Source organism: Pigmentiphaga litoralis (assembly GCF_048632615.1).
GTDB lineage: Bacteria > Pseudomonadota > Gammaproteobacteria > Burkholderiales > Burkholderiaceae_B > Pigmentiphaga > Pigmentiphaga litoralis_B.
Genome location: NZ_CP184479.1, coordinates 172,446 through 287,788 on the forward strand (window position 1 = coordinate 172,446; position 115,343 = coordinate 287,788).

Genomic DNA, 115,343 nt, shown 5'->3' on the forward strand with positions numbered 1-115,343 from the left:
GCCCGGACCCATGGTCGCCGCCGGATGGATTTACAACAAGAGCGGGTCCACCATCACCGTGGGTGACGGCAGCATCGTGACGGCCGATCAGGCCGGCCGCGCCTATACGACGCCGATCAAGCGTTACGAAGAAACCTATACCGTCGCCCCCGACGCGCAGGTCTTCAACGTCAACACCGACGACTACAGCAAGAGCACCGTGTCCACCCTGGCCGCCGTGCCGGTCACCGCGAACTACAACTACGCGACCACCGCCCGCCAGGCCGCTTACCTGTTGTTCGACAACAATTACCAGAACGCGGCCAACGCCAAGGTGGTGGCCATCTGGTATTTCACGCCGCAATCGAAGACCGACGGCAAGCCAGTATGGGACGTGCCCACGCAGAGCCCGATGCTGGCCGACAAGGGCACCGATCCGGTGTCGGGCCAGACCTACGTTGCCATCAACGCGACCGGTGTATCGGCCGCGCCCTACACCCGCAGTACCGAGCCGTTCGAGATGGTGAAGAACACCATGTACTACGTGGGCGACAACGAGGTTGCTTCGTACGTGCTGAAGGCAGACATGGGGACGGCGGACACGTCGGACGACAAGGTCATCAAGATCGATGCGGGCTGGCCGAACAGCGGCTATCAGTACTTCAAGAACATGGAACTGATGGGCGTCGATCCGCGATCGGTGACCGACCTGTGGCTGACCCACGGCCACGGCGACCACTACGGCACGGCCGTTGAACATCTGAAGATGATGGACAACGCAGGCAAAACCATGAATCTGTGGGCGTCGAAAGAAGACGTGATCGGCGTGAAGGGGGACCTTCAAGGCAACGTCTGGGATATTCCCGGCGCCCTGCCCGAAACCGAAACCGTGCTGCGTGCCCGCACCAACAATTTCTACGAATACGACAAGTGGTACGACTACGGCAACGTGCAGATCATGGTGATCTGGGCGCCTGGCCATACGCCTGGCACGACCAACATGCTGTTCCGTGTCAAGAATCCTGCCGACGGCAAGTTTGTGATCTTCGGCTATCACGGTGGCTATGGCGTGAACGGCCTGAACTCCCCTACCCCGGCCAACGGCTGGCGCCGCCTGTCGTTCCAGCATGGCTTCAGCTATCTGCAGAACACCGTGGACGTGGACTTCGTCGCACCCCAGCACACGAACCAATACCCCATCGTTGAAGTCTTCCAGGGCCTGAAGGCGTACAACCGCGATCCGGCCAACGCCAACAAGCCCCTGACGATGCTGGATGCGCTGACGTCCAGGGTGTTCGACTCGCCTGCGATCGGCGGCACCAAGGTCACGACCGAGTTCGCCAACCAGCTGGAAAAGCGCCGGTCTGTCGTCTCCTATAAAGCCAGTGACGTGGCGAACCGGACCTACAAGAGCATTGAAACGTCAGGTCCGTTCAAGCCCGGTCGCGAAGCGGGCCTGACCGACATCCGCGCCACATTGCTGGACAGCGGCAAGATCGTGCAAGGCTTCGTGGGTGCGCAAAACAAGAATCCCGCCATCCCGCTGCTGGCCAATGGCATCGTCGTGCCGACGGACAGCTACGTGGACGATCCCACCGGCTTCTTCGTGCAGGTGTCGATCGACGTGCAGGATACCGTCTACAAGGGATACGTGCCGCCCGGCCTGGCGCAGAACAGTCCGGGGCTTGGCACGTCGATCACCTATGACGGCGGACCGGTCGAATCGGTCCACGCGGCCAAGGGGACCTTCCATCCACCCGAAGTGCTGCGCACGCAGCGCCTGAAGACCCTGGCCGAAGCGCAAGCCGTGTTGGCGAAGATACAGAAGGGCCGCACGGTAACGATCTCGCTTAATTCCGGAAGTGAAATCGTCGTGCCGGCAGATGTCAACGCGACGTTCCGCTAAGGTGACGTTCCGCTAAGGCGACGTTGCGCCAACGCGGCAAACATGCAAGGCGGCGCAAGTGCCGCCTTGCTTTTTCTGCATGAAGCGAGCATCCATGCGTACAGGACTTTTTGGGCAGTTGCTGCTTGGCGCGGGGGTCGTGTTGACCCTGGCGGCCGGCACGCACGCCGCCACGCTTTCAGAAACCGAAGCCCAAGCAAAGGCTGGCGACGCCGCGGCCACCTACGCACTGGCGCGCCACTACAGCGGGGCCAGCGGGACGGCATTGGACAGGCAGAAGTCTTTCGACTATCTGCGGCAGGCGGCGTCGCAAGGCCACACCCCCGCGCAAGTGGACCTGGCCTTCACGTACTACAACGGCAACGATCGCGTGCCGAAAGACACGGCGCAAGCCTTTCAGTGGTTCAGCAAGGCGGCCGCCAGCGGATCCGTCATTTCGCAATGCCTGCTGGGCGATTTCTACAAGACGGGCATGGGCGGCGCGCCGAAAGACGGCAAGCAGGCGTTCGCGTGGTACAGCAAGACCGCCACTACCCAGGATCGTTGCGCGCCCAAATCCCAGTACGAATTGTTCGAGGCCTACGCATCCGGCCGCGGCGTCCCGCGCAATATGACCACCGCGATCACCTGGTTGAAACGCGCCGCCGACGCCGGCAACCCGGTTGCCCAGGCACGGTTGGGACGGGCTTACCTGAAAGGCGAAGGCGTGCCGCTCGACGACGCGCTGGGCAGGGCCTGGCTGAAGAAGTCACGCGAAGGTGTTGCACCCCACGAGGACGAAGACGATGACGCCCATGAACCGGGGGCCAAGGCACCGGTTCATGGGCATGCGGGGCATCGGCACTGACCGGCGCCGACCGCCGAAAATCGTTGCGGCGCCTTCACGCGCCGGCGACCTGCATCCGGTTCTTGCCCGACGCCTTGGCTTGGTACATCGCTTCATCCGCTGCCCGCATCAGACTCTGGACATCGGAGGGGTCGTCTGCCGGTACGAGCGTGACCCCGATGCTGGCGGATACCGCAACGCTACGATCGGTCAGCGCAATGGGCTCGCCCACGGCCTGCAACACGCGCTGCAGCACAGCAAGGCATTGCACCTCGCTTTCCAGGTCCCGCATCACGATAATGAATTCGTCGCCGCCTATCCGTGCGACCACATCGCGTTCCCTGACAGCCCGCGTCAACCGTTGCGCCACGATCCGTAGCACGACATCGCCCTGCGCGTGGCCAAGCGCGTCATTGATTGGCTTGAAACCATCGAGATCCAGATAGGCCACCGCCGCGAGCGGCGCGGCGGGCGTTGCCGGGAACAGCAGCGTGTCGAGCCGTTCATAGATATAGCGGCGATTCGGCAGGCCGGTCAGCGCGTCGTGCAGCGCCGACCACTCCAGTTCACGCCCGGCGCGCTTGAGCACGATCAGCATGTGCACCAGGCCGCCCATGCCCACGCTGCACACAATGATCAGGACCCCTTCGAACAGGCGGCGCGACCCTGCCGACTGCGCTTGCAGCGGCGACACGCACAATGTCCAGCTGACCCTTTCGATGTGCACGCCCTCGCAAACCGGCTGCGTGACAGGCGCTGCCGACCTGGCAATTACCCGCCGGTGCCCGGCTTCAGGATCCATGCCGGACAGCTCATAGGCGTAACCCTGCAGCGACATGGCTTCCAGGTTGGCGTCTGCCAGCGCGTCGGGCAACAGCAAGGTGACGACGGTGTATCCCCAGAACCTGCTCGCGCCCCGGTCGTCGGGCAGGAAGATCGGCAGCATGCCGATTGCGCCGATGGGGCCCTGGATGAGCTGGAACGGCCCCGAAAACTCGATGACGGGTTTGTCGGGGTGGATCGCAGCGATCACCTTGTCGCGGTCGACACCTTCGAGCACGTCGTGGTCCCTGACGAGCAGGTTGCGGTCCAAGGGTTCGATCTGCCGGATGATGCCATCAGGCGCAAGCGATAGCGCGTACGCGCCCTTGTACATGGGCAACAGGAACAGCGCCAGCCGCTCGAAATCATCGACCCTCCCGTTGCCCTGGTAGACCATCACGGCCAGCGATCGCGTGGCCGTCAGCGCCCGGCTCACCACCCGTTCCACGGCGGATGCAAAAGTTGCAGCCACCGCGCTGGTCTGTGCGGATTCCACCGCGCGCGCGTCGTCGTTCAGCTTGGACAGCACAAAGCCGCCGAATGTCAGCATGGCCAGGCACGCCAGCAAGGGCAGCAGCATCGGGAATCCCTTGCGGCCCCGGCGGCCGCTTGCGCGCCGTCGCGGCAAGGAAGCGATCCCTGGGGGTAAGGATGACTGAGGGGGCGGGATGGGAAGGGACACGTGGCGACTGGCTCGGAATGCAAGAGGCCGGCCCTGCGTCGGCGCAAACCGTGCGATCTTAGCGCGCCCTTGGGCGCTTGCATTCCGTAGTTCCCACAGGAATAGACCTTCGATGCAATACCGCGGCCAGCCACATTCCTGCTGCTGCGGAGCTACGATCCCGGGCAGAATGGCGGACCTGCCCACCCTGTTACGAGCCACCGATGACGCTACCCGCCCGCGCCTGGTCGTTGACGACCGCAACAAGCTGCTTGCTGCTTGTACTGACTGCCCACGCCCAGGCGCCCTCCCCCGCAGGCCTGTGGACCAGTGTCGATGACGCGACACAAGAACCCAAGGCGCTGATCCGGATCACCTCGGTCAACGGGCAGTTGCAGGGATCGATAGAAAAGCTGTTCCTGAAGCCGGGCGACGACCCGGCGCCCGCCTGCGTCAAATGCGAAGGCGCGTTGCGCAACGCGCCTATTGTTGGCCTGCAGATCCTGGGCGGGTTCCGGGAGGAGGACGGGAGCTACGTCGGCGGCACCATTCTCGATCCCGAGAACGGCAAGACCTACCGCAGCCGGATGACGCTGACCAGCGAAGGCAATGCGCTGGAAGTGCGCGGCTATATCGGCGTGCCTGCTTTCGGGCGAACGCAGACGTGGACGCGGGCCAGGTAGTTGCCGTCGCCGCCCGTCCTTCCTGGTCAGTGCGGGTGGCCTCAGCTATCGGACCAGGGCGTCGTGGTCCACAGCTTCTTGAACCCCTCGGTCGCCTTGTCCAGCCGCGTCTTCCATGCGGCGCCCTCGACATAGTCCATCTCGGTAAATTGAGACTGGGTCTGCTTGATGAATTCAGGGTCCTGGGCGATGTCGCGCAGCGCGCGGGTCAGTGTCTGCGTCACTTCAGTCGGGACGCCGGCTGGCGCAATAATGCCCCGTTCGGACGCAAAAACCAGATTGACGCCTTGTTCCTTGAAGCTGCGCGCGTCTTCGGCAAGCGGCGATCGGCCATCGCTTGCCTGGCCCAGGACGGTGACCCTGTCCTTGAACGGCATGACTTCCCCAACGTTCATTCCGCCGACATCCACCTGCCCGCCCAACACCGCATTGCGCAGCGGGCCGGCGCCGTTGAAGGGGATGTGGTTCAGGTCGACGCCGGTCAGTTGTTCGAACTGCACAAGCGCCAGGTGGTCGTCCGTGCCGACGCCGGTCGATCCGTAGCTGATCTTGCCGGGATTGGCTTTGGCGTCGGCGACCAGATCGGCCAGGCTTTTGTACTTGCTGGTGTTCAGCACACTGAAGGCACTGGGGTCACGCACCAGGTTAGCGATGTAGGTGAAGTCGCTTGCCTGATAGCGCGCCTTGCGTTCAATGGGAATAGACACCAGGCCCGGCATGTTGGTCATGCCCAGCACATAGCCATCGGGCTTGGCACGCGCCACATAGCTCAGCCCGATTTCGCCCGACGCACCCGCCTTGTTTGACACGATCACTGGCACGTTCAATTTCTTGGACAGATGCTGGGCGACGGTGCGAGCCGTGATGTCCGTGCCGCCGCCCGCGGCAAAGCCGACCACGATTTCGATCGGGCCGGCGGGCCACTTGTTGGCGTCCGCAGCCAGGGCCGGCGCGGCAAACGCCATGGCGAAAGAAGATACGAGCGCGGCGCTGAATGCGCGGCGTGTGAAGTGGGGGGTCATGGATGTCTCCTGATGATTATCGATCTTGGTTTTTTGCTCGCAGCTGGCGCGGACCGTCAGTGGGTGGACGGCCCGGGGACCGTCGGGCACCCCCAGTCGGCCCACAACTTGGCGACTGCGGCATAGTCGTCACGTCCGTATCCTGCCGCCACGCCCATGTCATACACACTGTGCGAGCCCTGAATCGCGAACAACGGCACGCCCAGCGTCTGCGCCAGTTGCAGCGCCAGCACCGAGTCCTTGCGCGCCGCATCCAGCGGCATGCCGCCTGCATAGTCGCCCTTCATGATGCGATCCGCGTAGCGGTAGGTCAGCGGGCGATGCAGGCCCATCTGCGCGTCGGACAGCAACGCAATCAGCTTTCCGCTATCCACGCCCGCCGCGGTGGCCAGGGCGCCGGCTTCGGCCACGACCACCATCACGGCATGCGCCACCGCGTTGTTGATGACCTTGGCGGCAGCCCCGGCGCCCAAGGGGCCGAAGTTCGTCTGCTTGCTGGCAATGGCGTCCAGCACTGGCTGCGCCTTGGCGATCGCATCGGGGTTGCCTCCCAGCGCCAAGGAGGCCGTGCCGGCGACCATTTGCCCCACGCCCGCCATGATCGATGCATCGACCAGATGGATGCCGAAGCCTTCGACCACGGCCTGCTCCGCCAGAATGTGTTCGGGATTGACGGTGCTGGTTTCGAGCACGACGGCGCCCGCGGGCAGGTGGGGTGCGATCTGCCGCAATACCGACAGAGATACCGCCGGCGTCGGCAGGCACAACACGATGATGTGGGTGTCGGCCAGCATCTCGGGCGACGTGATGCGTTCGGCGCCAAAGGCCTCTTTAGCCCGGCCCAGCTGCGCCGTGTCCAGGTCGAATACCTGAGTAGGAAAGTGGCGACCGACCCGTTCGGCCAGCGGATAGCCCATGTTGCCGAGGCCGTAGATGGCGACTTTGTCTGTTTGCATGATTGGGAATTCCTGACTATTTGGCGACGGCCATGGGCTGGTCATGCAGGCCGACGTACATGCTCTTGACCTGCGCATAGAGCTTGAGTCCGTCGATGCCTTTTTCGCGCCCGACACCGCTGTTCTTGAAGCCGCCAAAAGGCGTGCTTGTCACCGATTGTTTGTAGGTGTTGATCCAGACCGACCCCGCTTCCAGGGCACGGCCGATGCGCCAGGCGCGCTTGAAACTTTCCGTCCAGATGCCGCATGCCAGGCCGAAAGCGGTGCCATTGGCCTGGCGCACCAGATCGGCTTCGTCCTTGAATGGCAAGGCCACAAGCACCGGACCGAAGGCTTCTTCCTGGCATGTGGCGGCCTGGAAGTCGAGCCCGTCGATGACGGTAGGCAAGTAGAACGCGCCTTTATCGAAGGCGCCGTCGCCGGGCACGGCGCCGCCGCACAGGACGCGCCCGCCTTCGGCCCGCGCCCTTTCCACGAAGGCCATGACGCGCTCGCGGTGGTGAAACGACGCCAGGGGCCCCATCTCGACGCCCGCCTCGTCCGGCATGCCCACCTTGATGGCGCGGGCACGGTCCACCACCTGGCTCAGGACGTCGTCATAAACCGATGCTTCGATGAACAGGCGCGATCCAGCCACGCAGGATTGGCCGGCCGACCCGAAGATGCCGGCAACGACGGCCGCTACCGCATGTTCCCTGTCCGCATCCGCAAACACGATGTGCGGCGACTTGCCACCCAATTCCAATGCGGCCGGAATCAGCTTGTCGCCCGCCGCGCGACCGATCGCGCGGCCCGACACGGTCCCGCCCGTGAACGACACCATGCGTACGCCCGGATGCGCGACCAGTGCGGCGCCGATGTCCGCGCCGCGTCCTTGCACGACTTGCAACAAATGCTCGGGCAGCCCCGCTTCCCGTGCGATGCGGGCAAGTTCAGGCGCAAGCAATGGCGAGTCTTCGGAAGGCTTGAGCAACACGGCATTGCCCGCCGCCAGGGCCGGCGCCACCTTGGTGGCATCGTTCATGATCGGCGAATTCCAGGGCGTGATGGCCGCCACGACACCGAAGGGTTCGAGAACGGTAAAGGACAGGTAGTCCGACCGCGAAGGGGTCACACTGCTTTCCAGCGTTTCGCACACGCCGGCGTAATAGCGGAACGTGCCGATGGCGGAATCGACCATGCCACGGCATTCGCCCAAGGGCTTGCCGTTGTCCTGCATCTGCAGGCGGGCCAGGCTGTCCTTTTCCTTTTCGATCGCGTCGGCAATCAGGTAGAGCACCCGTGCCCGCTTGTGGGGCAGCATCTCGCGCCAGCCACTGGTATAAAACGCCTGCCACGCACGATCGACGGCGGCGTTCAATTCGTCGTTGCTGGTGACGGCAACGCGCGCGACTTCCTTTCCGTTTGCGGGATTGATGCTGATCAACTGTTCCGGCATGTTGGCCTGTCTCCTCAAGTGCCGCCTAGTCTAGGCAGATGCTTGTGGATTACAACGACCGCAATGTCGAAAAGCTTTTCACCAAAATTATTGATAATCAAACCATGACGACCGCCACCCCGCGCAGATCCCGGCGGAATGCCCCGCCGATCGATGACGATCGCAACCATACCGAACTGCCCCCGGCAGTCGTCGCGGTGATCGAAGCCATTGAAGTGGACATCATCCGTGGCCACCTGCTGCCCAGCGTGTGGCTGATCGAAGATCATCTGATGGAAGACTACGACGCCAAGCGCCACGTGGTGCGCGCGGCGTTGAGCGAACTGGGCAGGCTCGGCGTGGTGGTCAAGCAGCCGCATCGCGGCGCGCGCGTGCGCCGGTTCGAGGCAGAGTCACTGGCCCGGCTCCACCACTTTCGCAACATCCTTCATGTGTCAGCCGTGGATGCCTTTCCGCTGCCGGTCGCGCCCGACCGGCTGGATCGCCTCAGGCTCGCCGCCGCCGAACACGCGGAGGCCGTTGACAGCGGAGACCTGATCCGGATCCACCGCGCCAACATGGTGTTCCATCGACGTTTCTACGGGCTGTGCGACAACCCTTACATCAGCGAGTCCATCCGCCTGCACGACTGGATCAGTTTTCCGGCGCGTGCGTATGGCATGTCGGACGAGACATCGCTTCGCGTCGCCAAGGAAGAACACCATGCCATGGTAGAAGCCGTGGCGGCGCAGGATCGGGCCTTGTTGCGCGACCTGGCGTGCCGGCACACGGTCAATGCCCGCAACCTGTATGAGCAAAAGTTCTTGCTGAAGGGCGATCGCGTGCGTTGAGGCGGTGCGGCGAACCTCAGCCCGCGTTCAACAGCCCGATCAAGGCTGACGGGTTCCCGTAAGTCGAAGCAAGGTCTATCAGGGACATGCGGTTGCCAGAATCAACAACCAGCGCGGGCACACCGCGCACATTGAACTGGCGCATGAATTGTTGGGCGCGTTGCATGCGTTCGGCCAGCACGCGGTCGCGATACGCCGGCGTAAAGCGCTGCCCGGTCAGGCGCTGGATGCGCTGATCCGGCCCGCCAAGGTGCCGGCGTTTGTCGACATGTTGATGGAGCGCTGAAAGGTTCAGGGCGCCATGCTTTCAAGCGACGCGGCGGCTTGGGCAAGGCCTTGCAAGATCACGTCGGCAATCTGAGGAGAGAACCCCTTGGGCAAATCGGCGCTGACCTCTGCGATGACTTGCGGCGTGCGCGCCAGGATCGCTTCAATGAGCGGTTCGGCGCTGGCGGCGTAGCCCACCTTTTGCGCCGTGGTGTTGAAGTGGCGGCGTTGTATGTCGTGCATGGCGTAGTGGCGATTCTTGCCTAGCAACGCCATCGCCAGCTTGATGTCAAACGGCGACCATTGCGCAGCACCCTTGCCCATAACGGGGTACGCAGACATGACGTCATACAGGGGCGTCAGCCTGAACTCGCCACGCGGCAGAATTCGGATGCTGAAGTTCTTGGCATGACCATCCGGCGCACGCAGCATCCAGAACAGTATCTGGGCTGTCATCAGCGTCGTCATATCCGACTCGGCATTAACCGACCGCCGCAGCGTCGCGAACAACGCTTTGAGTCCAGGTCCCCCTTCACTCTCATACTTGCGTAGCGGGGAACATCCTTCGACCTGGCAGAAATCTTCTTGTGGCAGACGAAGCATCCATCGGCCATCGGGCGCCATGCGCCGGTCGAATCGTTCGACGACCAAGACCCGCTGTCCGCCAAAGGTCTCGATCTGCGCGTCGGCAACGTCGAGACCGTACGCCTTCAGGATCCGCAAGCACAGCCATTCGTTATCGACAGATGTTGTGAAGTCCGCCTGCCGTCCTCCCATCAGGCCCAACGGAAGCTTGAAGATATGGCTGGTCGGCGTCGTGCCGCGCGGCGCGCACCACTGACCCTGCCAACGCAGAAACGCCGTTTTTTCCTGGGCGCCAGCCAGTGAGAGGCGGAAGTCCGCGTCAGGTCCGTAGGCCCCGCCAAATGCATTGGGCGACACGGTCGCGATCAAGTGCCGCTCAATGTCCTCTTCAGACATGGGCACGCTGTCTATTCGGTCGAAACCCTCGGGGGATTCGTCCTCGCCAAGGATTTGTACGGCGCCGACGCAGTCGCGGCCAACCGCTTTCAACAGGTCGAATACGTCCGTCGATTCGGTCTTGAAGCGGTCGGCGACCCGACGTCGGATGGCGTCGCCATCGGGCAGCAGATTGTCGAAATAGTTGACGACCTGGTCGCCCTTGATCGGAACGTTCGACAGATTGAACGGCAGTGAAAGCGACAGCGGGCGTCCGACGTCCGCACCTACCCAATCCACGTCGTACTGTAATTCCGGCGCGCCACGCGCAGGAATCGTCCAACGCCCGACGCGCACGCCGTTCGTCCATAACGACAGGGTTCGGCTGTGTGAGCTGCGCCCCATGTCACCAGTCCGTTGCCGGTGGTGCCGATGCGGTGGTATGCCGCATCCCGATGCTTAATTCCAGCCCCAGCACCGCGCACCAGGCAAGCAGTTGTTCAGCGCTGAGTTGTTCCGGATGGAGTTCGAGGTGCGACACTCGAGACTGGCTCAGCCCAATTTGGGTGCCAATGTCAGCCTGGGTTAGCCCCATTGCGCGCCGGGAGGCTTGAAGCTCCAGGCCGAGTTGCGCGCTAGTGATCAAAACGTGACGGGACATGTTTTTGGCCCTACCTGCAATACAAGTAAACGCAATTTACCTGATATACGAATAAATGGGAAATATTCGTTTTGCAGCTAAGGGCCAACGGTCAAAGCGTACCCATCGCACGCAGCACTTGCTCGGGCTTGAGGGGCAGCGTGCATACACGGCCACCGCCCATGGCCGCCAGCGCATCATTGAGCGCGTTCATTACAGCCGCCGCCGCGCCGACGGTTCCCGCCTCGCCCACCCCCACGATGCCAAGGCCGTCATCGGTGAACGCCGGGCTTTCGGCATGGATCAGCTCGATATCCGGAAGATCCACCGCCATGGGCAGGTCATAGCTGGCGAGAGAGGACGCAAGCGAACGGCCGCGCGCATCGTAGGCGCATTCCTCCATCAACGCCGCGCCAAGCCCCTGCGCCACGCCGCCGCGCACCTGTTCGTTGACCAAGACAGGATTGACGACACGGCCGGCTTCGTGGACGACGATGTGACGGAGCAGTCGGATCTGGCCCGTGCCGGGATCCACGTCGACGTGTGACAGCTGGATGCCGGTGCCGCACCGGAACGGCTGCTTGAGCGGGCCGTAGGTGGTGCTGGCCATCAGTTGCGGCTGGATGCCGCCAAATTCGTAGGGGCGGAAGTGGGCCGCTTCGGCCAGCGCACGCAAGTCCAACAGGGGCGCGCCATCGTTGACGCTCACAATCTGGTCGTTGCGAAGGTCAAGCATGTCGGCTTCGGTCTTGAGCAGGATCGCAGCCAGTTGCAGGATCTCTTTACGCAACAGGACAGCGGCGTCGAATGCCGCCTGGCCGCCGATCGCCATGCCCCGCGATCCCCAGGTCCCGCCGCCATGCGACGTGACGGCCGTGTCGCCGGTCAGCACGTCCACGCGCTCGGTCGCGACGCCCAGTCCGTGCGCCACGACCTGCCGTACGCCCATCTCGGTGCCCTGCCCCTGCTCGGTCACGCTGGAAATACAGCGGAAGTGACCGGACGGTTCCAGGCGCAATGTGCACCCGTCCCGGCTAGACACGGCCTGTTCGCCCTGCCCATAGAACCAGGGGCCGCGCGACGTCTGTTCCACGAAGGCGGCGATGCCCAGGCCCTGGATGCGGCCTGACGCGCGCGCGGAGGCGATGGTTGCGCGCAGGGCGGGCAGGTCCACCTCCGCTTCAAGCGCGGCCAGGCTTTGCGTGAAGGCCAGGCGTTCGAAGCGGGTGCCGGTGGGCGAGACATAGGGGAAATCGGCGGGCTGCAGAAAGTTATTGCGGCGGACTTCGATCGGGTCGATGCCGCAGGCGCGCGCGGCCTCGTCGATCAAGGCCTCGGTCACGGCGCATGCGAGCGGATGGCCCACGCCGCGGTAATGTCCCGCCATGCCCTTGTTCTGGAAGACGATGTCGGCGGATGCCGCAAAAGCCTCGAATCGGTACGGCGCGCCGCACAGGCCCAGGATGGCGCGGGGCTCGCCCAGGCTGGACCTCGGATATTGCGAATACGGCCCGATCGCGTACACGTCCTGCACCTGGAAGGCGAGCAGCCTGCCCTGCGCATCCACGGCCAGCTTGCCCGCCACACGATGTTCGCGCGCCTGGATATCCGAGAGCATCGATTCGTTGCGATCCGCAATGAAACGCACGGTGCACCCAAGAAGGACGGCTGCGGCGCACACGGCGAGTTCATCACCGTAGAGCTGCTGCTTGATGCCAAACGCCCCGCCCACGTCCGGGCAGATGACTCGTACGCGATGGGCGTCCAGCCCGAGCAGGGTCGCGTATTCCTCTTGCATCTGATGCGGGCACTGATGGCTCAGGTGGACGGTCAGCCGTCGTTCGCCAGGTTCGAATTCAGCGACAAGGCCGCGGGTTTCCATGGGGACGCCAGTATGCCGATTGAAGGCGAAGTCGCATGCAACGACGTGAGCGGCGGCGGCGAACACGGCGTCGGGCTCACCCGACTGCTGATCCAGATGCAGCACCAGGTTGCTGGACAAGTCGGGATGCATGGGCGGCGCGGCAAGTGCGGCCTGTAGGTCGGTCAACGCCGGCAGTTCGTCCCACTGCACGACCACCCGCGCGCAGGCATCTTCGGCCTGCGCACGGCTGTCGGCAAGGACCATGACGACCGGTTCCCCGTGCCATCGCGCGATATCGATGGCCAAAGGGTGCTGCACAGGCGCCTGCAGGCCGGGGAATGCGGCGGTTGCGCCGCGATAGCCTTGACAGATGCGGGCAATGTCGGCCCCGGTCAGGACCGCAGCCACGCCCGGCATGTCGCGAGCGGCTTCAACGTCGATGCCGACGATCCGCGCATGGCCCCAGGGGCTGCGCAGGAAGGCGGCATGCAGGCTGCCCGGAAACGGCAGGTCGGCCACATAGCGGCCGCGGCCGGCCAGCAGGCGGCGGTTACGCGGCGACGACAAGCCCTGGCCAAGAGCAGTCGCCGCGGGTTCACGCATCGATCTCTCCGGCGCGGCGACGCAGGCTGGCCGTATCGACCACGGCATCGACAATGGCGTGGTATCCGGTGCACCGGCATAACTGGCCGGTCAACGCGGCCCGCACCCCGTCGCGTGTGATGGCGGGGTTGCTGCGCAGTGCATCGTCGGCGGTGATCAGCATACCTGCCGTACAAAAGCCGCACTGCAAGGCGGCATGGCGAAAGAAGGCGTCCTGCAGGTCGGCCAGTTCCCCGCTGGCGTTCAAGCCTTCTATCGTGTCGATGCGCATGCCTTCGGCCTGCACGGCCAGCATCAGGCAGGCGCGCACTACCTCGCCATTGGCGCGGACGGTGCATGCGCCGCACTGTCCCTGCTCGCAGCCCAGGTGCGTGCCCGTCAGGCGCAGCACATCACGCAGATAATCGGCCAGCGTCATGCGTACCGGCACGTCGTGCGAGCGCATCTTGCCGTTGACCGTACAGCGCAGGCGCAAGGTGGATTCGTCGAAAGTCATCGGGGTGAATGCGGTCATGTCAGAGGGCCGGGATAGGGCATGGCTGGAGGAAGGTCCAAGAACGCACGCAGCGCAGCCACCGCACGGGTCAGCAGGGTAGCAGCCAAGTGCAAACGGTAGACGGCGTCGTCACGTTCGACCAACGGTGTCAGCTCGGCGCGCAGCGCCGCATGGATGGCGTCGACATCCAGGGCGATGCCCACGCCCTCCGCGCCGCTCTGCCTTTCCGCCATGCCCCGCAACGCCTGCGAGACATCCTCCCCGGTCGCCAACAGCAAGCGAGGCCGATCCGACACACCGCCCACGGCGATGCGCACCGACGGTGCCTGACCGATTATCGGATTAACGGACAATGCGATGCTCGCCAAAGCGGGCGCAGTAGGCCGTCTGGCGATTTCATCGAAGAAGTGAAAACTGTTGGGTCCCGCCGCTGGTACATGGATGCCAGCGACGAACTCGTCGTGACGGCGCACCGTGCAAAACGCGCCGGCGAAGAACGACCCGGCGGCCACCTCGCGCACGCCCGACGATGAACGCAGGCAAACCCGCGCGGCCGACGCCACCGCGATCAACGGAAGCTCGCCGCCCGGATCGGCGTAGGCCAACGACCCGCAGACCGTACCGCGGTTCCGGACAGCCACATTGCCAATATGCGCGGCGGCGGCCGCCCAGGCCGGGGCGTACCGTTGCACCAGTGGATGTCTGAGCAGGTCGCCATGGCGCACCAGCGGCCCAATGTGCAACATGCCGTCGGGCCACTGCCCCAATGAATCGGCAGGCGCAGCCAGGGATTCCATCTGCCCTGCGCTGCCCGCCGCCCAGCGCAACGCAATCCTATTGGCACCCGGCAGATGGTTGATATCCACTACTACCTTGACGGCGCGGGTCCGCAGCGCGAGTTCCGGCATCAGGCTTTGCCCGCCTGCCAGCACGGCGGCATCGGCGCCATACCGGCCAAGTGCGTCCAGCAGTTCGGCTTCGCTGCGTGGCCGCACGTATAGGATGGGAGCAAGCTTCATGGCGCCGGTTTAATGATTCCAGGCGTTACCGAGTCGCCGACGTCACGTTCCGCCACTCCGTCACCGCACCTTGGCATGGCGCGTCAGCCGGCGTTCCACCAGGCCGACCGCGCCCATCAACGTCATGCCCAGCAGGAACACAATCATGACCAAAGCCCAGAAGCGGTCCATCTGGAAGCCATGCAAGTACGTGTCGAACAGCTCGCCCAGGCCGACCACGGCCACCACGATCTGCCCGATGATCACGCCCTTGATACCGCGCACCACGCTCAGCCGGATGCCCGTCATGACTTCGGGCATGGCCGACGGCAGCATGATCTTCGAGAACATCTGCCACCTCGTCGCGCCATGGCTGCGCGCCATCTCCAGCAAGGACCGGTTGATGCCGACCATGCCTTCGCGGGTATCGATGATGATGACCCACACCGCGAACAGGAATACGGTGGCGACCACCGTGGTTTCGCCTATGCCGAGAATGGGCATCAGCGCGGGCACGACGGCGGTCAGCGGCGCGGCGATGAAGATGTTGACCCACACGTTCAGGATGCGATCGACTGGCTTGAAGCGCCCCATCAACGCGCCCACCGGCACGCCCACCACGATGGCCAGCGCCATGCCCGTGGCGAACGCCCTGGCGGTAATGACGATGGCATCCTTGAATGATTGCAACTGCACAAGGCTGAAGGCCGTCGCGACGACGTGGGACAGCGGCGGGAACATGTCGGACGCCGCATAGCGCGCCGCCAATTCCCACAGCACTGCCCAAGCCAGCAAGGACAGCAGAATGGATTTGGGTTTGACCATGGGTCAGGCCAGATACTGTTTGAGTTGGGACCAGATATCGTCGACCGCATCCAGATAGCGCTGGTCGCGGCGGATGTCGTCAGGGCTGGCGTTGCGGTCCAGGCCGGGGCGGATCGTCTTGACCACCTTGCCTGGATGTCGGGTCAACAAGACAATCTCGTCGGACAGGTACACCGCTTCTTCGATCGAATGGGTCACGAAGATGACCGTTTTCTTTTCCACCCGCAGCAAGGACAACAGGTCTTCCTGCAGCTTGCGGCGCATCTGTTCGTCGATGGCGGAGAACGGCTCGTCCATCAGCAACACGTCGGCATCGACCGTCAGGGCACGGGCCAGGCCCGCCCGCTGCCGCATGCCACCCGAAAGCTCGTTGGGATATTTGTCTTCGAAGCCGGCCAGGCCGACTTCCCGGATGTAATGGCGGGCACTGGCCTCGCGTTCCGCGCGCGGCGTGCCGCGCAATTCCAGGCCGAACGCCACGTTGCGCAGTACGGTGGCCCAGGGCATCAGCGCGAAATCCTGGAACACGAACGCGCGGTCCGGACCCGGCCCGTACACCGTCTTGTCGTTCACGCGGATCTCGCCCGACGTCGGCGTGATCAGTCCCGCAATGATCTTGAGCAGCGTGGTCTTGCCGCAACCGGACGGACCCAGCAAGGTCACGAGCTCTCCGCGAGGGATGTCCAGCGTGGCATTCTCGAGGGCCAGCACGCCATTCGGGTAGCGCATGGTAATGCCGAGCGACTTGATGATCGGATGGGACGGCGTGACCGGTTGCGACGGCTGGGATGGCGCCGCTGGCGCGGTCGCGAGCAAGGAAGTCTGTGTCATGTCTGCGTGTGCTGCTGTCCAAGCGCCTTGAACACCCGGCGCTCGATAAGTTGCAAGGAGGTCAGCACCAGCGTGGCAAGCACGATGATGGACACGATCGCGGCGAACATTTCGGGATACCGCGCCACCGACCGGTAGTAGCTGATGGTGTCGCCGATACCGGTTGGCGTAATCAACAATTCGGCCAGGACGATGCCAATGAAGCCGCCCGAAATGCCCAGGCGCAGGCCCGCGAAGATCATTCCGCTGGCATGCGGCAGAATGATCTTGGTGACCTGCTGACGCCGCGTTCCCATGAAGGACCGGGTCATCTCCAGCAATGACGCGTTGGTCTGGCGGATGCCGCTGTAGCAGTTCATGGTGACCATGGGCAGCGACAGGATGACCACGGCAATGATCTTGGCAGTGATGCCGATGCCGTACAGAAAGGTGATCAGCGGAATGATCGCCGCCATCGGCGCGGTCTGCATGATGACCATGGCCGGATACAACGCCCACTCGGTCAGGCGCGACAGGCCCATGGCAATACCGCACGCTACGCCCAGCACCGCGGTGATAACCAGGCCTGCGATCAGTGGTGGCAACGTATTCGCATAGGCTTTGATCAGTTCGCCGCTGGCCAACAGGTTGAACATCGCAACCACCACTTTCGAGAAGGGTGGAAAGGCCAGGCTGATCGGGATCCGGCCAGCGATTTCCCACAGGCCAAAGAAGATCGCGAACGACGCCAGCTTCCATAGCAGGGGCGCATGCCGATGCCAGGGCGACGCATGCGCCGACGGTGCCGGTGCCGGCGGGGAGGCCGAGGCAGGCGTGCCCGCAGCGGCGCACCCCGGCGTCCCCACGGCCAGGCCAGGTCCGTTGGCCTGCACGGAAGCGCCGGGTGCGCCTGCAACGAGGGTGTGCGACATGGTGTCCACTCGATGGCTTTACTTGGCGCCCACGGCCTTGCTGGCGGCCTCAAGCGGCTTGAAATCCCAGTACGCATCCAGCCCGCCCGATGTGTCCGACTTGAGCTTGCCGGCCAGCGTGAGGAAGTCCACGTCGGCCTGCGCGGCGGTCTTTCCGCCCCCGTCGACCGGGAAGATGCCTGCGGCCACGGCGCGCGTGAAATACGGCGTGATCTCGGCCACTTCCTTGTCGGCAAGGTCGGGCAGCAGCTTCAGTTCCTTGCGCTGCGCGGCGGGCCACGACGGATCCGCTGCGGTGGCCTTGGCGGCCTTCAGCAATTCTTCAAGCAGGATCTGCACGGCGCGCGGATTGGCTTCGGCAAACTTCGTGCTGACGTAGAAGGTCGAGTCGCTGGCGTCCTGGTCCTGCACCGGCAATGCGCCAAAGCGTTTCGGATCGCTGTCGATCAAGACCTTGGAGCTGGTGAGGTCCAGATACGTGGCCTTGATGTTGCCGCGCTGCATGGCCACGACACGCACTTCCGAACCGGGCACGTAGCTGATCTTGTCGAACTTGATGCCCGACTTCTTTTCCATGATCTGCGCCATCGTCTCGGTGCCCGAGCCGCGCGAGTGCACGACGAAGGTCTGGCCATTCAGCGACTTCCAGTCCGGATACACGGTCTTGTCCACGACCGGCACGTACGCCAGCTTCCGGATCTGATAGATGTTGCGAATGGGCGCCTTCAGATTGTTGATGGCCTCGTAGGAGTCACCCACTCCCATGTCCATCTGTCCGTTCAGTACCGCCTGGAAAGCAATGTCATCCGATTTCAGCGCCGTTGCTCTGGATCTCGACGCCGCGCTGCTTGGCGCGCGCATAGGCAATGAGCTGGGGAAGGTCTTCGGCCGAAAACGAATCGGCTTCGGCGATACGGATCTTTCCGACGCTTTGCGCGTGGGCCGCGCTTCCCGTCAACGCGACACCCAGTGCAATCCCGACGATATTCAGCAGCTTCATGCGTACCTCTGTGTGGATGGTTGGCCCGGGGAACCGGGCGGCAAGGTGGAACGACAGCGTGACGTGCGGCGCGGCCGACGTGGCAGGCCTCGGCTGGTATTACGTACGTATACCGGCATGAAGCTCACCTAATGCAACATGCATGCCATTTATGGTTAGCCATTAGCTTCCTTGGCGAAGCTGACAGAAGGTCAAACGGTCTCTGCACCGAAATGGGAGTCACAAGCACGCTTATGCAGCATTTAAGCTAGAACCCGGTGCATTTATTTATTGAACTAGCGATAAGACAGTCAGCACGCCTGGCTAACGCAATGGCATGCGATTTGCATCCGACTGACATTAAGGTGGTATACCGCTCGAATACAGATTCGCACTTGATCGTTTTACGTCACGAAAAGGCTTCCAATGCCCCAATCGACCCCGCTGCCCGCGGACACGACACTCTGGATTGCGAATGCCCGCGTCCTGACGCCGGACACGGACTGGCACCAGCCGTCGGTGGCGGACATCGCGATCAGAAACGACACGATCATCGGGGTCGCTCCGGCCTATGGCCTGCGTCCGGGTCAGGTCCCGCCCGAGACGCTGGACGCGCGCGGCCATCTGGTCCTACCCGGCTTCGTCAACGCGCACTATCACTCGCACGACGTGCTTGCGAAGGGCACGCTGGAGCAGGTGCCACTTGAACAGTGGCGTCTGTATGCCCTGCCCGCACAATATCCGCCTCGCTCGAAAGAGGAGCTGCGCGCGCGCACGATGCTCGGCGCGCTCGAATGCCTGCGCTCAGGCATGACCACCGTGCAGGACATGCTGACGCTCTACCCGTTCGATCCCGACCATCTGGACACCGTGATCCAGGCCTATGAAGACGTCGGCATCCGCGTGGTCTTTGCCTTGCAGTACGGGGATCGCAAGGGCCTGGACACCGTGCCGTTCTGGAAGGATGTCTTCCCGCCCGAATACCACCACCTGCTATCAAGCGCCGCCGAGCCCGAAAAGAAGTTCGATCTGCTCGACTACTTCGAGCAGAACTGCCTGAAGGGGCCCGGCCATGCGCGGCGGCATTGGGCGCTGGGACCGTCGTCACCGGAGCGCTGCACGACCGGCCTGATGGCACGGACCATGGACATGGCCAGGCGGTACGACCTGCCCGTGTACTCGCACATCTATGAATCCAAAGGCATGGCCTTGACGGCGCGCCAGGAGCTGGGCCAGTACGGCGGATCGCTGATCCGGCGCCTGCATGCCGAAGGCTGCCTGGGTCCGCAGATGAACTTTGCGCACAGCGTATGGCTGGCCCCCGACGAAATCGACATCCTGGCCGAGACCGGCGCCGGCACCGTGTTAAATCCGCAGGGCAACCTGAAGATGCAGTGCGGCCTGCCGCCGATCAAATCATTGATGCGCGCTGGCGTGCGGATCGGCCTGGGATGCGACAACTGCAGCTGCTCCGACGCGCAGAACATGTACGCGGCCATGAAGCTGTTCTCGCTGCTGGCGGTGGTCAGCGATCTGCGCAAGGGCCCGCCCCCCGCCATGGAAGCCTTGAAGGCCGCCACCGAAGGCGGCGCGCAAGGCGCGCGGCTCGGTCACCTGATCGGACGCATTGCGCCAGGCTTCAAGGCCGACCTGTCGATTCTGGATCTGTCGGACCCGAGCTTCGTGCCGCTGAACAGCGTGGCGCGCCAGCTGGTCAACATCGAAGGCGGCCGCGCCGTGCGGCATGTAATGGTCGATGGCAACTGGGTCGTGCGCGACCGGCGCGTGACGTCGGTCGATGAAGCCGCGGTGTTTGCCGAAGTCGAAGCGATCATGCCGACCTTCAGGAAGGACTTCGACGCCATCACGAAACGGGTGGCTACACTACAGCCGTGGTTGGACGAAGCCCAAGAGATGATGGATGCGGCGGACGTCGGTATCGAACGTCTGCCCCGCTTGCGATGAGGATCGCAGGCTTGAAACCAAGGATGTGAACATGACCTTTCTGGTCCAGGAGCCGGCGCCGCTGGAAGACGACGCCGACTCATCTTTCGAGCCCGGCGGGCTGGTGGCGCGGGTACACGCGCAGCTGCACGACATGGTGCTCAAGCATGAAATACCGCTGGGCCGGCCGATTTCGGAGCGGCAATTGTCCTTGCAACTGGGCGTGTCGCGCACGCCGCTGCGTGAAGCCCTGCGCCGGCTGGAAGGCGAAGGCTTCATTCTGCGCAGCCGGGGTGTGCTGGAAGTGCGGCGCATCACGCTGGAAGAATTCCTGGATCTGCTCAAGATCCGCAAAGTGCTCGAGGCCGAGGCGGCCGGGTTGGCTGCCGGCGCAATGGATGCCGGTGTGCTCGACAGCCTGCGGGTCAGGCTGACCGCGCTTGCACAGGCCGAGCGTCCGGACAACCATGAACGCGTCACGCTCGACCTCGAGCTGCATCGCGCCGTCTGCGCCGCGTGCGGCAACGACACCATGGCCAGGTTGATCGAAGACCTGCGCCGCAAATCGATGCTGTTCGCGACACCGCCCACGCCGCAGGACTTCCGGGCATCGGTCGCGCAGCACCTGGACCTGCTCGACGCCCTGGCGGCCGGTGATGCCGCGCAGGCGCGCACGGCCATGGCCGTGCACATCGACGCCACGCTGACCAACGTCCTGTCTCGTCTGCTCAAGCGCTGAACGCCCTCCTCTCGTTCCGCTCCTGCCAACCACCCGCGAATCCTCCATGACCGACACTCCCCAGAAAGAAACCGCCGCGCTGCCCGTGATGTTCCAGCCGAAGACCCTGCGCGGGCTGACCGTCAAGAACCGCATTGTCGTCTCGCCCATGTCGCAGTACAGCGCCGTCGACGGCGCCCCGACCGACTGGCACCTTGTCCACCTGGGCAAGTTTGCTTCGGGCGGTGCGGGCATCGTGTTCTGCGAAGAGACCTCCGTTTCCGAGCGGTCGCGCAAGACCTATGACTGCCCCGGCATCTATACCGATGCGCAGGCCAAGGCCTGGAAACGCGTTACCGACTTCATTCGCACGCAAGGCGCGGCATCGGCCATCCAGCTTGGACACGCCGGGCGCAAGGTCGCGACCCGCGCGCCGTGGGATGGCTTTGCGCCGCTGGGCGCCGCGGATGCCGCCAACGGCCGTCCGCCCTGGTCGGGCCTGGCGCCCAGCCCCATCCCGTTCAAGGAAGGCGCGATGGCGCCGAAAGAAATGGATCGCGATGACATCAGGTACGTGATCCAGGCGCATGTGGATGCGGCCAAACGGTCGCTGGATGCCGGCTTCGACATCGTCGAAATCCATGGCGCGCATGGCTACATCATTCAGCAGTTCCTGTCCCCCATCACGAACAAGCGCACCGACGCCTACGGCGGCGACATCGAAGGCCGCATGCGTTTCGGGCTGGAACTCATCGAAGCCGTGCGCGAAGCCTGGCCCGCCGACAAACCCTTGTTCTTCCGCGGGTCATGCGTGGACGGCCGCGGCGGCGCATGGAGCCTGGAAGACACCATTGTGCTGGCGGCGGCGCTGAAGGAACGCGGCGTGGACGTGTTCGACTGCTCATCGGGCGGCATCGACGGCCCCCTGACTTTGCACGTCGTTCCGCGCGTGCCGGGGTACCACGTGCCGTTCGCGAAACGTATCCGCGAAGAGACGGGGATCCCGACGATGGCGGTCGGCCTGATCCGCGAAGCCGAACAGGCCGAGGGCTATCTGGCAGCGGGCGATTGCGACTTCGTTGCCCTGGCGCGCGAATTCATGTGGGACCCGAACTGGCCCGTGCACGCCGCCGCCACACTGGGCGTGCCCGATCCGCACACCCTGCTGCCGCGCAGCTACGCGTGGTGGTTACAGAAACGTGAAGAGACGCTCGCACTGACGGCGGGCGACGCGGGGCGGTAACGCATCCCGGGGGCGGGCGGGCACGATGGCAGCATTCCGGCCATCGCCGCGCCCTCCTCAGTCGGCGGTGATCTTGCGTTCCTTGACGATGGCGCTCCACTTCGCGTCTTCTTTCCGCATGAAATCCGTCAGTTCGGCGCGTGTGGTGGGCTGCGGCGTCAGCCCATGCTGGTTCAGTGACTGCTTCACCCCAGGGTCGTTCAGTACTTTCACGATTTCCTGGTTCCAGCGATCCAGCATCGTCACGGGCGTCTTGGAAGGCGCGACAAAGGCATACCAGTTCAACGCTTCGAAGCCGGGATAGCCGGATTCCGCCACGGTCGGAATCTCGGGCAGATACGCCGGGCGCGCGAGGCCGGTCGTGGCCAAGGGAATCAACCTGCCCGATTCGATGTGCGGCATGGCGGTGGGCGGCGCCGAAAAATACGACGCCATGCGGCCGCCCAACAGGTCCTGCAAGGCTGGCGCGCCGCCTTTGTAGGGTACGTGCACCATCTCGATCGCGGCTCGCTGGTTGAACAGTTCGCCGGCCAGATGCGACGCGGATCCTGCCCCGGTCGACGCAAATTCCACACTGCCCGCCTTCTTCTTTGCCAGCGCGACGAACTCCGCAAGGTTCTTGACGCCCAGTTCCTTGTGCACGACCAGCACGTTGGGAAAATTGACGCCGCCCGATACGGCGGTCAGATCCTTGAACGGGTCGTACGTCACCTTCATGACGTGGGGGGCGATCGTGAGCGGGCCGATCGAACCGAACAGCAACACGGATCCATCGGCCGGTCCATTTGCCACGAGTTGATGCGCGATATTGCCGCCGGCGCCGGCCTTGTTTTCAACCACCACGGTCTGTCCGATGTTGTCGCCCAGCTTGCGGGCGATCAAGCGGGCGGCGGCGTCGGCCGCGCCGCCGGGCGCAAAGCCCACCACCATCGTTACGGGCTTGGCGGGTGGAAAGTCCTGGGCCTGAGCAGATGCCGCCGTACAGCATGCCGCTGCGGCCAACGCCACCACGGGCAAGGAAGGGAATGCGGGCATGGTCGTCTCCTGATGCGTTCTTTTGGAAGCAGGAGACTGTAGGCAGCACGGCAGCAGGCCGACAGCCCGTATCGGGCAACGGGTATTCAGTTTTTCAGAAGACGCGCGCCCGCCCATAATCCGTCGCGCACCAGCGTGCGCGCGATGTCGGCAATGACCACGCGCGTGGCCAGGGCGGCGGGCGACAGTTCGTCATCCGACAGGCTGACCAGCACGTTGCGGCGGCCGACATGCGCGTCGCTGATCTGGCAACCGACGACGTCATCGGTTGGTTGCCGCGCCACGGCGGCGCCGGGCTGGATCGTGGCCCCCAGCCCCGCGCGCACCGCGTCCATCAACAGCGCCAGGCCGTCGATCTCGGCCACGATGCTGGGCTCGATGCGGGCTCGGGCAAACGCTGTCGTCAGCGACGCGCGCAACCCATGGCCTTGGCTGGGCATGATCAACGGCACGCCGGCAAGCTGCGACAGCCGCACGCGTGGCCCTTCCGGCCGCTGCGACAGGGTCCTTGCGGCAATCAGGAACAGCTTTTCGTCCAGCAGCGGCTCGATGCTCCAGCGGCGCGGCGTTGCCGTCTCGAACAGCACGGCCAGGTCTAGCTGGCGCGCCTGCAGCATGCTGCCCAGGTTTCCCGACAAGGACTCGACCAGATGCAGCCGGATGTCGGGGTAGCGTTCCCGCATCGCCCGCATCAACGGCATGCCAAGCACCGACGCCGTCGTGGGCGCCAGCCCGACGCTGACGTGCCCCGACAGCCGCGCCTGCTGCGCCGCCCGCACGGCTTCGTCGGCATGCCGCAGGGTGAGCTGCGCCTGCTGCAGAAAGGCCACGCCGGCATCTGTCGGTGTGACACCGGTGCTGGCGCGCTGCAGCAGGCGTGTCGACAGCTCGCTTTCCAGCCGGCTGATCTGCTGACTGAGCGCGGACGTCACCACGCCCAGCTCGATGGCCGCACGGCCCATGCTGCGCAGTTCACAGACCTTCACGAAGTACCGAAGTTGGCGAAGTTCCATGGATGACCTGATGGGGGAGACAAGCGCCTCATGGTAGACCGGTTTCGCCTCACACGCGCGCATCCGGCTTTGACAAGCTACCTTCAGTAGGCTACCTTTAGTATATTACTATCAGTAGCTTAATGAACGGAGAGACATGCCATGCATACCCTTATCGTCGTCAGCCACCCCGATACCGCCTCATTGACGCACGCGATCGCCAGACAGGTGGCCACTGGCATCCAGGCAGCGTCGATGGACGCGACTGTCGAGATCGCCGACCTGGCCGCCGAAGGCTTCGACCCCCGTTGGACGCACGGCGACATTGCACGATTCACCCAAGCCGCCCCTGCCACGCCCGACGTTGCCGCCGAGCAGGCCCGCCTGGATCGTGCCGACGCGCTGGTCCTGGTCTACCCGGTGTTCTGGTGGTCGTTCCCGGGTTTGCTCAAAGGCTGGATCGATCGGGTCTTTACGCAAGGCTGGGCGTACGAAGACGACAACGCCGGTGGCAAGATCGTCAAGAAACTGCAGCGGCTCAAGGTTCACCTGGTCGCCAACGGGGGCGCGGACCAAGGCACGATGGACCGTCACGGCTACCGTAGCGCCATGACAACCCAGATCGACCACGGCATCTTCGACTTCTGCGGCGCGCCGGTGCTCAGCTCGAATGTCCTGCTCGCTTCCGACGACGGCTATCCGGCCGCCCACCTGCACACGGCCGAAGCCATCGGCCGCCGCATTGCCGGGGATATGCCGTCAACAAGCCGGTAAACTTCGGGCATGACCGCCTCCCCTGCTTCCCCCGCCGACTCGTCCCGGCGGCGCATGCCCCGCGCCGACTCGTCCCGGCGGCGCATGCCCCGCGCCGCGCGCACCCGCCAGTTATTGGACACGGCGTGGGCACTGATCGGCGATGAAGGCACCGACGCCCTGACGCTGGGCCGCCTCGCGGACGCCGCCGGGGTCAGCAAGCCTATCGTCTACGACCACTTCGGCACCCGCAACGGCCTGCTGGTGGCGCTGTACCAGGACTACGATGCGCGCCAGACCGCCCTGTTTGCCGCCGCCATCGACAAGGCCCGCCCGACGTTGCAGGACAAGGCACGCGTCATCGCGTCGAGCTATGTGAGTTGTGTGGTGTCCCAAGGCAGGGAGATGTCGGGCGTGATCGCCGCGTTGAACGGCTCGCCGGAACTGACGGCCGTCAAACGCGAATATCAGCACGCTTTCATGGACCTGTGCGCCGGCATTCTTGCGCCATTTACCGGTTCGGCCGGCGTGTCGGGCGCCAGCCTCTGGGCGATGATGGGCGCGGCCGATGCCCTGTCGGAAGCCGCCGCCGACGGCGAGATCGTCGAGGACGACGCATGCGATGAGCTGCTTCAGGTGATCCTGAACATGGTGAAGCGCAGCAAGTGAAGGGGAGCCTCGAGGGGTCTTCCTTCGGCTTAGCCAATCACCAACGATAGGTGGCCGTCGCCAGCACCGTGCGCGGAGAGCCGTAGTAGCACGTACGCGCGCTGCACGTAGTGATAATCGCTTTATCCGTCACATTCTGCACGTTAAGCGCAAGTCGCCACGCACGCGTATCCCATCCGATCATGGCGTCAACCAGGGTCTGACTGGGAATTTGCGCGGGTGCGGCGCTGTCCGCACCCCATGTGCTGCTCTCGTGGCGGACACCTGCGCCGATTCGGAAGCCCGTCGACCATCGATAATCCGCCCATACGGAAACGCGATGCCGTGGCACGGCCAATGGCTGCGTCCCGATCTTGGCCGGGTCCGCGCTGGAGATGACCTTGGCCCGTGGAGTCAGGCTGTAGGCGCCTGTCAGATTGAGCCGGCGAGTCAGCTCGGCAAGGACTTCCAGTTCGAGGCCCCGCACGGACGCGTCACCATTCTGTCGAGGCGTAAAGCTGGGATCGTAAGTGATGAAATCCTTGCGTCGCAGATCGAATATCGCGGCGCTCAGGGTCTGTCTGCGGCCCGCGGGCTGCCAACGCACGCCCGCCTCGAACTGCCTCCCGGTCTCTGCCCTGAACGGCGTCCTGCTGATGGGATCCAGAACACCTGTCGGGGCGAATGACTCTGCGTAACTCACGTAGGGCGCCCAGCCGTTCGGGGCACGATAAACGACACCGGCACGCGTGGAAACGTTGGTGTCCCTGGCGTCGGTGCGCGCGTTGCCCGCCAGTTTGTCGATGGTTTCGCTTGACGCATTGTCGTACCGGGCGCCCAGCGTAAAGGACCAGCGTCTCCATTTCATCTGATCCTGCACATACAGCCCGGTCTGGCGCACGACACTTGCTGCGTGCGATGCGGGGTCCGCCAACGTGATTGGCGCGTCGTCCCTGCGTGCCGAAAGCAGGTCCTGCGAGGGCGCTTTGCCGCCATAGATGGTCATGGCGTCCAGGCGGCTTCTTTGATGCTCCAGACCAATAAGGACATCATGCCGCCACTCTCCCCAGTTCAGCCCTGCATGCGCCTGGTTGTCGATCACAAAAGAAGTCATTCGCTCTCGCGCCGCATACGGGACGAACGCCACATACCGGTAGTTGGCGGGATCAAGGGTGTCGGCTTCGTTCTTCGTTTCATAGCCCTCGATCGTCATTTGCTGATAATCAAGCTTTACCAGTGATGCACGGGCGTTCTGCTTCAAGGTCCACGTATCGTCCACACGATGGGACAACTGATAACCCGCCAATCGCTGATCCTGGTCAAAGCGGTTGGCTCCGGCGATGCCAAGGAACAGATCGCTGGGGATGCGCGTACCGGCAGGAGTAGCCAACAGCGAGCCGTACGCCGGCGCAATGCGGGTGTACACCCCGGAACGTGTGCTTCCCAGTTGCGCCATCAGGGTCGCCGTGGTGTCGGCAGACGGTTTCCAGGTCAGTGATGGTGCAAGGAACAGATAGTCGTCTTCCATGCGGCCTGCCGGAAGTTCGGCGTCGCGACCGAGCGCGGTCAGCCGATACAGCAAGCTGCCGTCGTCATTCAAAGGGCCGGAGACATCGCCAGCGACCTGCTTGCGTCCGCGAGCGCCCGTTTGTACCTGCAGTTCGCGCAGGGGCTGAGCAGTCGGTAGTTTGCTTACCACGTTGACGACGCCACCCGGATTCCCCAGCCCATACAGTACGGACGACGGGCCGCGCAGGATCTCAAGCCGCTCCGCACCGTAAGGTTGCATTCGCCACAGGCCAAAGTTCGCGTTGTTGCGCATGGGAAGGCCATCAAGGTAGAAGCCGGGGCTGTACGCCTCGAACCCCCGGATCGTCACCCAGTCGTATCTCGAGTCCGTACCATAGGGTGCGATACCTATGCCTGGCGTATAGCCCAGCGCATCTTTCAGCGTGACCGCGCCAATGGTTTCCAAACGGTCTGCCGTCACGATCGACGTGGACTGTGGAACGTCGATAAGCGGGATATCTGTTTTGGTGCCAGTAGCCGAACGCTGGGCAACGTATCCCGCAACTGGGCCATTCGCGGTCTCTACCTCGGCCTGCCCGTCCACTCTCACGGTCGGCAAGACGGCGGCAACCCCGCCATCGCGTGTCGCGGCCACGGGCGCCGCGCGCACGACGTACCCATCTGCCGTTCTGGCCGCCGTTTGGCCACTGCCCGCCAGCAATACGCGGAACCCGTCTTCAATGGTGAAAACACCCTTTAAGCCTGGACTACGGAGTCCACGCAGTTGCGCCGCATCGACTGCGACCGTCACGCCGCACTGCACGGCGTAGCGATTGAGGGCGTCCGCCAACGGGCCGGCCGGCACATCGAAGGACTTGCCAAGGGCGATCGGAACTGCGGCAGACTCGGCACCGGCGGCGTCCATCGCACCCGCCAGAACCACGCAGGCAACGACAAGACGGGATGCCCAGACCGACGGCGCAAAGCGCTGCATGGGCGATAGGTAATTGATACTTCGGCAGGACGTCGACGTGGCGCTCACTTAACGTTTCCTTCATTCGTTGATCACACAGGACCTGACGAACGAGATCGGAAAAGACGAACCTGCCTTGCCAAAAAAACAGCTCAGGGCTGCGTACCGATGTGAACCCACCATGGAGTCATCGTACGCACTCGCAACATCGGAAAACTGGACTGGAGCAGGCGCAGCGCTTGGGCGGTGTCATCGAGCGGCAGCACGGCGTTGACACGCAGGTGCGTCATGGCGGCCCTGTCGTAAACGAGGCGCCCCGTATGAAACCGCGCAAGCGTGTCCAGAACCTCGGTCAGGGGCAAGTCGGTGGCGATCAAGCGACGTTGATTCCATCCCGCATCAATTGACGTGGCGTCAACGGACTCGACCGTGCCGATCCCCAAGCTGGAGATACGCACCCGTTGCCCCGCCGTAACGATGACCGCCTGCCCGCCCGCTCCATCGGTCCGCAATGGTGTCGCTACAACGCGTGACTCAATCACCTCCATCAGCGTGGATTCGTCGTGGGCATCCACGACAAATCGTGTGCCCAGCGCCTGCAATCGTGCAAAGGCCGTTTCGACCGAGAAGGGTCGCGACGCATCCCGCGCCACGTCGACGCGCACCCGACCGCGCACCAATTGCACGGTTCGAAAGCGAGTGTCGTAACGGACGTTGATGGCGCTGCGCGCGTCAAGTGAAATTCTTGTGCCGTCCTCCAGAACCTGCGTTGTCCATTCGCCTGCCCCAGTCTTGATGTCTGCGACCAGATAGGACAAGGGCACAGCCTGGAGCACGAGCCATCCCGGGCCGGCTACCCCACAGGCGACGGCGACGACGATCGCCGCCGCTCGTGCACGGGACTTCGACACCACCCGTGCTCTGAGTCCGGCGCGCATCGCCACGCGCGCGGGCTGCGCGCTTCCTGCCGCCGTATCGCGCAGGGCTTGCAGCCTGCCAAGAACGCCTTCGATCTCTCGAGCCGCGGCCTCGTGCCTGGCATCCTGCTTCTGCCATGCAAGGTAAGCCGACTTTGCGCGATCGCGGGCGATCTCATCGTCATCCGACAGTCGAACCATCCAGTCGGCCGCCTGCCGGGCAATGTCCTCGTTGTCGTTCACGGGCATGGAGATCGCTTGCCGTCCGCGCCGTTACGCGCAGGGATGAGCAGTGAGCGCGGGACACTCCTGGCGGCAGAGGAAGATCGCTTGCGCGAGATACTTCTGGACCATGCGCTTGGACACACCCAAGTCCGCCGCGATAACGGCCTGAGGCTGATCATCGAGGTAGTGCCTTAAGAAGGCCTCTTGCGCTTTTGAAGGAAGACCGGCCAGCGCGCGAGTTATCTCATCGAGTGCATCCACTGCGGCAAGAATCTGGTCCGGAGAGGGATAGCTACAAAGCGTGTGAGCCAGTGCAGCAAGTTCCTGCAGATAGGCCTGCTCGAGCGCGGCACGCCGTAACCGATCGACCAGCAATCGCTTTGCCGTCGTCGTCAGATAGGCGCGCGGTTCCGTAGCACCCACGAACGCGCCCCGCACATTGAGCAGCCGTTCGAAGGTGTCATGAGCCAGATCGGCAGCGTCCGCGGCATTGCCCAGTCGGCGGCGCAGCCAGGCCCGCAACCATTGATGATGGTCCTGGTACAGCCCTTCAATCGTGGCGCAAGGCAAAGCGGCGTCTTGACCGGACATGCGAATAAGCCTCTCTTGCATCGGGGCAAGACTGGGATAGATGAGAATGGTTCGCATTCTATCCGTAAACCGTGACGTGATGCGAGTAATAAGCATGGCTTTATCAACCACCCGTCGCGTCGCAGGGTTAACCGGAATGGTCATGAGCCCTGGGCTTACCTTTGGGGGCGGACGATGCCCTGCAGCACCGTCCGTTCCGGTCTACTTCGACATATCCCGGATCATGCGCGTGACCAGGTACAGGCGCGGCACGATCGTGCCCACCTGCACGTACTCCGCGTCATTCGAATGGGCGCCGTGCCCGGTCAGGCCCATTCCTTCAATCACGCCGCCGCGCGCCTTCAAGGCGGCAAAGGCGGCATCCGTGCCGCCTCCCGTTGCCTTCTCGGCCACGGTCATCTTCAACCCCAGGTCCTGGCTGTAGATGTCCTGCATCTGCTTGGCCAGACGCCGCGACGTGTCGTTCGCTTCCAGCGGCGGGCGGCGGACTTCGAAATTCAGCTGCACTTTGCTTGCGGCCAGCAACTTGTTGCCAACCTTGGCCTGCATGGCCTGTTCCAGCTCGGTAAAGTCCGCCACGCGCAGCGCCCGCGCGTCGGCTTGGGCCGTGGCTTCGGCCGGAATGACGTTGCGATTCGTGCCGGCGCTGGCTACCGTCCAATTGAGCTTCAAGCCGGTATCGGGCTTGGACAAGTCCTTCATCTGCAACAGCTGGTGAGACAGCTCGTACAGCGCATTCACGCCGTCTTCCGGGCGGGCGCCCGCGTGCGATGCCTTGCCTTCCACCTTCAGCATGGCGGCGCCGATACCGCTGGTGGCCAGCCGCACGCCGCCGTCCGGACCGCCGCCCTCGAACGAGAACACGGCGTCCTGATCCGCGCCCATCCGTGTCATCGTGCTGCGCGCGCCGGGCGAGCTGATCTCTTCGTCGCTGTTCATCAGCACCGTCAACGTGCCGTAGTTGTCGACATTCAACTGGCGCAGCATTGCGACGGTGTGCAGGATCAAGGCCACGCCCTGCTTGTCGTCGGCAATGCCCAAGCCGTAGGCCCGGTCGCCTTCGACGCGGAAGGGTTGGTCCTTGAGCATGCCCCGCAGGTAAACCGTATCCAGGTGGGCGATCAGCATGATGCGGCTTTTGCCCTTGCCCTTGAATTCGGCATGCACCATCGGTCCGATCTTGTCCGGCGTGTCGCCCAGCTTGTAGATATCCGTGGGCTGGATGATGTCGACCTTGCCGCCCTGCTCCCGCAGCTTGCCCGCCACGTAATTGGCGATTTTTTCGGTGCCTTCGATATCCTTGCTGCCGGACTCGATGTGGACCAGGTCGCGCAAGGTGTCCAGATAAGGTTGCTGCTGCTTTTGCGCCAGCGCATGGATGTCGGCCTGCGGAGCGGCAATGGCGTTGCCGCCGACGGCAACGAGACCGGCTGCGGCCAGGTGGGCCACCAAGGACCGAAAGGTGTAATGCATAGGTAACTCCTGCTTGTTCAAGGAACGCGCGGCGCCTGGCAGGGTCGAAAAACCTTGGCGCCCCGGCGTGTGCCCCAAGGTATACACCAAGGCGTGATCCGAGGCTGGCTGCCCGAGGCATTTCCGGTGCCGCCGAAAGCCTTGGCATGACATTCCGGAAGGTGGGCTAAGCTGACTCCAGCTTCGTTTTGCCGGACACCTATTGGAGACTTCCATGAAGTTTGAAAAATCGCAGACGGCGATTGACCGCCTGACGCCAGAGCAGCGCCGCGTGCACCAGAACGCGGGCACCGAACGGCCCTTTACGGGCGAGTACAACGACAACAAGAAGCCCGGCATCTATGTCGACATCGTGTCTGGCGAGCCTTTGTTCGCATCGACGGACAAGTACGATTCGGGCTCGGGATGGCCCAGCTTCACGCGGCCCATCGTCCCCGCCAACGTGAACGAAGTCCGCGACGTCACGCACGGCATGGTCCGGACCGAAGTCCGATCGGCGCACGCCGACGGCCACCTCGGCCACGTTTTCCCCGACGGTCCACGCGATCGCGGCGGCCTGCGTTACTGCATCAATTCGGCGTCGTTGCGCTTCATCCCGCGCGACCAGATGGAAGCCGAGGGGTACGGCGAATACCTCGACCAGATCAAGGAGGCTTGACATGACTGAACGCGCAGTACTGGCGGGCGGATGTTTCTGGGGCATGCAGGATCTGATCCGCAAGCAACCCGGCATCGTGTCGACCCGCGTGGGCTATACCGGCGGCGATGTTCCCAACGCCACCTACCGCAACCATGGCACGCATGCCGAAGGGATCGAGATCGTGTTCGACCCCGCGGTGACCAGCTATCGGAACATTCTGGAGTTCTTCTTCCAGATCCACGATCCGACGACCAAGAACCGGCAAGGCAATGATCGGGGGATGTCCTACCGTTCCGCGATCTATTACGTTGACGAGGAACAGAAACGGGTCGCCGAAGACACGATCGCGGATGTGGACGCGTCCGGACTGTGGCCGGGCAAGGTGGTGACCGAGGTGGAACCGGTAGGCGATTTTTGGGAAGCCGAGCCGGAACACCAGGATTATCTGGAGAAGCGGCCGAACGGATATACCTGCCACTTTCCCCGGGCGGAGTGGGTGCTGCCCAAACGCTGATGGTCGGTGCAAGGCGGGTGGGATATCCCGCCACGCCTGGCACTACGGCAACGGCGTTCGCGACGACACCGGCAGTGCAATCGTGCAGTGCACACCGTCCGGCGTCAGGGCATAGCTCGTTCTGGCACGCAGTTGGTAAGGCAAGGCCTTTTCAATCAATGTCCGCCCCTGTCCCGTCCCTTGCGGCGCGCTTCCCTCGGGCGGCATCACGACCCCGGTTTCGCGCCAATCCACATGCAGCACGGGCTGGTCGGCGCCGCCTGCGTGCAGTTCCCATCGAATCGCCAGGCGAGCGCCGGGTTGCTTCAACGCGCCGTACTTGACGGCATTCGTCGTCAATTCGTGGATCGCCATCGCAAACGTCTGCACGGTGCTCGATCGCAGCACGACACCGGCCGGGCCGTCCAGGACCACCCTTCCGTCGGTGCCGTCGACGCGCGCGCCGACCGCCTCCAGTTCTCCCCCAACCAATTCGTCGAACGTGGCGCGATTGTCTTCGTCCAGGCGCGACAGCAGCCGCTGTGTGCGCGCCAGTGCCGCGATCCGGTCGTGGAATTTCTGCTGGAATTCCTGAAGATCCGCGCTCGACCGGATCGTGACGTCGGCCGTCGACTGCACCAGTCCCATCAGATTGAATGTGCGGTGCTGCAACTCGGCCACCAACACCTTCTGCCTTTCCTCCCATTCGCGCCGTTCGGTAGTATCGAGCATCGCGCCTATCATCCGCACCGGCTTACCAGCATCGTCATAGAAAAACCGCCCGCGCGCCGACAGCCAACACACCGACCCGTCAAGATGCAGGCTGCGAAACTCGTGGATGTATTCGCTGCGGGTATCGCGTGCGTGCGCCATGGCCGCCTCGGTGTCGGCCAGATCGTCCGGATGCACGCGCGCCGCCCACGCTTCATAGCTGGGGGCCACCTGATCCACCAGATATCCTTCCATGCGGAAATGTTCTGCGGACCACGCCACGTCGCCGGTCAGCAGATTCCAGTCCCAAAGGGCGAAGCGGGCGACTTCCGCGGCGCTGCGCAGGCGCTCCTCACTGGTCGTCAGGCGTTCTTCCGCGAGCTTGACCGAGGTGATGTCCTGACCGATACCGCCAACGCTGCTAACCTGGCCAGCGTCATCAGCAATCGGGAACGTCGTGTCCTTGAGCCAGCGCACCTGTCCGTCCACCGGCCGCCGAATGCGGTATTCAAAGGTGACCCGTTCCCCTGCCAGCACACGGTCGATCGTTCGCCGGGCATGCGCGCGGTCTTCAGGCACGATCAGCGCCAGCCAGTTCTGGTAAGTATCGCCCTCCAGCGCCTGGGCGCGGCTCAATCCGTAGATCTCTTCGAATGCGGGCGTCAGATACGTCCAGTTCAGGGACTCGGCATCACGTATCCAGATGACGTCTTGCGACGCCTCACCGAACTGGCGCAGCCGTTCTTCGCTTCGGCGCAGGGCATCCTGCACCCGCTTCTGCTCGGTCACGTCAATGTGCGCACCCACAAGCCTGACCGGCCGGCCCTGCGCGTTGCGCTCGATATCGGCGCGGGCCGCGATCCACCGCACTTCGCCATCGTTGGGCCGGATGATCCGGTACTCGCTTTCATAGGACGTCGCATCGCTCTCCAGGACCGCAAGCAGGTGGTCTTCGGCCTGTTCCACGTCATCGGGATGCAAGCGCCTGCGCCAGTCCTCATGCGTCTCGTGGATTGCCTGCGCGGGCAGACCGTGAAGGCGCAGGTACTCCGGCGACCGCCGGCTGCTCATCCCGTCAACGATATCGATATCCAGGCCGCCCACCGCGCCAATACGCTGCACACGGGCAAGGTCGGCCTCGCGTTCACGCAGGCGCGCCTCGCTGCGCGCCGCCAGGTCCTGCAGCAGACTGGTGCGGGCAAGCTCGGATTCCAGATGCGCCAGACGTTCCCGCAGGGTCTCCTGGGCCTGCCGCTGCGCCGTCACGTCAACGCACACGCCATGAAGCATCCACGGTCTCTGGCGTTCTGCCTGGCCGCGCCATTGCACCCATCGGCCGGGCCCATGCGCCACCCCCACCTGGACTTGCATATCCATGCCCTCACCCGCAGCGAGAGGGTTGGCGCCGATATCCTGCAGCCACGCGGCGCCCTGCGGATCAAGCATGTCGGCAACGGCCGACAACGCCACGGGCTGGTCAGACATTGGCACGCCCCACAGACGCTGCGCAATGGCGTCGGCGTGCAGCACGCCGTGGCGGGTGTCCCAGTGCCATGCCCCGACGCCAGCGTGTTCGATGGCGATCCGCCAGTCGTCGCCCGTGCCTGTTTCAGTCTGCGCGCCGGTGATCGATGACTTGGGTGGCGCATGCATGCGGTGTCCTCAACGCTCTGCCTTCATGGCATCGATAGGTGGCAGTCCAGACTACTCTTTGGTCGTGATCGGGTTTCCGGAAGTGCACAGCGTCCCCACAAGATCCTTAAGCGACGCCGGATCAACCGGCTTTTGCAGGAAAGGCCACTTCCGAAACGCGCTCGGCATGGCAGCGTGGTCATAGCCGCTCAGCACCGCCGCAGGCACGCCGCGCGCCGCGAGGGCGTCCAGAATGGGGGTCGAAAAACTGCCGTCCAGATTGGCGTCCACCACCGCGCAGTGCACCAGGCCATTGCGCGCCAGGTTCACCCCTCCTCGACCGTCGCCACCGGCCCGACTACAAGACACCCTGCCTTTTCAAGATGCTCGGCAACGGTCTGGGCAAGCAGATATTCGTCCTCGACCACCAGGACGCGTGTGCCTGCGGGAATGCGGATCGGTGCGTCATCCGGCGCCGGCGTCAGGTTGCGGACGGTACCGGACAGTTCATCAACGAGATCGGACACCGCTTGCGCATTCCGGCGCACCACCGACACCGCTTTGCGACGAGTCGCCGCGTCAGCCGACTCGAGCAGGTCAAGCGCAAGCAAGGTGGCGGAAACATGCGAACGAAAACGATGAGCGGTCTCCAAGTCCAGCGGACTTGGCGGCGCGGGGGATGGTCAGGCATGGGGACTCCCGAAGGCTTCAGGCTAGCGTACCGTCAACGGACGACTGATGATAGCGCCGCAGTGTGAGATTCGGTGTGCTTGAGCCAGACGGGAGCGGAAAGCGGTGGACGTCGGTCAATCCAGCAAGATGTGCCGCGCGTTGATGATGCTGCCCCACTGCGCGGGTTCCGTCCAGCACAACGCGGCGTCCCCAAATAGGCAAGGCGATTCTTGGCTTGCCAGGCCAGTCATGCCCGGTATGGTGGGACATGGTCGGGTAAGCTGGCCGCAATTCATCAATGCCCTTACGTTCAGGACAATGGCATGCGTAGACGGTCTTTTCTTGCAATTCCTTTAGGTGTGATGATGGTGGACAGCGTCGTTCCCTCGCATGCGTCGACCGGCCCCCAGGCGCTGCTTGAGGCAGCCCGGCGCAATGACGCGGTCGGGATCTCCAAATTGCTGGCAGCCGGTGCCGCCATCGACCTGCGCGACGACAACGGCCAAACCGCCCTATTGATCGCCACCCATGCCAACGCGGTCGACGCCGCCCGCGCGCTGGTGCTGGCCGGCGCTGACGTCAACGCCAAAGACCGCATTCACGACAGCCCCTACCTGTACGCCGGCGCGCGTGGGCACCTCGAGATCTTGAGGCTGACGCTGGCGCATGGTGCGGATCTCAAGAGCACCAATCGTTACGGCGGAACCGCATTGATTCCTGCCGCTGAACGCGGCCATGTCGACACGGTCAGGACGTTGATCGCAGCGGGCGTTGAAGTGGATCATGTCAACAATCTGGGATGGACGGCCCTGCTCGAGGCTGTCATTCTGGGTGACGGAGGACCACGCCATCAACAGATCGTCGGACTGCTGCTTGATGCCGGCGCGAATCCCAATCTTGCCGACCGCGACGGCAAGACCGCGCTTCAGCACGCGCAGGCTTCAGGCTTCGTCGAGATGGAGAAGCGCTTGCGTGCAGCGGGCGCCCGGTGATGGCAACCCAAACGCTGACAATCGAGGGCAAGAACATCCACGACATCCCCTCGTTCTACGACGAAATCAATCGGGTCTTCATGGCCAATGAATCATGGAAGCTCGGTCCGAGTCTCGATGCGCTGGACGATCTGCTTTATGGCGGCTACGGCGCCGCGTGCGGCGCTGATACCCTTCGGCTGATATGGCTCAACATCGACCACAGCCGAGCGGCCTTGGGCGTTGCCGCCACACGAGCGTACTACCTGGGCAAATTGGGCAAACCAGAATTCAACCAGACGCTGGTGCGTTCGCAGTTGGACGACTTGGAAACTGGGGCAGGCAGAACGTACTTTGATATCGTTGTAGAGATCATTGCTGCCCATCCGAATATCGAGCTAGAAGCCTGACGGCGACTGCCGCCGCACCCAACCGTTCTATGCCTTTGGCCAATCGATCCCGCAGCTATCTTCCGTCGTTTCCTCTCGCAGCGTCCCCTTCGGCCGCGCGCCGCACGTGCTTGGGGTCGACATCAGCATCTTTCTGAGGCGGACATCTACGGGCGGACGCCTTTCAGTTTGGCGAAGGTACCGGCCAACCGTCACCCACTCGCCCGTGTCAGGACGTGCAAAGGTCAGCACCCGAGATGTGTTGCGACACGCGCTGCTCACGGATGCAGCGTCCCCAGATGTCCAGGCGCTGAGCGATCAGCGGTGGCACGGCACTGACCGGACGCAATTTTTTGGCATGGAATACCGATATAGATAGAGCTTTATTCAACTTAATCCGATTTCTATGAAGCACTCGGGTTTCGTTACCGCAATCGATCAATCTCATAGATAGCGGTTTATTCGATATAAATTGATATCTTTGAAGGTTAATAGGCCGGTTGCTGGGAGCCCAATGAGCCTGCGCCTCGCGCTGCAAGGCGACGATCCGACCCCTAGGCTAATCGCAGGAAACCGATGCCATCCAGGAGCGTTCGGTCGGTGTCAGTTGCAGCAGGTACATCCGGCGGCTGGTGGGCATGACCAGGTTGGTTTTCAACCCGGATCGGATCGGCTTGACCAGCACGTGGATGCGCAGGTCACCGCGATTGCCGCTGAGCGTGTCGCCTACGATCCAGCGCACGGTACGCCGGCGGCGACCGTCACCAGTTCCTCGCTGGGCTGGAGCGAAATGACGGTGACGTGCCTCGGCGCGGCATAGACCTGCCAGTGCGTGCTACAGGTTTATGGCCAGACTTGTATAGCGTTGACGTAGCTTCTGCACGCCGGGGCCATGCGCGACTCTGCGGCTCAAACAAAAAGGCGCCGAAGCGCCTTTTTTTACTTCCAGTAGCGAGCAGAATCATTCCCACTCAATCGTAGCCGGCGGCTTGCTACTCACATCATAAGTAACCCGGTTGATCCCTCGGACCTCATTGATGATCCGCCCAGACACCTTCTTCAACAACGCATAAGGCAGTTCCGCCCAATCCGCCGTCATGAAATCCGACGTCTGCACCGCCCGCAGCGCAACCACATAATCATACGTCCGCCCATCCCCCATCACCCCCACGCTCTTCACCGGCAAGAACACCGTGAACGCCTGCGAGGTCAGGTCATACCAGGACGTGCCCTGATCATCCTTGAAATTGCGCAGTTCTTCGATAAAGATGGCATCGGCGCGGCGCAGCAGGTCCGCATATTCCTTCTTCACCTCGCCCAAGATCCGCACACCCAACCCCGGTCCAGGGAACGGATGGCGATAGACCATGCCAGGTGGCAAACCCAACGCGACACCCAGCTTGCGGACTTCGTCCTTAAACAGCTCACGCAGCGGCTCAAGTAACTTCAGATTCAGCGTCTCGGGCAAACCACCCACGTTGTGGTGCGACTTGATCGTCTGCGCCTTGCCCTTCTTGCCGCCGGATTCGATCACGTCGGGGTAGATCGTGCCCTGGGCCAGCCACCGCGCGTTTTTCAGTTTGCCGGCTTCACGCTGGAAGACTTCGACGAATTCACGGCCGATGATCTTGCGTTTGGCTTCGGGGTCGCTGACGCCTTCGAGCTTGCTCATGAACTCATTCGTCGCGTCGACGTGGATGATGTTCAGGCCCATGTTGTCGGCAAAGGTCTGCATGACCTGTTTGCCTTCATCCAGGCGAAGCAGGCCGTGGTCGACGAACACGCAGGTGAGTTGCGGGCCGATGGCTTTGTGGATCAGGGCGGCAGCTACAGACGAATCGACGCCACCGGACAGGCCAAGAATGACTTCGTCGCTGCCGACCTGCTGACGGATGGCTTCGACGGCTTCCGACACGTAGTCGGGCATGTTCCAGTCGGTGCCGCACCCGCAGATGTCGTGGACGAAGCGCTCCAGCATGACCTGGCCGCGGACGGTGTGGGTGACTTCGGGGTGGAACTGGACGGCGTAGTAGCCGCGTTCGACGTCGGCCATGCCGGCGATCGGGCACGATGGCGTGGAGGCCATGAGCTTGAAGCCGGGTGGGAGTTCGGTGACCTGGTCGCCGTGGCTCATCCACACCTTCAACATGCCGTGGCCTTCATTATTCGTGAAGTCCTCGATGCCGGTGAACAGGGGCGTGTGGCCGTGGGCGCGGACTTCGGCGTAGCCGAATTCGCGGTGGTCGGCGAAGGTGACCTTGCCGCCCAGTTGCATGGCCATGGTCTGCATGCCGTAGCAGATGCCCAGGACCGGCACGCCCGCTTCGAAGACGGCTTGCGGGGCGCGCATGGACGTTTCTTCGTACGCGGAGGCATGGCTGCCGGACAGGATCACGCCCTTCAGGCCGCGAGCCATTTCTTCGCGGATGAAGTCGTCGGACACGTCGTGCGGGTGGATTTCGCAATACACCTGGGCTTCGCGCACGCGTCGCGCGATCAGCTGGGTGACTTGGGAGCCGAAGTCGAGGATCAGGATACGATCGTGCACGCTTATTCCATCCGGTAGTTGGGGGCTTCTTTGGTGATCGTCACGTCGTGGACGTGCGATTCACGGATGCCCGCCGAGGTGATTTCGACAAACTCTGCCTTGGTGCGCATGTCGTCGATCGACGCGCAGCCGCAGTAGCCCATCGAGGCGCGAATGCCGCCGACCATCTGGAAGATGATGGCGAGCACGCTGCCCTTGTAAGGAACGCGACCTTCGATGCCTTCGGGCACGAGCTTGTCGGCGTTGTTGGCCGGGTCCTGGAAGTAGCGATCGGCCGACCCGTCGGTCATGGCGCCGAGGCTGCCCATGCCGCGGTAGCTTTTGTACGACCGGCCCTGGTACAGCACGACTTCGCCGGGTGCTTCGTCGGTGCCGGCGAACATGCCGCCCATCATGACCGTGTAGGCGCCTGCCGCCAGGGCCTTGGAGATGTCGCCGGAGTAGCGCACGCCGCCGTCTGCGATCAGAGGCACGCCGGTGCCTTCAAGGGCTTCGGCCACGTTGGAGATGGCGGTGATCTGGGGCACGCCCACGCCGGCCACGATACGCGTGGTGCAGATGGAGCCGGGGCCGATACCGACCTTGACGCCGTCGGCGCCGGCTTCGACCAGGGCCAATGCCGCTGCGCCGGTGGCAACGTTGCCGCCGATGACTTCGACTTGGGGATAGTGTTTCTTGACCCAGCGGACGCGTTCGATCACGTCGTGCGAGTGGCCGTGGGCGGTGTCGACGACGAGCACGTCGACGCCGGCGGCAACCAGTTTTTCCACCCGTTCTTCGGTGCCGCCGCCCACGCCAACAGCCGCGCCGACGCGCAGTTTGCCGTGGGCGTCCTTACATGCGTTGGGGTGTTCGGTGGTCTTGATGATGTCCTTGACGGTCATCAGGCCGCGCAGTTCGAAGGTTTCGTTCACGACCAGCACGCGTTCCAGGCGATGCTTGTGCATCAGCGCCTGCGCTTCTTCGGGCGTGGCGCCTTCCTTGACGGTGATCAGGCGTTCGCGCGGCGTCATGATGGTGCGCACGGGTTCGTCAAGGCGGTCTTCGAACCGCAGGTCGCGGTTGGTGACGATGCCGACGACCTGGCGGCCTTCCACGACGGGCAGGCCGGAGATGCCATGCTGGCGCTGCAGCGCGATCACGTCGCGTACCTTCATGTGCGGCGCGATGGTGATCGGGTCGGACACGACGCCCGACTCATACCGCTTGACCAAGGCCACTTCCCGCGCCTGCTGGTCGGCGGTCAGGTTCTTGTGAATGATACCGATGCCGCCTTCCTGGGCCATCGCGATTGCCAAACGGGATTCCGTGACCGTGTCCATGGCGGCGGACAAGAGCGGAATGTTCAGCGAGATCTTGCGGGTGAGACGGGTGCGCAGACTTGCGTCACGTGGCAACACCGCGGAATAAGCGGGCACGAGCAGCACGTCGTCGAATGTGTAGGCTTTTTGTACGAGACGCATCTGGCAACCCCTGGACTGGAATAAACCTCCTATTGTAGTTCAGGACTTACCCTGATTGCGCTCTCCCACGGCACTTTGGGGAGTTCGGCTGCCAGAAAGTCCACAAAGGTCCGGACCGCGGGCAGCAGTCCCCGGCGGGACGTGAAGACGATGTGCAGCACGGTCAGGTCGGTGTACCAGCCGGGCAACACCGGGACGAGGCGGCCCGAGGCGACGGCTTCGGCGCTGAGGTTTTCGGGCAGCAGGGCCACGCCCAGCCCGGCAATGGCGGCGCCGAGCAGCAGGGGAAAGTCGCTGCAGCCGACGCGCGGTTCGTGCTGGACGGTGTAGGCCTGTTCATTGGGGCCGAAAAGCGGCCATTGATCGTGCTGAGAGACCTCCTCCATGCTCAGGGTCGGAACGCCGGCCAGGTCTTTCGGGTGGTGGATGGGCGGGTAGGACGCGACGAAAGCCGGGGCAGCGACAAGGCCGGCGCGGTTTTCACCGACCACTTTTGTCACGAGGTTGGGGTCCAGGTCCACGCGGCGCCGGGCGCGCAGAGCGACGTCGATGCGTTCTTCCACCAAGTCCACGCGCCGGTTCGAGACGACCACCTGCACACGCACGTTCCGGTACTGCGACAGGAAATTCGGCAGGATGCGGCTGAGTTGCGGCGCCAGGCCCGGCGGACACGCCAGGCGTACGAGACCGTGCGGGTCGCCGCGCATGCGCTGCGTGGCCTCTTCCGCGGCTTCGGCCTGGGCAATCATCTGCTGGCAGTGGCCGTGGAACTCCTGGCCGATGTCGGTGACCACCAGGCGGCGGGTGGAGCGTTCCAGCAGGCGGACGCCCAGCTGTTGCTCCAGGCGCGCGATGCGGCGGCTCAGGTTCGACTTCGGAACATTCAGCGCTCGGCCAGCAGCGGCGAAGCCGCCATAGCGGACGACGGCGGCGAAGTAATAGAGATCGTTCAGGTCGAGCATTGGGTCGTTCTCGCGCAATTGCAGTTCCGCAGTCCGATCCTATTGTTCCATAAATAGAACGACGCGTTCGTTTTCGACCGGCTTATCACACTAACGTCCCACACCTATTATGAATGCCATGCGGGACGGATCCCGTCACCCACCTCACAAAGCGAGTCCACCATGAAGATCCTTCACATTGATTCCAGCATCCTGGGCGACGGTTCGGTCACCCGCCAACTGAGCGCCGAGCTGGTCGAACAACTGCAAAGCGCCAACCCGTCGTCCACCGTCGTGTATCGCGACGTGGCGGCCCAGCCTCTTAGCCACCTGTCGGGCCCTGAGTTCATGGTGCGCGTGGGCGCGCCTGCCGAGCTGACGGCCGAGATCCAGAGCGATATCGCCACTGCCGCGACCGTGCTGGAAGAATTCCTGGCCGCCGACACCGTGGTGATCGGTTCGCCCATGTACAACTTTTCGGTGTCGAGCCAGCTCAAGGCGTGGATGGACCGGGTGGCCGTCGCAGGCAAGACCTTCCGCTACACCGCCACCGGCCCGGAAGGCCTGGCAGGTGGCAAGCGTGTGATCGTTGCCGTGTCGCGCGGTGGCTTTTACGGCCCGGGCACGCCAGCCGAGTCATTTGACTTCCAGGAACGCTACCTGACGGCGTTTTTTGGCTTCCTGGGTATCCAGAACGTCGAGTTCATCCGCGCCGAAGGGATCGCGATGGGTGCCGACGCACGTGCCAAGGCTATTACCGGCGCGCAGGACGCGATTCGCCAGGCCGCGTGATCACGAACGCCCCTGAAAGACCGGACCGCCTGACAGCAGGCGATCGCCCGGACGTTCGACGCTGAACCGACGTTCGGCGCTATAAAAGGCGCGATGCAGACCCCTGCATTGCGCCTTTTTTACGTTCCGCCCCGCTGCTACAGCTTGATCCCCAACTCTTTCACCAGCGGCCCCATGTCGCGCAGGTCATTTTTGATGATCTCGGCCAGTTCGGCCGGCGTACTGCCCACCGGTGTCATGCCGTACATCTGCATCTGCGCCTTCATGGCCGGATCCTTCAGCAATTCAGCTACCGTCTTCTGGATCTTGTCGACCACATCGGCAGGCGTGCCCGCGGGCGCCATCAGCGCGAACCAGGGCTGGGACGCATAGCCCGCCAGGCCGCTTTCGGCCAGGGTGGGTGTGTCGGGCAGGCCGGCAAAACGCGTCGGGCTGGTGATGGCAATGGCACGCAGCCGGCCGGCGTCGATCATGCCTTTGGCGCTGGACGGCGCGTCCAGCGCAATGTCGAGCTGCCCGCCGACCAGGTCGCCCAGTGTCTTTCCCGAGGACGGCGACGGCGCGTACACGGCCTTGACGCCCGCGGCGCGCGCGGTCTGCTCCCACACCAGATGGAAGGCGGTGCCGATCGAGAACGACCCGATGGTCAGGTCGCGCTGTTTGCTGGCGGCGACGAAGTCTTGCCAGGTTTTGATGGGGCTGTCTTTCGGCACGACAAAAATGAAAGGTGTGCGCGCGACAAGCGACACGGGCTGCAGGTCTTTCTGCACGTCAAACGGAGGGTTGTCGACGGCAAACGGCACCACCGTCAAGGACGACGCGACGACCATGCCGAGGGTATAGCCGTCGGGCGTGGCCTTGACCAGCGCATTGCCAAGAATGATGCCGGATGCGCCCGGGCGGTTTTCCACGACGACCGACTGGTTCCAGGTCTGCGACAGGCGCGCGGCCAGCACGCGCAGAAAGACATCGACCGGACCGCCTGCCGGGTTGGCGACCATGATGCGCACCGGGCGATCCGGGTAGGCGGCAAGCGCTGGAAGCGAGACGGACAGGGCAGCAAGCAGAAGCAGTTTCTTGAGCACAGCAATTCCTTGTGGTCGACGATGAAGTGTTGAAGCCGGATGAGCGTGGCGCCCCTGAAAGGATGCGCGGAGTCCTTGTCGCCCCGCGCTACACGAATGTCCGCAGGGCGGGCGCCTGCGGCCAGCCGGGCGACTCGCCGCGGATCAAGCGCAGCCAGGCCGGCAGCATCTGGCCGACCAGCCGATCGGCGTCGCCGGGCGTCATCCCATCGAGCATCGGCGCGCCTGCATAAGCCCCTACGTTGCCGAACATGAATGGCAATTCGATGCAATGGCAGGCGCCGAAACGGTCCGATGGCGCAAAAGCGAATTCGTATAGCCAAGCGTTGCGGCCCGCGGCGCGCGCGGCCTGCGCCCAGGCGGCGGCCGGCGCAACGAACACCCGACGTCCATACGCGCGGCTATCGGCATCGCGCCCCATGCCCGGAAAGGCCGCCATTTCGTCGGCGGTGGAACCGATCAGCACGTCCGCCTTGCCCGGCGCCGCCGCCAGATCGACTTCGATATCGAAGGGCAACACCTTGCCGTCGAGAACAGGAGAGAAAAGACTGCGGCCCGTGCCCTCTTCCGCCAACGCTGTCTTGACGCCGGGATCATTCTGCGCATCCAACAGGGCCTGTACAGGCAAGGCGCGCGCATCGTCCAGCGACGCGACACCCAAGGCCTGCAGGAACGCCAGACCGATCGCGTCCGCCTGGGCGCGGCTTCGATAGCCCCGGCCCATGGATCCGCTCTGGATGATGGCGCGCTGGAATGCCGGTTTGCGCGTCAACAACGCCGCGATGTTGGATCCGCCCGCGGACTGTCCCATGACCGTAATCCGGGCCGGGTCGCCACCAAAGGCAGCAATGTGCCGCACTACCCACGCAATCGCGGTTTCGCAATCGAGCAGGCCCACATTGGCGGGTTCACCGGGCACGCAGAGCCACCCCAGCGCCGCCAGCCGATAGTTGACATTGACAACTACAACATCACCTTCGGACGCCAGCCGGCTGCCGTCGTACCACTCGATCGCCCCGCCGCCGCTCTGCCACGCACCGCCATGCAGCCAGATCACCACCGGCCGGTGCGCGGCATCGGGGGCGGGCGTCCATACTGTCAGGTGCAGGCAGTCTTCGGATTGGGGCGCGTCGAAATCGCCCATCGCATCCGCCAACCGCGACGGCAACTGCGGCGCCACTGGCCCCGGCCGGGTGGCATCGATCTGGCCCTCCAGGGCACAGGGCACGGGCGGCAGGAATCGCCGCTCGCCCACGGGCGGCTCGGCATAAGGGATGGCGCTGAAGCGGCACGCCGCGGCCTGCCTCACCCCGTGGACGGTGGCGGTCCCAAACGTTGCGATGACGCTGTTCTGCAAGATGCGACTCCAGTGATCGATGCCTTGCGCCTATCGTAAAGAACATCGTCACAACCGTGTCATGCGAATTCTGAACGCATCAATGCGCCGCAGTCATAGCTGAGCGTCCTTGATGACACCCGCGAGCATGCTGACGAAAGCGCGGGTCTGCCGGGTGCTGGGGCGGTCGCGCCGCCACATCGCCGCCAAGGGAGACCGCCTCAGCTTCAGATCCACTGGCAGCACATGCAACATGCCGCGACGTTCCTGCATGTGCGCGACGCTGCCAGGCAGCATCAACAGATAGGGTCCCGCCGACAACATGTCGCGACCGAATTCCAGCGATAACGCGCCCACGATGTCCGGCGGTTGCACATTGGCCTCGCTGAGCCGTCCCATCAGTTCTACGCGGATCCGGGCCGAGGGCAAGGCGCTGATCCAGGGGTACACGGCGCACTCCGCCCAGGTCGGCGCGTCACTCGAAGCAAGCGGGTGATCCGGCGCGCAGGTCAGCACCACCGGATCATTGATCAAGGGCACGATGCGATAGGTGTCCCGATTCAGGGTAGCCGGGGTACGGCTGATCAATACGTCGAGCGCGCCCGTGTCGAGCACTTCCACCAGACGTTCGTGCGTACCGATGTCGACGGATAGCTCGACCTTGGGATGCGCCCTTCGGAAGGCCGCGACCGCATCCACCAGAGGCCAGCCACTGAACAGCGAGAAGCAGCCGATCGTAATGCTGCCCAGTTCACCCCGGGCAATGGCGGCAAGGTCGGTCTCGGCCTTGCGGAAGTCGCCGAGCAGCACGTTGGCGTGGCGGCAGACGGCGACGCCCAGCGCAGTGGCCCGCATGCCCTTGGCCGATCGTTCGAACAGCCTCCCGCCCACCGCTTCTTCCATTTCGGCCATGGCACGCGACAGGCCGGATTGCGTCATGTGCAGATGGCGTGCCGCCTTGGAAAGATTGCCATGCTCGGCGACCAGCAGCACGATTTCCAGGTGACGGATGCGCAGCTTGCCTTGGAACGGAGTCATGGCGGACCTTGGATCGGGATGCCGGCAGTATAGAGGCGGCCCATCCTTGTTCAGTAAGGCAGAACGGGCATTGACGGGCGAAAAGGGCAATTGCTGCTCGACGGTTTCGGTGCCTATTGATGGGCCGCCTCTAGCAAAGCTCACATGTATCCGGTTACCGCGCATAGCGCACTAATGGTTGCAATGAGAAATCTCACGAATGTGAGCATTGCTACAGTCGAGCGACGCGATTCGATCGCGCTCGACTTTCCCGGGCGTCGCACCTCAAAACGCGATGTCCGTCCCACGGCACGCGCCACCAGCATGGCTCTGCGGTAGATCCCGCCAATCACGATCCTCACGCCGCAGCAGGTCCGGCCCCACGAGCGCAGGAACATCAATTGCGTTCCCGCTACGTCGGCATGCCTTCCACCTGTTCACGGGACCCTCTCCCCGGTAGCACGCATGCCGGGTATCCCTATTTCCTTTTCTCATAGAGGTCCCTATGAATCCGGCAGGCCATAACGGTATGCAGTCCCGCGGCGACGGCGCGCGCTCCACCAATATCATTCCTTTCGTATCCGACGATGGGTGGCTGACCCGTGAACGGCCTGCTTTGATCTGTTTTTCCCACCTGCGCTGGGACTTCGTGTATCAACGTCCGCAGCATCTGTTGTCGCGCTTTGCGAAGACCCAGCCCGTCTTTTATTTCGAAGAGCCGATTCCCACAGATGGCGCCGAAGCGTTCCTGGAACGCCGCATGACCAAGGACGGTGTGTGTGTCCTGGTCCCGCGCTTGCCCGCCGTGGGCGATCACGCGACGGCCGACGCGCAGCAGCGCCGCCTGCTCGACGCCTTCATGGCCGAGCAACGCTTTGACGCCTTCATGCTGTGGTACTACACACCAATGAGCCTGGCGTTCAGCTCGCACCTGCAGCCGTCGCTGCTGGTGTACGACTGCATGGACGAACTGTCGGCATTTCGCGGCGCCCCACCGCAACTGGTCGAGCGCGAGCGCGAATTGATGTCGCGTGCCGATGTCGTGTTTACGGGCGGCTACAGCCTGTACGAAGCCAAACGCCGCGTGCACGTGAATGCCCACGCCTTCCCGAGCAGCGTGGACGTCGGTCACTTTCGCGCCGCCCGCGCCGATCAGGACGAGCCGCAGGATCAGCGCGGCATTGCGCATCCGCGTCTAGGTTTTTACGGCGTACTGGACGAACGTTTCGATATCGATCTGGTGGCCGATCTGGCAGCGCAGCGGCCTGACTGGCAGATCGTGCTGGTGGGCCCGATCGTGAAGATCGATCCCGCTACCCTGCCCCGCGCCGCCAACATCCACTACCTGGGGTCCAAGAGCTACGAGCAGTTGCCTGCCTATCTGGGCGGCTGGGATGTGGCCTTGATGCCTTTCGCCCTGAACGAATCGACCCGCTTCATCAGCCCGACCAAGACGCCTGAATACCTGGCGGGCGGCAAGCCGGTGGTGTCGACCCCGATCATGGACGTGGTGCGGACCTACGGCCATACCGACCTGGTTCACATCGCGTCCAATGCCGCGGAATTCGTGACCGAGATCGACGCTGCGCTGCAGGACGCCAAGGACAGCAACGCCGTGCGCACCAAAGCCGATGCGATCCTGGGTGAGATGTCGTGGGACAAGACGTGGGAAGGCATGCGGGACGCGATCAATCGCGCGCATCGTGCGCGCGTGCTCGACGCATCCAAGGAAACGGCCGCCGCGCCGGTCACCCGGCTGGACGCGAAGGCCTCGCGCGCGGGCAAGGCGTCGGCAACGCCGCGCTACGACTATCTGATCGTAGGTGCCGGCTTCGCAGGCGCCGTGCTGGCGGAACGCCTTGCCGCGGGATCGAACAAGCGCGTGCTGGTGGTCGACAAGCGGCCGCATATCGCGGGCAATGCGTACGACCACTACAACGAAGACGGCCTGCTCGTGCACAAGTACGGCCCACACATCTTCCACACCAATTCGGACAAGGTGGTCGATTACCTGTCGCGCTTCACTGAATGGCATCCGTACGAGCATCGCGTGCTGGCCCAGGTGGATGAGCAACTGGTGCCGATGCCGATCAACCTGACGACCCTGTCGCGCCTGTACGGCCGCGAATTCACGGCGGACGAAGCGCAGGCCTTCCTGGCGGCCCGCGCCGAAAAGGTGGACACCGTCAAGACATCGGAAGACGTGGTGGTATCGCAGATCGGCCGCGAACTGTACGAAAAGTTTTTCCAGGGCTATACCCGCAAGCAGTGGGGCCTGGACCCGAGCGAGCTGGACAAATCGGTGGCGGCCCGCGTCCCGACACGCACGTCCATCGACGACCGCTACTTTACGGACACCTTCCAGAACATGCCGCTGCATGGCTATACGAAGATGTTCGAAAACATGCTGAACCATCCGAACATCACCGTGATGACCAGCACCGACTTCCAGGACCTGGAAGGCGAAGTGCAGTACGACAAGCTAATCTACACCGGCCCGATCGACGAATTTTTCAAGCATCGTTTCGGCAAGCTGCCCTACCGGTCACTGCGTTTCGAACATACGACGCTGCCGGTCGAACAGTTCCAGCAGGTTGGAACCGTCAACTACCCGGCCGAGGCGACGCCGTACACGCGTATTACCGAGTACAAGCACCTGACCGGCCAGCAGCACGCCAAGACCAGCCTGACCTACGAGTATCCAATGGCCGAAGGCGATCCGTATTACCCCGTGCCGCGTCCCGAAAACCAGGAACTGTACCGCCGCTACCAGGCCCTGGCCGATGCCACGCCCGACGTGGTCTTCGTGGGCCGCCTGGCCTGCTATCGCTACTACAACATGGACCAGGTGGTGGCGCAGGCGCTGAGCACTTACCAGCAACTTCAGCAGGAAGACGCGGCACGCCAGGCTGCCGTGGCAACCGCCCCTGCCGCGGTCAACGACGACGAAGCGGTATACGCCCGCCCATGAGCGCGCTGTTTCGAAGTTTCATGCAGGGGGCTTCGAATGTTCGACCCACCGGCGGCCCGATGGCGCAAGCCACGATCTGCTGGTGGACACCGGACATGCGTTGCATCCGGGGGCCGATTACGCGGCTCTGTCGCGGTATCGCATCCGCACCGTGCGCGACGGACTGCGCTGGCACCTGATCGAGACCACGCCCGGGCGGTACGACTGGAGCAGCTTCCTGCCCATGTTGCGGGCATCCCAGGACCACGGCATGCAGGTGATCTGGGACTTGTGCCACTACGGCTATCCGGCGGACGTGGATCCATTCAGCCCCGCATTTCCGGACCGTTTTGCCCGCTTTGCCGCGGCGGCGGCGGCGGTCGTGCGGGACGAAACGGATGACGTGCCGTGGTACTGCCCGGTCAACGAAATTTCTTACTGGTCGTGGGCGGGCGGGGACATGGCGCACTTCGGCCCCATGGGCCTGGGGCGGGGATCGGAACTGAAGCGGCAACTGGTACGGGCGACGTGCGCCGGTATCGCCGCGATCCGGCAGGCGGATCCGCGCGCGCGTTTCATGTTCGCGGATCCGGTGATCAACGTCGCGCCACTGACAGCCTCGGATGTCGATGCCGCCGAGCATGCCACCCAGGGACAGTACGAAGCCTGGGACATGATCGCAGGCGCGCGCGGCCACGGCCTAGGGGGCCGCCGCGACAATCTGGACGTGATCGGGGTAAATTTCTATTCCCACAACCAGTGGCGGCTGAACGGCCCGCGCATCGAGCGGGGGAATCCGACTATCGGCCCTTCCGTGACTTGCTGATGCAGGTGCACAACCGGTATCAGCGGCCGATCCTGATCGCCGAGACCGGCGCCGAGGGGGACTTGCGTGTGCCGTGGTTGCGGTACGTTTGTGACGAGGTGGCCGCGGCCCGCAGCCAGGGCGCCGACATTCACGGCATCTGCCTGTATCCCGTCACGGATTATCCGGGGTGGTTCGATGGACGTTATTGCCCCACGGGCATGGTCGGCTACCCGGACGCGCAGCAGGACCGCCCGGTGTACCTGCCGCTAGCCCGCGAGATGCTGGACCAGCAGGCGCGCTTCACACCTGCGCCGGTGCGGTACGGCGCCGGCCAGCGGGTGGCTGGCACCATCCAGGAACCGGTGCAGGCCTAGCAGGCAGGGAGCCGGCGGGGATTCGTTCTACCCGCCGCGTTCCTGGCGCAACCGCCGTGCACGATGATCCGCGCGGCGGCGGCGTGAATCCTTGGGATCGAAGCGAAGCGCGCGATAGATCTCGATGCGGTCGTGTGGCTGCAGCAGCGCCGTCAATGGCACCGCCTTGCCGAAGATCCCCACTCCCAGCACCGCGGGATCGACATTCGGATAGGCATCACGGAACCCGCTGGCCGCGATGGCCGCGGCAACCGTCGCACCCTCGGGAAGCTGCACCTCTCGCTGCCAGATGCTGCCGACGTCCGCAAAACAGACCTGCACGGCCAGCATCCCGAGCGGCCCGTCAGCCGCCATAGATCTCGTCGGCGCGTTTGGTGAAGGCGTCGATGAAGCTGGACGCAATGCGATTGAACACCGGTCCGATGATGGCTTCCACCGTACGGCTGGAGAAAGAATATTCCAGCGTGAAGATGACCTTGCAGGCATCTTCGGCCAGCTTCTGGAACTCCCACTTGCCGTTCAAGTCCGAAAAAGGACCATCGACGAGCGCAAGAGAGATACTCCGTGGATAATCATGGGTATTGCGTGTCGTGAAGCGCTGGCGCAGGCCGGCGAACTGGATCACAACCGACGCGTCTTCACCCTGTTCGGTGCGGTTCCGGACTTCGGAGCCACCACACCAGGGAAGGAATTTCTGATAGTCCTCTACCTTGGCGACCAGATCGAACATCTGCTCCGCACTGTAGGGCACCAACACCGAGCGTTGCACTTTATGCATGCGTGGGTCAACCAATATGGCAATTGCTAGAATTCACTATTTTACCGGCCTGGCGAACGGGCACCACCAATGAGCATCATCGAGAACCGCAAGGCATTCCACGATTACTTCATCGACGAGCGTTTCGAGGCCGGTCTGGTACTCGAAGGCTGGGAGGTCAAGTCCATCCGCGCGGGCCGTGTGCAGCTCAAGGAAGGCTATGTGATCGTGCGCGACGGCGAGATGTACCTGCTGGGCATGCACGTCAGCCCACTGGCTACCGCGTCTACCCACATCCATCCGGACGCCACCCGTACCCGCAAGCTGCTGCTCAAAGCCGAAGAGATCAACAAGCTGATCGGCAAGGTCGAGCAGCGTGGCTTTACGATGGTCCCGCTCAATCTGCATTACAAGGGCCCGCTGATCAAGCTGGAATTCGGCCTGGCGCGGGGCAAGAAGCAGTTCGACAAGCGGGACACCGAACGTGAACGCGACTGGCTGCGCGAAAAGGCGCAGATCATGAAGCACGACACGCGCAACCGGGATTGATTACCGCGCCTTGTCCAGCGTGGGCGTGCTGGCCTTGACCACGGTCATGGCCGATGCGATCAAGCCACTGATATCGCCCAGGTTGGCAGGAACGATCAGCGTATTGTTCTTTTGCGCCAGATTGCTGAAGGCATCGACATACCGCTCGGCCACCTTCAGGTTCACGGCTTCCATGCCGCCTGGCATGCGCACGGCTTCGCCCACCTGGGTGATGGCCTTGGCCGTGGCTTCGGCAATCGCCAGCACGGCAGCGGCTTCGCCCTGCGCCTGGTTGATCTGGGCCTGCTTCTCCCCTTCCGACCGGGCAATCGACGCCTCGCGCTCACCCGTGGCAATGTTGATCTGTTCCTGGCGGCGGCCTTCCGACGCGGCGATCAGCGCGCGCTTTTCGCGTTCCGCGGTGATCTGCGCCTGCATGGCGCGCAGGATCTCGTTCGGCGGCGTCAGGTCCTTGATTTCGTAACGCAGCACCTTGACGCCCCAGTTCAGCGCCGCTTCGTCCAGCGCATTCACGATGCTGCTGTTGATCTGCTCGCGCTCTTCGAACGTCTTGTCCAGTTCCAGCTTGCCGATCACGGAACGCAGCGTGGTCTGCGACAGCTGCGTGATCGCCACGATGTAGTTGGACGACCCGTAAGACGCCCGCATGGCATCCGTTACCTGGAAGTAGAGGATGCCGTCCACCTGCAGCTGCGTATTGTCGCGCGTGATACATACCTGACTCGGCACGTCCAAGGGGATTTCCTTGAGCGAGTGCTTATAGGCGACACGTTCGATGAACGGAATCACGAACCCGGCGCCCGGCGACAGCACGCGGTCGAACTTGCCCAGGCGTTCGACGACCCACGCATGTTGCTGAGGCACGATCGCAATCGCCTTGATGACGATCAGGATGGCCAGGAAAAGCAGGACGAGCAGGACGATGGTGGAAGGACTCATGGGGTCTCCTGATTAAGCGGCGGGTGACACGACGAGCGTGTTGCCGCGCGTGTGGGTGATGACATAACGTCCAGGGGCGGCGGTAGCGGGCGCGCCGGGGGCCAGTTCCGCTTCCCAGTGCGTGCCGCGGTACCAGACCCGTGTGCTGTGCGGCGTGGTCCAGACGTCGATGGTGACGGTCTGGCCGATGTCCATGTTGACGTCGGCATTGCCCGAGGCGTCGACTTCCCGCTTCTTGAGCACGCCCGTCTTGCGCAGCAGCAGCGTCGCGGCCAGCACCGCAATGGCGCACACCGCGATCTGCGCGGCGACGCCCAGGCCTGCGTAGGCCAGCCCGCCGGCAACCGCGAAACCGGCCGCGACGATCAGCAGGTAGAACGTGCCGGTCATGACTTCGCCGATAAGGGCCAGGGCCATCAGGCCGAACCAGATCCAGGCCAATTGCATGCGGTCTCCTTGTGATCAGGCGGCCGAGGGAAAGATGTGCGTTCGGCCGCGTTCTCCTCATTATGACCGATGCGGGATGGCATCCCTTGCATTGCGCCCGAGAGCACGTCCTACCAGGCCCGCCCCGCCTTCAAGAGTCCCACGAGCCGGGTCACGGCTACCGGCGTTCGGGACGGATGACCCTGCCGCTGCGCGCCCCGGTGCCGGCGCCGGCCTGCCATGCGACCACGCCATTGACGACCACGGAGTCGATGCCCTCTGCCTGGCTTGTGGGCGACGCCCACGTTGCCGTGTCAGCAATGGTGTCGGCATCAAAGACAACGAGGTCCGCCGCATGGTGGACCGCGACGCGCCCGCGCTGGGGCAAACGAAAGTAGGCGGCCGGCTTGCCGGTCATTTTATGCACGGCCTGTTCCAGCGAGAACAGACCGACGACGCGGCAGTAATGCCCGAGCACGCGGGGGAACGTTCCCCACAGCCGCGGGTGCGGGGCGGGGTCGTGCGGCATGCCGTCCGAGCCTATCATCGTGCCGGGGTATGCCAGGATGCGTTCGACATCCGCCTCGTCCATGATGAAGTAGATGGCGCCCGCAGGCTGCAGCGCATCGACCGCGTCTTCGGGCGTCAGACCCATGTGTTGAGCGATCTCGTGCAGGTCACGTCCGGCGTACTCGGGATATGGCACGGATTTGGACACGATGACCCGGCTGGACACGGCCAGTCGATCCTTGCGCAGAATGGTGGAACCGGCCACGTACGGATAGCAGTCCAGCGCGACTTGCTGGCGCTGGCTGGCTTCGGTGATATGCGCCAGCGTCTGTTCAGACCGGCCATGATTGCGCGGCCCGATCAGTTTGTGATGCGAGATCAGCACGGGCGCGCTGGCGGCCTTGCCGACCTCAAAGGCTTCGTCCAAAGCCTCGAAGATTCGGTCGCCTTCATCGCGGATGTGGCTCGCGTACAGGCCGCCATGGTCGCGCAGCACGCTGGCAACGGCGGTCAGCTCGTCCAGCGTCGCCGGCATGGCTGCCGGATAGGCCGTTCCGGTGGACAGGCCGATCGCACCACTCTGCAAGGCCTCGCGCAGCAAGACTTGCATGTGGTCGATTTCGGTGGCGGTGGCTGGCCGGTCCAGATCTGCCATCGCGGCGGCGCGCAAGGACGTATGGCCCACCAGGCAGGCTGCATTGACGGCGGCCGGGTGCCGGTCCAGGTGGTCCAGGTAGGCGCCGAACGATGCAAATGGAAAGTCACTGGCATCATTGCCCAGCAGATTGACCGGCGCAGGCACTTCCCTGCGCCAGCCTGGACGCCAGGGCGCCTGGCTGATGCCGCAATTGCCGGTCACCACCGTCGTCACGCCCTGGCTCAGTTTGGCGGCCATGCCCGGATCGATCGACAGGTAGCGGTCATCATGGGTGTGCGTGTCGATAAACCCAGGAGCGACGATGCGCCCGCGCGCATCGATCACTTGGGTGGCCTGGGCGTCAGCAAGGTCGCCCAACGCCGCTATGCGACCTTCGCGCACGCCCACATCCGCCCGGTACCGATCGGCGCCCGTGCCATCGATGACCCAACCGCCGCAGATCAGCAGATCGAACCGTTCGCGGGTCACGGCGATCAATCGAGCTTGACGTTGGCTTGCTTGATCACCTGCGCCCAGACAGGCCGTTCCGCGTGGGCCCGATCAAACAGTTGCTGGCGGGGACCGATGTTCGGCACATAGGACAGGCTCTTCAATTTTTCCTGGACCTCGGGCGCCTGCAGGGCGTTGTTGATGGCGGTATTCAGGAAGTCCAGCACCTTGGGGTCCGTGCCGGCAGGCGCCACGTATCCCGTCCACGCCACCGCGCGATAGCCCTTCAAGCCCTGTTCGTCCATCGTGGCGAGCTGCGGCATGGATGCATCGCGCTGCAGGTCCGTCACGGCCAGCGGCACGACCCTGCCCTGACTCACGAAAGAAGCCATGGAGGAAATGTTGTCGAACACCAGATCGGCTTCGCCACGCATGACTGCCAGGTTGGCCTCTACACCGCCCTTGTAGGGCACGTGCAAGAAGTCGATGCCGGCCATGGAACTCAGCATGGCGCCGCTGAGGTGCCCTGTCGTGCCATTGCCGCCAGACGCCACGATCAGCTTGCCGGGCTCTTTTTTGGCCAGCGCGATCAGTTCGGCCAGGGTCTTGACGTTCAGTCCGGGACGGACGGCCAGGATGTTCTGCACGGATCCGGTCAGTGCCACCGGCGCCAGCTGCTTGTCGGCGTCGTATTGCAGCTTGGGATAGAGGCCCTGGTTGATCGCCAGGGTCGCCACGTTGGCGAACCCTATCGTATAGCCGTCGGGCGTTGCGTTGGCCACGGCTTGCGTGCCAATGATGCCCGACGCCCCCGTGCGGTTCTGGACCACGTAGTTACCGCCAGTCTGTCTGGCCATTTCGGCAGCCAGCACCCGCGAAACGATATCCGGCGTGGTGCCGGTATTGAACGGCACGACGATGGTCACGGGGTGATCCGGGTAGACCGCAAATGCGGAGGCCGCCGCGGCCAGGCTGCATGCGGTGAACGTAATGGCAAGCCAACGCTTGACACGGCTAGGCTGAGTGGACATGAATTTCTTCCTTTGCACTGGAGGTGGATGACTGCGTTTGAAGCCTGCCCGTACGTTGCGGGCAAGCCGTTATGGAATGGGTCGAGAACGTTCAGTTCAAGGTGATCTGGCGCAGCAACGGCAGGTCGATATTCCCGCCCGACAAGACAATGATGGCGTCGCGTCCGTCTGCCGAAAGGTGGCCAGCCAGCAAGGCGGCCAGGGCCACCGCGCCACCCGGCTCCACCACCACGCGCAACTCTTCAAGCGCGAAGCGGATCGCAGCGCTGACTTCGGCGTCCGTCACGGACACCGCTGCGCTCAAACTGCGGCGGTTGATCGCATAAGGCAGTTCGGCCGGGGTGGCGGCTTGCAAGGCGTCGCACAGTGTCGTGGCGCCGGCGCGGTTGCTCTCGCGCTTGCCGGACGCAAGGGAACGCACCGTGTCGTCGTACTCGCTCGGTTCCACTGCCACGATGCGCGCATTCGGCGCCAGTTTGCGCAGCACCAGGGAACATCCCGCGGCCATGCCGCCGCCGCCACAAGGCATGGCGAACAATCCCAGCGTATCGCGGGCCTCGGCGGGCAGGTCCTGCAAGGCCTCAAGCGCCAGCGTGCCCTGCGCAGCCAAGACGTCAGGGTGATCGCCCGGCGGCAGCAGGCTCGCGCCGCTTTCCGCCATCAAGCGCATGCCGATTTCCTCGCGGCTTTCACGCAGCCGGTCGTACCGCACGACCTTTGCGCCGTGGCGCAGCGCCTTGTCGACCTTGTTCTCAGGCGCGTCCACGGGCATGACGATGGTGGCGGGCACGCCCAGACAGCGGCTGGCCCACGCTACCGCTTGTCCATGGTTGCCGGTCGAGTACGCGACCACGCCACGCTTGCGTTGTGCCGCATCCATCGTGAGCAGCGCGTTGAATGCACCGCGCGCCTTGAACGAGCCGGTGACCTGCAGGTTTTCCAGTTTCAGCCAGATGGGCGCGCCTGCTCGCTCGTCCAGCGCGGGCGAGCGCAGCAGCATCGTCCTGCGTACATGGGGAGCCAGGCGGTCCGCGGCGGCGGCAACGTCGTCAAAGGTCGGCACGCGAAGCGTTCCAAGCAATTCGTGATCGATGGTGGAAGGAAATGTGGTGTCAGGCATGAGAAGAGTCGAGACGAATGAGGAGTCGAAACGCGCGCGTCAGAAGGACGGCGTCCACACGGGGGTGCGATGCTTCCGGTCTGCTCGACCAGCCGCTGATACGCTTCGGTGCGGCGGTGCTTGGCAAAATTGAAGACCGTATTGCGGCCCAGCTCGCACAGATCCAGGTCGCAGTCGGCAACGATCAATTCGTCGGCCCAGGTCGCGGCCATCGCGATGATTTCCCCCTGGGGATTGACGATGACCGAGTGGCCCAGCAGTTCGTGACCATCTTCCGTGCCGGCCTTGGCAACGGCAGCGGCAAAGGTGGCGTTCTGATAGCAGCCCGCCTGGATGGACAGATGGGAATGCAGCACGCGCAGGTGATGCGCCTCGAAACCGCGGTTGTCCTGATTGCGGCTGGGCGTGTTGTAGCCCAGCATGACCAGTTCCACCTGCTGCAAGCCCAGCACGCGCCACGCCTCGGGCCAGCGCCGGTCGTTGCAGATCAGCATGCCCAGGTTGGCGTCGACGCCGGGGGCAACCGGGGCACGCACCACGGGGAAGCCCAGATTGCCGACCTCGAAATAACGCTTTTCCAGATGCTGTACCTGGCGATGCTCGGCGTATTCCGCATGGCCCGGCAAATGGATCTTGCGGTACTTCAGCACGATCTCGCCATTGGGAGCGATGACAACGGACGTGTTGTAGCGGCGTTTACGCACGTTGCCCTGCGCGTCTGCTTCCTCGACCAGCTCGGCATAGCCCAGGTACACCATCACGCCATAACGTTTGATGGCATCGAAAAGCGGCTGGGTGGCAGGCGATGGCAGGCTGGCTTCGAACCAGGCATCGGCCTCATCCAGGTTCTCGCAGTACCAGCGCGGAAAGAACGTGGTCAATGCCAATTCGGGAAACACGACGACCTGGGCGCCGCGCTGATGCGCGCGCTCAAGCAGGCGCATCATGCGTCCAACGACGACGTCGCGTCCCTCGGAACGTTGAATGGGCCCCAACTGGGCAGCAGCGACGGTGACGATGCGGGACATCTGGCAATCCTGTTCTATGGTTTTGAAGGCGCGTTGTTGTCAGGATGCCGTGCCGGCCGGGACAGGCAAAGCCGAGGCGACGGGCGCCGCGGGGGCGCACCGCGGTAGTGCAATGCGGCCTCCATGCCTTGAAAACACAGGACTTCTGCCGCCCGCCAGCACGCAAATACGCCCACGGACCTATGCATTTAGTTATAGGCACCGCGCAAAACGTGATGCCGATCCCGTTGCGTGCACGCCGCAAGACGCCGCAACGCCCCTAGAATGACGCTGCCTTTCAATTCTTTGCGGATGTCCCCCCAATGGCCGTCCCCCTTCCTTCGACGCCCGGCGCGCTGACGCTGCGCCAGATCGAGGTCTTCCACGCGGTGATGTTGACCGGATCGTTAAGCGAAGCCGGCCGCATGCTGTCCGTCACGCAACCGGCGGTCAGCCGTGTTCTTGCGTCTGCGGAAAGCCGCCTGCGGTATCGCCTGTTCGAACGTGTCAAGGGAAGGCTGCAGCCCACGCCCGAAGCCAGACGGCTGTATGCCGAAGCCGAAGAAATTTTTGGGCGCGTGAACCGTTTCAACGCGTTGGCGGGCGCCCTGGGCATGGGGTCGGCCGGGTCGGTCAGTCTTGTCTCCAGCCCCAGCTTCAGCGAATGGCTCGTGCCCCATGCCATTCAGAAATTTCGTGAAAGCCATCCCGATACGCCTATTCGCTATCGCCCATTGGCTTTCGACGCCCTGCTTCCGCATCTGTTGCTGGGACAAGCCGACTTTGGCCTTGCGTCCATGCCGCCGCCCGTCAACGCCAACATCGTCAGCGAAAAGATAGGCCGCGGATGGCTGGGCTGCGCCGTGCCACGGGGGCACGCCCTGGCGATACGGCCCCGCGTGCGGGCCGAAGAACTCGTCGGGCATCTGCTGATCGGTTACGGCGCCGACACGCCATTCGGCCGTCTGGCCAGCCGACTGCTCAGTTCCGGCCCGGTGCAGGTGCAGCCGCAGATCGAGGTCCGCTCCACCCCCGAAGCGCTGGCGCTGGTGCGTCAGGGCGTCGGCGTGGCACTGGTGGAGTCTTTCGGGTATCACCCCAGCTTTGGCAAAGACGTCATCCTGCTGCCCACGGATCCGCCCCTGGACCATTCCATCCACCTGCTGCACTCGGCCAACAGCCCCCTTTCCAGCACCGCGCGACGGTTTGCCAATGTGCTGAAGGCGCTGATCAGCCTGGCGCAGAAGCGCACGAGCCACTGATCACGCGGCGGCAAGCGCTGCGCGGACCTGAAACGACAAAGGGAGTCCCGTGCATGCACGGAACTCCCTTCGTCGGCTTGCAGCGCGGGTAGACCGGCAGGTCAGCCCGCGCTGTCAACGGCTGTGGCTTACGCCAGCTTCTTCCACGTATCCACGACCGTGTCGGGGTTGAGCGAGATGGACAGGATGCCCTGCTCTTTCAGCCACACGGCAAAATCGGGGTGGTCGGACGGGCCCTGACCGCAGATGCCCACGTATTTGCCTGCCTTCAGGCATGCCGAGATGGCTTGCTTGAGCAGGGCCTTCACGGCGGGGTCACGCTCGTCGAAGTCCTGCGCCAGCAGTTCGAGGCCGGAATCGCGATCCAGGCCCAGGCTCAGCTGGGTCAGGTCGTTCGAACCGATCGAGAAGCCATCGAAGTGCTCCAGGAACTGTTCGGCCAGCACGGCGTTGGACGGCACTTCGCACATCATGATGACGCGCAGGTCGTTCTCGCCGCGCTTCAGGCCGTTCTCACCCAGCAGGCCGATGACTTTCTCGGCTTGCTTCAGGGTGCGCACGAACGGGATCATGATTTCGACGTTGGTCAGGCCCATGTCTTCACGAACGCGCTTGAGCGCTTCGCATTCCATGCGGAAGCATTCGGCGAAGTCTTCCGAGATGTAGCGCGACGCGCCACGGAAGCCCAGCATGGGGTTCTCTTCTTCCGGCTCGTAGCGCGAACCGCCGATCAGCTTGCGGTATTCGTTCGACTTGAAGTCGGACATGCGCACGATCACGGTCTTGGGGAAGAAGGCGGCGGCGATGGTCGCGATGCCTTCGGCCAGCTTGTCCACGAAGAATGCACGCGGGCTGGCGTAGCCACGCGCCACCGATTCCACGGCTTTCTTGAGTTCGCCGTCGATGTTCGGATAGTCGAGGATGGCCTTCGGGTGGATGCCGATGTTGTTGTTGATGATGAATTCGAGGCGAGCCAGGCCCACGCCCGAGTTCGGGATCTGCGCAAAGTCGAATGCCAGTTGCGGGTTGCCCACGTTCATCATGATCTTGATGTCGATCGGGGGCATGTCGCCGCGGCGCACTTCCTCGACTTCGGTCTCGATCAGGCCGTCGTAGATCCGGCCTTCGTCGCCTTCGGCGCAAGACACGGTCACCGGGGCGCCGTCTTTCAGCACCTGCGTGGCGTCGCCGCAGCCCACGACAGCTGGGATGCCCAGTTCACGCGCGATGATCGCCGCGTGGCAGGTACGGCCGCCGCGGTTGGTCACGATGGCGGACGCACGCTTCATGACCGGTTCCCAGTTCGGGTCGGTCATGTCGGTCACCAGCACGTCGCCCGGCTGGACCTTGTCCATGTCGGAAATGTCGGCCACCAGGCGCACCGGACCCGAGCCGATCTTCTGACCGATTGCGCGGCCGGTCGACAGCACGTTGCCGGATGCCTTCAGGCGATAGCGCAGCTGCACTTCGTTGCCCGACTGCTGCGACTTCACGGTTTCAGGGCGGGCTTGCAGGATGTAGATCTTGCCGTCCACGCCGTCACGGCCCCACTCGATGTCCATCGGGCGGCCATAGTGCTTTTCGATGATCACGGCGTACTTCGACAGCTCGATGACGTCGTCATCGGTCAGCGAGAAGCGGTTGCGCAGTTCCGGCGCGACGTCGACGGTGCGCACGGCGCGGCCTTCGGTACGGGCGGGATCGAATTCCATCTTGATCAGCTTGGAGCCGATGCGGCGGCTGACGATAGGGTACTTGCCCGATTCGAGCGAACCCTTGAAGACGTAGAACTCGTCGGGATTGACGGCGCCCTGCACCACGGTTTCGCCCAGGCCGTACGACGACGTCACGAAGACGACGTCACGGAAACCCGATTCGGTGTCCAGCGTGAACACCACGCCGGCGGCGCCCGAATCCGAGCGCACCATGCGCTGGATACCGGCCGACAGCGCGACTTCGGCGTGGGCATAGCCCTTGTGAACGCGATACGAGATGGCGCGGTCGTTGTACAGCGACGCGAACACGTGGCGGATCTTGTCCAGCACGTCATCGATGCCGACGACGTTCAGATAGGTTTCCTGCTGGCCGGCGAACGAGGCGTCGGGCAGGTCTTCGGCCGTGGCCGACGAGCGGACGGCGAACGAGCCCTTGCCGTCGGCGTCGAGCTTGGCGAATTCGCTGCGGACGGCTTGTTCGAATTCGGGCGACAGCGGTGCGTCGATGATCCACTGACGGATCTCCGCGCCGGTGTCGGCAAGCGCACGCACGTCCTCGGGATTCAGGCTGGACAGGCGATCACTGATCCGCTTGTCGAGACCGGAATCCTTCAGGAAGGCGCGAAACGCGTCGGCGGTGGTGGCAAAGCCACCCGGAACGCGAACGCCCGCGCCCGTAAGCTGGCTGATCATTTCGCCCAGCGACGCGTTCTTTCCTCCAACTGAGTCAACATCCGTCATGCGGAGCTGCTCGAATGGCACAACATAAGACATGAAAGTCCCCTATTACAATGGCAAGAAAGCATGTTTGGCGAGCACACGACGCTGGATCGAAACGCAGGATGTTGGCGTTTGTCCTAGGAATGTCGTGTGCTGGCCAAACCTGCCTGGCAGCGCTGCGCTCTACACTATGAGAGCCGGCCTGAGCCATGCCACGGGACGGATGGCAATGACCCCCGGGATTCTACCCCGTGCGCCGCGTGGTCTGCACTCCGCCTGTTAACGGTCAATTGTTACCTTTTTCTCACGTATTGCGGTCGATTTGATCTGCGAGGTCATCATGTCACTCCACCCTGCGTCAACGCAGCCTTATATCCGCACCGTGTACGTGGTGTCCGACGGCACCGGCATTACCGCCGAGACCTTTGCGCATTCCGTTCTTGCCCAATTCGAAGGGCTGCGTTTCAAGCACATCCGCCTCCCTTTCATCGACTCGGTCGACAAGGCGGCGGACGTCGCGGCGCGCATCGATCAGACCTTTGAAGCCGATGGCAAACGCCCGATCGTGTTCAGTACCCTGGTGAATTCCGAGATCAATACCCGGGTGCGCCAGGCCAACGGCATGTTCCTCGAACTGTTTTCGACCTTTGTCGAACCGATCGAAGCCGAATTGGGATTCAAGTCCAGCCATTCGATCGGCCGCTCGCACAACGTGGCCAATACCGAGCAATACCAGAATCGCATCGAAGCCATCAATTTCAGCCTGGCGCACGATGACGGGCAATACGCCAAAGGCATCGAAAACGCGGATGTCATTCTTGTGGGGGTATCGCGCTGTGGCAAGACGCCGACCAGCCTGTACCTGGCGATGCAATACGGCATCAAGGCCGCCAATGTGCCGCTGATCCCGGATGACTTCGAACGCGACAGCCTGCCCTCGAACATCCTTCCGTACAAAAGCAAGCTGTTTGGCCTGACGATTCAGCCGGAACGGTTGTCCGAAGTGCGGCATGAGCGCCGGCCCGACAGCCGGTATGCGTCGCTGGAACAGTGCCGGTATGAAGTCTCGGAGGCCGAGAAGCTGATGCGCCGCGAGGGGATTCGGTGGCTGTCGACGACCACCAAGTCGATCGAAGAGATCTCGACGACGGTGCTGCAGAAGATCGGCCTGGAAGGCCGGTTCTATTGAGCTGACAGGCCCTGGCGGCGCTGCTCGAACAGGCACACCGCCGCGGCGGCCGCCACGTTCAGCGATTCCGCGGCGGCTTCCTGGGGGATGTGAACGCGCACCCGCGCCGCGCGCTGCAGGGCCGGGCGCACGCCCTGCCCCTCATGGCCGAACACCCATGCGGCCTTCGAGGGCAAGGCGGGACCGTACAGGCTTTGCGCATCGTCCAGGGTCGTCGCGATCAAGGGCACGTCCAGACGGGCCATCAGCGCTTCCAGATCGACCTGCTCGTGGATCGTGAGCGAAAAGTGCGCACCCTGGCCTGACCGCAACACCTTGGGCGACCAGGCAAAGGCGGTCTCTTCCGATAGAAACGCATGCCGCACGCCGGCGGCTGCGCACGAACGCAAGATCGAACCGACATTGCCCGGGTCCTGGATGCGGTCCAGCCAGACGCACGATTCGGTAAGCCGTTCCGGCAGCACCGGCGACGGCGTGTCCACGACGAACACAACGCCCTGTCCGGCCTGCACTGTCTCCAGGTCCTGCATCAGCTTGCCTTCCAGCCAGACCTGGCGGTCTACCGGCACCTGATCGTGCAAGGCAAGCAATTCCGGATGACAGTCTTCCGGACGGTCCAGCCGATGCGCGTCGAACACGGCATGGCGCGGCGCGCCGATCACCGCCAGGTAGGTCTGGCACAGGTGCAGCCCTTCAAGCACCGACAGCCTCGCATGCTTGCGCGCCTGCGAGGTGGACGACAGCTTGCGCAATTCTTTGAAGAGCGGATTGTCGCGGGAGGCGATACGTTTCATCAGGGCGCGACCGCCCGGCGGGATTTGCGAGGCTGGGGGGATTTGGCGGCGGGCGTCGTGTCAACAGACTCAAGCGGCGGGCCTGCCTGCGCAGGCCACGCAGACGTCGCGCCATCTTTGGCGGCAGAGGTCTTGCCGACAGACGCCTTGCGCGCGGCAGTCTTCCTGGCCCCCGTCTTTGCCACGCCCGGGCCGATGCCATCCATTTCGGCGGACGCCAGCGCGGCCAGGTCCGGCATGGGCTTGCCTTCCAAAGCCATCCGCACGGGCGCGAAGCTGCGTCGGTGCGCCGCGCAGGGGCCGTGCTTGTACAGGCTTTCCACATGCAACGCGGTGCCGTAGCCCTTGTGCCGGTCGAAGCCGTAATGCGGATACTCGGCGTGGAGCCGCACCAGTTCGGCATCGCGTGCCGTCTTGGCCAGGATGGATGCCGCCGAGATGGCCGGAATGCTGGCGTCGCCGCCGATCACCGTCTGCACCCGGCAGGCGAGCCGGGGCGCGCGGTTGCCGTCGATCTGCGCCAGATGGGGAATGATGCTCAGCCCTTCCACGGCGCGGCGCATGGCCAGCATGGTCGCGTTCAGGATGTTGAGCGAGTCGATTTCTTCCACCGACGCACTGGCAATGAACCAAGCCAGCGACGTACTGCGTACTTCGATCGCCAGCGCATCGCGATCCGCTTCCTTCAGCACCTTGGAGTCGGCCAGCCCGGCGATCGGACGCGCGCGGTCCAGCACCACGGCCGCGGCATAGACCGGGCCGGCCAGCGGGCCGCGGCCGGCCTCGTCGACCCCCGCAATGGTCAAGGTCAACAGCGTCGCTTCATCCAGCTCGCCGATATGGCCTTGCTGTCCTGACTCGCCGCCCAGCAGGTCCCAGCCAAAATCGTTCTGCACCCAGCCGCGTTCAGTCTGCATGGTTGGCAAGCTCCAGAATCACCTTGGCCGCCAACGCGGATGTGTCGCGAATGAGTTCATCATGCAATTGCGTGAAGCGGGTTTCGATCCGGCGCGCATGCGCGTCGTCGGTCAAGGCGGTCCATGCGGCATCGGCCAGCGCGCGCGGGGTCGCCGCATCCTGCAGCAGTTCGGGCACGATAGCTTCGTTGCACAGAATGTTGGGCAGCCCCACCCACGGCAGATAGGCCTTGCGCCGCATGATCCACCACGACACCTTGGGCAGGGCGTACGAGATCACCATGGGCCGCTTAAACAGCGCTGCTTCGAGCGTTGCCGTTCCGCTGGCCACCAGCACCGTATCGCAGGCTGCCAGAACGTCGTGCGAACCGCCAATCAGGCAATGCAGGTGCCGCAAGCCACCGACTTCCGCTGCGCAGGCCTCGAACTGGGCCTGCCGTTCGGCATTGGCCATGGGCGCCCAGATACGCAGCGACGGATCCTTCTGCTGCAGCAACTTGGCAGCCTGCAGGAAGCGGGGCGCCAGGTGCCGAACTTCGCCCGCGCGGCTGCCCGGCATCAGCGCGAGCATGCGATGGTCGGGCGCGACGCGCAGCCGCCGCCGCGCCAGGGCGCGGTCGGGCACGCGCGGAATCACGCCCGCCAGCGGATGACCGACGTAAGTCACGGGCACGCCCGCGTCCTGGTAGATCTTCTGTTCGAAGGGGAACACGACCAGCATGTGCGAGACGGACTCGCGAATCGTGTGGATGCGTTCGCCGCGCCATGCCCATAGCGACGGACCGATGAAATGCACCGTGGGAACGCCACCGCGCTTGAGCGCGCCTTCCAACGCAAAGTTGAAGTCGGGGGCATCCACGCCCACGAACACCGACGGGCGTTCCGCCAGCCAGCGTTCCCGCAGCGTCCGGCGGATCGTCAGCAGTTCGGGCAGGTGCCGCAGGACGTCGGCGTATCCATTCACGGCCAGCTTCTGCATGGGATACCAGGCATCGAAGCCCTGCGCGAGCATTTTGGGCCCGCCGATCCCCTGCAACGGAAGCGTGGGCGCCCGGTGCTTAAGCTCGCGCACCAGCATGGCCGCAAGCAGGTCTCCCGATGGCTCTCCCGCCACCACACCGATGGAAGGATGTGCCGAAACCGACATCACATACTCCGTCAGCGAACGATACCGCGGCTCGCGGTGTCGAGAAAATCGAGCAAGGTCTGCAAGGACGCCCGCATGTCTGGCGATTCCGCCTGGCGTGCGCGCATGCCGTCCTTGGCTTCTTCAAGCGTCAGACCTTGGCGGTACAAGGACTTGTAGGTCGCGCGCAACCCGGCGATCTGCTCGGGCGTAAACCCGCGGCGCTTCAGTCCTTCAGAGTTGATGCCCACCGGGCGGCCAGGGCTGCCGGCGCACGTCACGAACGGCGGCAGATCCTGCAGCAGCGTAGTGTGCACGCCGGTCATGGCGTGCGCGCCGATCTTGACGAACTGATGGACGCCGGTCATGCCGCCCAACGTGACGTAATCGCCGATGTGCACATGGCCGGCCAGTTGCGTGCCGTTGGCGATCGTGGTGCGATTGCCCAGGTGGCAATCGTGCGCCACATGCACGTAGGCCATGATCCAGTTGTCGTCGCCGATGGTCGTGATGCCGCCATCCTGGACCGTGCCGAGATTGATGGTGCAGCACTCGCGGATGGTGTTCCGGTCGCCGATCCGCAGTTCGGTCGGCTCGCCGGCGTACTTCTTGTCCTGCGGCGCCGCGCCGATCGATCCCGAAGGAAAGAAACGGTTGTCGCGGCCGATCGTGGTGTGACCATCGATGACGCAGTGGGGTCCCACTTCGGTGCCCGCGCCGATACGGACGTTCGGCCCGATGATGCTGAACGCACCGATGGTCACGCCGTCATCGAGTTGCGCGGCGGGATCGACGATGGCGCTGGGATGGATCCGGGTGGTTGTCATCAGGGTGCGAGTTCAGGAATCAATGGTGCGCACGGTGCACATGAGTTCGGCTTCGGCGGCCACCTGGCCATCCACGAGCGCCTTGCCCTTGTATTTGACGATGCCGCGCGACACGCGTTCCACTTTCAATTCCATGCGCAGCTGGTCGCCCGGCACGACAGGCCGTTTGAAGCGGGCAGCATCGATGCCGACGAAGTAGTACACGGTCTTTTCGTCAGGCTTCTTGCCGGCGGCGGTGAAGGACGTGATCGCCGCGGCCTGGGCCATGGCTTCAAGGATCAGCACGCCCGGCATGACCGGGTGATGCGGGAAATGGCCGGTAAAAAACGGCTCGTTGAAGCTGACGTTCTTGATCGCGGTGATCGACTCGCCAGGGACGCATTCCAGCACCCTGTCCACGAGCAGCATCGGGTACCGGTGAGGCAGATGCTCGAGGATACCCTTGATGTCCATTTCCATACGTATTCCAATTGTGTGTTCGGACCGCGCGGCCGCCCGCGCGTCCTGTCTAGATGTCGGCAGCTTTCGCCGACAGCTTCTCGAGTGCCTTCAGGCGTCGCTGCATGCGGCCAAGATGGCGCATGGCGACCGCGTTCCGTTCCCACTCGGAGTGTTCGACCGCCGGCATGATACCGGTATAACGGCCGCCCGCGGCGAGATTGGAAAACACGACGGTCGACGCGGTCAGGAAGACATCGTCCCCGATGTCGATATGGCCGCCTATCATCGCGGCGCCGCCGATGGCGACCCGTTGGCCGATGGTAGTGGATCCGGCGATACCGGTACATGCCGCGATTGCCGTATGGTCGCCGATCCGGACGTTGTGGGCCACCATGATCTGGTCGTCCAGCTTCACGCCGTTGCCGATGACCGTATCGTCGAGCACGCCGCGGTCGATCGTGGTGTTCGCACCGATCTCGACGTCGTCACCGATCAGCACGCCGCCAAAGTGTTCGATCTTCGAGTACGCGCCCGTGACCGTATGCGAGTCGGGGGCAAAGCCGAAGCCGTCCGCACCGATCACCGCGCCGGAATGGATGAGCGCGCGCGCACCGACGGTGATGCGTTCATACAGCGTCACGCGCGGATGCAGCAGGCTGTCTTGGCCGATGACGCAGTCTTTGCCGATGATGCACCCGGCGCCAATGCGGGCGCCCTGCCCGATGGTGACGCCCGATTCGATGACGGCCAACGGGCCGATGGTGACGCCGTCGCCAATCACCGCATCGGGCGAAATGACGGCCGATGCGTGAATGCCCGCGACGTCATTGGCGCGCGAGCGCCGGGCGAACCATTGCCCCACGCGGGCATACAGCAGGTAGGGTTCGGTGCAGACCACCAGTGCGCGCGGGCCGTCGCTGCGCCCGGACGCCGCGACCGACGCCTTGTGCGCATCGGCCATGGCAGGCGACAGGATGACCGCGCCAGCATGCGTGCTGTCGAGCTGCGACTGATACCGGGGATTGGAAAGGAAGGCGATTTCGGTGGGGCCTGCGGCGCCCAGAGTGCCGATGCCTGCCACCCGAAGATCCGCCAGCGCGGCGGACGACGGGCTGGCGCCATCCGCCTGGGACGTCGAAGCTGACGCGCCCCCGGTCAGGTCTTCGATATGCCACGTCAACCCGGAGGTATCGGTGGCTTCCAGCAAGTCTGCCAACGCGAGCGCGTCGGCGGGGGCGAGCAAAATAGGCATGCGCTAGACAACCAACTCGAAGCGGCAGCTGCCGCTTACTTGCCGCCGTTCAATGCGCTCAGCACCTTGTCGGTGATGTCGACGCGCGGGCTGACGACAACGGCTTCCTGAAGGATCAGGTCGTAGTTTTCCTGCTCGGCGATCTGCTTGATCACGCGGTTGGCGCGCTCGAGCACTTGCGACAGCTCTTCATTGCGGCGCTGGTTCAGGTCTTCCTGGAATTCGCGGCGCTTGCGCTGGAAGTCCTTGTCGAGGTCGCTGAGTTCGCGCTGGCGGCGATTGCGATCCGATTCCGACAGCACGGCGCTGTCCTTGTCGAGTTGCTCGGACATGTTGCGCAGACGCGCGGCGATATCCTGCAGGTCGGTGTCGCGCTTCTTGAAATCAGCTTCCATCTTGGACAGCGCAGCCTTGGCGGGCGCGGCGTCGCGGAAGATCCTTTCGGTGTTCACGAACCCGATCTTGACCGGACCGGTGTTGGCCGAAGCCGCGGCACGCGGTGCCGACGCTTGTTGGGCATGAGCCGCGCCGACGGCGGCGCCAGATAGCACCAACACTGCCAGCAGACGGCCCGCACCTTTGACAGCAGATGAGGCGGTCACACTGCTAGCAGACGTCGAAAACTTGCGGATCATTTAACTCTCGCTCGGAAAAGAATTGGATATTTTGCCACTACTGGCCCATTCTCGCGCAAAGCGTGGCAGGCCAAGGTAAACGGTTGTACCAAAAACGCGCGGCGGCAGGCAAATCGCCCCGATCTGCCCGCCCTGCCCTGGCGGGATCAGAAGCCCGTGCCGATCTGGAACTGGAACATCTGCGTACGGTCCTGCGGCTTCGGGTTGATCGCCTTGCCGATGGAGATCTTGAGCGGACCGATCGGCGATTGCCAGCTCAGGCCCAAACCGGTCGAATACCGCAGTTCGCCCAGATTGATGTTCTGTTCGTCGGAGTAGACGTTACCCGCGTCGACGAACGTGAACCAGCGCAGCGTCCGGTCCTGCTGCGTACCAGGGAAAGGCAGCTGCAGTTCGGCGCTGGCGATGACGCGCTTCGCGCCACCCAGGCTGTCGCCGTAACGCGGATCCCGCGCACCGAGCGAGCCGCCTTCGTAGCCGCGAACCGAACCGATACCCCCGCCATACAGGTTCTTGAGCAGCGGGTACGGCTTGCCGGCAAAGCCCTTGCCGTAGTCGACCTGGCCGTTCAAGGCCAGCGTGAAGTCGCGGGTGATGGGCCAGAAGTACTGGTGCTGGTAGCTGGCCTTGTAGTAGCGCAGGTCGCCGAACAGCGAGCTTTCGGCGGCAGCGCGCTGGTAGGTACCGCGCGTCGGCGCGAGGGCGCTGTCGCGGCGGTCATTGCTCCAGCCCACCGAGAAGATCACGGCATTGCTTCGAGGACCAAAGGCGCTGACGTAATCCAGGTAGCGCTGCGGGCTGTTGTCGTACGTGGTGATGTCGTTGGCTTCGAACGTGGTGCCGAAGAATACGCGCTGTGTTTCGGTGAACGGCACGCCGAACGTGATACCCGCGCCCATGGTCTGGATGCGGTAGTCGCCGCGGTTGATCGCCAACGGACGCAGCGTGCGGTAGTACAGGCTGGTCGACCGGCTGATACCGTCTTGCGTGAAGTACGGGTTGGTCTGGCTGATCGCGATCGTGCGGTAGGTCTTGCCGGTGTTCAGCTCGATGCCGGCGGTCGTGCCGCTGCCAAAGATGTTGTCCTGGCTCACGCCGGCCGACAGCACCACCTTGTCGGTGCTGGAGAAGCCGGCGCCGAGGTTGATCATGCCGGTCGGCTTTTCCTGCACCGTCACGTTCACGTCGACCTGGTCGGGCGTGCCCGGCACGGGCGGCGTTTCGATATTGATGTTCTGGAAGTAGCCCAGGCGGTCGACGCGGTCGCGCGACAGCTGGATCTTGGTCGCGTCGTACCAGGCGCTTTCGAACTGGCGCATTTCGCGGCGGATCACGACGTCACGCGTGCGGGTGTTGCCGCCGATGTTCACGCGGCGCACGTACACGCGGCGGTTCGGGTCGACAAAGAAGGTCAGGTCGGCGCGCTTGTTTTCGCGGTCCACCACGGGGTTCGCATTCACGTTGCTGAATGCGTAGCCGAGCTTGCCCAGGTAATCGGTGATGGCCTTGCTTGACGCATTGACCTTTTCGGCCGAGAAGGTTTCTTCCGGCTTGACGGTGATCAGCTTGCGCAGGTCGTCGTCCAGGCCGAGCAGTTCGCCCGACAGCTTGACGTCGCTGACCGTGTACTTCTCGCCTTCAGTGATCGACAGGGTGATGAAGATATCCTTGCGGTCGGGCGAGATCGTGACCTGCGGCGAATCGACGTTGAATTCGAGGTAGCCGCGGTTCATGTAGTACGAGCGCAGCGCTTCGATGTCGCCCTGCAGCTTCTGGCGCGAGTACTGGTCGGCCTTGGTGTACCAGGTCAGCCAGCCCGGCGTGGACAGCTGCAGCATCTTCAGCAGCTCTTTTTCCGGAATGGCCTTGGCGCCAATGATCTTGATGCCGGCAATGTGCGCCACGTCGCCTTCGAACACGTCGAAGGTGATGCCGACACGATTGCGTTCGAGCGGGGTGATGGTTGGGACGATTTCGACCGAGTACTTGCCGCGAGCCAGGTACTGACGCTTCAGTTCCTGTTCGGCGCGTTCAAGCAGCGCGCGGTCGAAGATGCGGGCTTCGGCAAAGCCGACTTCGGCCAGCGACTTGCGCACGTTGGCCGCTTCGAACTCGCGCATGCCGTTGAAGTCGATGGATGCGATGGCCGGACGCTCGTCCACCACGACCACCACCACGTCGTTTTCGACTTCGATCTTCACGTCACGGAAAAACCCGGTGCCGAACAATGCGCGGATGGCCTGGGTCGCCTGTTCTTGCGAGAACGTATCGCCGACCTTGACCGGCAGGTAGCCAAACACGGTGCCGGCCTCGGTCCGCTGGATGCCTTCCACGCGAATGTCGCGGACGACGAAGGTGTCGAAAGCGTTGGCCAGGGGAGCCACGGAGATGGCCAGCAAAAAGGTAAGCAGACGCGGCAAGCGCCGGGCGCGGTGAGTCATTCGTAATCCCGGGTTTCTGATGGATAACAGATAGGAAATGCACATGGCGTAAGACGGCAGCGGCAACGTCGGAACAGACCGACGCCGCGCTGGGCACCCAGGGTGCTGAGGACTACGCTCATTCAATCCTATGTCAGTAGGCGCGAAAAATCGTTGAACAAGGCGACCGCCATGAGCACCATCAGGATGCTCAATCCGGCGCGTTGCCCGATTTCCATCCAGCGCTCTGGAGGGGGCTGCCCTTCACGATCTCGACGAGATAATACAGCAGGTGCCCGCCGTCCAGCATGGGGATGGGCAACAGATTCAGTACGCCCAGGTTTACGCTGACCAGGGCAAGGAACGCAATATACGCTTCCAGTCCTATCCTTGCGGTCTGCCCGGCATAGTCGGCGATGGTAACCGGTCCGCTCAGGTTGCGTAAGGACACGTTGCCGGTCAGCATCTTGCCCAGCATGCGCAACGAGAACCACGACACTTCGGCGGTCTTTTGCGCGCCCATGACCAGGCTGTCGATCGGGCCGTAGCGCATGGTAATCAGTTCGACGTCGCCCCCGATCTGCGCGCCCACGCGGCCGACGGGCGCGGTGGCGCCGGCCGGCGTTTCGGCGCGCGGCATGACGTTCAGCGTCATGGGCACGCCGTCGCGCACGATGGCGATCGGCAAGATGCGCCCGGGATACTGCTGAATGGTTTGGATGAACTCGGTGGCCGACGGATCGCGTCTGTCGGCCACGCCCACCACGCGGTCACCCGCCAGCAGGCCGGCTTCAGCCGCGGCGCTGCCATCGACCACCGCGCGGATGATCGGGCGCGGGCTGGCCAGGGCAAGCCCTTCGCGGCCCAGCACGTCGCCTTCCATGTCGTCGAGCGCGACACGTCCGAAGTCCAGCACGCGCACGGCTTCGGCGCCGGCGGCGGTCTTGACGGTGATGTCGGCGGGTCCCTTGTCGGTCAGGCGTTTGAGCAGCACCCAGCGGGCGTCGCCCCACGACGCGACCGGCGACCCATCGATGGCCGTGATGCGGTCGCCGGCCGAGATGCCTGCCTTGGCCGCGGCCGAATTGGCGGGTGGCGCACCCAGGATGGGCGCCGGTTCCTTGATGCCGATCATGTTCAGCGACGCGTACAGCAGCGCCGCCAGCACCAGATTGAAGACCGGCCCCGCCGCAACAATGGCGATACGGTTGCTGACCGGCTTGGCGTTGAAGGCTTCGTGGCGCTGCGACGCAGGCACGTCGCCTTCCCGCTCGTCCAGCATCTTGACGTAGCCGCCCAGCGGAATGGCCGACAGCGCCCACTCGGTTCCACGACGGTCCGTGCGACGGAACAGCACCTTGCCGAAACCGACCGAGAAACGCAGGATGCGGACGCCGCAGGCGCGGGCGACCAGGTAGTGACCCATCTCGTGGATCACGACAAGAATGCCAAGGGCTAGCGCGAACGCCGCCAAGGTGAGCAGCATGGAAATTCCTGAAAAAGTACCTACTGAAAACGCCGCGGCAAGTCAGGGAGGATCACTGCGCCGGGAACGGCCGGTGGCGGCAGTGCCGGCGTTCAGCCCCTTGCATGGACAGGGCTCAACCGGACAAGTTCGTCTTGCGTCCAGCGGCGAACGTCGGCGTCGAACGCCAGCAGACCGTCGAGCGTGGTGAGGTCGACGTGCGATGCCGCGGCAGCCCGCCCATTAAGCACCGTCTCGATCAGGTTGGCAATGTCCGTATAGGCCAATTTGTCGCACAGAAAGGCTTCGACAGCGACCTCGTTGGCGGCATTGAGCGCGATACAGGCCGTCTGCCCCGCCGCCAGCGCTTCGAACGCCAGGCGAAGGCAAGGAAACCGCGGCAGATCGGGCTCTTCAAAGTCCAGCCGTCCGATGCGGGCCAGGTCCAGCGAACCGACGCCCGCGTCGATCCGGTCCGGGAAGGCCAGGCCATACGCAATCGGCGTACGCATGTCGGGATTGCCCAGCTGGGCCAGCACCGAGCCGTCTTCGTATTCCACCATCGAATGGATCATGCTTTGCGGGTGGACCAGCACCTTGATCCGCTCGGGCGGCATCGCAAACAGCCAATGCGCCTCGATCACTTCCAGCCCTTTGTTCAGCATGGTGGCCGAGTCGACCGAAATCTTGCGGCCCATGGACCAGTTCGGGTGCGCGCAGGCCTGCGCCGGGGTCACATCGCGCAGTTCCTGCAGCGTCCGGCTGCGGAACGGGCCGCCCGACGCCGTCAGGATCAGCTTTCGAACCGACTTGGCCGGCGCCGTGGGCGCACCGGCCCGGCCGTGGTGGGGCAGACACTGGAAAATCGCGTTGTGTTCGCTATCGATAGGCAACAGTTCGGCGCCGTTGTCGCGCACGGCGTCCATGAACAGGCCGCCCGCCACCACCAGGGCTTCCTTGTTGGCCAGCAGCACCCGCTTGCCGGCCCGCGCGGCGGCCAGGGCACCCGGCAGACCAGCTGCGCCAACAATCGCGGCCATGACCGTGTCGCTGCCGGGATCGGCGGCCAGATCGGCCAGCGCAGCTTCGCCCACATGCACCTCGGGGGCCTGAGCGGCCGGGCCCCACGCCGTCAGGAAACGTTCACGGGCCGCGGCATCGGGCACCGCGACCACGGCAGGCCGGAACGCCTTGGCCTGTTCGGCAAGCTTGTCCATCCGCTGATAGGCGGTCAAGGCATGCACGCGATACGACTCGGGGTGACGGGCAATGACGTCCAGCGTACTGACGCCGATCGAGCCGGTCGCCCCCAGGACGGTGACGGAACGCACGGTCATGACAGCAGCAGGGCCAGGGGCAGGACGGGGATCAGGGCGTCGATGCGGTCAAAGACGCCGCCGTGTCCAGGCAGCAGATTGCTCGAGTCCTTGTACCCTGCCCTGCGCTTGAGCAGCGATTCGAACAGGTCACCGGCAATCGACAGGCAGGCCAGCAGCAAGGCGATCACGATCGCGCCGGCAAGGGTCCAGCGGGCGGCCAGCGCCGCGCCGAAACTGGCCGGAAAGAACGTGCAGATCACCACGAAGACGATGACGCCCGCGATGCCGCCCATGGCGCCTTCCAGCGTCTTGCCCGGGCTGATGTGGGGCGCAAGCTTGCGTTTGCCGAGCGCCTTGCCGGTGAAGTAGGCGGCGATGTCGGCCACCCAGACCACGGCCAGCAGCGTCAGCAGGAAGGTGACGCCGCGCGCATGGGCCGCCATCAATGCGCCCCAGGCAGCGACGAGCGCGAACGGTGCGAACACGGTCAGCATCAGGTTGCGCGCGGGCGCCTTGGCGTCGGCGCGGAACAGCGACGGCACGATCACCAGCAGCCAGATCAGCGACAGCACGCTCCACAACGTCAGCCAGCCCGTCGTGGGCACGGTCCAGGCCACCGAGGCGGCCGCCTGCCAGCCGATCAGCACCACGCCCATCACGACAGCGGCAATGACTTCGGGACCCATTCCGGTCTTGACGTCGGCCTGGCAAGACCGGCCCAGCGTCAGACGCCACCACTCCCACAGCGCCGCCGAGACGAACAGCGCCATCAGGACCTGGAACGGCAGCGGACTGGGCACGGCCAGCGCCGCCGCAAGAATGATCAAAAGCACTACGGCGGTGATGACGCGTTGTCCGAGCATGCGACCTCAGTGATCGGCGGGCTGCCGCGTGGCGGCCTGCGCTTCAGGTTGTTGGATCTGGGCGCTGGTACGGCCGAATCGCCGTTCTCGTCCCTGGTAGGACTGGCAGGCCAGATCGAGCTGGGCGGCATCGAAGTCCGGCCAGAAGCAGTCGGTGAAATACAGCTCGGTGTACGCAAGCTGCCAGATCAGGAAGTTGGAAATGCGCTTTTCGCCGCCCGTCCGGATGAACAGGTCGGGCTCGGGCGCGTAGGCCATCGCCAGGTAGGACGACAGCATGGATTCGTCGATCAGGTCGGGCTGGGCGGCCAGTTCGGGCCGCTCGGCCAGCAGACGGCGCGTCGCCTGCAGGATGTCCCAGCGGCCGCCGTAGTTCGCGGCCACCGACAGGGTCAGAACGTCGTTATGGGCGGTGCGCGCTTCGACGTCGCGCACCAGTTCCTGCAGCCGCGGTTCGAAGGCGCTGATGTCGCCCACCACACGCAGGCGGATGCCGTTGCGGTGCAGCTTGGTGACTTCGCGTTCGAGCGCATGCATGAAGAGGCGCATCAACAACGAGACTTCGTCGGGGGCGGCGCCAGTTTTCCGAGCTGAAGGCAAACAGCGTCAGGTACTTGATACCCCGGTCGACGCAGGCTTCAACGATCGTCCTGACGGCGTCCACGCCCTTCTTGTGGCCCGCGAAACGGGGCAGGAAACGGCGGGTTGCCCAGCGTCCGTTCCCGTCCATGATGATCGCAACGTGCCGCGGCACATTGTCCGTCGCGGGGATGCCCAGGGTCGAACTCAGGACCATGACCGATGAACCTTAGAAATGAAATCGACCCCTCAAACCGTCATGATGTCGGTTTCTTTCTGCTGCACCAGCTTGTCGATATCCGCGACATACCGGTCGGTCAGCTTCTGGATCTCGTCTTGCGCGCGGCGCTCTTCGTCTTCGGAGATGGTCTTGTCCTTGACGAGCTTCTTCAGTTGCTCGTTCGCGTCGCGGCGCAGGTTGCGGACGGCAACCTTGGCGTCTTCGCCCTCGCCCTTTGCAACCTTGGACAGTTCGCGGCGGCGTTCTTCGGTCAGCGCGGGGGTCGGGACGCGGATCGTGTCGCCCATGCCTTGGGGATTCAGGCCGAGGTCGGAGTCGCGAATCGCTTTCTCGATGACCGGGCCCATTTTCTTTTCCCAGGGCTGGACGTTGATCGTGCGGGCGTCGAACAGGGACACGCTGGCCACCTGGCTCAGCGGAACCAGCGAGCCATAGTAGTCGACCTGGACGTGGTCCAGGATGCCGGCGTGGGCGCGGCCCGTACGAATCTTTGCCAGGTCGAGCTTCAGGTTCTCGACGGACTTGCCCATTTTCGTGTCGGCGTTTTTCTTGACGTCGGATGCACTCATGAGGGTCTCCTAATAGTGGTGCGGTCGATCAGACGTGAACCAACGTGCCTTCGTCATCGCCCAACAGGACGCGCTTCAGGGCACCGGGTTTGTTGATCGAAAATACCTTGATCGGCAGTTTCTGGTCGCGGCACAGCGCAAAGGCCGTCGCGTCCATGACTTCCAGGCGTTTGGTGATGGCTTCGTCGAACGTGATGCGGCTGTAGCGCGTGGCGTTCGGATCCTTTTTGGGATCGGCCGAATAGATGCCATCGACCTTGGTGGCTTTCAAGACGACTTCGGCACCGATTTCGGCGCCGCGCAGGGCTGCGGCCGTGTCGGTGGTGAAGAAGGGGTTGCCGGTACCGGCGGCGAAGATGACGACCTTGCCTTCTTCGAGATAACGCAGGGCTTTCGGACGGATGTAGGGTTCGACGACCTGTTCGATGGTGAGCGCGGATTGCACACGCGCGTCGACACCGCGACGCTTGAGCGCGTCTTGCAAGGCCAGCGAGTTCATGATGGTGGCCATCATGCCCATGTAGTCCGCCGTGGCGCGGTCCATACCCTGGGCGCCGGGAGCCACGCCGCGGAAGATGTTGCCGCCGCCGATCACCAGCGCGAGTTCCACGCCCATGGCGCAGACTTCGACGATTTCTTCGACCATGCGATTGATGGTGGCGCGATTGATACCGAACGCGTCGTCACCCATCAGCGCCTCGCCGGAAAGCTTGAGCAGCACTCGTTTGTAGGCGCCTGGCTTGGAATTGCCCGATGCGTTGTTCTCTACCGTCATACCTGCTCCCAATGCGTGTCCGGTCAAACTGAATTCGTGTCACGGGACGCTGCCGTGAGGGCGCGTCCCGTGGTGGTACCACTTTTCCGGCTTGCGGGGGTGAGCCCGCGAGCCTGGAAGATCAGCCCTTCGAGGCTGCGACCTGTGCGGCCACTTCGGCTGCGAAGTCGTTGGCTTTCTTTTCAATGCCTTCGCCGACCACGTACAGCACGAATTGCTGGATGCTCGAGCCCTTGGACTTGAGAACCTGTTCGACGGTCTGCTTGTCGTCCTTGACGAACGGCTGCGACAACAGCGTAACCTCTTTCAGGAACTTCTGGATCGAGCCTTCAACCATCTTGGTGAGGATCTCGGCCGGCTTGCCCGATTCGGCAGCCTTGGCCTCGGCAACCGAACGCTCGCGCTGGATGTCGTCAGCCGACACGCCAGTGGTGTCCAGAGCCTTGGGCTTGGTCGCGGCGATATGCATGGCCAGGTCCTTGCCCAGAGCTTCGTCGCCCGAGAACTCGACCAGCACGCCGATGCGGCCACCGTGCACGTATTGCGCGATCTTGTTGTCGGTCGCGATACGGGTAAAGCGGCGCACGGTGATGTTTTCGCCGATCTTGCCGATCAGGCCGGTACGGACCGTGTCGACGGTGCTGTCGCGGAACGCCAGGGCGCCCAGCGCTTCGACGTCGGCCGGGTTGGACTTGGCGATCAGTTCAGCCACTTCCTTGGTGAACGCGACGAAGTCGTCGTTCTTTGCCACGAAGTCGGTTTCGCTGTTGACTTCGACCACGGCGGCCAGCTTGGCGTCTTCGGACACCCACAGGCCGATCAGGCCTTCGGCGGTCACGCGGGCAGCGGCTTTCGATGCCTTGCTACCCAGCTTGACGCGCAGGACTTCTTCCGCTTTCGCCAGATCGCCGTCAGCCTCGGTGAGTGCCTTCTTGCACTCCATCATTGGGGCGTCGGTTTTCTCGCGCAGTTCCTTGACCATTGCTGCAGTGATTGCGGCCATGATGACTCCTTACGGCATCCCGAGGGTAAACCCGCGGAATAAATGGGTTGGACTAAAAAGAAGGGGCGCGAGGCCCCTTGCAGACAAGAGGGGCTTCACGCCCCTTCCAGACGACTTGCCCGGGAATCGCGAGGATTCACGAGGCAATGAAGCCGTGAATGTCAGCTGTACAGGTCAGCCGGATTACGCTTCCTGCTCGACTTCGACGAATTCGTCGTCGCTGTCTTCGCCGGCGGCTTCGACGACGCCTTGCACAGCCTGTTCACGGCCTTCGATGATCGCATCGGCGATACCGCGGGCGTACAGGGCGATCGCCTTGGACGAGTCGTCGTTGCCCGGGATGATGTGGGCCACGCCGTCGGGCGAGTGGTTGGTATCGACCACCGCGACGACCGGGATGTTCAGGGTCTTGGCTTCGGTGATCGTGATCTTGTGGTAGCCCACGTCGATGATGAAGATGGCGTCAGGCAGGCCGTTCATGTCCTTGATACCGCCGATGGACTTGTTCAGCTTGTCCATTTCGCGTTCGAACATCAGGGCTTCTTTCTTGGTCATGCGCTCGGTCGCGCCGTCGGCCTGCATGGCTTCCATGTCTTTCAGGCGCTTGATCGAGGTCTTGACCGTCTTGAAGTTGGTCAGCATGCCGCCGAGCCAGCGGCTGTCGACGAAAGGCATGCCGCAGCGCTGGGCTTCCTGGGCGATAATTTCGCGGGCTGCGCGCTTGGTGCTGACGAACAGCACGGTGCCGCGGCGAGCCGACAGTTGACGCACGTACTTGACGGCGTCGTTATACATGGCCAACGTCTTTTCGAGGTTGACGATGTGGATCTTGTTGCGATGACCGAAGATGTACGGTGCCATCTTGGGGTTCCAGAAGCGGGTCTGGTGACCGAAGTGGACACCTGCTTCCAGCATTTCGCGCATTGTTACAGCCATGATTTACTCCGAGGGTTGGGTCTTGCGCCGCACGTGTATCGCCCGATATGGATGGGAAGGCCGCCTTATCTGGTCAGCCCTGCCCGTACCGGACAACACCCTGGTTCGTGAAGCACGCGATTTACAGCTATGGGGTATTGCAGACTTCTGTACTGCACACACCTCTTCCTTGCGCTGGGCTTGGCCAGATCGCAGGAAGCCTATAATTCTACTATTTTCCGGGCCACCTGCTCAAGTCGCTGATGGATGAGTTGGCGCACGGCGCGACGCCCGGACCGCAATTCATTACATTTTGGTACCAAAACCCATGTATATCCCGATCAAGGACGCTGACCAAATCGAGAAAATGCGCGCGGCCTGCCGCGATGGCGCCCTCGTTCTCGATTACATCGCCCCTTTCGTCAAGCCTGGCGTCACCACCGGCGAACTCGACCGCCTGTGCCACGACTTCATCGTGAACGAGCTGGGCGACATCCCGGCGCCGCTGAATTATGCCCCGCCCGGATACACCCCCTTTCCCAAGTCGATCTGCACGTCGGTCAATCACCAGATCTGTCACGGCATTCCCGGCGACAAGGTGCTCAAGGCCGGCGATGTGCTCAATATCGACGTTACCGTCATCAAGGATGGATGGCACGGCGACACCAGCCGTATGTTCTACGTAGGTGAACCGTCCGTCCTGGCGCGCCGTCTGTCGGAAGTCACCTATGAATGCATGTGGCTCGGCATCGAACAGGTTCGCGCGGGCGCGTTCCTGGGCGACATCGGCGCGGCGATCCAGGCCCATGCCGACAAGTTCGGCTACAGCGTCGTGCGCGAATTCTGTGGACACGGCGTGGGCGCTTCGTTCCACGAGGATCCGCAGGTCTTGCATTACGGCAAGGCGGGCACTGGCGTGCAAATGGAAGCCGGGATGATCTTTACGGTGGAACCGATGATCAATGCCGGCCGCCGCGACATCCGCGAAATGCCGGACGGCTGGACGATCGTGACGCGCGACCGGAGTCTGTCGGCGCAGTGGGAGCACACCGTGCTGGTCACCGAGACGGGTTATGAAATCCTGACCGTGTCGCCCGGCATGCCCGCGCCGCCCGCGTTCGTGGCCCGCCAGGTGGCCGCCAGCCAGCCGGCCGACGCACCTTCGGCCGGGACCCAGGCGCCCGGAACCCAGGCCGCCGCCTGATACCGGGCGCCTGCCCCAACCCTTGCCCACGGACGCCGACCCCATGCCCTTAGCCGATCACCGCTCCCCTGCCCTGGCCGACGTGCAGGCGCTGCGCAACACGCTGCGCGCCGAACGCGAGCAGGCCATCGCCACGTTCCGCGGCAACCTGCGGGCCGACGGGCTGCTGACCGAATTGCGGCGCATCGTCGATCGCACCCTGGTGGCCCTGATCGCCATGTATCCGTTGCCGGAAGGCGCGGCGCTGGCGGCGGTGGGCGGCTATGGACGCGGCGAGCTCTACCCGTATTCGGACGTGGACATCCTGATCCTGCTCAAGCAGGCGCCGACCGACGAAGACGAATCGCGTGTCAGCGCCCTGGTCACGGCCTTGTGGGATCTGGGACTGGAACCCGGGCACAGTGCCCGCACGATTGACGAATGCATCAGCGAGGCGGCCAAGGACATCACGGTCGAGACGGCCCTGCTCGAAGCCCGCTTCCTGGCCGGCAGCCGGCCGCTGATGCGCGCGTTCGATACCGCCACGCGGGGGTCGCTCGACAAACGGGCCTTCTTCCATGCCAAGCAGCTGGAGATGCAGCAGCGGCACACCAAGTACCACTTCACCCCGTACGCGCTGGAACCGAACTGCAAGGAATCGCCGGGCGGGCTGCGCGATCTGCAGGTCATCCTGTGGATGGCGCGCGCGGCGGGCTTTGGCAAGAACTGGAACGAGGTGGCCCGCGCGGGGTTGCTGACGGCGGATGAAGCACGCCACCTGCGCCGCGCCGAACAGGCGTTCAAGCGCCTGCGGATCGAATTGCACCTGCTGACCAAGCGCCGCGAGGACCGTGTGGTGTTCGACGTGCAAACCGCGCTTGCCGGGGTGTATGGCATTCCGACGACCGGGCCGCGCCGCGCGAGCGAAGTGCTGATGCAGCGATATTACTGGGCCGCCAAGCTGGTGACGCAGCTTAATACGATCCTGGTGCAGAACATCGAAGACCGGCTGTTCCCGCGCCCAGGTGAAGAAGCGCAGAGCATCGATGACGATTTCTGCATGGTGCACGACCGCCTTGCCACGCACCGCGACGACGCGTTCGAACGCAACCCGACGCTGATCCTGCGTGCCTTCCTGATGATGCAGCAACATCCGGAATTGAAAGGCATGTCGGCCGGGACGCTGCGGGCCCTGTGGCACGCGCGCCGCCTGATCGATGCGCAGTTTCGCCGCAACCCGGTCAACAAGCACCTGTTCCTGACCCTGCTGCAGCAGCCGCGCGGCATCGTGCATGAGCTGCGCCGCATGAATGACCTGAGCATCCTGCCGCGCTTCGTGCTGCCATTCCGGCGCATCGTCGGGCAGATGCAGCATGACCTGTTCCATGCCTACACGGTGGATCAGCACATCCTGATGGTGGTGCGCAATCTGCGCCGCTTCACGATGCCCGAGCATGCCCATGAATACCCATTGTGCAGCCAGCTGATCGCCAACTTCGACAGCCACTGGCTGCTTTACCTGGCTGCCTTGTTCCATGACATTGCCAAGGGCCGGGGCGGCGACCATTCGGTGCTGGGCGCCGCCGAAATGCGGCGGTTCGCGCGCGACTTCGGCATGGACAAGGCCGATGCCGAGCTGTGTGAATTCCTGGTGCAGCATCACCTGACGTTTTCGTCGGTGGCGCAAAAGCAGGATCTGTCCGATCCCGACGTGATCCGCCAGATGGCGGCCGTCGTAGGCGACAAACGCCATCTGACCGCGCTTTACCTGCTGACCGTGGCCGACATTCGCGGCACCAGCCCCAAGGTGTGGAATGCCTGGAAGGGCAAACTGCTGGAAGACCTGTACCTGATGACGCGCCAGGCGCTGGGCGGCGACGCCCCGGACCCGACCGCCATCCTGGAGAACCGCAAGCAGGAAGCGGTGCGGATACTGAGGCTGTATGGCCTGAGCGACGGCGCGCAGGCGGCGTTCTGGAAGGAACTGGACGTCGCGTACTTCCTGCGGCATGAAGCGCCCGATATCGCCTGGCAGACGCGGCATCTGTACAAACACGTGCGCACACCCGTGCCTATCGTGCGGGCACGGGTTGCGCCCGTGGGCGAAGGCCTGCAGATCGTCGTCTACCTGAAAGACCGGCCGGATCTGTTCGCACGCATAGTCGGATATTTCGACGAACGCCGGCTGAGCATTCAGGATGCACGCATCCACACGACCCGGCACGGCTGGGCGCTGGACAGTTTTATCGTGCTGGCCGAAGGCTCGCCCAGTGAGCAGCGCTCGTTATTGAGCCTGGTCGAGCACGAACTGAAGGAACTGCTGGAGACCACGTCGCCCCCCACCGCACGCACCCCGCTCAGCCCGTCGTCGGGAACGGGATCGCGGCAGTCCCGCCAGTCGCGCATGTTTCCGATCACGCCGCAGGTCGAACTGCGGCCCGACGACCGCGGGCAGGCCTGGATCCTGGGCGTGACGGCCGCCGACCGCAGCGGCTTGCTGCACGCCATGGCCCGGACCTTTGCGAGGCATGGCGTCAATCTCAAGACCGCCAAGGTCATGACGCTGGGTGAACGGGTGGAAGATACGTTTCTGATCGAAGGTCCGTCGCTGAACAATGCACGCACGCAGATCCAGTTCGAGCAGGAATTGCTGGAGGTGCTGGCGTAGCGCAAAAGACGGGCCCTTGTTGATGAGCGTTACAGACAGGGTGGGCCGTTTGGTGGTGTAGTTAAGCCTATCGGACGACTCCGCCATGCCTTCCTGGGAGAACCTGCCTTGCTCGAGCGCCGTATCAACCCCCCGCCTGTCATTTTCGAGGACGACCGCACGTCTGTCACGACGGAGGGCCTGAAGCGGGCCTTCTACGACCATCTTTTCTACACCCAGGGCAAGTTTCCTGAAATCGCCGGCCTGGGTGACTATTACCAGGCCCTGGCCCATGCCGTGCGCGACCGCACGCTGCAGCGCTGGATCAGCAGCGTGGCCGACCACACCGCCACCGCGCCAAAAACCGTTGCCTACCTGTCCGCCGAGTTCCTGATGGGACCGCATATGGGCAACAACCTGATCAACCTTGGCATTTATGACACCGTAAAGAAGGCGGTGCAGGAAATCGGTCTGGACCTGAACGAATTGCTGCGGCAGGAAGAAGAACCGGGCCTGGGCAACGGCGGCCTGGGCCGCCTGGCCGCGTGCTTCATCGACTCGCTCGCGACGGCGGAGATCCCCGCCTTTGGCTACGGCATCCGCTACGAATACGGCATCTTCTACCAGACCATCATGGATGGCTGGCAAGTGGAAAACACGGACAAGTGGCTGCGCCACGGCAACCCGTGGGAGATCCAGCGCGCCGAATGGGCCGTGGAAGTGAAATTGGGCGGCCATACCGAGCAGTACCAGGACGACCTGGGCCGCCTGCACGTGCGCTGGGCGCCCGAAAAAACGGTGGCCGGCGTGCCCTTCGATTCGCCCATCGTGGGCTACAAGGTCACCACCACGAACACGCTGCGCCTGTGGCGCGCGGAAGCTACCGAAGCCTTCGACTTTTCGCAGTTCAACCGCGGCGACTACCTGGGCGCGGTCGACAAGAAGGTGACGTCCGAAAACCTGACCAAGGCGCTCTACCCCAACGACGAAACCGTCCAGGGCAAGGAACTGCGCCTGGAGCAGCAATACTTTTTGTGTCGTGCTCGCTGCAGGACATGTTGCGCATCCACAAGGCGCGCGGCATGGAGCCGGACACCTTCGACCAGAAATTCGCGATCCAGCTGAACGACACGCACCCGGCGATCGCGGTGGCCGAACTGATGCGCCTGCTGGTCGACGACAACATGATGCCCTGGGACCAGGCGTGGGGCATCACCACCCGCACCTTCTCATACACCAATCACACTTTGCTGCCCGAGGCACTCGAGCGCTGGCCGCTGGACCTGTTCAAGCGCATTCTGCCGCGCCATCTCGAAATCATCTACGAAATCAACGCGCGCTTCCTGAACGACGTGCGCATTCGATTCCTGGGCGACGATTCGCGTCTGGCGCGCCTGTCGTTGATTGACGAAAGCGGCGAACGGTACGTGCGGATGGCCCACCTGGCCTGCGTCGGTAGCCACACCATCAACGGCGTGGCCGAACTGCATTCGGAATTGCTGAAGCAGGACGTGCTGAAAGACTTCTATGAAATGTGGCCCGAGAAGTTCACCAACGTAACCAACGGCGTGACACCGCGCCGCTGGATGGTGCTGAGCAATCCCCGCATGACCAAGCTGGTGAGCGATGCGATCGGCGAAGGCTGGATTACCGACCTGCCGCAGTTGGCGAAGCTGGAACCGCATGCGGAAGACAGCGCTTTTCGGGACAACTGGCGTGCGATCAAGCGGGCCAACAAGGTGGACCTGGCGGCACTGATCCAGCGCCGCACCGGCGTGACGGTCAGCCCCGATTCGATGTTCGACGTGCTGGTCAAACGGATCCACGAATACAAGCGCCAGCACCTGGCCGTGCTGCACATCATCACGCTGTACCACCGCCTGAAGTCCGGCCGGTCGGCCTACACGCTACCGCGCACGTTCATCTTTGGCGGCAAGGCGGCGCCTGGCTACACCATGGCCAAGCTGATGATCAAGCTGATCAACGCCGTGGGCGACGTGGTGAACAACGACCGCGACGTGCATGATCTGCTCAAGGTGGTGTTCCTGCCGAACTTCAATGTGACCTATGGGCAATGCGTATATCCGGGCGCGGATCTGTCGGAGCAGATTTCCCTGGCCGGCAAAGAAGCGTCGGGCACCGGCAACATGAAGTTCGCGATGAACGGAGCGCTGACGATCGGCACGATGGACGGCGCCAACATCGAGATCCGCGACCAGGTCAAGGCCGAGAACTTCTTCCTGTTCGGGCATACGGCCAGCGAAGTCCACGACATCAAGGCCAGCGGCTATCGCCCCCGCGACATCTATGAAGTGAACGCCGAATTGCGCGCGGTGATCGACCTTATCCAGACCGGCTTCTTTTCGCGCGGCGACACCGAGGTGTTCAAGCCCATCGTCGACAATCTGCTGGACCACGATCCTTATCTGCTGCTGGCGGACTACCAGTCGTACATCGATTGCCAGGACGTGGTGAGCGACACCTATCGGGACAGCGATACGTGGGCGCGGATGTCGATTCTGAATAGCGCGCGGTCCGGCAAATTTTCGTCGGATCGCAGTATTGCCGAGTATGCAAAGAACATCTGGAAGGTCAAAGCGGTGCCGATTACGCTCAAACCTGAGAAGGAACTGTATATGCGGAATGCTGTGGCTAGCCCCCCTAGGCGCTGCGCGCCTCCCCAGGGGCGACACCAGCGGACTGGCGGAGCCAGATCCGCGGTGTCCTGGATGGGCGGCGCGTTGGCGGCAGGTCGCCTATGTCCCGGATGGGCGCGTATCATCACCTCACCTCAATAAAAGAGACGACCATGAAGCTTTACTACAGCCCGGGCGCTTGCTCGCTGGCACCGCATATTGCCCTGCGAGAAGCGGGCATCAGTTTCGCCTTTGAGAAGGTGGATTTGAAGGAAAAGAAGACTGAGTACGGGGCGAATTTTCGCGAGATCAATCCCAAGGGGTATGTGCCGGCGCTGGAAGTCAAGCCGGGTCAGGTCATGACCGAGGTGGCCGTGGTCATGCAGTACCTTGCCGATGAGGCTGCTGACAAGAAGCTGGCGCCGGCCGCAGGTAGCGCCGAGCGCTATGAATTCCTGACCTGGCTGAACTTCGTGGCGACGGAAATTCACAAGGGGTTTTCGCCCTTGTTCAAGCCTACGGTGCCTGACGAGGTCAAGGAAACCTTCAAGGGGTTCCTGGGCCTGCGGCTTGACTATGTAAACAGTGAACTGGGCAAGCGGGACTTCCTGTTGGCCAGCGGGTATTCGCTGGCGGACGCCTACCTGTTCGTGACCACGGGCTGGGCCGCCAAGACGGGCGTGGACCTGAACAAGTGGCCGGCCATTGTGGCGTTCCGCGAACGCGTGGCGCAGCGCCCGGCCGTACAGGCTGCGCTGTCGGCGGAAGGGTTGAACGGATAGGGACGTCGTTCCAGCCGATCAGGCTGGGTGGATGAACCACGGGGCGGGTGGCCGGCGCAGACACTGCAACCGGTCACCCGCCCCGTTTCGTTGAACCGCATGGCGTCATGGAAGGCTGTTCAACCTGGCGGCCACTGAGTGGTTAGGCTCCTGAGCGGTCAAGCCCCTGCGGCGCCCAGACCCCGTCGTTCAGGCGGCCCCATCATCCGTACGGCCTTGCCGTCTCAGACGCCCGTTTCCTGCTTGATCGCGTCCTGCTTGAGCGACTCATTCAACTGGTCCACGATCAGCGCCCAGGGCGCGTCGGCCTTGAGTTGTTCGTGCAGGAACTGGCGCTGGCTGTCGCTCCAGAAGGGCGCGGCAAAAATGTCCACGCCATTGGGCAGTTGGTGCGTCTTGATGAACTCGGCAATCGCGCTGTCATCCGCGTCGAGGCCCAGCTGCAAAAAGAGATTGCTCATCGAAATGTCTGAATCGTCCATTGTGACTCCCGGTAGGTGTGGCGGTGTGTCGAGTGTAGAGGGACACGAAGGACAAATCGGACAGCGCTTGTAACGGCAGAGGCGTTTGCGCATGCCCTGTTACGCAATTGATGGGTCGGGGGCGGTCGGCCCCCGTTTCCCGCCTAACTCTTGAGGTTGACCAGGCTGCCCAGGATCGCGTGGATGCCCTGCATGGTGGTTTCGACCGTGTTGCGGATTTCGTCGAGCGAGATCGTGCCCGTGCTGGCGCCCTGCCCGGCCGCGTCATTGGTGATCAGGCACAGGGCGCCGTAGTCCAGCTCCAATTCACGCGCCAGGGCGGCCTCGGGCATGCCCGTCATGCCGACCACGTCGCAGCCATCGCGCGCCATGCGGCGAATTTCGGCCGCCGTTTCCAGCCGCGGACCCTGGGTGCATCCGTAGGTGCCACCATCACGCACGTCGATGCCCGCGGCTTCCGCCGCCGTCAGCAGGTCGGCGCGCATGTCGGCGCCGTAGGGCAGCGTCATGTCGGCATGCGCCACGGCCTGGTCACCGCCTTCGAAAAAGGTATGCAGGCGATCATGTGTGTAGTCGATGATCTGGTCGGGCACGACAATGCGGCCCGGCGTGTAGCCGTCACCGATGCCGCCCACGGTTGCGACCGATACGATGCGGCGAACGCCCACTTCATGCAGCGCCCACAGGTTGGCGCGATAGTTGATGCGGTGGGGGGCCAATGTGTGCCCATACCCGTGACGCGCCAGGAACGCGATCTCGTCGCTGTCGCCGATACGGCCAAAGGTAAGCGCACCCGACGGTTCGCCATAGGGCGTGCGCACCACCTGGCGGCGCGTGACCGTCAGTCCGGTAAGTTGATAGAGGCCGGTGCCGCCGATGATTGCCTGCATAGGGATGCCTTTGTTATTCCGTGGTGCCCGCCAGCAAGTCGCGCAGGCCGTCTTCGTCGATGACGGTGATGCCCAGGTCCTGCGCCTTGACCAGCTTGCTGCCGGCGTCTTCGCCGGCAACGACGTAGTGCGTTTTTTTCGATACCGACCCCGTCACCTTGCCGCCGGCGGCCAGGATCATCTCGGCCGCTTCATCGCGCGACAGCGTCGGCAGCGTGCCGGTCAGTACGAAGATCTTGTCGGCCAAGGTGCCCGCCATGCGATCCACGACGGTCTCGGTGCCTGGCTCGACGCCATTGCGGCGCAAGGCATCGATCACTTCGCGGTTGTGCTCTTCGCCAAAGAAACGGGCCAGCGATTCAGCCACCACCGGGCCCACATCATTCACGGCCAGGAAATCGTTTTCGCCTGCCTTCATGACCGCGTCCAGGGTGCCGAAGTGCCGCGCCAGGTCCCGGGCGGTCGATTCGCCGACGTGGCGAATGCCAAGCGCGAACAGGAAGCGTCCCAATTGCGGATGGCGGGTGGCCGCGATCGCGTTAACCAGGTTGGTCGCCGATTTTTCGCCCAGACGATCCATGCCCGACAGTTCTTCGACCGTCAGGGTGTACAGGTCGGCCAGCGTATGCACGCGGCCGCTTTCCACCAGCTGATCGACCAGCTTGTCGCCCAGGCCGTCGATGTCGAGCGCGCGGCGGCTGGCCGCATGCGCCACCGCCTGCTTGCGCTGCGCGGCGCAGAACAGGCCGCCGGTGCAGCGCGATATCGTCTCGCCTTCCAGCCGTTCAATGGCCGACCCGCACACCGGGCACGCCGTCGGCATCACGAACTGCAGGGCCGTCGACGGGCGCTTTTCCAGGATAGGCATGACCACTTCGGGAATCACGTCGCCAGCACGGCGTACCACCACCGTGTCGCCGATGCGCACATCCTTGCGCGCGATCTCGTCTTCGTTGTGCAGGGTCGCGTTGGTGACCGTCACGCCGCCGACGAACACGGGCTTGAGCCGCGCCACGGGCGTGATGGCGCCGGTGCGCCCCACCTGCACTTCGATATCCAGGAGTTCAGTCGTGGCTTCTTCAGCCGGAAACTTGTGGGCAATCGCAAAACGCGGCGCGCGGGAGACGAAGCCCAGCGCACGTTGCGATGCCAATGCGTCGACCTTGTAGACCACGCCGTCGATGTCATAGGGCAGATTGGGCCGGTGGGTCTGCGCAGCTTCATAGAACCGCAGCAGGCCTTCGGCGCCTTCGACCTGCGCGCGGTACTGCCCGACCGGCAGGCCCAGGTCGCGCAGCCAGTCGAGCATGGCGGTGTGCGTCTCGTGAGGCGTAGCAGGCGCCGTTGCGCCTGTCGCCGCGACAGGCGCAGCGACCGAACTGGCCTGGTCGCCTGACCCGGCCGGGGATTCACCGACGATCTCGCCCCAGCCATACGCAAAGAAACGCAGCGGCCGCTTGGCCGTGATCCGCGAATCCAGTTGCCGCAGGCTGCCAGCGGCGGCGTTGCGGGGATTGATGAAGACCTTGTCTCCGGCCGCGCGTTGCGCATCGTTGATCTTGTCGAAGTCGGCGCGAAACAGCAGCACTTCACCGCGCACTTCCAGCACCGCCGGCGCCTTGCCATGCGCGGTGCTTGCGCGCAGCCGCGTCGGGATGGCCCGCACGGTGCGGATATTGGCGGTGACGTCTTCGCCGGTCTGCCCGTCGCCGCGCGTTACGGCCTGGGCCAGCGCGCCGTTCTCGTAGCGCAGGCTGATCGCCAGTCCGTCGAACTTCAATTCACAGGCGTAGGTGACTGGCGTGTCGCCTGCCTTGAGCGTATCCCGCACCCGCTTGTCGAACGCCACGATATCGTCGTCTTCGAACGCATTGTTCAAGGACAGCATCGGCACGGCATGCCGCACATTGCCAAAGGCCGACAGCGGCGCGCCGCCGACCCGCTGCGTGGGGGACTCGGCCGTGACCAGCAAGGGGAATTCGGTTTCGAGCGCGACCAGTTCACCGAACAGCTTGTCGTACTCGGCATCGGTCACGATGGGCGCGTCGAGCACGTAATACCGATGGTTGTGCTCCGCAAGCTCGTCACGCAACGCGGCGATCCGCTCGGCGGCGATGTTCTCGCGATCCAGCTTGGACGTCAGATCCGTCATGCCCGTGCCAGCCCGCTCAGCCAAACACCCGCTGGGCGCGGGCGGAACCCGCCGTCAGACCGGCGTCGTCCAGGCGCACGTACAGCGCCTGCAGCTGTTTGTCGATCGCCTGCTCCGCCCCATCGGCAAGCGGGCGGCCATTGTCGTCCACCACATCGGCTTCAAGACGCCCAGCCAGCGTGCGCGCGGTCTGCGCCATGCGGGCAAAGCCGTGTTCGTCGGCCGGTGCGCGGGGCACGTCAAGCAGCAGATTCAATTGGCCGATGGTGGCCGGACCGGCCGATCCCAGCGACACCCCATCGGTGCGGCCCAGGGTGAAACGGATGATGCCGTCATGGTCGACCCACGGCAGGCGGCCGTCCTGTATGCCCGAAAAACCGGCTTCGCGCGCGGCGGTCAGGATGTCGCTCGACGCCCAGCGGCGGCTGCGCGCTACCAGCGTGATGCCTACCTGCGCGTCGAGCGCGGCACATGCGCCGTCCAGTTGACCGGCACGGCCCAGCACGGCCTGGGTATCGGTGGCTTCGACGGTGCCGTCGAAACGGTCGGCCAGCACGCGCGACCGCGACAAGGCTTCCGCCCATTCGCCGGCGGTCAAGGCGCCGCTGCGGTTGGCCAGCAGCACGGCCACCTGTACCGATGCATATCGCTCGTTGGGGCGGATCGAGCTGCGATGCACGCCGTCGGCCGTATGTGCGAACACCCGCAGCGGCTTCTGGCCGGCGTGGCGGATGCCTTGGGTGAACGCGCTCAATTCGTCGCCCATGACCGGTTCCATGAACACCACGTCGATCACGGTTTCGCAGGCCTCGTCGGCTTCTTCGGCGTCATGCGGCGGGATGTCCGCCAGGGCGCCCGATTCAACTGAGGTGACCGGCTCGGCCATTGCCGGCGCCACGCCCAGGCCGGGCTCGCGGCGAACCAGTTCCGGCGACGCGCCGGGCACCGGTGGATCGCTGGGCGTCAGCAGCGGGTCTTTTCCGTTGTCGGGAAAACGGGCCTGCATCTGCTTGCGCGCGCGATGGTCCTGGAACCAGTTGAGGCCGAGCACGATGACGATCGCCAGCACGCCAAGGGCAATCAACCCGGATTGAAGATCATTCATGTTCTGCGTTTCCCGAAAAGGGGGCGGGGATGGGAGTAAGGGTCATGGCGGCGTCAGGCCTCGACGGCAAGTTGCAGGGCAGACTCGAGGTCGACCGCGACGATGCGCGACACGCCCTGCTCCTGCATGGTGACGCCCACCAGTTGATGCGCCATTTCCATGGCGATCTTGTTGTGCGAGATGAAAAGGAATTGGGTCTGCTGGCTCATGCTGCGGACCAGATTGGCATACCGTTCGGTGTTGGCGTCGTCCAGCGGTGCGTCCACCTCGTCCAGCAGGCAGAACGGCGCGGGATTCAACTTGAACAGCGCGAACACCAGCGCGGTGGCCGTCAGCGTCTTTTCGCCGCCGGACAGCAGGTGGATGGTGCTGTTGCGTTTGCCCGGCGGTTGCGCCATGACCTGCACGCCGGCATCCAGGATTTCGTCGCCGGTCATCACCAGCTTGGCTTCGCCCCCGCCGAACAAGGTCGGGAACAGCTCGCCAAAATTGCGGTTCACGATGTCGAAGGTTTCCTGCAGCAGCTGCCGGGTTTCCCTGTCGATCTTGCGGATCGCGTCTTCCAGGGTGTCGATGGCCGACTGCAGGTCGCCCTGCTGCGCGTCCAGGTATTCCTTGCGTTCACGCGACGCCTTGAGTTCGTCCAGCGCCGCCAGGTTGACCGCGCCCAGCAGGCCGATCTCGCGATTCAGGCGCTGCACTTCGGAATTGAGCCAGTTGGCGCGCTGCCATTCCTTGGGCAGCTCGTCCAGTTCGGCGCCGAGCGCGGTCAAGTCGATTTCCTGGTTAGCCAGCTGTTCGCCGTACTGTTCCTGCGCCAGGCGCGCGGCCTGCTCCTTCAGCTGCAGCTCGGTGATGCGCGCGCGGCGGGGTTCGAGCGACCGCTCGATCGTCAGCCGTTCTTCGTCAAAGCCGCGCAGGCCCGCGCTCAGGCTGTCCAGTTCAATACGGGCGCGCGCCAGAATGTCTTCGCGTTCGGCCCGGATTTCCAGGGCGTCCTGCAGGCCGGCTTTCGCGGCCTCGTCATCCAGCACCCGCAGTTCCGCCTGAACGCGTTCGGCGTCGCCCAGCGCCCGCTGGCTTTGTTCGGACGCCAGCTGCATGGTGCGCCGCAGTTCATCAATGCGCGCCCGCAGGCCGCGTTCCGCGAAACTGGCTTCCTGCGCCGCGCGTTCCAGTTCGCGCAGGCGTTCGCGCCCGGCCTGGGCATTGGCCTCGCGTTGCTCCTGCGCCATCTGCGCATCTTCGAATGCCGTCTGTTTGTCGCCCAGTTCACCGTCCAGCGTTTCAAAGCGGAATTCCGCTTCTTCCTTGCGGACGCGAGCTTCTTCTTCTTGCGCAGCGATTTCGGCGCGTTCTTCATCGATGCGGCTGGCGCGTTCTTCGGATTGCGCGGCTTGTTGCGACAGCCTGGAATGTTCCAGCTGAATGCCGTGCAGCCGCTGGGTGACCTCGGCCAGGCGTTGCCGGGACGCGGGCATGGCCTGCGCCACCTGCTGATAGGCCGCCTCGGCCCGGGCGACCATCGACCGGGATTCATCCGCCAGCATCTGCTGCGCCTTGACCTGACGCTGCAGATTCTCGATTTCCTGCTGGCGCGCCAGCATGCCGGACTGTTCGGAATCAGCGGCATGGAATCGCACGCTGTTGGCGCTGATCAGATGCCCTTCGCGCACCACGAACGATGCGCCGTCGGGCAGTTGCTGGCGCGCGCCCAGTGCCTGCGCCGCATCGGTGGCGGTGTAGACATTGCGCAGCCAGTCATTCATCAATGCGCGCAACTGCGGATCGGTGATGCGGAGCAACGACGTCAGCGGCGTCAGACCCGCTTCGGCGGCAGGCGCGGCGCCGGGCGACGGCATCTGGAAGAAAGCCAGACGCGCCGGCGGCGCATCACTGAAAAATGCCCGCGCCCAATCCAGGTTGCTGACTTCCAGCGCCGCCAGCCGCTCGCGCAGCACGGCTTCCAGGGCCGCTTCCCAACCCGGCTCGATATGCAGCTTCTGCCACAGCCGGCCAAGGCCCGCCAGTTCGTGCTTTTCCAGCCAGGGATGCAGGGCGCCCTGCTTCTGCACGTCCTGTTGCAGGCGGGTCAGCGCAAGCAGGCGGGCTTCGGTCTGCCCGACCGCCGCCACTTCTTTTGTGATGCGTCCTGCGCCTGGCGGCGTCCGGCATCCACTTGCGGCAACTGCGCTTCAAGCGCGGACAGGTCTTCCTGGGCCTCGCGCACGCGCTGCTCGGTATCCGCCAGATCGCCGGTCAGCTGGTCCAGCCGCGCGGCATCGGGCCGCTGCAGATTGCGGGCTTCCTGATCCAGCCGTTCGCGGCGCTGCGCCAGCGCCTGCAACTGGCGATCCGCTTCGCGCTGCGCCTGGGCCGTCAGGGCCAGGTTCTGTTCGACCTGCGCCAGTTCCGCGCGCATGGCGGCCAGGCCGGCCATTGCGTCGCGCACCTGGCTTTCCACGTCGGGAAGCTGTTCCTGCCATTCTTCGGCGGTGATGCGGGCTTCTTCGGCGCGCGCCTCGCCAATGGCCAGGTCTTCTTCGGCACGGGCCAGGTCTTCGCCGCCGTGCTCGTATTGCTCGTTCCACTGGGCGATCTGCTGCTGCAGCTGCGCCAGTTGCGCCTGCATGCGGTTGCGCGATTCGACCACGTACTTGATCTCGGCCTCGAGCCGGCTGACTTCGCCGTTCGCTTCGTACAGGCTGCCCTGGGCCGCGTGCACCGCATCACTGGCGGCGTAGTGCGCCTGGCGGCTGCCTTCCAGATCGGCTTCCAGCTTGCGCAGGCCGGCCATGGCGCTTTCCAGTTCGGTCTGCGCCTTTTCGATTTCCAGCCCGAAGTCCATGCGCTCGCGGTCGGCTTCGCGCTTCTTCAGCAGCCACAGAAAACGCTGCTTCTTTTCGCCTTCGGCCTGCATGGCCTGGTATTTCTGGGCGACCTCGGCCTGCGCTTCCAGCTTTTCCAGCTGCGTGGTCAGTTCACGGACGATGTCTTCGACCCGCGTCATGTTCTCGCGCGTGTCCGACAGCCGGTTTTCCGTTTCGCGGCGGCGTTCCTTGTAGCGGGATACCCCGGCCGCTTCTTCAAGGAACACCCGGAGTTCTTCGGGACGGGCCTCGATGATCCGCGAGATCATCCCTTGCCCGATGATGGCGTAGCCCCGCGCCCCCAGGCCGGTCCCCAGGAAAATGTCGTGGATGTCGCGCCGGCGGACCTGCTGGTTATTGACGTAATAGCTGCTGGTGCCGTCGCGCGTCAGGACCCGCTTGACCGCTATTTCGCCGTACTGGCTCCACTGTCCGGCCGCACGCCCTTCGGAATTGTCGAACACCAGTTCGACCGACGAACGCGCCGATGGCTTGCGATTGATCGAACCATTGAAGATGACGTCCTGCATGGATTCCCCCGCAGTTCGGACGCCTTGGATTCGCCCAGCACCCACCGCACCGCATCGATGATGTTCGACTTGCCGCAGCCGTTAGGACCCACGACCCCGACCAGCTGGCTGGGGACGAGAATCGACGTCGGATCGACAAAGGACTTGAATCCTGCAAGTTTGATCTGGGTGAGTCTCACCGGAACCGCGCTTCCTGAAGGGGGATGGAACGACGAACCACGGACTGAGGGCAGGAATGCGGCGCAACCCAAAACGCTAACAGTACCCGGGCGCTCCGTATAATACCAAAGGGCCACACGCAGGGCCGCGACGCGCGCCCTGCCTGCTGCGCCGTGCAGCCGCCCATCGTAACCATTCCGTCAGGTCCCTATTCCGCATCATGCCTTCGCAACCTTCCAAGACCCTCGATACTTTTCCCAATCCCAGCCAGAAGCGGGATTTCCAGATCCATATCGAGGTGCCCGAATTCACGTGCCTGTGCCCGTTGACCGGCCAGCCGGACTTCGCGGTGCTGATTATCGACTACATCCCCGACCAACTTTGTGTCGAACTGAAAAGCCTGAAGCTCTACACCTGGAGCTTCCGCAACGAGGGCGCCTTCCATGAAGCCGTCACCAACCAGATCGTTGATGACATCGTAGGCGCCATTGCCCCGCGCTTCCTGCGCCTGACGGCCAAGTGGTACGTGCGCGGCGGCATCTTCACCAATGTCGTGGTCGAACATCGCCAGCCGGGTTGGGAACCTCTCCCGGCGGTCAACCTCCAACAGTTCGACACGGGCAGCAATACGCGCGGCTGAGCTCGCGGCAAAGCGCGCTGACATTCCCTTGCTGCCTTACACAACTGAAAAGGCAAATATCGGTGCACGCGTGCTATAAATCGTCCGCCATGGTGCCCTGTTGGTGCCCTGGCGGAGTGCCGTCTCGATGACCGCGCTCGTTTCCTCCCATTCAACGCAGGCGCCCGAGTCAGACCGACAACCGATGAGACGTGGCTTTTACTTGATCATGGCGGCGCAGTTTTTTTCGTCGCTCGCCGACAATGCCTTGTTCATCGCAGCGATTGCGCTGATCCAGCAACTGGACGGTCCGGCGTGGATGACGCCGATGATCAAGTGGTCGTTCGCCCTGTCCTACGTGGTGCTGGCCGCCTTCGTTGGCGCGCTGGCCGACAGCTTCCCGAAGGGGCGGGTCATGTTCGCGACCAACACCATCAAGGTGTGCGGCTGTCTGCTCATGTTCATGTACGCCAACCTGGGGCTGGCCGAAGGGCACCAGGTGTACGTGGTCGCCATGGCCTATGCCCTCGTCGGCATCGGCGCCGCGGCTTACTCCCCCGCCAAATACGGCATCATCACCGAATTGCTTCCCCCCGAGCAACTCGTCAAGGGCAACAGCTGGATCGAAGGCCTGACGGTGGTGTCCATCATCCTGGGGGTAGTCGTAGGCGGCGCGCTGATCAGCCCCAAGATTTCCACCTGGTTGCTCAGCATCGATCCCATCCCGTCCATCACGCTGGGCGTCGATACGCCGGCCGAAGCGGCTATTCTGGTGATCGCTCTGGTCTATCTGCTGGCGGCATTCTTCAATCTGCTGATTCCGCGAACCGGCGTGTGCTATCCACGCCAGCAGCGCAACCCGGTTCGCCTGGTGGTCGAATTCAGCCGGTTCGTCGGCACCCTGTGGCGTGACAAGCTGGGCCAGATCTCGCTGGCCGTCACGACCCTGTTCTGGGGCGCCGGGGCCACCTTGCAACTGATCGTGATCGAATGGGGCCGCGTCCAGCTCGGCTTGCCGTTGAACAAGGCGTCCATCCTGATGGGCGTGGCGTCATTCGGTACGGTGGCAGGCGCCATGCTGGCAGGGCGCATTCCGCTGCATAAGGCTTTAAGCGTGCTTCCGGTGGGGGTGGGCATGGGCCTGGTGGTCATGCTGATGCCGTTTGCCTACGACAAGTGGTTCGTCTATACGCTGCTGATCATGATTGGCGGCCTGGGCGGCTTCTTTGTGGTGCCCATGAACGCGCTTTTGCAGCATCGCGGCCACGTCCTGCTGTCGGCCGGTCATTCCATTGCCGTGCAGAACTTCAACGAACAGCTGAACATCCTGCTGATGGTGGCGGTGTATTCGCTCATGCTGGCGCTCAAGCTGCCGATCAATACCATCATTGTGATCTTCGGGTCGCTGGTGGCGGGGTTGATGGTGCTGATCATGCTGTGGAACAAGCGCAACCACGAACTCCATCCGGACCTGGACCAGGTCATCGGCAGCCGTGCCCATGGCACGGCGCTGCGGTGCGACCACGGCTGATCGCAGCCGCTGCGCTCCCCGCTACGCCGGCGTCTGTTCCAGCGACGCCGCCAGCCGCAGGTCCTGCCACGCGCGGCGTTTTTCCTGCGGACTGCGCAGCAGATAGGCCGGGTGGTAACTCACCACGACGGGCACCGCCTTGCCGCCAACATCGATCTCATGGGCGCGGCCGCGCAGGGTGGAAATAGCCGCCGTGCTGCCCAGCAACGTCTGCGCGGCAAACCTTCCCAGCACGAGGATCAATTCCGGCTGCACGGACGCGATCTGGCGCATCAGATACGGACTGCAGGTCGCCACCTCTTGCGGCAGCGGATCCCGATCGCCTGGCGGCCGGCACTTGATCACATTGGCGATGAACACGTCGCGGTCGCGGGCATGGCTCACGGACGCCAGCATGCTGTCCAGCAGCTGGCCGGATTTGCCCACGAAAGGCTTGCCCTGCTTGTCTTCCTGCTCGCCCGGCGCTTCGCCAATGACCATCCAGCGGGCACGCCGCACGCCGCCGCCAAACACCGTTTGCGTCCGCGTTTTGCAAAGGCCACAGGCCACGCAGCCGCGCACTTCCTGCTGCAGCAACAGCCACGCTTCTTTTGGTGACATTCCGGTGTTGGGGGCCAGCGCCGGAACGACGCGAATGACTTCCTGAGCAACGCCCGGCAGGTCGGCCGTGTGTCTGGCCACGAGCTCGGCTTGCGGGGCCAGCACCGCTACCGCGCCGGCCGCCTCGGCATTGAGTTCGCGACCCTCCTGGCGGATGAGCGCGTCTCCTTGAGTCGCGGGTTTGGCGTCCTCGTCGTTTTTCGCAATTTCTGAAAGCGCCTGGGGAGCAGTCGGGGCGATGGGATCAGCCGCGGCGGCCACTGCGTTTGGGGGCTGCGGAAGGCGGCCCGGCATTGCGGGATTCGCCGCCACGCTTGCCGGGCTGCTGGCTTCCGCCACGGGCAAGGCGGGCGCGCTTCCGGCCGCCCACACTCGCTCGATACCCAGTTCACGCAACCACGCCTTGCGCACCGCGTTCATGGGCACGCTGCTTTGCCGGGGATCCTGGCCGTTGGCGTCGCTCATAGCGCACCCCGCCCAGCCTGCCGCGCGGACCCGTTGACCTGATGCTCACCCGCCATGAAGGTCTTGCGCATGACGATCGCGTCTTCCCGTCCGTCCGGCGCGGGATAGTAGTTGCGCCGCACGCCGATCCGTTCGTACCGATGCCGCTCATAGAAACCTTGCGCTACCGGATTGGACGGCCGTACTTCCAGCAATACCGTGCGCGCCCCCAGGGACACCGCCACTTTTTCGGTCCAGTCCAGCAGGAAGCGGCCGACGCCCCTGCCCTGCGCGTCCTTGGCCACGCTGATATTCAGCAAATGGCCCTCGTCCAGCACCATCATCAGCACGCAATACCCAAGCATGACCTCGGCGTCCCGCACGACCCACGCGCTGTAACCCGAGCTGATCGAATCCGCAAAGTTCTTGCGGGTCCATGGAAAGGCGTAAACCGCTTTTTCGATACGTTCAACGTCATCCAGGTCCGCGGGCGACATGGATTGCGGCCGGGCGAATCCGGCTGTCATGGGGGGAGTCGGCATCATGCGCCCTCTCCCACCGGCGCCGCCGGCGCCACCTTGGGATTGCCGCCCGCGCCCAGCAAGCGCTCTGCCGTGGTGAATGCGACCTTGTCGCGCACATACAGCGGCATGGCCAGTTCGGGCGCGATCGCCTCTCCGCGCAGCCACGCCCGTCTGGCCAACATGGCGACGGCGGACGCCGTTGGCCGCACGGCGTCCGGCACATGCTGCGCGGCGGCCACGCCAGCAAAGGCGTCCGGATACGCGGCGGCGGCGTCACCGGCCAACCACCAGCCGGTGCTAGCCGGCTCGGCGTCCGCCACAATGGCGTCCCCAATGGCGTCCCCCGCATCAGGAACGCCTCGAGGCAGCGTACCTGGTGTTTGGCCGAACGTCTGCCCGAGCCACTCATCGAGCCCCTCCAGCGCCATCAATTGGGGCGCCAGAAGCACCTGCTGTTCCCCGCCGGAAGGCTGCGCGTAGGCTGCCACATACACCTCCTGCATCCGGGCATCCATGGCCACCACAATGGGCTGCCCTGCGGTGCCTTGCGCCTGTACCGCAACGGCGGCGTGCGACACCACCGGCAGCACCGGTCGGTCCAAAGCAAAGCCCAGGCCCTGCGCGACGCCACAGGCAACCCTTAGTCCCGTGAATCCGCCCGGGCCCTGGCCGAAGGCAATCGCGTCGATGGCGGACCGGGCAATGCCTGCCTCGGCCAGGACCTCGTCGATCATGGGCAATAGACGTGCCGAATGTTCCTGCACACCTTGGTGTTCGCGGGAAATGAGGGCGACAGGGGACGACGCATCAACCAGCCCGCGCAGCAGAGCCACGCCGCACCAGGCGGAAGACGTTTCTAAAGAAAGGATATGCAGCGACATAGGCTGCGATTGTAAGACGTCGGCGCGGTGAAACGTCGGGCGCCGCCAACTTTAGGCAGATCGACTTCAGCAGGAATCGACTTCAGCCGGATTCACTTCAACCCCACCCAACACGATGCCAACCCACACCACGCAATGGGTCAGCGCTTCTTGTCGCGGTAGGGCTGATAGACTTCCTGGGTCGCGTTGCGGATTTCCTGGCGCAGCTGATTGCGCTCTTCGGACGTCAACTTGCGGGGCACCTGTTGCCGCTCGTCTTGCGTGACCGGGCCGGCCCAGCCATCCATGCCAGCCGATACCACGTCAACCGGGCTGTCGGTCAGCACGGCGGTACGACCATCGGCCTGGCGGGCCTGCAGCGTGCGCGACATGGCGCGATCGATCCGCCCTTCCATGTCGGCCTGCATGCCGTCCCGCGATGCACCCGCTACCCGTGCCTGCAGACGCGCGTCGCGCGTTTGTGCAATGACCACCCCCGCCGAGGCCGCGGCAACGACCACCGCCACACCGGCGATGGCAAGTGGGCCGCGTGTCCACCGTTTGCGCAAGGAAAAGGGAAGGATGACTTTGTTCACAACTCCATCATACGACGGTGAAAACAGGGCCTCACGCACTCAGCCGTGACCAAGTCCCCATTTCTGTAACAACCAATGTCCCTTGCTGGATTGATACAACTGGCTCCGTTACATTTGCCGCATGTCACTAGCCAACGCCCCCAAAAATCCTCGTCGTCGATGACGACGTGCGTCTGCGCGACCTTCTGCGCCGCTACCTTGCCGAGCAGGGCTTCTCCGTCTGGGTCGCGGAAAACGCCCAGACCATGAACAAGCTCTGGCAACGCGAACGTTTCGATCTGCTGGTCCTGGACCTGATGCTGCCCGGGGAAGATGGCCTGTCCATTTGCCGCCGTCTGCGCGGCGCGCGGGACAGCACGCCGATCATCATGTTGACCGCCAAAGCCGAAGACGTGGACCGTATCGTCGGCCTCGAAATGGGCGCCGACGACTACCTTCCCAAGCCCTTCAATCCGCGTGAATTGCTGGCCCGGGTCAACGCCGTGCTGCGCCGCCGGGGTCCCGAGGAACATCCGGGCGCGCCGAGCCAGGACAACGAGTCCGTGTCCTTCGGCCCGTATGTGCTGAATCTGGCCACCCGTACCCTGACCCGTGACAACGAGCCGGTCGCCCTGACCACCGGCGAGTTTTCGGTGCTGAAGGTGTTTGCCCGCCATCCCAAGATCCCGCTCTCGCGTGACAAGTTGATGGAACTGGCGCGTGGCCGTGAATATGAAGCGTTCGACCGCAGCCTGGACGTGCAGATCTCGCGCCTGCGCAAGCTGATCGAACCCGATCCCGCGAAGCCCGTGTTCATCCAGACCGTCTGGGGCCTGGGCTACGTGTTCGTTCCCGATGGCGGCAGCTGACGGCACCTGATTTTTCATGTCCGTTGCCCTGCGTGTGGCGTCTCGCTTAGGCCTGTTCAGCCGCACCTTTCTTTTGTTGACCGTCCTCATGACGGCCAGTCTGGCCGCGTGGCTCCAGGCTTTTCGAAGCATGGAAGTGGAGCCGCGCGCGCAACAGGTCGCTCAGCAGATCGTCACCGTCGTCAACATCACCCGCGCCGCGCTGGTGCACTCGGCGCCCCGAGAGCGACGCTACCTCCTTCTGGACCTCGCTACGAACGAGGGCATCCAGGTCTACCCCCGCGAATCCGGCGATCACACCGTGCCCATCCCGAATCGGCAGGTGTTGCAGCGCGTGGAGGAACAGGTGGTCGATCGCCTGGGCCCCGACACCATCGTCGCGTGGGAGGTCAACCGCATTCCCGGCCTGTGGGTCAGCTTTTCCATCGATGACGACGCCTACTGGATGGTCGTCGAGCGCGATCGCGCCGAGCGCGTGCCGGGCGTGGAATGGCTGGGCTGGGGCGCGGCGGCCCTGCTGCTCTCGCTGTTGGGCGCGGCGGTGATCGTGGGCTTCGTCAACCGGCCCCTGTCCCGGTTGTCGCGGGCAACGCAGGCCCTGTCGCGTGGCGAGACGCCCTCCCCTTGCCTGAAAGCGGACCGGAAGAAATCCGCCGCGTGAACACCAGCTTCAACCGCATGGTCGAAGAGCTGGACCGCGCGGAAGCCGATCGCGCGCTCATGCTGGCCGGGATTTCGCACGACTTGCGCACGCCGCTGGCGCGGCTGCGGCTCGAGATCGAAATGAGCGGCGCGTCGGAAGCGTCGCGCAACGCCATCGATGAAGACGTCGAGCAGATCAACCGCACCATCGGCCAGTTCATGGAATACGCCCGTCCGGCATCGTCGACCGATTCGACCCACAACGTGTCGGAACTCGTGTCCGACCTGATCGAGCGGGAACGCAGCCACACGGAAGCCGTGGGCGGATCGCTATCGGCCGACGTCCGGCCCGACCTGTGGGCGCGGATCGCCGCGCCGGATCTGCAGCGCGCCGTGGGCAATCTGATCGAAAACGCCCGGCGCTATGGCCATGGTCCGGATGTTCCGCTGCGGATCGATGTCAGCGTCAAGCCGCAAGGCGCCAATGTGGTGATCGAAGTGGCGGACCGCGGGCCAGGGATCAAGACCGAAGACGTGCCGCGCTTGCTGCGCCCGTTCACGCGGGGGTCGGACGCGCGGACCGATGCCGGCGGCGCCGGGCTGGGCCTGGCGATTGTCCGCCGCTTGCTGCAACGCGCCGGGGGTACGCTGACCCTGGTGCCGCGAGATGGTGGCGGGTTGGTTGCCCGCATCGTCCTGGCAGCGTCGTCGGTCAGACCGGCGGACGGCAAATGATTATCCATCCAAGCCAGGAGAGCCCATGAAAACGGTCGGCGACAAACTCGAAGCATTCAAGGTCAACGGGGTCAAGCCGGGCTTCAATGCGCCCGAAGAAAACGGCGCGTCGGCGTTCGAGACCCTTACGGAAAGCTCGTTTCCCGGCAAGTGGAAGGTCATCTACTTCTACCCGAAGGCCTTCACGTTCGTGTGCCCGACTGAAATCGTCGGATTTGCAAAACTGGCGAAGGACTTTGAAGATCGCGACGCCGTCCTGATGGGGGGATCGGTCGACAACGAATACGTCAAGCTGGCGTGGCGCCGTGAGCATCCGGACCTGTCCCGATTGAACCACTATCAGTTCGGAGACACCCGCGGCGACCTGGTGGACCAGCTTGGCATCCGCGACAAGAACGAAGGCGTGGCGCTGCGGGCCACCTTTATTGTCGACCCGGACAACACCATCCAGCACGTGTCTGTGAACAACCTGAATGTGGGACGCAATCCGGACGAAGCCTTGCGCGTGCTGGACAGTCTGCAGACCGATGAATTATGCGCGTGCAGTCGCGGCGTTGGCGGCTCGACGTTGTCATCCTTCGCCTGACGATTTCCAGGGTCGTAGCCCCGCCGGCGGCCACTGCCGCCCGGTCAATCGCCTTTGTACAGGTCGGTCACCTGAAAGGGATCGGGCTTGCGCGCCAGCATCGCCACTACCGTGGCCGCAATGCCTTCCTTGCGTCCGAGATAGCCCAGGGACTCGTTGGTCTTGGCCTTCACATTGACGCAGTTGACCGAAATGCGCAGGTCGTCGGCAATATTGCGCACCATGGCCGGTGCGTGCGGTCCGATCTTGGGCGCCTGCGCATGCACGGTGGCATCCACGTTGACCACTTGCCAGCCGGCGGCGTCGACGCGCTGCATGGCGGTACGCAGCAGCACGCGGCTGTCGGCGCCCGCATAGGCGGCATCGGTATCCGGGAACAGCCGGCCGATGTCGCCCAGCGCCGCGGCGCCCAGCACCGCGTCGGTGATCGCGTGCAGCAATACGTCGGCGTCGGAATGGCCAAGCAATCCGTGGGTATGCGGGATGGTGACGCCACCGATGATCAGCGGCCGGTCGGGCACCAAAGCATGCACATCGAACCCTTGTCCGATGCGAAATGGGAAAGCGCTAGGGATTGCGTCATGCGTGGTCATCGATCCATCGTTCCATCAGGTCAAAATCTTCGGGCCAGGTCAGCTTGAAATTTCTCAATGAGCCCGGAACTAAGCAGGGTGCGTAGCCGAGTGCTTCGATCGCGCTGGCTTCATCGGTCACCAACGTTCCTTCTCGGGCGGCAGTATCCAGCGCCTTGCGCAGCAGACCGGCGGGAAACATCTGCGGGGTCTGCGCCTGCCACAATCCGTCGCGGGACACGGTGGCCGCCACGCGGGGGATGGATGCGGCCCGGATCTTGCGACTTGATGGTGTCGGCCACGCGCAAGGCGACCAGACCGCCGGTGGTCTGCCGGGTGTCCAGGCGAGCGGCGGTGCGCTGATCGCCTGACGTGATTGTGCTGTCGTCCTGGCCCGCTCCATCCGGCTCCCCAGCCCTGTTCCCGGCCTGATTCAGGCAGGTGTCGATCAGGTCGGCAAGAATGCCTGGCGACAGTCCCGGTCGTGCCGCGTCATGCACCAGCGCCCAGGTGTCGTCGGGCAGGCGCAGCGCAGCCAGGGTGTTGCGGACGGTGTCGGCACGAGTCGCGCCACCGCAGGACAGGATGTCGACCCGGTCCATGCCCTGCAAGGCCGTGTGCGCCCAGGGGTCGCCGTCGGTCACGGCGACCACGACACGGGCAATGCGCACGTCTTGGAGCAAGGCGGCGACGGCCCGGCGCAACATTGGCTGGCCGGCCAGCAGCCGGTACTGCTTGGGCACGACGGGTTTGGACGTTCCTGCAAGGTCCGGATCGCTGGTACGCGGGACAGCCCGCGCACCAACTCCGGCCGCTGGAACGATAGCGATTAACTGAGGGGGTGCTTGCATGCCTCCTATAATACGGAATTGCCGTGACGCTCGCGCTGCCCCCGGCGCGGATCACTCAACCTTGACACTGATGTCCGCTCCCACCTCCGCTATCAAGCCGTCTGCTTCCCCGTCCCGTCCCATGACCGACGGCCTAACCGCGCCGTCTGCCTTGACGCGTGCACTGCTCGCAGCGCTCAAGCCGGGGGAACGCTACGGCCAGCCTCGCCCCCCGGCGCGGGCGATGCCTGGCTGCTGGCGGACCTGGCCCGGCAGGCCCGGCGCCCCCTGGCGATCCTGACTGCCGACCCGCTCGATGCGCAGCGTCTGGCCGAAGAAATTCGCCAGTTCGCGCCCGAGTTGCGGGTGAACCAGTTTCCCGATTGGGAAACCCTGCCCTACGACGCGTTTTCTCCGCATGAAGACCTGATCTCGGAGCGCCTGAAGGCCCTGCACGGCTTGTCCAGCGGCACGGTGGACGTGCTGACGGTGCCCGTCACGACCGCCATGTACCGGCTAGCGCCTCCGTCCTTTCTGGCGGCGTACACGTTTTCGTTCAAGCAGGGCGACCGGTTGGACGAATCGGCGCTGCGAGCGCAACTGACCCTGGCCAACTATTCGCACGTGACGCAGGTGACCGCGCCGGGCGAGTTCTGCATCCGCGGCGGACTGATCGACCTGTTCCCGATGGGCTCGGCCCTCCCCTACCGGATCGACCTGTTCGATGACACCATCGAATCGATCCGCAGCTTCGACATCGATACCCAGCGCAGCGTCTATCCGGTCAAGGAAGTGCAGATGCTGCCGGGCCGCGAATTTCCGATGGACGAGCCCGCGCGCAATGACTTTCGCGCCCGCTTCCGCGAATTCTTCGAAGGCGACCCCTCGCGGGCCATGCCGTACAAGGACATTGGCAGCGGGATCGCCTTTCCGGGTGTCGAGTACTACCTGCCGCTCTTCTTCGACGAGACGGCCACGCTGTTCGACTATCTGCCCAAAGACGCCATTACCGTCACGCTGGGGGACACTGAAGACGCGATCCGCCGCTTCGAAGCCGATACCGCCAGCCGCTATGGCTTCCTGAAAAGCGATCGCGAACGGCCGATCTTGGCGCCCGCGCGCATTTTCCTGGACACCGAAGGTCTGTTCGGCCACCTGCGGCAGTTCCCGCGGCTGGCGCTGACGCCCGATCGCAACCATCCCTCGTTCATCACGCCGCCTGACGTGGCCGTCCAGCGCAAGGCGGACGACCCCGTGGCGCGGCTGCGAGCCCAGGTCTCGGGGGCGGATACCCACGTGCTGCTGTGCGCCGAATCGGCGGGCCGGCGCGAGACCATCGTGCAGATGCTGGCGGAATTCGGCCTGCATCCGCAACCCGTCGACTCCGTGCAGGATTTCCTGGCGCGGCCCAGCGGCTTTGCCATCGGCATTGCGCCGCTGTCGTCGGGCTTCGGCTTGGCCGACAGCAAGCTGCTGTTCCTGACCGAAAGCGACCTGTTCACGGGTCATGCGGTCCGCCGCGGCAAGCGCAATCAGGAACGGGCCAGCAACGTCGAGTCGATGGTGCGCGATCTGTCCGAACTGCGGGTGGGCGATCCGGTCGTCCACACGCAGCACGGCATCGGCCGTTACCAGGGCCTGATCGTGATGGACATCGGCGAAGGCGACATGGAGTTCCTGCACCTGGAGTACAACGGCGGCAGCACGTTGTATGTGCCGGTGTCTCAACTCCACGTGATCTCGCGCTACAGCGGCTCGGACCCCGAAACGGCGCCGCTGCATCAGCTTGGCTCGGGCCAGTGGGACAAGGCGCGCCGCAAAGCGGCCACCCAGGCACGCGACGCCGCCGCCGAGCTGCTGAATATCTACGCGCGCCGCGCCCTGCGCGAAGGCTATGCGTTCAAGCTGCCCTTGTCCGACTACGAAGCGTTCGCGGAATCCTTCGGCTTCGAAGAAACCGTGGACCAGTCGCTGGCCATTCAGGCGGTGATCAAGGACATGACGTCGGGCAAGCCCATGGACCGCCTGGTGTGTGGCGACGTCGGCTTCGGCAAGACCGAAGTCGCGCTACGCGCCGCCTTCCTGTCGGTCATGAACAGCAAGCAGGTGGCGCTGCTGTGCCCCACCACGCTGCTGGCGGAGCAGCACGCGCAGAACTTTGCCGACCGCTTTGCCGACTGGCCGGTGCGCGTGGCGGAGCTGTCACGCTTCAAGTCCGCCAAGGAAATGGCCGCGTCGATCGAACTGATCAACGAAGGCAAGATCGATATCGTGATCGGCACGCACAAGCTGCTGTCCGACAAGGTCAAGTTCAAGAACCTGGGCCTTGTCATCATCGACGAGGAACACCGCTTTGGCGTGCGGCAGAAGGATGCCCTGAAAGCCCTGCGCGCCGAAGTGGACGTCCTGACCCTGACGGCGACACCCATCCCGCGCACGCTGGGATTGTCGCTGGAAGGCATCCGGGATTTCTCGGTCATTGCGACCGCGCCGCAAAAGCGGCTCGCCATCAAGACCTTCGTGCGCCGCGAAGACGGCAGCACGGTGCGCGAAGCCCTGCTGCGCGAATTGAAGCGCGGCGGGCAGGTCTACTTCCTGCACAATGAAGTGGACACCATCCACAATCGGCGCGCCAAGCTCGAAGAACTGGTGCCCGAGGCGCGTATTGCCGTGGCCCATGGCCAGATGCCCGAACGGGAACTGGAACAGGTCATGAAGGGCTTCTATCAACAGAAGTTCAACGTGCTGCTCTGCACGACCATCATTGAAACCGGCATCGACGTGCCGAGCGCCAACACCATCGTGATCCATCGGGCCGACCGCTTTGGCCTGGCCCAGCTGCACCAGTTGCGCGGCCGGGTCGGGCGCTCGCATCACCAGGCCTACGCCTACCTGATGACCCCGGGCGAAGACGCGATCACCAGCAACGCCAAAAAGCGGCTCGAGGCCATTCAAGCGATGGAAGAACTGGGGTCCGGTTTCTACCTGGCCATGCACGATCTGGAAATCCGCGGCGTGGGCGAGGTGCTGGGCGAGAACCAGTCGGGCAATATCCAGGAAGTCGGCTTCCAGATGTACAACGACATGCTGAACGAAGCCGTCCGTGCCTTGAAGGACGGGCGCGAGCCCGACCTGAATGCGCCGCTGTCGGCCACGACCGAGATCAATCTGCACGTGCCGGCCCTGCTGCCGAATGACTACTGCGGCGACGTGCATGCGCGCCTGGCCGTCTACAAACGCCTGGCCAACTGCGAAGATGCCGAGGCGGTCGACATCATCCAGGAAGAACTGATCGACCGATTCGGCAAGCTGCCGGAGCCCGCGCGCGCACTGATCGATATCCACCGCCTGCGGCTGCAGGCCAAGGGCGTGGGCGTGATCAAGATCGATGCAAGCGAAGCCGCGGCTGTCCTGCAGTTCGTGCCGAATCCGCCGATCGACCCCATGCGCATCATTACCCTGGTGCAGAAAAACAAACACATCAAGCTCGCCGGGCCGGACAAGCTGCGCATCGAGATCAAGGCGCCCGACCTGAAGTCGCGGGTCGAAGCCGTTCGCACCACCTTGCGGTCGCTGGTCTGAAGCAGACCGTTTTTTCGGCGGCCCCGGGCCGTGGCGCTTATCGTTCGTATCGACCCAGCACGTATTCTTATCTTTCTACCGATTCATCCGTGACCATGACCCATCTCGTTGTCCAGGCGCCGGTGCTTGCCGATGCCGATCTTTCCCACCTCCAGACGCTGGTGCAAGCCAGGCGCGACATCGACCTCGCGCCGCACGCGCTGCGCATGACGGACGTGCGCGACGACGCCGAGACGCGCATCGCGGTCAAGACCTACTGCACCGAAGCGGGCATCGACTGGGCGTTCGTCGACCCGGGCGCGCGCCTGGCTGACTGGAAGGTGTTGGCCATGGACATGGACTCGACCCTGATATCGATCGAATGCATCGACGAAATCGCGGACATGGCCGGGCTGAAGGCACAGGTTTCCGCCATTACCGAAGCCGCCATGCGCGGCGAGATCACTGACTTCAAGGACAGCCTGCGCCGGCGCGTCGCACTGCTACGCGGCCTGCCGCTGGACGCCCTGCAGCAAGTCTATATCGAGCGCCTGAAGCTGAACCCCGGCGCCGAACGGCTGGTGGCAACGGCCCGCGACTCGGGCGTCAAGACGCTGCTCGTATCCGGTGGATTTACCTGGTTTACCGGCCGGCTGAAAGAACGGCTGAATCTGGACGCCGCCCACGCCAATACCCTGTCGGTCGATGCGCAGAACCGCCTGACCGGCGAAGTCGATGGCGATATCCTGGACGCCCAGGCCAAGGCCGATCATCTGGTCGCGTTTGCAAAGCAGCACGGCGCCCTGCCCTCGCAGGCGATCGCAATGGGGGATGGCGCCAACGACCTGACGATGATGGGCGTGGCAGGCTTGAGCGTCGCGTACCACGCCAAACCGGTGGTGCGGGATCAGGCAACCCGGTCCATCAATGTGTGTGGCCTGGACAGTGTCCTGAACTGGTTCGAAGACACCGCGGGGAATTGAACGGAATCCCAGCCTGCGAGTGCGCATCGGTCGATGTGCTCTTGCGTGAACAGGGCACGGTGCTTTTGCATTCGGACCGAGCTGCCCTGCAGGCACGCGGCGATTTTACTTTTGATCAGCCGCGTGCCTCCGCCCGCACTACCTGTCTGTGCGCACGTACGGCGTGCCGATGGCGTGATAGACATTCTGCTGCACGTCCTGCACGCCCGCATCCATGGCTTGCCGTTCTGGCCGGCTCAACCACGCGGCCAGCGCCTCATCGTTCGACGGCGTGACCGACGTGAATTCCAGGATTTCGACATAACGCGCGTCATCGTGCGTTTCCTGATAGACCCGATAACGCCGGCAGCCGGTCATCTCGCGCGTGGCGGCGGCTTCCTGCCGGGCCTGTTCCAGGGTCAGGCCCAGTGGCCGCCGGGTGTGACGCACGACCACGGACGAGCCGGCGTGCTGCGCCGGGTCGGCATGCCGCGTACCACCGGGCGCCAGCGCCAGTTGCCGCAGATTCAGCCTGATGCGGTCCTTTCCAAAAAAGCTCCAGATCCGGCCTGACCATGGGCTGGGATGCGTCGTCACGTGTTGAAAGCCGGGGCTGGCTTCCACCGATTCGTCCACCGTCTCATACAAGGCCAGGAATTTGGGAAAGGCCTCGTCGCTGAAGTAGCGGGTGCCGCTGACAAAGCCGTCCAGATCGACAATCTGCGGGATGTGCTCGCGCTCGTACCAGGCGTTGAATTCTTCTTCGCGTTCCGGCGCCACGTGCAGCCAGACGGCGATCATGCCGGAAGGAATCGAGCCGGCGGTTCCCGCGGCCGCCGCTGCCGCGGTGGTGTCGTTTGTCGTCGCCGCAGCGGAGGTTGTTTGTGTCGTCGTCATCGTTCACTCCATCTTGATATTGGCGTCCGCGATCACGCGCTTCCACAGCACGAGTTCGCTGGCCACGAGCTTGTCGAAGGCGGCCGGCGAACCGGGCGAAGGATCGGCCCCCGCCGCCGCCAGCTGCGCGCGCACGTCGGGCTTGTCCAGCGCAATGTTCAGCTCGCGATTCAGCCGGTCCACCACGGCGGGCGGCGTGCCTGCGGGGGCGATCAATCCGTACCAGGCAACCACCTCGGCTCCGGGCAAGCCGGCCTGCGCCACCGTGGGCACGCCCGGCAGCGCAGCCGAAGGCGACGGACCCGCAATCGCGATGGGCCGCAACTGTCCGGCCTTGATGAAGCCAAGCACCGGCGGCACACCGCTGAACAGCAGCTGCACCCGGTGCGCCAGCATGTCGGTAACGGCGTCCTGATTGCCCTTATAGGGCACGTGCACGATCTTCACTTGCGCCAGAGACCGGAACAGCTCCCCCGCCAAGTGATTGGTGCTGCCTATGCCGGACGACGCAAAGTTCAGTTGCCCTGGATGCGCCTTGGCGTAGGCCACGAGTTCCGGCAGCGTTTTGGCAGGGATCGCAGGATCGACCAGCAGCACATTCGGGCTGCTTGCGATCAGCCCGATCATGGACAGGTCCTTCTGCGTGTCGAACGGCATTTTGTCGCCGTACAAGGCTGGATTGACTGTCAAGGGGCCGGTCGTGCCGATACCAATGGTGTAGCCATCCTTCGGCGCCTTGGCGACCAGATCGACGCCGATGTTGCCGCCCGCACCGCCACGGTTTTCCACCACGACGGGCTGTTTCAATTGCTGCGCCAATGGGACGGCAAGCGCGCGGGCCAGAATGTCGACGGTGCTGCCCGCGGCGAATGGCGCGATCAGCCGGATCGGCCGCGCCGGGTAGTCCTGCGCCAGGGCGGGCAAGGCGGTGGCGAACGCCAGCAGCCCTGCCGCCAGGATCGAAAGTTTCATGCTGTCTCCTGCTGCGTATTGTTGGTTGGTCCCGGTTGATCCTGGCCCGGTTGTTCTCGTTCTGGTCGTTCTCAACCTAGTTGTTCCCGTCCCGCGTGCTCTTCAACTAGTTGATATATACAACTATTGTGCGCCTGTCCGCGCCGCATGCAACGGGGGTTCGCCCTGATGCGAATACAGCGGCAACCCGGGGTGCGGCATGCGCGCCTGCAGCACGGCGCCCTGTTCTGCTTCGGTGATGAACAACGTCCGGTTATCCGGTCCGCCGTAGGCCACGTTGGTCGTACGGCGACCCGCGCACGATCGCACACGCAGCAAGGGTTCGCCGTCGGCGCTGAACAGCCAGACGGTGCCCGCGCCCGCATGGACCACCGCCAGGTTGCCGGCCACGTCCACGGCCAGCCCGTCCGGCCCGGTGGGGCTGCCCGACAACTGGATGAAGCGACCCAGCTTTCCGACCGCCCCGCCCGCTCCCAGCGCCAGACTGTAGATGGCGTTGTCGCGCGTGATGGCGATGTACACCAGCCGTCCGTCGGGGCTGAACGCAATGCCGTTCGGACCGGCCAGACCCTCAACGACGCACTCCAGCGCGCCCGTCCCCGCCCGTAACCGATAGACTCTGCCGGTGGGCCGCCTCAGATCGCTGCCGCCCTGATCGGTGAACCACAGGTCACCGTCCGGCGAGAACGTCAAGTCGTTGACGCCTTGCAGCGCGACCGACTGCGGCGTGGCACCCACCACGCCGTTAAAGCCGCCTTGCCCGTCCAGACACACGATGCCATGACGCCGGTCGGCCACCAACACACGCCCGTCGCGGTGCACAGCCAACCCGTTCGGCTCACCGTCGTAATCGGCGACCAGCGAGAATTCGCCGGCCGCTGACACGCTGAACACGCGTCCATGCGCCAGGTCGGTGCAGTACAGCGTACCGGTTCGGTCGAACGCCGGGCCTTCCAGAAAGGAATGCAGCGGGCCTGCGCCCCGGGTATCCACCCAGGACGATGGGGAATCCGTGCGATGCCAAGCGGTGGGCAGGACGGCGAATCGTTCGGTCGGCAGGTCGGGCGGCGCAGGATACATGGCGGCTGTGGTAGCAAAAGGGCCATGATGGCCGCCGCGCGTCTATTGCGATAACGGTTTATGCAGATTCTGCCCATCTGGATTCAAGATGGCCCGTATGATGAGACATGGTGCCGGTTCGCATGCGGCCCCCAAGGGCGAGAGCCGGCGCCCAAGGGCGAGAGCGGTATTGCCACCCGTTGCACGGATTGCGGGCTGATCGCTCTACGGCGCCACGCCTTGTCACGCCCCCTTCTTCCTGCCCATCATGGACCTTCGCCGCCTTCGTTACTTTGTCGCCATCCAGGAAACCGGCAGCTTTTCCCAAGCCGCCTCGCGGCTGCACATCGTCCAGAGCGCGCTGAGCACCCAGATCCAGAAACTGGAAGCGTCTTTGGGCGTGCAGCTTTTCGTGCGCGATGCACAGGGCGTGCGTCCGACGGCAGCGGGCGCCCGACTGCTCGTGCATGCCCGCGACATTCTGGATCGGGTGGCGGCGGCGGAACGTGACGTCAAAGTCCATGGCCAGGCCGAAGGCGGTGTGGTCCGCATCGGCATCCCGAGCAGCATCAGCCGCATGCTGACGGTGCCCCTGCTCAAGGCCGTGGAAGCCGCCCGACCCCGCCTGACGCTGCAAGTGGTCGAAGTACTGACGGCCGAGCTGGAATCCATGCTTTTGCAAGACAAGCTGGATATTGCGTTGCTGATGGTGGCGGGCGAGCCGTCGGGCAGCTTTGAATCACAGCATCTGCGCAACGAACCCTTGTACCTGGTCGGCCATCCGGACGCCGCCCATGACTGGCCCGACCGTGTGCCGATCGCCGCGCTGGACCGCACCGACCTGATCCTGCCCACGACGCGCCATGGCGTGCGGCAGGTGCTGGCACGCGAGGCCGCTCAGCAAGGCCTGCGGCTGCGGATCAAACATGAACTCGATTCGATTCCACGCACCGTGCAACTCATCGCCGGCGGCGCCGGCGCGTCGGTCATGCTGGTGTCGTCGTTTGTGGAAGAGTGGCGGGCCGGACTGGTCGCCGCCCGGCTATTGGTAGACCTGCGCACGCCCGTGACGCTGCGGCAGGCGACCGCCAGGGGAGCAACCCACCCAGCGGTGGCCGAACTGCGTCGGCTGATTCGGGAAACCGCCCAGCGCCTGACCGCGGACGGGACGTGGCCGGATGGGACTAAAGGGCCAGGGCGAAACGCGTTCGGGCAAGACGGCCTGAAGGTCAAGCCGGATACCGCTTCGACTCCGCCCTAGTGCGCACTGTCGTCAGGCGACGTCGCCCCACAGATCGTGCGCGTCCGACCCGGCGATCTTGACCGATACGATCTCGCCGGCCTTGAAGCGCTTCCAGGGCTTGTCGGGCGTCGCGATGAACACATTGCCATCAATGCCCGGCGCATCCGCCATGGATCGCGCCACGCCGCCATCCTGGTTGACTTCGTCAACGATGCACTTGAGCGTCTTTCCGACCCGGCGTGCCAGGCGCTTGCGAGAAATCTCTTCCTGCACCTGCATGAACCGGCCCTGACGCTCGGCGCGCACCTCGTCGGGCACCGGGTCCGGCAGGTCGTTGGCGGTCGCACCGTCTACCGGCGAATAGGCAAAACAGCCCACGCGGTCCAATTGCGCTTCCCGCAGGAAGTCCAGCATCTCTTCGAATTCCGCATCGGTTTCACCTGGAAATCCGGCGATGAAGGTGCTGCGGATCGTCAGGTCCGGACAGATATCGCGCCAGGCGCGGATCCGATCCAGATTGCGCTCCGACGAGGCCGGACGCTTCATGAGCTTGAGGATACGCTGGCTGGAATGCTGGAATGGAATGTCGAGGTACGGAAGGATGCGCCCGCCGTTGGCGTGCGTCTCGTTCATGAAGGGCAGCACCTCGTCCACGCTGGGGTACGGGTAGACGTAATGCAGGCGCACCCAGACGCCCAGCTGCGACAGTTCGCGCGTCAGCTCGGTCATGCGCGTACGCACGGGCTTGCCGTTGACGAAGCCGGTGCGGTACTTGACGTCGACGCCATAGGCGCTGGTGTCTTGCGAGATGACCAGGATTTCCTTCACGCCGGCCTTGACCAGGTTTTCGGCCTCTTTCATGACCTCGTTGATCGGCCGCGACACCAGGTCGCCGCGCATCGACGGGATGATGCAGAAGCTGCAGCGGTGATTGCAGCCTTCCGAAATCTTCAGGTACGCGTAGTGCTTGGGCGTCAGGCGTACGCCCTGCGGCGGCACGAGATCGGCAAAAGGATCGTGCGGACGGGGCAAATGCAGGTGCACCGCCGACATGACCTCGTGCGTGGCGTGCGGGCCGGTCACGGCCAGCACCTTGGGATGCACCTTGCGCACCACGTTTTCCCCGCCCTCTTCCTTGGCGCCCAGGCAACCCGTCACGATCACCTTGCCATTGGCCTGCAGGGCCTCGCCGATGGCGTCCAGGCTTTCGCGGACGGCGTCATCGATGAAGCCACAGGTATTGACGATGACCAGGTCGGCGTCTTCATACGTCTTGGACGTGTCGTAGCCTTCGGACCGCAGCTGGGTCAGAATGCTTTCGGCATCGGACCCGGCTTTTGGACAGCCCAGGCTGACAAAGCCGATCTTGGGCGACACGCCCCCCGGCAGTGCCGACGACGGCGAACCGTCCGACGGCAACCGCTGACCGGTGGCGTCCGCCGAAGCTGGCTTGGAAGTATCGGGCAGCGCGGCGAGGTTTTCTTGCAGTACGAGGGACATCTGGCGTGCCGACAGGGTTTGTCCTGGCGGCCGATAGGAAGGGAACCCGGCATTTTACAGGTACTTACCGGCTTGGCGCATTTTGCCCGGTCCACTGTGGCGTGGCGGCTTCACTGCAGGGATGGGACCGTGCACTGTAGTCCACCCGATGCCGGTGTGGACCGGCACGGTGAGAACCGGCACGGTGTGAACCGGCATGGTGTGAACCGGCACTGTGTGAACCGGCACTGTGTGAACCGGCACGGTGTGAACCGGCACGGTGTGAACCGGCACGGTGTGAACCGGCACGGTGTGAACCGGCACGGTGTGAACCGGCACTGTGTGAACCGGCACGGTGTGAACCGGCACTGTGTGAACCGGCACGGTGTGAATCGGCATGGCGCGAATCGGCACGATGCGAATCGGCACGGCGCAAGCCGTCGTCGCATCTTCCGCTAAGTCACAGCGCCGCTTCGGCGTCCTCGATTCCGCACATGGCGCCTGCCTGCTCGATCCGGCTGCGTATCTCTTGCGCGTCATGCACGCGGCGCAGCGAGTCGTGCAGTTCTCCGGCCTGGGGCCACGTCCGCTTCAGGTGCGTCAGCCACATCTTGACGCGACCGTGCTCGTGACGCGACGCCACGCGGGTCTGCAGCTTGTTCAGGTACTCCAGCAATTGCCCCAGCACGGTCGGCCATTCCGATGCCTGCGGTATCGGGTCCGCCAGCCCCCGAATGCGCAAGGCAAGGAACGGATCGGCCACCGCCCCGCGTCCGATCATGACGTCATCGCAGCCGCTGACGGCACGGCAACGCGTCCAATCATCCACGGTCCAGACATCGCCATTCGCGGTCACCGGCACATCTACGGCGTCGTCGATACGCGCAATCCATTCCCAGTGCGCGGGCGGCCGATAGCCTTCGTCGCGCGTGCGCGCGTGCACCACCAGCGACGCGGCGCCGCCGTCGGCCAACGCGTGCGCGCAGTCGATGGCCAGCGCCTTGTCGGTGACGCCAAGCCGCATCTTCGCGGTTACGCGAATGCTGGCCGGCACGGCGGCGCGTACGCTGGCGACGATGGCATGCAACTGTTCGGGATGGGCGAGCAACATGGCGCCACCTCCATGCCGGTTCACGACCTTGGCCGGGCACCCGAAATTCAGGTCGATGCCATGCGGCGACACCCGCGCCGCCTGGGCCGCATTGATGCCCATCCATTCCGGATCGCTGCCCAGCAGCTGGATCACCATGGGCGTGCCCGACGGCGTGAACGCCCCGTGCAGCACTTCGGGCGTATCCCGCTCGTACACTCGCAAGGGCAGCAAGGACCCGACCACCCGGACGAATTCGGACACGCACCCGTCAAGGCCCCCTGGCGTGTCAGCATGTCGCGCATGACGTAATCGGCCAGCCCTTCCATGGGCGCCAGCATCAGGCGGCTCATGGCGTTGCCCGTATGGTGCCGATGCTGCCTGCACAGGCGCAATACGTCGCCGCGCGGCCGTTGGAACGGCGCGGGGCGCACGCAACAGGGGAAGGGAAAAGGAAGGACACG

At 64.0% G+C, this 115,343-nt stretch carries 94 protein-coding genes and 11 pseudogenes (1 of these 105 only partly in view); 33 read left to right on the forward strand and 72 right to left on the reverse strand.

What is annotated here, in order from left to right; translation table 11 throughout:
* On the forward strand, positions 1-1,885 hold the 3' portion of the coding sequence (locus ACNANG_RS00855) for an MBL fold metallo-hydrolase (RefSeq protein ID WP_420225591.1). 443 nt of this gene lie to the left of the window's left edge; 1,885 of the gene's 2,328 nt are visible here — the last part of the coding sequence; the start codon falls outside the window, past its left edge; it ends in the stop codon at positions 1,883-1,885.
* A 94-nt stretch (positions 1,886-1,979) separates the two neighbouring features.
* Positions 1,980-2,732, forward strand: coding sequence for a tetratricopeptide repeat protein (locus ACNANG_RS00860; RefSeq protein WP_420225592.1), 753 nt, complete (start codon positions 1,980-1,982; stop codon positions 2,730-2,732).
* 34 nt (positions 2,733-2,766) lie between these two features.
* Here the strand turns inward: ACNANG_RS00860 and ACNANG_RS00865 are convergent, their stop codons facing one another.
* Positions 2,767-4,113 (reverse strand): diguanylate cyclase domain-containing protein, encoded by a 1,347-nt coding sequence (locus ACNANG_RS00865; RefSeq protein WP_420225593.1) that lies wholly within the window; start codon positions 4,111-4,113, stop codon positions 2,767-2,769.
* Between the two features lie 305 nt (positions 4,114-4,418).
* On the opposite strand from ACNANG_RS00865, the gene ACNANG_RS00870 reads away from it, so the two are divergent.
* Positions 4,419-4,877 carry a DUF2147 domain-containing protein gene (locus ACNANG_RS00870; protein WP_420225594.1) on the forward strand — a complete coding sequence of 153 codons (459 nt, stop codon included), beginning with the start codon at positions 4,419-4,421 and terminating at the stop codon, positions 4,875-4,877.
* 41 nt (positions 4,878-4,918) lie between these two features.
* On the opposite strand, the gene ACNANG_RS00875 is transcribed toward ACNANG_RS00870, so the two are convergent.
* From ACNANG_RS00875 to ACNANG_RS00885, 3 genes are read right to left on the reverse strand one after another with little or no spacing between them, the layout of a single operon-like run.
* Positions 4,919-5,899 (reverse strand): tripartite tricarboxylate transporter substrate binding protein, encoded by a 981-nt coding sequence (locus ACNANG_RS00875; RefSeq protein WP_420225595.1) that lies wholly within the window; start codon positions 5,897-5,899, stop codon positions 4,919-4,921.
* Positions 5,900-5,955: 56 nt separating this feature from the next.
* Entirely contained in the window at positions 5,956-6,855 is a 900-nt protein-coding gene (locus tag ACNANG_RS00880) for an NAD(P)-dependent oxidoreductase (RefSeq protein ID WP_420225596.1), read from the reverse strand.
* Between the two features lie 16 nt (positions 6,856-6,871).
* Positions 6,872-8,293, reverse strand: a complete 1,422-nt coding sequence (locus ACNANG_RS00885) for an aldehyde dehydrogenase (protein WP_420225597.1) — start codon at positions 8,291-8,293, stop codon at positions 6,872-6,874.
* Positions 8,294-8,397: 104 nt separating this feature from the next.
* Between ACNANG_RS00885 and ACNANG_RS00890 the strand changes: the two genes are divergently transcribed.
* Together ACNANG_RS00890 and ACNANG_RS00895 are read left to right on the forward strand one after the other, a co-directional pair.
* A complete protein-coding gene (locus ACNANG_RS00890) occupies positions 8,398-9,123 on the forward strand; it encodes a GntR family transcriptional regulator (protein WP_420225598.1) in 726 nt (241 codons plus the stop codon).
* A 148-nt stretch (positions 9,124-9,271) separates the two neighbouring features.
* Complete coding sequence (locus tag ACNANG_RS00895; RefSeq protein WP_420225599.1) at positions 9,272-9,409, forward strand: hypothetical protein; 138 nt, start codon at positions 9,272-9,274, stop codon at positions 9,407-9,409.
* Between the two features lie 5 nt (positions 9,410-9,414).
* On the opposite strand, the gene ACNANG_RS00900 is transcribed toward ACNANG_RS00895, so the two are convergent.
* From ACNANG_RS00900 to ACNANG_RS00945, 10 genes are all read right to left on the reverse strand, one after another.
* Complete coding sequence (locus ACNANG_RS00900) at positions 9,415-10,755, reverse strand: type II toxin-antitoxin system HipA family toxin (protein ID WP_420225600.1); 1,341 nt, start codon at positions 10,753-10,755, stop codon at positions 9,415-9,417.
* 1 nt (position 10,756) lies between these two features.
* Positions 10,757-11,011 (reverse strand): helix-turn-helix domain-containing protein, encoded by a 255-nt coding sequence (locus ACNANG_RS00905; RefSeq protein ID WP_420225601.1) that lies wholly within the window; start codon positions 11,009-11,011, stop codon positions 10,757-10,759.
* 91 nt (positions 11,012-11,102) lie between these two features.
* Entirely contained in the window at positions 11,103-13,457 is a 2,355-nt protein-coding gene (locus ACNANG_RS00910; RefSeq protein ID WP_420225602.1) for a xanthine dehydrogenase family protein molybdopterin-binding subunit, read from the reverse strand.
* Entirely contained in the window at positions 13,450-13,971 is a 522-nt protein-coding gene (locus ACNANG_RS00915; protein ID WP_420225603.1) for a (2Fe-2S)-binding protein, read from the reverse strand. The genes ACNANG_RS00910 and ACNANG_RS00915 overlap by 8 nt, the downstream gene beginning before the upstream one ends.
* Positions 13,968-14,972 (reverse strand): FAD binding domain-containing protein, encoded by a 1,005-nt coding sequence (locus ACNANG_RS00920; RefSeq protein ID WP_420225604.1) that lies wholly within the window; start codon positions 14,970-14,972, stop codon positions 13,968-13,970. The genes ACNANG_RS00915 and ACNANG_RS00920 overlap by 4 nt, the downstream gene beginning before the upstream one ends.
* A 60-nt stretch (positions 14,973-15,032) precedes the next feature.
* A complete protein-coding gene (locus ACNANG_RS00925) occupies positions 15,033-15,776 on the reverse strand; it encodes an ABC transporter permease (RefSeq protein WP_420225605.1) in 744 nt (247 codons plus the stop codon).
* Positions 15,777-15,779: 3 nt separating this feature from the next.
* The gene (locus tag ACNANG_RS00930) at positions 15,780-16,607 is read right to left on the reverse strand and encodes an ABC transporter ATP-binding protein (protein ID WP_420225606.1); all 828 of its coding nucleotides are present in this window, start codon (positions 16,605-16,607) and stop codon (positions 15,780-15,782) included.
* A complete protein-coding gene (locus tag ACNANG_RS00935; RefSeq protein WP_420225607.1) occupies positions 16,604-17,518 on the reverse strand; it encodes an ABC transporter permease in 915 nt (304 codons plus the stop codon). The genes ACNANG_RS00930 and ACNANG_RS00935 overlap by 4 nt, the downstream gene beginning before the upstream one ends.
* An 18-nt stretch (positions 17,519-17,536) precedes the next feature.
* Positions 17,537-18,277 (reverse strand): ABC transporter substrate-binding protein, encoded by a 741-nt coding sequence (locus tag ACNANG_RS00940; RefSeq protein ID WP_420225608.1) that lies wholly within the window; start codon positions 18,275-18,277, stop codon positions 17,537-17,539.
* A 43-nt stretch (positions 18,278-18,320) separates the two neighbouring features.
* Entirely contained in the window at positions 18,321-18,518 is a 198-nt protein-coding gene (locus ACNANG_RS00945; protein WP_420225609.1) for a hypothetical protein, read from the reverse strand.
* Between the two features lie 405 nt (positions 18,519-18,923).
* On the opposite strand from ACNANG_RS00945, the gene ACNANG_RS00950 reads away from it, so the two are divergent.
* Genes ACNANG_RS00950 through ACNANG_RS00960 form a run of 3 tightly spaced genes read left to right on the forward strand, consistent with a single transcriptional unit; the run spans position 18,924 to position 22,402 of the window.
* Positions 18,924-20,462, forward strand: a complete 1,539-nt coding sequence (locus ACNANG_RS00950; protein ID WP_420225610.1) for an amidohydrolase family protein — start codon at positions 18,924-18,926, stop codon at positions 20,460-20,462.
* 31 nt (positions 20,463-20,493) lie between these two features.
* Positions 20,494-21,180, forward strand: coding sequence for a GntR family transcriptional regulator (locus tag ACNANG_RS00955; protein ID WP_420225611.1), 687 nt, complete (start codon positions 20,494-20,496; stop codon positions 21,178-21,180).
* A 46-nt stretch (positions 21,181-21,226) separates the two neighbouring features.
* A complete protein-coding gene (locus tag ACNANG_RS00960; protein WP_420225612.1) occupies positions 21,227-22,402 on the forward strand; it encodes an NADH:flavin oxidoreductase/NADH oxidase in 1,176 nt (391 codons plus the stop codon).
* A gap of 57 nt (positions 22,403-22,459) precedes the next feature.
* Here the strand turns inward: ACNANG_RS00960 and ACNANG_RS00965 are convergent, their stop codons facing one another.
* Both ACNANG_RS00965 and ACNANG_RS00970 read right to left on the reverse strand, forming a co-directional pair.
* Positions 22,460-23,437: a Bug family tripartite tricarboxylate transporter substrate binding protein gene (locus tag ACNANG_RS00965; protein WP_420225613.1), complete on the reverse strand. Its 978-nt coding sequence runs from the start codon at positions 23,435-23,437 to the stop codon at positions 22,460-22,462.
* A gap of 86 nt (positions 23,438-23,523) precedes the next feature.
* Positions 23,524-24,450: a LysR substrate-binding domain-containing protein gene (locus ACNANG_RS00970; protein WP_420225614.1), complete on the reverse strand. Its 927-nt coding sequence runs from the start codon at positions 24,448-24,450 to the stop codon at positions 23,524-23,526.
* Between the two features lie 141 nt (positions 24,451-24,591).
* On the opposite strand from ACNANG_RS00970, the gene ACNANG_RS00975 reads away from it, so the two are divergent.
* Positions 24,592-25,203: an NAD(P)H-dependent oxidoreductase gene (locus tag ACNANG_RS00975; protein WP_420225615.1), complete on the forward strand. Its 612-nt coding sequence runs from the start codon at positions 24,592-24,594 to the stop codon at positions 25,201-25,203.
* Positions 25,204-25,212: 9 nt separating this feature from the next.
* The gene (locus tag ACNANG_RS00980) at positions 25,213-25,851 is read left to right on the forward strand and encodes a TetR/AcrR family transcriptional regulator (RefSeq protein ID WP_420225616.1); all 639 of its coding nucleotides are present in this window, start codon (positions 25,213-25,215) and stop codon (positions 25,849-25,851) included.
* Positions 25,852-25,888: 37 nt separating this feature from the next.
* Here the strand turns inward: ACNANG_RS00980 and ACNANG_RS00985 are convergent, their stop codons facing one another.
* From ACNANG_RS00985 to ACNANG_RS01000, 4 genes are all read right to left on the reverse strand, one after another.
* Positions 25,889-28,381 (reverse strand): TonB-dependent siderophore receptor, encoded by a 2,493-nt coding sequence (locus ACNANG_RS00985; RefSeq protein WP_420225617.1) that lies wholly within the window; start codon positions 28,379-28,381, stop codon positions 25,889-25,891.
* 83 nt (positions 28,382-28,464) lie between these two features.
* On the reverse strand, positions 28,465-29,478 hold the full coding sequence (locus tag ACNANG_RS00990) for a FecR family protein (RefSeq protein ID WP_420225618.1): 1,014 nt from the start codon (positions 29,476-29,478) through the stop codon (positions 28,465-28,467).
* A gap of 24 nt (positions 29,479-29,502) precedes the next feature.
* Positions 29,503-30,189: a sigma-70 family RNA polymerase sigma factor gene (locus ACNANG_RS00995; RefSeq protein WP_420225619.1), complete on the reverse strand. Its 687-nt coding sequence runs from the start codon at positions 30,187-30,189 to the stop codon at positions 29,503-29,505.
* Positions 30,190-30,246: 57 nt separating this feature from the next.
* Positions 30,247-31,518 carry a M20/M25/M40 family metallo-hydrolase gene (locus tag ACNANG_RS01000; protein ID WP_420225620.1) on the reverse strand — a complete coding sequence of 424 codons (1,272 nt, stop codon included), beginning with the start codon at positions 31,516-31,518 and terminating at the stop codon, positions 30,247-30,249.
* A 214-nt stretch (positions 31,519-31,732) separates the two neighbouring features.
* Between ACNANG_RS01000 and msrB the strand changes: the two genes are divergently transcribed.
* Together msrB and msrA are read left to right on the forward strand one after the other, a co-directional pair.
* A complete protein-coding gene (msrB, locus tag ACNANG_RS01005; RefSeq protein WP_420225621.1) occupies positions 31,733-32,176 on the forward strand; it encodes a peptide-methionine (R)-S-oxide reductase MsrB in 444 nt (147 codons plus the stop codon).
* 1 nt (position 32,177) lies between these two features.
* Positions 32,178-32,672 (forward strand): peptide-methionine (S)-S-oxide reductase MsrA, encoded by a 495-nt coding sequence (gene msrA / locus ACNANG_RS01010; RefSeq protein ID WP_420225622.1) that lies wholly within the window; start codon positions 32,178-32,180, stop codon positions 32,670-32,672.
* A 42-nt stretch (positions 32,673-32,714) separates the two neighbouring features.
* On the opposite strand, the gene ACNANG_RS01015 is transcribed toward msrA, so the two are convergent.
* From ACNANG_RS01015 to ACNANG_RS01025, 3 genes are read right to left on the reverse strand one after another with little or no spacing between them, the layout of a single operon-like run.
* Positions 32,715-35,015: a PAS domain-containing protein gene (locus tag ACNANG_RS01015; RefSeq protein ID WP_420225623.1), complete on the reverse strand. Its 2,301-nt coding sequence runs from the start codon at positions 35,013-35,015 to the stop codon at positions 32,715-32,717.
* A 51-nt stretch (positions 35,016-35,066) separates the two neighbouring features.
* The gene (locus ACNANG_RS01020; protein WP_420225624.1) at positions 35,067-35,324 is read right to left on the reverse strand and encodes a hypothetical protein; all 258 of its coding nucleotides are present in this window, start codon (positions 35,322-35,324) and stop codon (positions 35,067-35,069) included.
* On the reverse strand, positions 35,321-35,605 hold the full coding sequence (locus tag ACNANG_RS01025; protein WP_420225625.1) for a hypothetical protein: 285 nt from the start codon (positions 35,603-35,605) through the stop codon (positions 35,321-35,323). Before ACNANG_RS01025 ends, ACNANG_RS01020 begins: the two co-directional genes overlap by 4 nt.
* Positions 35,606-36,028: 423 nt before the next feature.
* On the opposite strand from ACNANG_RS01025, the gene ACNANG_RS01030 reads away from it, so the two are divergent.
* Together ACNANG_RS01030 and ACNANG_RS01035 are read left to right on the forward strand one after the other, a co-directional pair.
* The gene (locus ACNANG_RS01030) at positions 36,029-36,658 is read left to right on the forward strand and encodes an ankyrin repeat domain-containing protein (protein ID WP_420227674.1); all 630 of its coding nucleotides are present in this window, start codon (positions 36,029-36,031) and stop codon (positions 36,656-36,658) included.
* Positions 36,658-37,047 (forward strand): barstar family protein, encoded by a 390-nt coding sequence (locus ACNANG_RS01035; RefSeq protein WP_420225626.1) that lies wholly within the window; start codon positions 36,658-36,660, stop codon positions 37,045-37,047. Before ACNANG_RS01030 ends, ACNANG_RS01035 begins: the two co-directional genes overlap by 1 nt.
* Before the next feature lie 448 nt (positions 37,048-37,495).
* Here ACNANG_RS01035 and ACNANG_RS01040 read toward each other — a convergent pair.
* The 4 genes and pseudogenes from ACNANG_RS01040 to ACNANG_RS01055 all read right to left on the reverse strand — a co-directional run.
* Positions 37,496-37,932: pseudogene (locus ACNANG_RS01040) on the reverse strand (TrbG/VirB9 family P-type conjugative transfer protein); the annotation flags it as partial.
* Between the two features lie 55 nt (positions 37,933-37,987).
* Entirely contained in the window at positions 37,988-39,574 is a 1,587-nt protein-coding gene (guaA, locus tag ACNANG_RS01045) for a glutamine-hydrolyzing GMP synthase (protein ID WP_420225627.1), read from the reverse strand.
* A 2-nt stretch (positions 39,575-39,576) separates the two neighbouring features.
* The gene (gene guaB / locus ACNANG_RS01050; RefSeq protein ID WP_420225628.1) at positions 39,577-41,037 is read right to left on the reverse strand and encodes an IMP dehydrogenase; all 1,461 of its coding nucleotides are present in this window, start codon (positions 41,035-41,037) and stop codon (positions 39,577-39,579) included.
* Between the two features lie 29 nt (positions 41,038-41,066).
* Positions 41,067-42,017: a LysR family transcriptional regulator gene (locus ACNANG_RS01055; RefSeq protein ID WP_420225629.1), complete on the reverse strand. Its 951-nt coding sequence runs from the start codon at positions 42,015-42,017 to the stop codon at positions 41,067-41,069.
* A gap of 144 nt (positions 42,018-42,161) precedes the next feature.
* Here ACNANG_RS01055 and ACNANG_RS01060 point away from each other — a divergent pair, with 144 nt between their 5' ends.
* Positions 42,162-42,770, forward strand: a complete 609-nt coding sequence (locus tag ACNANG_RS01060; protein WP_420225630.1) for an FMN-dependent NADH-azoreductase — start codon at positions 42,162-42,164, stop codon at positions 42,768-42,770.
* Positions 42,771-42,907: 137 nt separating this feature from the next.
* Here the strand turns inward: ACNANG_RS01060 and ACNANG_RS01065 are convergent, their stop codons facing one another.
* The 3 genes from ACNANG_RS01065 to ACNANG_RS01075 form a co-directional block, all read right to left on the reverse strand.
* Positions 42,908-43,855 (reverse strand): Bug family tripartite tricarboxylate transporter substrate binding protein, encoded by a 948-nt coding sequence (locus ACNANG_RS01065; RefSeq protein ID WP_420225631.1) that lies wholly within the window; start codon positions 43,853-43,855, stop codon positions 42,908-42,910.
* 88 nt (positions 43,856-43,943) lie between these two features.
* Positions 43,944-45,212: a carboxylesterase family protein gene (locus tag ACNANG_RS01070; protein ID WP_420225632.1), complete on the reverse strand. Its 1,269-nt coding sequence runs from the start codon at positions 45,210-45,212 to the stop codon at positions 43,944-43,946.
* Positions 45,213-45,305: 93 nt separating this feature from the next.
* Positions 45,306-46,229: a LysR family transcriptional regulator gene (locus ACNANG_RS01075; RefSeq protein WP_420225633.1), complete on the reverse strand. Its 924-nt coding sequence runs from the start codon at positions 46,227-46,229 to the stop codon at positions 45,306-45,308.
* A 508-nt stretch (positions 46,230-46,737) separates the two neighbouring features.
* Between ACNANG_RS01075 and glf the strand changes: the two genes are divergently transcribed.
* The 3 genes from glf (at position 46,738) to ACNANG_RS01090 (ending at position 50,340) form a co-directional block, all read left to right on the forward strand.
* Entirely contained in the window at positions 46,738-49,179 is a 2,442-nt protein-coding gene (glf, locus tag ACNANG_RS01080; RefSeq protein WP_420225634.1) for a UDP-galactopyranose mutase, read from the forward strand.
* An 82-nt stretch (positions 49,180-49,261) separates the two neighbouring features.
* Positions 49,262-49,984, forward strand: a complete 723-nt coding sequence (locus ACNANG_RS01085) for a hypothetical protein (protein ID WP_420225635.1) — start codon at positions 49,262-49,264, stop codon at positions 49,982-49,984.
* Positions 49,984-50,340, forward strand: a complete 357-nt coding sequence (locus ACNANG_RS01090; protein WP_420225636.1) for a hypothetical protein — start codon at positions 49,984-49,986, stop codon at positions 50,338-50,340. The genes ACNANG_RS01085 and ACNANG_RS01090 overlap by 1 nt, the downstream gene beginning before the upstream one ends.
* 27 nt (positions 50,341-50,367) lie before the next feature.
* Here ACNANG_RS01090 and ACNANG_RS01095 read toward each other — a convergent pair whose 3' ends face one another.
* Both ACNANG_RS01095 and ACNANG_RS01100 read right to left on the reverse strand, forming a co-directional pair.
* Positions 50,368-50,694: an RnfH family protein gene (locus ACNANG_RS01095; protein ID WP_420225637.1), complete on the reverse strand. Its 327-nt coding sequence runs from the start codon at positions 50,692-50,694 to the stop codon at positions 50,368-50,370.
* Positions 50,684-51,118 (reverse strand): type II toxin-antitoxin system RatA family toxin, encoded by a 435-nt coding sequence (locus tag ACNANG_RS01100; RefSeq protein ID WP_420225638.1) that lies wholly within the window; start codon positions 51,116-51,118, stop codon positions 50,684-50,686. Before ACNANG_RS01100 ends, ACNANG_RS01095 begins: the two co-directional genes overlap by 11 nt.
* Before the next feature lie 69 nt (positions 51,119-51,187).
* Here ACNANG_RS01100 and smpB point away from each other — a divergent pair, with 69 nt between their 5' ends.
* Positions 51,188-51,646, forward strand: coding sequence for an SsrA-binding protein SmpB (gene smpB, locus ACNANG_RS01105; RefSeq protein WP_420225639.1), 459 nt, complete (start codon positions 51,188-51,190; stop codon positions 51,644-51,646).
* Here the strand turns inward: smpB and ACNANG_RS01110 are convergent, their stop codons facing one another.
* From ACNANG_RS01110 to ACNANG_RS01135, 6 genes and pseudogenes are all read right to left on the reverse strand, one after another.
* Positions 51,647-52,585 (reverse strand): SPFH domain-containing protein, encoded by a 939-nt coding sequence (locus ACNANG_RS01110; RefSeq protein WP_179588014.1) that lies wholly within the window; start codon positions 52,583-52,585, stop codon positions 51,647-51,649.
* Positions 52,586-52,597: 12 nt separating this feature from the next.
* On the reverse strand, positions 52,598-53,032 hold the full coding sequence (locus ACNANG_RS01115) for an NfeD family protein (protein WP_420225640.1): 435 nt from the start codon (positions 53,030-53,032) through the stop codon (positions 52,598-52,600).
* A gap of 157 nt (positions 53,033-53,189) precedes the next feature.
* Complete coding sequence (locus tag ACNANG_RS01120; protein ID WP_420225641.1) at positions 53,190-54,647, reverse strand: N-acyl-D-amino-acid deacylase family protein; 1,458 nt, start codon at positions 54,645-54,647, stop codon at positions 53,190-53,192.
* Between the two features lie 5 nt (positions 54,648-54,652).
* Entirely contained in the window at positions 54,653-55,639 is a 987-nt protein-coding gene (locus tag ACNANG_RS01125) for a Bug family tripartite tricarboxylate transporter substrate binding protein (RefSeq protein WP_420225642.1), read from the reverse strand.
* A 91-nt stretch (positions 55,640-55,730) separates the two neighbouring features.
* Entirely contained in the window at positions 55,731-56,639 is a 909-nt protein-coding gene (locus ACNANG_RS01130; protein ID WP_420227675.1) for a threonine ammonia-lyase, read from the reverse strand.
* Between the two features lie 159 nt (positions 56,640-56,798).
* A pseudogene (locus ACNANG_RS01135) lies at positions 56,799-57,787 on the reverse strand (N-carbamoyl-D-amino-acid hydrolase).
* A gap of 302 nt (positions 57,788-58,089) precedes the next feature.
* Between ACNANG_RS01135 and ACNANG_RS01140 the strand changes: the two are divergent.
* Positions 58,090-59,028: a LysR family transcriptional regulator gene (locus tag ACNANG_RS01140; protein ID WP_420225643.1), complete on the forward strand. Its 939-nt coding sequence runs from the start codon at positions 58,090-58,092 to the stop codon at positions 59,026-59,028.
* A gap of 128 nt (positions 59,029-59,156) precedes the next feature.
* On the opposite strand, the gene ppsA is transcribed toward ACNANG_RS01140, so the two are convergent.
* Positions 59,157-61,517: a phosphoenolpyruvate synthase gene (ppsA, locus tag ACNANG_RS01145; RefSeq protein WP_420225644.1), complete on the reverse strand. Its 2,361-nt coding sequence runs from the start codon at positions 61,515-61,517 to the stop codon at positions 59,157-59,159.
* A gap of 286 nt (positions 61,518-61,803) precedes the next feature.
* On the opposite strand from ppsA, the gene ppsR reads away from it, so the two are divergent.
* Positions 61,804-62,652, forward strand: a complete 849-nt coding sequence (gene ppsR / locus ACNANG_RS01150) for a pyruvate, water dikinase regulatory protein (RefSeq protein WP_179588017.1) — start codon at positions 61,804-61,806, stop codon at positions 62,650-62,652.
* Here the strand turns inward: ppsR and ACNANG_RS01155 are convergent.
* The 16 genes and pseudogenes from ACNANG_RS01155 to rpsB form a co-directional block, all read right to left on the reverse strand.
* Positions 62,646-63,446 (reverse strand): TrmH family RNA methyltransferase, encoded by an 801-nt coding sequence (locus tag ACNANG_RS01155; protein WP_420225645.1) that lies wholly within the window; start codon positions 63,444-63,446, stop codon positions 62,646-62,648. The genes ppsR and ACNANG_RS01155 overlap by 7 nt on opposite strands.
* A gap of 260 nt (positions 63,447-63,706) precedes the next feature.
* Positions 63,707-64,285, reverse strand: a pseudogene (rnhB, locus tag ACNANG_RS01160) (ribonuclease HII); the annotation flags it as partial.
* Positions 64,286-64,352: 67 nt separating this feature from the next.
* Positions 64,353-65,510, reverse strand: coding sequence for a lipid-A-disaccharide synthase (lpxB, locus tag ACNANG_RS01165; RefSeq protein ID WP_420225646.1), 1,158 nt, complete (start codon positions 65,508-65,510; stop codon positions 64,353-64,355).
* Positions 65,511-65,521: 11 nt separating this feature from the next.
* The gene (lpxA, locus tag ACNANG_RS01170) at positions 65,522-66,316 is read right to left on the reverse strand and encodes an acyl-ACP--UDP-N-acetylglucosamine O-acyltransferase (RefSeq protein ID WP_420225647.1); all 795 of its coding nucleotides are present in this window, start codon (positions 66,314-66,316) and stop codon (positions 65,522-65,524) included.
* A gap of 12 nt (positions 66,317-66,328) precedes the next feature.
* Positions 66,329-66,775, reverse strand: coding sequence for a 3-hydroxyacyl-ACP dehydratase FabZ (gene fabZ, locus ACNANG_RS01175; protein ID WP_420225648.1), 447 nt, complete (start codon positions 66,773-66,775; stop codon positions 66,329-66,331).
* A gap of 49 nt (positions 66,776-66,824) precedes the next feature.
* Positions 66,825-68,009, reverse strand: a complete 1,185-nt coding sequence (gene lpxD / locus ACNANG_RS01180) for a UDP-3-O-(3-hydroxymyristoyl)glucosamine N-acyltransferase (protein ID WP_420225649.1) — start codon at positions 68,007-68,009, stop codon at positions 66,825-66,827.
* Between the two features lie 35 nt (positions 68,010-68,044).
* Positions 68,045-68,644, reverse strand: coding sequence for an OmpH family outer membrane protein (locus tag ACNANG_RS01185; RefSeq protein ID WP_420225650.1), 600 nt, complete (start codon positions 68,642-68,644; stop codon positions 68,045-68,047).
* A 146-nt stretch (positions 68,645-68,790) separates the two neighbouring features.
* Positions 68,791-71,085 (reverse strand): outer membrane protein assembly factor BamA, encoded by a 2,295-nt coding sequence (bamA, locus tag ACNANG_RS01190; protein ID WP_420225651.1) that lies wholly within the window; start codon positions 71,083-71,085, stop codon positions 68,791-68,793.
* A 128-nt stretch (positions 71,086-71,213) separates the two neighbouring features.
* Positions 71,214-72,550: pseudogene (gene rseP, locus ACNANG_RS01195) on the reverse strand (RIP metalloprotease RseP).
* Positions 72,551-72,642: 92 nt separating this feature from the next.
* Positions 72,643-73,866 (reverse strand): 1-deoxy-D-xylulose-5-phosphate reductoisomerase, encoded by a 1,224-nt coding sequence (gene ispC, locus ACNANG_RS01200; RefSeq protein ID WP_420225652.1) that lies wholly within the window; start codon positions 73,864-73,866, stop codon positions 72,643-72,645.
* The gene (locus ACNANG_RS01205) at positions 73,863-74,711 is read right to left on the reverse strand and encodes a phosphatidate cytidylyltransferase (protein WP_420225653.1); all 849 of its coding nucleotides are present in this window, start codon (positions 74,709-74,711) and stop codon (positions 73,863-73,865) included. Before ACNANG_RS01205 ends, ispC begins: the two co-directional genes overlap by 4 nt.
* Before the next feature lie 6 nt (positions 74,712-74,717).
* A pseudogene (gene uppS / locus ACNANG_RS01210) lies at positions 74,718-75,507 on the reverse strand (polyprenyl diphosphate synthase).
* A gap of 32 nt (positions 75,508-75,539) precedes the next feature.
* Positions 75,540-76,100: a ribosome recycling factor gene (gene frr, locus ACNANG_RS01215; protein WP_420225654.1), complete on the reverse strand. Its 561-nt coding sequence runs from the start codon at positions 76,098-76,100 to the stop codon at positions 75,540-75,542.
* Positions 76,101-76,128: 28 nt separating this feature from the next.
* On the reverse strand, positions 76,129-76,875 hold the full coding sequence (gene pyrH / locus ACNANG_RS01220; protein WP_420225655.1) for a UMP kinase: 747 nt from the start codon (positions 76,873-76,875) through the stop codon (positions 76,129-76,131).
* A gap of 121 nt (positions 76,876-76,996) precedes the next feature.
* Entirely contained in the window at positions 76,997-77,878 is an 882-nt protein-coding gene (tsf, locus tag ACNANG_RS01225) for a translation elongation factor Ts (RefSeq protein ID WP_420225656.1), read from the reverse strand.
* A gap of 183 nt (positions 77,879-78,061) precedes the next feature.
* Positions 78,062-78,814 carry a 30S ribosomal protein S2 gene (gene rpsB / locus ACNANG_RS01230; protein ID WP_420225657.1) on the reverse strand — a complete coding sequence of 251 codons (753 nt, stop codon included), beginning with the start codon at positions 78,812-78,814 and terminating at the stop codon, positions 78,062-78,064.
* A 307-nt stretch (positions 78,815-79,121) separates the two neighbouring features.
* On the opposite strand from rpsB, the gene map reads away from it, so the two are divergent.
* The 4 genes and pseudogenes from map to gstA all read left to right on the forward strand — a co-directional run bounded on the left by map (position 79,122) and on the right by gstA (position 86,041).
* Positions 79,122-79,997, forward strand: a complete 876-nt coding sequence (gene map / locus ACNANG_RS01235) for a type I methionyl aminopeptidase (RefSeq protein WP_420225658.1) — start codon at positions 79,122-79,124, stop codon at positions 79,995-79,997.
* Between the two features lie 43 nt (positions 79,998-80,040).
* A complete protein-coding gene (locus tag ACNANG_RS01240; protein ID WP_420225659.1) occupies positions 80,041-82,644 on the forward strand; it encodes a [protein-PII] uridylyltransferase in 2,604 nt (867 codons plus the stop codon).
* Positions 82,645-82,767: 123 nt separating this feature from the next.
* Positions 82,768-85,238: pseudogene (locus tag ACNANG_RS01245) on the forward strand (glycogen/starch/alpha-glucan phosphorylase); the annotation flags it as partial.
* 194 nt (positions 85,239-85,432) lie between these two features.
* Positions 85,433-86,041, forward strand: a complete 609-nt coding sequence (gstA, locus tag ACNANG_RS01250; RefSeq protein ID WP_420225660.1) for a glutathione transferase GstA — start codon at positions 85,433-85,435, stop codon at positions 86,039-86,041.
* Positions 86,042-86,265: 224 nt separating this feature from the next.
* Here the strand turns inward: gstA and ACNANG_RS01255 are convergent, their stop codons facing one another.
* From ACNANG_RS01255 to smc, 5 genes and pseudogenes are all read right to left on the reverse strand, one after another.
* Positions 86,266-86,523 (reverse strand): DUF2789 domain-containing protein, encoded by a 258-nt coding sequence (locus tag ACNANG_RS01255; protein ID WP_420225661.1) that lies wholly within the window; start codon positions 86,521-86,523, stop codon positions 86,266-86,268.
* 143 nt (positions 86,524-86,666) lie between these two features.
* Entirely contained in the window at positions 86,667-87,413 is a 747-nt protein-coding gene (locus ACNANG_RS01260; RefSeq protein WP_420225662.1) for an S-methyl-5'-thioinosine phosphorylase, read from the reverse strand.
* 13 nt (positions 87,414-87,426) lie between these two features.
* On the reverse strand, positions 87,427-89,565 hold the full coding sequence (gene ligA, locus ACNANG_RS01265; RefSeq protein ID WP_420225663.1) for an NAD-dependent DNA ligase LigA: 2,139 nt from the start codon (positions 89,563-89,565) through the stop codon (positions 87,427-87,429).
* A 16-nt stretch (positions 89,566-89,581) separates the two neighbouring features.
* Positions 89,582-90,670, reverse strand: a complete 1,089-nt coding sequence (locus tag ACNANG_RS01270; protein ID WP_420225664.1) for a cell division protein ZipA C-terminal FtsZ-binding domain-containing protein — start codon at positions 90,668-90,670, stop codon at positions 89,582-89,584.
* A gap of 53 nt (positions 90,671-90,723) precedes the next feature.
* Positions 90,724-94,249, reverse strand: a pseudogene (gene smc, locus ACNANG_RS01275) (chromosome segregation protein SMC).
* A 200-nt stretch (positions 94,250-94,449) separates the two neighbouring features.
* Here smc and queF point away from each other — a divergent pair.
* Positions 94,450-94,869 (forward strand): preQ(1) synthase, encoded by a 420-nt coding sequence (gene queF, locus ACNANG_RS01280; protein WP_420225665.1) that lies wholly within the window; start codon positions 94,450-94,452, stop codon positions 94,867-94,869.
* A gap of 184 nt (positions 94,870-95,053) precedes the next feature.
* Entirely contained in the window at positions 95,054-96,379 is a 1,326-nt protein-coding gene (gene lplT, locus ACNANG_RS01285; protein ID WP_420225666.1) for a lysophospholipid transporter LplT, read from the forward strand.
* 21 nt (positions 96,380-96,400) lie between these two features.
* Here the strand turns inward: lplT and ACNANG_RS01290 are convergent, their stop codons facing one another.
* From ACNANG_RS01290 to ACNANG_RS01305, 4 genes are all read right to left on the reverse strand, one after another.
* Entirely contained in the window at positions 96,401-97,444 is a 1,044-nt protein-coding gene (locus tag ACNANG_RS01290; RefSeq protein WP_420225667.1) for a uracil-DNA glycosylase, read from the reverse strand.
* Positions 97,441-97,968, reverse strand: a complete 528-nt coding sequence (rimI, locus tag ACNANG_RS01295) for a ribosomal protein S18-alanine N-acetyltransferase (RefSeq protein WP_420225668.1) — start codon at positions 97,966-97,968, stop codon at positions 97,441-97,443. Before rimI ends, ACNANG_RS01290 begins: the two co-directional genes overlap by 4 nt.
* Entirely contained in the window at positions 97,965-98,828 is an 864-nt protein-coding gene (tsaB, locus tag ACNANG_RS01300; RefSeq protein WP_420225669.1) for a tRNA (adenosine(37)-N6)-threonylcarbamoyltransferase complex dimerization subunit type 1 TsaB, read from the reverse strand. The genes rimI and tsaB overlap by 4 nt, the downstream gene beginning before the upstream one ends.
* 140 nt (positions 98,829-98,968) lie before the next feature.
* Positions 98,969-99,403: a hypothetical protein gene (locus ACNANG_RS01305; protein WP_420225670.1), complete on the reverse strand. Its 435-nt coding sequence runs from the start codon at positions 99,401-99,403 to the stop codon at positions 98,969-98,971.
* A gap of 167 nt (positions 99,404-99,570) precedes the next feature.
* On the opposite strand from ACNANG_RS01305, the gene ompR reads away from it, so the two are divergent.
* From ompR to ACNANG_RS01320, 3 genes and pseudogenes are all read left to right on the forward strand, one after another.
* Positions 99,571-100,251: a two-component system response regulator OmpR gene (gene ompR, locus ACNANG_RS01310; protein WP_420225671.1), complete on the forward strand. Its 681-nt coding sequence runs from the start codon at positions 99,571-99,573 to the stop codon at positions 100,249-100,251.
* A gap of 16 nt (positions 100,252-100,267) precedes the next feature.
* A pseudogene (locus ACNANG_RS01315) lies at positions 100,268-101,628 on the forward strand (ATP-binding protein).
* A gap of 25 nt (positions 101,629-101,653) precedes the next feature.
* Positions 101,654-102,214, forward strand: coding sequence for a peroxiredoxin (locus ACNANG_RS01320; protein ID WP_420225672.1), 561 nt, complete (start codon positions 101,654-101,656; stop codon positions 102,212-102,214).
* A gap of 44 nt (positions 102,215-102,258) precedes the next feature.
* Here the strand turns inward: ACNANG_RS01320 and ispF are convergent, their stop codons facing one another.
* Both ispF and ACNANG_RS01330 read right to left on the reverse strand, forming a co-directional pair.
* Positions 102,259-102,807: a 2-C-methyl-D-erythritol 2,4-cyclodiphosphate synthase gene (gene ispF / locus ACNANG_RS01325; protein ID WP_420225673.1), complete on the reverse strand. Its 549-nt coding sequence runs from the start codon at positions 102,805-102,807 to the stop codon at positions 102,259-102,261.
* Positions 102,794-103,637 (reverse strand): annotated as a pseudogene (locus ACNANG_RS01330) (2-C-methyl-D-erythritol 4-phosphate cytidylyltransferase). The gene ispF and the pseudogene ACNANG_RS01330 overlap by 14 nt, the downstream one beginning before the upstream one ends.
* A gap of 121 nt (positions 103,638-103,758) precedes the next feature.
* Between ACNANG_RS01330 and mfd the strand changes: the two are divergent.
* Both mfd and serB read left to right on the forward strand, forming a co-directional pair.
* Positions 103,759-107,198, forward strand: a pseudogene (mfd, locus tag ACNANG_RS01335) (transcription-repair coupling factor).
* Between the two features lie 89 nt (positions 107,199-107,287).
* The gene (serB, locus tag ACNANG_RS01340; RefSeq protein ID WP_420225674.1) at positions 107,288-108,160 is read left to right on the forward strand and encodes a phosphoserine phosphatase SerB; all 873 of its coding nucleotides are present in this window, start codon (positions 107,288-107,290) and stop codon (positions 108,158-108,160) included.
* Between the two features lie 138 nt (positions 108,161-108,298).
* Here the strand turns inward: serB and ACNANG_RS01345 are convergent, their stop codons facing one another.
* The 3 genes from ACNANG_RS01345 to ACNANG_RS01355 all read right to left on the reverse strand — a co-directional run bounded on the left by ACNANG_RS01345 (position 108,299) and on the right by ACNANG_RS01355 (position 111,088).
* A complete protein-coding gene (locus tag ACNANG_RS01345) occupies positions 108,299-109,036 on the reverse strand; it encodes an antibiotic biosynthesis monooxygenase (RefSeq protein WP_420225675.1) in 738 nt (245 codons plus the stop codon).
* Positions 109,037-109,039: 3 nt separating this feature from the next.
* Positions 109,040-110,008 carry a Bug family tripartite tricarboxylate transporter substrate binding protein gene (locus ACNANG_RS01350; protein ID WP_420225676.1) on the reverse strand — a complete coding sequence of 323 codons (969 nt, stop codon included), beginning with the start codon at positions 110,006-110,008 and terminating at the stop codon, positions 109,040-109,042.
* A gap of 123 nt (positions 110,009-110,131) precedes the next feature.
* The gene (locus ACNANG_RS01355; protein ID WP_420225677.1) at positions 110,132-111,088 is read right to left on the reverse strand and encodes an SMP-30/gluconolactonase/LRE family protein; all 957 of its coding nucleotides are present in this window, start codon (positions 111,086-111,088) and stop codon (positions 110,132-110,134) included.
* A gap of 247 nt (positions 111,089-111,335) precedes the next feature.
* On the opposite strand from ACNANG_RS01355, the gene ACNANG_RS01360 reads away from it, so the two are divergent.
* Positions 111,336-112,328 (forward strand): LysR family transcriptional regulator, encoded by a 993-nt coding sequence (locus tag ACNANG_RS01360; protein ID WP_420225678.1) that lies wholly within the window; start codon positions 111,336-111,338, stop codon positions 112,326-112,328.
* 12 nt (positions 112,329-112,340) lie between these two features.
* On the opposite strand, the gene rimO is transcribed toward ACNANG_RS01360, so the two are convergent.
* The 3 genes and pseudogenes from rimO to ACNANG_RS01375 all read right to left on the reverse strand — a co-directional run bounded on the left by rimO (position 112,341) and on the right by ACNANG_RS01375 (position 115,232).
* On the reverse strand, positions 112,341-113,810 hold the full coding sequence (gene rimO / locus ACNANG_RS01365; protein ID WP_420225679.1) for a 30S ribosomal protein S12 methylthiotransferase RimO: 1,470 nt from the start codon (positions 113,808-113,810) through the stop codon (positions 112,341-112,343).
* Positions 113,811-113,864: 54 nt separating this feature from the next.
* Positions 113,865-114,218, reverse strand: coding sequence for a hypothetical protein (locus tag ACNANG_RS01370; protein WP_420225680.1), 354 nt, complete (start codon positions 114,216-114,218; stop codon positions 113,865-113,867).
* 31 nt (positions 114,219-114,249) lie between these two features.
* Positions 114,250-115,232: pseudogene (locus ACNANG_RS01375) on the reverse strand (tRNA dihydrouridine synthase).
* Positions 115,233-115,343: the final 111 nt, after the last annotated feature.

What these genes read in the sequence shown, in the direction of transcription:
- ACNANG_RS00860 (WP_420225592.1), top strand. Translation starts at nt 1,980, where the DNA reads ATGCGTACAGGACTTTTTGGGCAGTTGCTGCTTGGCGCGGGGGTCGTG.
- ACNANG_RS00865 (WP_420225593.1), bottom strand. Translation starts at nt 4,113, where the DNA reads ATGCTGCTGCCCTTGCTGGCGTGCCTGGCCATGCTGACATTCGGCGGC.
- ACNANG_RS00870 (WP_420225594.1), top strand. Translation starts at nt 4,419, where the DNA reads ATGACGCTACCCGCCCGCGCCTGGTCGTTGACGACCGCAACAAGCTGC.
- ACNANG_RS00875 (WP_420225595.1), bottom strand. Translation starts at nt 5,899, where the DNA reads ATGACCCCCCACTTCACACGCCGCGCATTCAGCGCCGCGCTCGTATCT.
- ACNANG_RS00880 (WP_420225596.1), bottom strand. Translation starts at nt 6,855, where the DNA reads ATGCAAACAGACAAAGTCGCCATCTACGGCCTCGGCAACATGGGCTAT.
- ACNANG_RS00885 (WP_420225597.1), bottom strand. Translation starts at nt 8,293, where the DNA reads ATGCCGGAACAGTTGATCAGCATCAATCCCGCAAACGGAAAGGAAGTC.
- ACNANG_RS00890 (WP_420225598.1), top strand. Translation starts at nt 8,398, where the DNA reads ATGACGACCGCCACCCCGCGCAGATCCCGGCGGAATGCCCCGCCGATC.
- ACNANG_RS00900 (WP_420225600.1), bottom strand. Translation starts at nt 10,755, where the DNA reads ATGGGGCGCAGCTCACACAGCCGAACCCTGTCGTTATGGACGAACGGC.
- ACNANG_RS00905 (WP_420225601.1), bottom strand. Translation starts at nt 11,011, where the DNA reads ATGTCCCGTCACGTTTTGATCACTAGCGCGCAACTCGGCCTGGAGCTT.
- ACNANG_RS00910 (WP_420225602.1), bottom strand. Translation starts at nt 13,457, where the DNA reads ATGCGTGAACCCGCGGCGACTGCTCTTGGCCAGGGCTTGTCGTCGCCG.
- ACNANG_RS00915 (WP_420225603.1), bottom strand. Translation starts at nt 13,971, where the DNA reads ATGACCGCATTCACCCCGATGACTTTCGACGAATCCACCTTGCGCCTG.
- ACNANG_RS00920 (WP_420225604.1), bottom strand. Translation starts at nt 14,972, where the DNA reads ATGAAGCTTGCTCCCATCCTATACGTGCGGCCACGCAGCGAAGCCGAA.
- ACNANG_RS00925 (WP_420225605.1), bottom strand. Translation starts at nt 15,776, where the DNA reads ATGGTCAAACCCAAATCCATTCTGCTGTCCTTGCTGGCTTGGGCAGTG.
- ACNANG_RS00930 (WP_420225606.1), bottom strand. Translation starts at nt 16,607, where the DNA reads ATGACACAGACTTCCTTGCTCGCGACCGCGCCAGCGGCGCCATCCCAG.
- ACNANG_RS00935 (WP_420225607.1), bottom strand. Translation starts at nt 17,518, where the DNA reads ATGTCGCACACCCTCGTTGCAGGCGCACCCGGCGCTTCCGTGCAGGCC.
- ACNANG_RS00945 (WP_420225609.1), bottom strand. Translation starts at nt 18,518, where the DNA reads ATGAAGCTGCTGAATATCGTCGGGATTGCACTGGGTGTCGCGTTGACG.
- ACNANG_RS00950 (WP_420225610.1), top strand. Translation starts at nt 18,924, where the DNA reads ATGCCCCAATCGACCCCGCTGCCCGCGGACACGACACTCTGGATTGCG.
- ACNANG_RS00955 (WP_420225611.1), top strand. Translation starts at nt 20,494, where the DNA reads ATGACCTTTCTGGTCCAGGAGCCGGCGCCGCTGGAAGACGACGCCGAC.
- ACNANG_RS00960 (WP_420225612.1), top strand. Translation starts at nt 21,227, where the DNA reads ATGACCGACACTCCCCAGAAAGAAACCGCCGCGCTGCCCGTGATGTTC.
- ACNANG_RS00965 (WP_420225613.1), bottom strand. Translation starts at nt 23,437, where the DNA reads ATGCCCGCATTCCCTTCCTTGCCCGTGGTGGCGTTGGCCGCAGCGGCA.
- ACNANG_RS00970 (WP_420225614.1), bottom strand. Translation starts at nt 24,450, where the DNA reads ATGGAACTTCGCCAACTTCGGTACTTCGTGAAGGTCTGTGAACTGCGC.
- ACNANG_RS00975 (WP_420225615.1), top strand. Translation starts at nt 24,592, where the DNA reads ATGCATACCCTTATCGTCGTCAGCCACCCCGATACCGCCTCATTGACG.
- ACNANG_RS00980 (WP_420225616.1), top strand. Translation starts at nt 25,213, where the DNA reads ATGACCGCCTCCCCTGCTTCCCCCGCCGACTCGTCCCGGCGGCGCATG.
- ACNANG_RS00990 (WP_420225618.1), bottom strand. Translation starts at nt 29,478, where the DNA reads ATGCCCGTGAACGACAACGAGGACATTGCCCGGCAGGCGGCCGACTGG.
- ACNANG_RS00995 (WP_420225619.1), bottom strand. Translation starts at nt 30,189, where the DNA reads ATGACCATTCCGGTTAACCCTGCGACGCGACGGGTGGTTGATAAAGCC.
- ACNANG_RS01000 (WP_420225620.1), bottom strand. Translation starts at nt 31,518, where the DNA reads ATGCATTACACCTTTCGGTCCTTGGTGGCCCACCTGGCCGCAGCCGGT.
- msrB (WP_420225621.1), top strand. Translation starts at nt 31,733, where the DNA reads ATGAAGTTTGAAAAATCGCAGACGGCGATTGACCGCCTGACGCCAGAG.
- msrA (WP_420225622.1), top strand. Translation starts at nt 32,178, where the DNA reads ATGACTGAACGCGCAGTACTGGCGGGCGGATGTTTCTGGGGCATGCAG.
- ACNANG_RS01015 (WP_420225623.1), bottom strand. Translation starts at nt 35,015, where the DNA reads ATGCATGCGCCACCCAAGTCATCGATCACCGGCGCGCAGACTGAAACA.
- ACNANG_RS01030 (WP_420227674.1), top strand. Translation starts at nt 36,029, where the DNA reads ATGATGGTGGACAGCGTCGTTCCCTCGCATGCGTCGACCGGCCCCCAG.
- ACNANG_RS01035 (WP_420225626.1), top strand. Translation starts at nt 36,658, where the DNA reads ATGGCAACCCAAACGCTGACAATCGAGGGCAAGAACATCCACGACATC.
- guaB (WP_420225628.1), bottom strand. Translation starts at nt 41,037, where the DNA reads ATGCGTCTCGTACAAAAAGCCTACACATTCGACGACGTGCTGCTCGTG.
- ACNANG_RS01060 (WP_420225630.1), top strand. Translation starts at nt 42,162, where the DNA reads ATGAAGATCCTTCACATTGATTCCAGCATCCTGGGCGACGGTTCGGTC.
- ACNANG_RS01075 (WP_420225633.1), bottom strand. Translation starts at nt 46,229, where the DNA reads ATGACTCCGTTCCAAGGCAAGCTGCGCATCCGTCACCTGGAAATCGTG.
- glf (WP_420225634.1), top strand. Translation starts at nt 46,738, where the DNA reads ATGCAGTCCCGCGGCGACGGCGCGCGCTCCACCAATATCATTCCTTTC.
- ACNANG_RS01090 (WP_420225636.1), top strand. Translation starts at nt 49,984, where the DNA reads ATGCAGGTGCACAACCGGTATCAGCGGCCGATCCTGATCGCCGAGACC.
- ACNANG_RS01095 (WP_420225637.1), bottom strand. Translation starts at nt 50,694, where the DNA reads ATGGCGGCTGACGGGCCGCTCGGGATGCTGGCCGTGCAGGTCTGTTTT.
- ACNANG_RS01100 (WP_420225638.1), bottom strand. Translation starts at nt 51,118, where the DNA reads ATGCATAAAGTGCAACGCTCGGTGTTGGTGCCCTACAGTGCGGAGCAG.
- smpB (WP_420225639.1), top strand. Translation starts at nt 51,188, where the DNA reads ATGAGCATCATCGAGAACCGCAAGGCATTCCACGATTACTTCATCGAC.
- ACNANG_RS01110 (WP_179588014.1), bottom strand. Translation starts at nt 52,585, where the DNA reads ATGAGTCCTTCCACCATCGTCCTGCTCGTCCTGCTTTTCCTGGCCATC.
- ACNANG_RS01115 (WP_420225640.1), bottom strand. Translation starts at nt 53,032, where the DNA reads ATGCAATTGGCCTGGATCTGGTTCGGCCTGATGGCCCTGGCCCTTATC.
- ACNANG_RS01125 (WP_420225642.1), bottom strand. Translation starts at nt 55,639, where the DNA reads ATGTCCACTCAGCCTAGCCGTGTCAAGCGTTGGCTTGCCATTACGTTC.
- ACNANG_RS01130 (WP_420227675.1), bottom strand. Translation starts at nt 56,639, where the DNA reads ATGCTGCTGCGCTCGCCCGCGCTGGACGAGCGAGCAGGCGCGCCCATC.
- ACNANG_RS01140 (WP_420225643.1), top strand. Translation starts at nt 58,090, where the DNA reads ATGGCCGTCCCCCTTCCTTCGACGCCCGGCGCGCTGACGCTGCGCCAG.
- ppsA (WP_420225644.1), bottom strand. Translation starts at nt 61,517, where the DNA reads ATGTCTTATGTTGTGCCATTCGAGCAGCTCCGCATGACGGATGTTGAC.
- ppsR (WP_179588017.1), top strand. Translation starts at nt 61,804, where the DNA reads ATGTCACTCCACCCTGCGTCAACGCAGCCTTATATCCGCACCGTGTAC.
- ACNANG_RS01155 (WP_420225645.1), bottom strand. Translation starts at nt 63,446, where the DNA reads ATGAAACGTATCGCCTCCCGCGACAATCCGCTCTTCAAAGAATTGCGC.
- lpxB (WP_420225646.1), bottom strand. Translation starts at nt 65,510, where the DNA reads ATGTCGGTTTCGGCACATCCTTCCATCGGTGTGGTGGCGGGAGAGCCA.
- lpxA (WP_420225647.1), bottom strand. Translation starts at nt 66,316, where the DNA reads ATGACAACCACCCGGATCCATCCCAGCGCCATCGTCGATCCCGCCGCG.
- fabZ (WP_420225648.1), bottom strand. Translation starts at nt 66,775, where the DNA reads ATGGAAATGGACATCAAGGGTATCCTCGAGCATCTGCCTCACCGGTAC.
- lpxD (WP_420225649.1), bottom strand. Translation starts at nt 68,009, where the DNA reads ATGCCTATTTTGCTCGCCCCCGCCGACGCGCTCGCGTTGGCAGACTTG.
- ACNANG_RS01185 (WP_420225650.1), bottom strand. Translation starts at nt 68,644, where the DNA reads ATGATCCGCAAGTTTTCGACGTCTGCTAGCAGTGTGACCGCCTCATCT.
- bamA (WP_420225651.1), bottom strand. Translation starts at nt 71,085, where the DNA reads ATGACTCACCGCGCCCGGCGCTTGCCGCGTCTGCTTACCTTTTTGCTG.
- ispC (WP_420225652.1), bottom strand. Translation starts at nt 73,866, where the DNA reads ATGACCGTGCGTTCCGTCACCGTCCTGGGGGCGACCGGCTCGATCGGC.
- ACNANG_RS01205 (WP_420225653.1), bottom strand. Translation starts at nt 74,711, where the DNA reads ATGCTCGGACAACGCGTCATCACCGCCGTAGTGCTTTTGATCATTCTT.
- frr (WP_420225654.1), bottom strand. Translation starts at nt 76,100, where the DNA reads ATGAGTGCATCCGACGTCAAGAAAAACGCCGACACGAAAATGGGCAAG.
- pyrH (WP_420225655.1), bottom strand. Translation starts at nt 76,875, where the DNA reads ATGACGGTAGAGAACAACGCATCGGGCAATTCCAAGCCAGGCGCCTAC.
- tsf (WP_420225656.1), bottom strand. Translation starts at nt 77,878, where the DNA reads ATGGCCGCAATCACTGCAGCAATGGTCAAGGAACTGCGCGAGAAAACC.
- rpsB (WP_420225657.1), bottom strand. Translation starts at nt 78,814, where the DNA reads ATGGCTGTAACAATGCGCGAAATGCTGGAAGCAGGTGTCCACTTCGGT.
- map (WP_420225658.1), top strand. Translation starts at nt 79,122, where the DNA reads ATGTATATCCCGATCAAGGACGCTGACCAAATCGAGAAAATGCGCGCG.
- ACNANG_RS01240 (WP_420225659.1), top strand. Translation starts at nt 80,041, where the DNA reads ATGCCCTTAGCCGATCACCGCTCCCCTGCCCTGGCCGACGTGCAGGCG.
- gstA (WP_420225660.1), top strand. Translation starts at nt 85,433, where the DNA reads ATGAAGCTTTACTACAGCCCGGGCGCTTGCTCGCTGGCACCGCATATT.
- ACNANG_RS01255 (WP_420225661.1), bottom strand. Translation starts at nt 86,523, where the DNA reads ATGGACGATTCAGACATTTCGATGAGCAATCTCTTTTTGCAGCTGGGC.
- ACNANG_RS01260 (WP_420225662.1), bottom strand. Translation starts at nt 87,413, where the DNA reads ATGCAGGCAATCATCGGCGGCACCGGCCTCTATCAACTTACCGGACTG.
- ligA (WP_420225663.1), bottom strand. Translation starts at nt 89,565, where the DNA reads ATGACGGATCTGACGTCCAAGCTGGATCGCGAGAACATCGCCGCCGAG.
- ACNANG_RS01270 (WP_420225664.1), bottom strand. Translation starts at nt 90,670, where the DNA reads ATGAATGATCTTCAATCCGGGTTGATTGCCCTTGGCGTGCTGGCGATC.
- queF (WP_420225665.1), top strand. Translation starts at nt 94,450, where the DNA reads ATGCCTTCGCAACCTTCCAAGACCCTCGATACTTTTCCCAATCCCAGC.
- lplT (WP_420225666.1), top strand. Translation starts at nt 95,054, where the DNA reads ATGAGACGTGGCTTTTACTTGATCATGGCGGCGCAGTTTTTTTCGTCG.
- ACNANG_RS01290 (WP_420225667.1), bottom strand. Translation starts at nt 97,444, where the DNA reads ATGAGCGACGCCAACGGCCAGGATCCCCGGCAAAGCAGCGTGCCCATG.
- rimI (WP_420225668.1), bottom strand. Translation starts at nt 97,968, where the DNA reads ATGATGCCGACTCCCCCCATGACAGCCGGATTCGCCCGGCCGCAATCC.
- tsaB (WP_420225669.1), bottom strand. Translation starts at nt 98,828, where the DNA reads ATGTCGCTGCATATCCTTTCTTTAGAAACGTCTTCCGCCTGGTGCGGC.
- ACNANG_RS01320 (WP_420225672.1), top strand. Translation starts at nt 101,654, where the DNA reads ATGAAAACGGTCGGCGACAAACTCGAAGCATTCAAGGTCAACGGGGTC.
- ispF (WP_420225673.1), bottom strand. Translation starts at nt 102,807, where the DNA reads ATGACCACGCATGACGCAATCCCTAGCGCTTTCCCATTTCGCATCGGA.
- ACNANG_RS01345 (WP_420225675.1), bottom strand. Translation starts at nt 109,036, where the DNA reads ATGACGACGACACAAACAACCTCCGCTGCGGCGACGACAAACGACACC.
- ACNANG_RS01350 (WP_420225676.1), bottom strand. Translation starts at nt 110,008, where the DNA reads ATGAAACTTTCGATCCTGGCGGCAGGGCTGCTGGCGTTCGCCACCGCC.
- ACNANG_RS01355 (WP_420225677.1), bottom strand. Translation starts at nt 111,088, where the DNA reads ATGTATCCTGCGCCGCCCGACCTGCCGACCGAACGATTCGCCGTCCTG.
- ACNANG_RS01360 (WP_420225678.1), top strand. Translation starts at nt 111,336, where the DNA reads ATGGACCTTCGCCGCCTTCGTTACTTTGTCGCCATCCAGGAAACCGGC.
- rimO (WP_420225679.1), bottom strand. Translation starts at nt 113,810, where the DNA reads ATGTCCCTCGTACTGCAAGAAAACCTCGCCGCGCTGCCCGATACTTCC.